Source organism: Pseudomonas amygdali (assembly GCF_002699855.1).
GTDB classification, from domain to species: Bacteria; Pseudomonadota; Gammaproteobacteria; order Pseudomonadales; family Pseudomonadaceae; genus Aquipseudomonas; species Aquipseudomonas amygdali.
Genome location: NZ_LKBW01000288.1, coordinates 1 through 86368, shown reverse-complemented (window position 1 = coordinate 86368; position 86368 = coordinate 1). Strand labels below are relative to the sequence as shown.

Annotated in this window: 71 protein-coding genes, 1 tRNA gene and 7 pseudogenes; 44 read left to right on the top strand and 35 right to left on the bottom strand. The window is 58.5% G+C overall.

Annotation, left to right across the window (positions count from 1 at the left end):
• Positions 1-74: 74 nt before the first annotated feature.
• Positions 75-314, bottom strand: a pseudogene (locus tag AO277_RS21835) (MFS transporter); the annotation flags it as partial.
• A 50-nt stretch (positions 315-364) separates the two neighbouring features.
• Positions 365-1096 (bottom strand): GntR family transcriptional regulator, encoded by a 732-nt coding sequence (locus tag AO277_RS21830; protein WP_044317702.1) that lies wholly within the window; start codon positions 1094-1096, stop codon positions 365-367.
• A 254-nt stretch (positions 1097-1350) separates the two neighbouring features.
• On the opposite strand from AO277_RS21830, the gene AO277_RS21825 reads away from it, so the two are divergent.
• Both AO277_RS21825 and AO277_RS21820 read left to right on the top strand, forming a co-directional pair.
• Positions 1351-2547 carry an MFS transporter gene (locus tag AO277_RS21825; protein ID WP_002553953.1) on the top strand — a complete coding sequence of 399 codons (1197 nt, stop codon included), beginning with the start codon at positions 1351-1353 and terminating at the stop codon, positions 2545-2547.
• A 227-nt stretch (positions 2548-2774) separates the two neighbouring features.
• Entirely contained in the window at positions 2775-3521 is a 747-nt protein-coding gene (locus AO277_RS21820) for a hypothetical protein (protein ID WP_002553954.1), read from the top strand.
• Between the two features lie 51 nt (positions 3522-3572).
• On the opposite strand, the pseudogene AO277_RS21815 reads toward AO277_RS21820, so the two are convergent.
• From AO277_RS21815 to AO277_RS28620, 13 genes and pseudogenes are all read right to left on the bottom strand, one after another.
• Positions 3573-4292: pseudogene (locus AO277_RS21815) on the bottom strand (alpha/beta hydrolase).
• Between the two features lie 75 nt (positions 4293-4367).
• A complete protein-coding gene (gspD, locus tag AO277_RS21810) occupies positions 4368-6695 on the bottom strand; it encodes a type II secretion system secretin GspD (protein WP_044317701.1) in 2328 nt (775 codons plus the stop codon).
• Positions 6695-7225 carry a type II secretion system protein, XpsN-like gene (locus AO277_RS21805; RefSeq protein ID WP_044317700.1) on the bottom strand — a complete coding sequence of 177 codons (531 nt, stop codon included), beginning with the start codon at positions 7223-7225 and terminating at the stop codon, positions 6695-6697. The genes gspD and AO277_RS21805 overlap by 1 nt, the downstream gene beginning before the upstream one ends.
• Positions 7222-7825 (bottom strand): annotated as a pseudogene (gspM, locus tag AO277_RS21800) (type II secretion system protein GspM). The gene AO277_RS21805 and the pseudogene gspM overlap by 4 nt, the downstream one beginning before the upstream one ends.
• Entirely contained in the window at positions 7800-8897 is a 1098-nt protein-coding gene (locus AO277_RS21795) for a type II secretion system protein GspL (protein WP_044317699.1), read from the bottom strand. The pseudogene gspM and the gene AO277_RS21795 overlap by 26 nt, the downstream one beginning before the upstream one ends.
• Entirely contained in the window at positions 8894-9628 is a 735-nt protein-coding gene (locus AO277_RS21790; protein WP_044317698.1) for a general secretion pathway protein GspK, read from the bottom strand. The genes AO277_RS21795 and AO277_RS21790 overlap by 4 nt, the downstream gene beginning before the upstream one ends.
• Positions 9625-10257, bottom strand: coding sequence for a type II secretion system protein GspJ (locus tag AO277_RS21785; RefSeq protein WP_002553960.1), 633 nt, complete (start codon positions 10255-10257; stop codon positions 9625-9627). Before AO277_RS21785 ends, AO277_RS21790 begins: the two co-directional genes overlap by 4 nt.
• On the bottom strand, positions 10254-10625 hold the full coding sequence (locus AO277_RS21780) for a type II secretion system protein (protein WP_002553961.1): 372 nt from the start codon (positions 10623-10625) through the stop codon (positions 10254-10256). The genes AO277_RS21785 and AO277_RS21780 overlap by 4 nt, the downstream gene beginning before the upstream one ends.
• On the bottom strand, positions 10625-11059 hold the full coding sequence (locus AO277_RS21775) for a prepilin-type N-terminal cleavage/methylation domain-containing protein (RefSeq protein ID WP_002553962.1): 435 nt from the start codon (positions 11057-11059) through the stop codon (positions 10625-10627). Before AO277_RS21775 ends, AO277_RS21780 begins: the two co-directional genes overlap by 1 nt.
• Before the next feature lie 8 nt (positions 11060-11067).
• On the bottom strand, positions 11068-11499 hold the full coding sequence (gene gspG / locus AO277_RS21770) for a type II secretion system major pseudopilin GspG (protein ID WP_080899161.1): 432 nt from the start codon (positions 11497-11499) through the stop codon (positions 11068-11070).
• A gap of 25 nt (positions 11500-11524) precedes the next feature.
• Positions 11525-12727, bottom strand: coding sequence for a type II secretion system inner membrane protein GspF (gene gspF, locus AO277_RS21765; RefSeq protein ID WP_010214294.1), 1203 nt, complete (start codon positions 12725-12727; stop codon positions 11525-11527).
• On the bottom strand, positions 12724-14448 hold the full coding sequence (gene gspE, locus AO277_RS21760; protein ID WP_004665672.1) for a type II secretion system ATPase GspE: 1725 nt from the start codon (positions 14446-14448) through the stop codon (positions 12724-12726). Before gspE ends, gspF begins: the two co-directional genes overlap by 4 nt.
• Before the next feature lie 83 nt (positions 14449-14531).
• Positions 14532-14759: a hypothetical protein gene (locus AO277_RS28620; RefSeq protein ID WP_010214293.1), complete on the bottom strand. Its 228-nt coding sequence runs from the start codon at positions 14757-14759 to the stop codon at positions 14532-14534.
• A gap of 497 nt (positions 14760-15256) precedes the next feature.
• Here AO277_RS28620 and AO277_RS21750 point away from each other — a divergent pair.
• A pseudogene (locus tag AO277_RS21750) lies at positions 15257-17999 on the top strand (beta-glucosidase).
• A gap of 38 nt (positions 18000-18037) precedes the next feature.
• On the opposite strand, the gene AO277_RS21745 reads toward AO277_RS21750, so the two are convergent.
• The 3 genes from AO277_RS21745 to AO277_RS21735 all read right to left on the bottom strand — a co-directional run bounded on the left by AO277_RS21745 (position 18038) and on the right by AO277_RS21735 (position 20472).
• Positions 18038-18682 (bottom strand): TetR/AcrR family transcriptional regulator, encoded by a 645-nt coding sequence (locus tag AO277_RS21745; RefSeq protein WP_044317696.1) that lies wholly within the window; start codon positions 18680-18682, stop codon positions 18038-18040.
• 84 nt (positions 18683-18766) lie between these two features.
• Positions 18767-19927, bottom strand: a complete 1161-nt coding sequence (locus tag AO277_RS21740) for an MFS transporter (RefSeq protein WP_044317695.1) — start codon at positions 19925-19927, stop codon at positions 18767-18769.
• 5 nt (positions 19928-19932) lie between these two features.
• Positions 19933-20472 (bottom strand): GNAT family N-acetyltransferase, encoded by a 540-nt coding sequence (locus AO277_RS21735; protein ID WP_044317694.1) that lies wholly within the window; start codon positions 20470-20472, stop codon positions 19933-19935.
• Between the two features lie 103 nt (positions 20473-20575).
• On the opposite strand from AO277_RS21735, the pseudogene AO277_RS21730 reads away from it, so the two are divergent.
• The 3 genes and pseudogenes from AO277_RS21730 (at position 20576) to solA (ending at position 24937) form a co-directional block, all read left to right on the top strand.
• Positions 20576-21472, top strand: a pseudogene (locus AO277_RS21730) (LysR family transcriptional regulator).
• A gap of 273 nt (positions 21473-21745) precedes the next feature.
• The gene (locus tag AO277_RS21725; RefSeq protein ID WP_044317693.1) at positions 21746-23329 is read left to right on the top strand and encodes an aldehyde dehydrogenase (NADP(+)); all 1584 of its coding nucleotides are present in this window, start codon (positions 21746-21748) and stop codon (positions 23327-23329) included.
• A 432-nt stretch (positions 23330-23761) separates the two neighbouring features.
• The gene (gene solA, locus AO277_RS21720) at positions 23762-24937 is read left to right on the top strand and encodes an N-methyl-L-tryptophan oxidase (RefSeq protein ID WP_044317692.1); all 1176 of its coding nucleotides are present in this window, start codon (positions 23762-23764) and stop codon (positions 24935-24937) included.
• 10 nt (positions 24938-24947) lie between these two features.
• On the opposite strand, the gene AO277_RS21715 is transcribed toward solA, so the two are convergent.
• The 6 genes and pseudogenes from AO277_RS21715 to AO277_RS21690 all read right to left on the bottom strand — a co-directional run bounded on the left by AO277_RS21715 (position 24948) and on the right by AO277_RS21690 (position 32519).
• Complete coding sequence (locus tag AO277_RS21715) at positions 24948-26297, bottom strand: TolC family outer membrane protein (RefSeq protein ID WP_044317691.1); 1350 nt, start codon at positions 26295-26297, stop codon at positions 24948-24950.
• Between the two features lies 1 nt (position 26298).
• Positions 26299-27636, bottom strand: coding sequence for an HlyD family type I secretion periplasmic adaptor subunit (locus tag AO277_RS21710; protein ID WP_005745685.1), 1338 nt, complete (start codon positions 27634-27636; stop codon positions 26299-26301).
• Positions 27633-29426 carry a type I secretion system permease/ATPase gene (locus AO277_RS21705; protein ID WP_044317690.1) on the bottom strand — a complete coding sequence of 598 codons (1794 nt, stop codon included), beginning with the start codon at positions 29424-29426 and terminating at the stop codon, positions 27633-27635. Before AO277_RS21705 ends, AO277_RS21710 begins: the two co-directional genes overlap by 4 nt.
• Before the next feature lie 81 nt (positions 29427-29507).
• Entirely contained in the window at positions 29508-29891 is a 384-nt protein-coding gene (locus AO277_RS21700; RefSeq protein WP_005731893.1) for a protease inhibitor Inh/omp19 family protein, read from the bottom strand.
• Between the two features lie 56 nt (positions 29892-29947).
• A pseudogene (locus AO277_RS21695) lies at positions 29948-31362 on the bottom strand (serralysin family metalloprotease).
• Between the two features lie 485 nt (positions 31363-31847).
• On the bottom strand, positions 31848-32519 hold the full coding sequence (locus AO277_RS21690) for a Bax inhibitor-1/YccA family protein (RefSeq protein WP_002553978.1): 672 nt from the start codon (positions 32517-32519) through the stop codon (positions 31848-31850).
• A 122-nt stretch (positions 32520-32641) separates the two neighbouring features.
• Between AO277_RS21690 and AO277_RS21685 the strand changes: the two genes are divergently transcribed.
• From AO277_RS21685 to AO277_RS21665, 5 genes are all read left to right on the top strand, one after another.
• Positions 32642-32729 (top strand) — tRNA-Ser (locus tag AO277_RS21685).
• A 151-nt stretch (positions 32730-32880) separates the two neighbouring features.
• Positions 32881-35424: a tellurite resistance TerB family protein gene (locus AO277_RS21680; protein ID WP_080899159.1), complete on the top strand. Its 2544-nt coding sequence runs from the start codon at positions 32881-32883 to the stop codon at positions 35422-35424.
• Complete coding sequence (locus AO277_RS21675) at positions 35421-36716, top strand: ATP-binding protein (RefSeq protein WP_031594952.1); 1296 nt, start codon at positions 35421-35423, stop codon at positions 36714-36716. The genes AO277_RS21680 and AO277_RS21675 overlap by 4 nt, the downstream gene beginning before the upstream one ends.
• A gap of 43 nt (positions 36717-36759) precedes the next feature.
• Positions 36760-38940 (top strand): DEAD/DEAH box helicase, encoded by a 2181-nt coding sequence (locus tag AO277_RS21670; RefSeq protein WP_044317689.1) that lies wholly within the window; start codon positions 36760-36762, stop codon positions 38938-38940.
• Positions 38941-39003: 63 nt separating this feature from the next.
• A complete protein-coding gene (locus AO277_RS21665) occupies positions 39004-39912 on the top strand; it encodes a LysR family transcriptional regulator (protein WP_044317688.1) in 909 nt (302 codons plus the stop codon).
• On the opposite strand, the gene AO277_RS21660 is transcribed toward AO277_RS21665, so the two are convergent.
• Both AO277_RS21660 and AO277_RS21655 read right to left on the bottom strand, forming a co-directional pair.
• The gene (locus AO277_RS21660) at positions 39898-40677 is read right to left on the bottom strand and encodes a substrate-binding domain-containing protein (protein ID WP_044317687.1); all 780 of its coding nucleotides are present in this window, start codon (positions 40675-40677) and stop codon (positions 39898-39900) included. The two genes, AO277_RS21665 and AO277_RS21660, sit on opposite strands and share 15 nt — an antisense overlap.
• Positions 40678-40691: 14 nt before the next feature.
• Complete coding sequence (locus tag AO277_RS21655) at positions 40692-41993, bottom strand: MFS transporter (RefSeq protein ID WP_044317686.1); 1302 nt, start codon at positions 41991-41993, stop codon at positions 40692-40694.
• Between the two features lie 234 nt (positions 41994-42227).
• Between AO277_RS21655 and tusD the strand changes: the two genes are divergently transcribed.
• The 6 genes from tusD to AO277_RS21625 all read left to right on the top strand — a co-directional run bounded on the left by tusD (position 42228) and on the right by AO277_RS21625 (position 45720).
• Positions 42228-42620, top strand: a complete 393-nt coding sequence (tusD, locus tag AO277_RS21650) for a sulfurtransferase complex subunit TusD (RefSeq protein ID WP_002553985.1) — start codon at positions 42228-42230, stop codon at positions 42618-42620.
• Position 42621: 1 nt separating this feature from the next.
• Positions 42622-42984: a sulfurtransferase complex subunit TusC gene (gene tusC / locus AO277_RS21645; protein ID WP_002553986.1), complete on the top strand. Its 363-nt coding sequence runs from the start codon at positions 42622-42624 to the stop codon at positions 42982-42984.
• Positions 42984-43283, top strand: coding sequence for a sulfurtransferase complex subunit TusB (gene tusB / locus AO277_RS21640; protein WP_044317685.1), 300 nt, complete (start codon positions 42984-42986; stop codon positions 43281-43283). Before tusC ends, tusB begins: the two co-directional genes overlap by 1 nt.
• The gene (locus AO277_RS21635; protein ID WP_044317684.1) at positions 43280-43615 is read left to right on the top strand and encodes a TusE/DsrC/DsvC family sulfur relay protein; all 336 of its coding nucleotides are present in this window, start codon (positions 43280-43282) and stop codon (positions 43613-43615) included. Before tusB ends, AO277_RS21635 begins: the two co-directional genes overlap by 4 nt.
• Positions 43612-44613, top strand: a complete 1002-nt coding sequence (locus AO277_RS21630) for a glycosyl transferase family protein (RefSeq protein WP_044317683.1) — start codon at positions 43612-43614, stop codon at positions 44611-44613. The genes AO277_RS21635 and AO277_RS21630 overlap by 4 nt, the downstream gene beginning before the upstream one ends.
• Before the next feature lie 108 nt (positions 44614-44721).
• On the top strand, positions 44722-45720 hold the full coding sequence (locus AO277_RS21625) for a glutathione S-transferase family protein (RefSeq protein WP_044317682.1): 999 nt from the start codon (positions 44722-44724) through the stop codon (positions 45718-45720).
• A gap of 51 nt (positions 45721-45771) precedes the next feature.
• On the opposite strand, the gene cysG is transcribed toward AO277_RS21625, so the two are convergent.
• From cysG to ftsK, 6 genes are all read right to left on the bottom strand, one after another.
• Positions 45772-47166 (bottom strand): siroheme synthase CysG, encoded by a 1395-nt coding sequence (cysG, locus tag AO277_RS21620; RefSeq protein ID WP_044317681.1) that lies wholly within the window; start codon positions 47164-47166, stop codon positions 45772-45774.
• The gene (serS, locus tag AO277_RS21615) at positions 47167-48447 is read right to left on the bottom strand and encodes a serine--tRNA ligase (RefSeq protein WP_044317680.1); all 1281 of its coding nucleotides are present in this window, start codon (positions 48445-48447) and stop codon (positions 47167-47169) included.
• 16 nt (positions 48448-48463) lie between these two features.
• The gene (gene crcB, locus AO277_RS21610; RefSeq protein WP_002553993.1) at positions 48464-48838 is read right to left on the bottom strand and encodes a fluoride efflux transporter CrcB; all 375 of its coding nucleotides are present in this window, start codon (positions 48836-48838) and stop codon (positions 48464-48466) included.
• Positions 48838-50160: a replication-associated recombination protein A gene (locus AO277_RS21605; RefSeq protein ID WP_044317679.1), complete on the bottom strand. Its 1323-nt coding sequence runs from the start codon at positions 50158-50160 to the stop codon at positions 48838-48840. The genes crcB and AO277_RS21605 overlap by 1 nt, the downstream gene beginning before the upstream one ends.
• 18 nt (positions 50161-50178) lie before the next feature.
• Positions 50179-50802 carry an outer membrane lipoprotein periplasmic chaperone LolA gene (gene lolA, locus AO277_RS21600; protein ID WP_044317678.1) on the bottom strand — a complete coding sequence of 208 codons (624 nt, stop codon included), beginning with the start codon at positions 50800-50802 and terminating at the stop codon, positions 50179-50181.
• Positions 50803-50878: 76 nt separating this feature from the next.
• Positions 50879-53284 (bottom strand): DNA translocase FtsK, encoded by a 2406-nt coding sequence (ftsK, locus tag AO277_RS21595; RefSeq protein WP_044317677.1) that lies wholly within the window; start codon positions 53282-53284, stop codon positions 50879-50881.
• Between the two features lie 236 nt (positions 53285-53520).
• On the opposite strand from ftsK, the gene AO277_RS21590 reads away from it, so the two are divergent.
• From AO277_RS21590 to infA, 4 genes are all read left to right on the top strand, one after another.
• On the top strand, positions 53521-53712 hold the full coding sequence (locus AO277_RS21590; protein ID WP_044320342.1) for a hypothetical protein: 192 nt from the start codon (positions 53521-53523) through the stop codon (positions 53710-53712).
• Between the two features lie 40 nt (positions 53713-53752).
• Complete coding sequence (aat, locus tag AO277_RS21585) at positions 53753-54442, top strand: leucyl/phenylalanyl-tRNA--protein transferase (protein ID WP_044317676.1); 690 nt, start codon at positions 53753-53755, stop codon at positions 54440-54442.
• A gap of 48 nt (positions 54443-54490) precedes the next feature.
• Positions 54491-55198: an arginyltransferase gene (locus AO277_RS21580; RefSeq protein WP_010214796.1), complete on the top strand. Its 708-nt coding sequence runs from the start codon at positions 54491-54493 to the stop codon at positions 55196-55198.
• A gap of 101 nt (positions 55199-55299) precedes the next feature.
• On the top strand, positions 55300-55518 hold the full coding sequence (gene infA / locus AO277_RS21575; protein ID WP_002553999.1) for a translation initiation factor IF-1: 219 nt from the start codon (positions 55300-55302) through the stop codon (positions 55516-55518).
• Between the two features lie 116 nt (positions 55519-55634).
• Here infA and clpA read toward each other — a convergent pair whose 3' ends face one another.
• Positions 55635-57908, bottom strand: coding sequence for an ATP-dependent Clp protease ATP-binding subunit ClpA (gene clpA, locus AO277_RS21570; RefSeq protein WP_004665689.1), 2274 nt, complete (start codon positions 57906-57908; stop codon positions 55635-55637).
• Between the two features lie 30 nt (positions 57909-57938).
• Entirely contained in the window at positions 57939-58301 is a 363-nt protein-coding gene (gene clpS, locus AO277_RS21565) for an ATP-dependent Clp protease adapter ClpS (RefSeq protein ID WP_002554001.1), read from the bottom strand.
• A gap of 213 nt (positions 58302-58514) precedes the next feature.
• Here clpS and AO277_RS21560 point away from each other — a divergent pair, with 213 nt between their 5' ends.
• The 23 genes and pseudogenes from AO277_RS21560 to nuoN all read left to right on the top strand — a co-directional run bounded on the left by AO277_RS21560 (position 58515) and on the right by nuoN (position 85088).
• Positions 58515-58799, top strand: coding sequence for a cold shock domain-containing protein (locus AO277_RS21560; protein ID WP_306601095.1), 285 nt, complete (start codon positions 58515-58517; stop codon positions 58797-58799).
• A gap of 565 nt (positions 58800-59364) precedes the next feature.
• Positions 59365-61596: an NADP-dependent isocitrate dehydrogenase gene (locus tag AO277_RS21555; protein WP_044317675.1), complete on the top strand. Its 2232-nt coding sequence runs from the start codon at positions 59365-59367 to the stop codon at positions 61594-61596.
• 142 nt (positions 61597-61738) lie between these two features.
• Positions 61739-62185 carry an NUDIX hydrolase gene (locus AO277_RS21550; RefSeq protein WP_002554004.1) on the top strand — a complete coding sequence of 149 codons (447 nt, stop codon included), beginning with the start codon at positions 61739-61741 and terminating at the stop codon, positions 62183-62185.
• A gap of 60 nt (positions 62186-62245) precedes the next feature.
• Entirely contained in the window at positions 62246-63376 is a 1131-nt protein-coding gene (gene mnmA, locus AO277_RS21545; RefSeq protein WP_044317674.1) for a tRNA 2-thiouridine(34) synthase MnmA, read from the top strand.
• Positions 63376-63996 (top strand): annotated as a pseudogene (gene hflD / locus AO277_RS21540) (high frequency lysogenization protein HflD). Before mnmA ends, hflD begins: the two are co-directional and overlap by 1 nt.
• 131 nt (positions 63997-64127) lie before the next feature.
• Positions 64128-65498, top strand: coding sequence for an adenylosuccinate lyase (gene purB / locus AO277_RS21535; protein ID WP_005731871.1), 1371 nt, complete (start codon positions 64128-64130; stop codon positions 65496-65498).
• 60 nt (positions 65499-65558) lie between these two features.
• The gene (locus tag AO277_RS21530; protein ID WP_002554007.1) at positions 65559-66725 is read left to right on the top strand and encodes a ribosomal protein uL16 3-hydroxylase; all 1167 of its coding nucleotides are present in this window, start codon (positions 65559-65561) and stop codon (positions 66723-66725) included.
• Complete coding sequence (locus AO277_RS21525; RefSeq protein ID WP_002554008.1) at positions 66718-67149, top strand: GNAT family N-acetyltransferase; 432 nt, start codon at positions 66718-66720, stop codon at positions 67147-67149. The genes AO277_RS21530 and AO277_RS21525 overlap by 8 nt, the downstream gene beginning before the upstream one ends.
• Positions 67150-67326: 177 nt before the next feature.
• Entirely contained in the window at positions 67327-68070 is a 744-nt protein-coding gene (locus AO277_RS21520) for a secretin N-terminal domain-containing protein (RefSeq protein WP_044317704.1), read from the top strand.
• A 277-nt stretch (positions 68071-68347) separates the two neighbouring features.
• On the top strand, positions 68348-69673 hold the full coding sequence (gene aceA, locus AO277_RS21515) for an isocitrate lyase (RefSeq protein WP_099259115.1): 1326 nt from the start codon (positions 68348-68350) through the stop codon (positions 69671-69673).
• 463 nt (positions 69674-70136) lie between these two features.
• Positions 70137-70550 (top strand): NADH-quinone oxidoreductase subunit A, encoded by a 414-nt coding sequence (locus AO277_RS21510; RefSeq protein ID WP_002554011.1) that lies wholly within the window; start codon positions 70137-70139, stop codon positions 70548-70550.
• Positions 70551-70560: 10 nt separating this feature from the next.
• Entirely contained in the window at positions 70561-71235 is a 675-nt protein-coding gene (locus tag AO277_RS21505) for a NuoB/complex I 20 kDa subunit family protein (protein WP_002554012.1), read from the top strand.
• 74 nt (positions 71236-71309) lie between these two features.
• On the top strand, positions 71310-73091 hold the full coding sequence (nuoC, locus tag AO277_RS21500; protein ID WP_044317672.1) for an NADH-quinone oxidoreductase subunit C/D: 1782 nt from the start codon (positions 71310-71312) through the stop codon (positions 73089-73091).
• A gap of 2 nt (positions 73092-73093) precedes the next feature.
• The gene (gene nuoE, locus AO277_RS21495; RefSeq protein WP_002554014.1) at positions 73094-73591 is read left to right on the top strand and encodes an NADH-quinone oxidoreductase subunit NuoE; all 498 of its coding nucleotides are present in this window, start codon (positions 73094-73096) and stop codon (positions 73589-73591) included.
• Positions 73588-74946, top strand: a complete 1359-nt coding sequence (gene nuoF, locus AO277_RS21490) for an NADH-quinone oxidoreductase subunit NuoF (RefSeq protein WP_044317671.1) — start codon at positions 73588-73590, stop codon at positions 74944-74946. Before nuoE ends, nuoF begins: the two co-directional genes overlap by 4 nt.
• 136 nt (positions 74947-75082) lie before the next feature.
• Positions 75083-77800, top strand: a complete 2718-nt coding sequence (gene nuoG, locus AO277_RS21485; RefSeq protein ID WP_044317670.1) for an NADH-quinone oxidoreductase subunit NuoG — start codon at positions 75083-75085, stop codon at positions 77798-77800.
• Complete coding sequence (gene nuoH, locus AO277_RS21480) at positions 77797-78804, top strand: NADH-quinone oxidoreductase subunit NuoH (RefSeq protein ID WP_044317669.1); 1008 nt, start codon at positions 77797-77799, stop codon at positions 78802-78804. The genes nuoG and nuoH overlap by 4 nt, the downstream gene beginning before the upstream one ends.
• Positions 78805-78815: 11 nt before the next feature.
• Positions 78816-79364: an NADH-quinone oxidoreductase subunit NuoI gene (gene nuoI, locus AO277_RS21475; RefSeq protein WP_002554018.1), complete on the top strand. Its 549-nt coding sequence runs from the start codon at positions 78816-78818 to the stop codon at positions 79362-79364.
• A 10-nt stretch (positions 79365-79374) separates the two neighbouring features.
• A complete protein-coding gene (nuoJ, locus tag AO277_RS21470) occupies positions 79375-79884 on the top strand; it encodes an NADH-quinone oxidoreductase subunit J (protein ID WP_004659468.1) in 510 nt (169 codons plus the stop codon).
• Positions 79881-80189 (top strand): NADH-quinone oxidoreductase subunit NuoK, encoded by a 309-nt coding sequence (gene nuoK / locus AO277_RS21465; RefSeq protein WP_002554020.1) that lies wholly within the window; start codon positions 79881-79883, stop codon positions 80187-80189. The genes nuoJ and nuoK overlap by 4 nt, the downstream gene beginning before the upstream one ends.
• Positions 80186-82039 carry an NADH-quinone oxidoreductase subunit L gene (gene nuoL, locus AO277_RS21460; protein ID WP_044317668.1) on the top strand — a complete coding sequence of 618 codons (1854 nt, stop codon included), beginning with the start codon at positions 80186-80188 and terminating at the stop codon, positions 82037-82039. The genes nuoK and nuoL overlap by 4 nt, the downstream gene beginning before the upstream one ends.
• Before the next feature lie 39 nt (positions 82040-82078).
• Positions 82079-83611, top strand: coding sequence for an NADH-quinone oxidoreductase subunit M (nuoM, locus tag AO277_RS21455; RefSeq protein ID WP_002554022.1), 1533 nt, complete (start codon positions 82079-82081; stop codon positions 83609-83611).
• 7 nt (positions 83612-83618) lie between these two features.
• Positions 83619-85088 carry an NADH-quinone oxidoreductase subunit NuoN gene (nuoN, locus tag AO277_RS21450; protein ID WP_044317667.1) on the top strand — a complete coding sequence of 490 codons (1470 nt, stop codon included), beginning with the start codon at positions 83619-83621 and terminating at the stop codon, positions 85086-85088.
• 56 nt (positions 85089-85144) lie between these two features.
• On the opposite strand, the gene AO277_RS21445 is transcribed toward nuoN, so the two are convergent.
• Positions 85145-86209, bottom strand: coding sequence for an AI-2E family transporter (locus AO277_RS21445; protein ID WP_005731862.1), 1065 nt, complete (start codon positions 86207-86209; stop codon positions 85145-85147).
• Between the last annotated feature and the right edge of the window lie 159 nt (positions 86210-86368).

Sequence of the window (86368 nt, the reverse complement as noted above, 5' to 3'; positions counted from 1 at the left end):
CCGAGCTGGTAAAACAAGGGCCTGCCTGACGGCAGGCCCTAACCAGCCCGAACACAAAAAAACTGATACTCCCTGCGAACCCGGCCATAGCGATCCGACAACGTTCCGCCGACCCAGCCACCTAGTGCCGACGTCACCAACATCACGGCGCTGATAAGCCCTGCGTCGCCTTTGGTCAGGGCAAAGGCGGCAATCAAGGCCGGGATGGCCAGACCGAACATCTGCACTTCCAGAGCGTCCAGCGACCAGCCGCCGAAACAGGCCCAGAAGGTCTTGCGCTCCTTGGGAGTGACTTCGCGATACCAGTTGAACATGGCTTCCTATCCTTATGAGCGTTGAATGAGTCGGGGTGATTGCAGTGCGCTCAGCGAATTTCCACGCTGTAGCGGAAATGGCTGGCGTGCCCTCGTGAACGTCGCCACTCCAGAGGTTCACCGGCGTAATTACGCGCCAGTCGTTCAATGACCACTACCGGGCTGCCGGCCGAAACCTGCAGCAACCGGCCGTACACCTCGTTGACCGCTTCAGCCGTCAGGCTCTCTTGCGCATAAGCCACAACCTGACCGCAAACCTCTTCATAGATCGGATAAAGCAACGGCCCCTGAGTATCGAGATCCATATCCAGCAACGCCTGGAAGCGGATCCGAGGCAGCCAGATTTCTTCAGCCAGCACCGGCTGACCATCCAGCAAGCGCAGCCGGATCATCCGAATGACCGGCGCATTGGCCACCAGACCCAGCGCCTGACTGACCGCTGAAGGCGCAGCCACAGGCTCTATTGATAAAATCCGGCTTTCCGGTACACGGCGCTCGCCCGCTTCGGTCTGAAAACGGAAGAAACGAAACAGCGACGACTGAAACCTGGCACGCCGAATAAACGTGCCACGCCCCTGCTGGCGCTCCAGAACGTTGTCGCTGACCAGCAGATCAATGGCCTTGCGCACGGTGCCGGTGGACAGGCAATACTCAGCGGACAGCGCCGCTTCAGTAGGAATGGCTTCACCCGGACGCCAACGATTATTGGCAATCTGTTCGGCCAGACTGTCGCGCAGGCGTTGATAAAGCGGAAGGCGTTCGTCGCTGGAGAGCTTGTTCATTGTTGTAGTTATCCATTCATATATATGAATATTCGGACGCGAGTATTCATCCGTAGTTAGCGGACGTCAATAGGGGCAGACGCCCGTACAGGCTTATGTAACTTGTCATCATCATTCCTGGAAATATCCTGTATCAACTCGCCGCACCTACTTAATACCCGACAAAACCGTTAGCCTGCTTGCCATCAGTCAAAAACCCGCCTGGCAGATGCGCCTCGCGTGCCTGTCAGGTATACGCTCAAGCGAGAATCTTCATGCCCCACTCGTCCCACGCGGCGCACAAAGCCGTGAGCATGACCCCGGCCATGGTCATGCTGTTTGCCTTCTGCTGCGGCGCGATTGTCGCCAACATCTACTATGCGCAGCCGATCATCGAGCTGATTGCCCCGGACATCGGGCTGTCGAGTACGGCGGCGAGTCTGATCGTTTCGTTAACGCAGATCGGTTATGCGCTGGGCTTGTTCTTTCTGGTTCCACTGGGGGATCTGCTGGAGAACCGCAGGCTGATGCTGATCACCACTGCGGTTGCGGTGCTCAGCCTGCTGGGAGCTGCGTTTGCCGAGCAGCCGAATCTGTTTCTGCTGGTGTCGCTGCTGGTGGGTTTCAGTTCGGTGTCGGTGCAGATGCTGATCCCGCTGGCGGCGCATCTGGCACCGGAAGAATCCCGCGGCAGAGTGGTGGGCGGAATCATGGGCGGGCTGTTGCTGGGGATTCTGCTGGCGCGGCCGATTGCCAGTCTGGTGGCCGACCATTTCGGCTGGCGCGCAGTGTTCGGGGCAGCGGCCGTGGTGATGATCGGTATCAGTGTGGTGCTGGCAACCACCATGCCCAAACGCGTTCCGGATCATCGTGCATCCTACGGCCAGTTGCTGTTCTCGCTCTGGACGCTTTTGCGCACCCAGCCGGTGCTGCGCCAGCGGGCTTTTTATCAGGCATGTATGTTCGCGACCTTCAGTCTGTTCTGGACCGCCGTACCCCTGGAGCTGTCACGCAATCACGGGCTGTCGCAAAGCCAGATCGCGATCTTTGCCCTGATCGGCGCAATCGGTGCCATTGCGGCACCCATCAGCGGACGCCTGGCAGACGCCGGTTACACCCGCATCGCCTCTTTGGGCGCACTTCTGTTCGGTGCACTGAGCTTTCTTCCGGGCCTTATTCATCCTGCCTACAGCGTGATAGGCCTTGCGGTAACGGGCGTGGTGCTGGATTTCTGCGTGCAGACCAGCATGGTGTTGGGCCAGCGAACCGTCTATGCACTGGATGCCGCCAGCCGCAGCCGGCTCAACGCCCTGTACATGACCAGCATTTTCATCGGCGGCGCGATTGGCTCGGCGGTGGCCAGCCCGTTGTTTGATCATGGCGGCTGGACCTGGGTGCTGATCGCAGGCACGGTGCTGCCGTTGACTGCCTTGCTGGCGCTGCTCAGGGATCGATCCGGACAGAATGCGTAAACGCTGCACTTTGTAACTGATTTGCAGGATAATACCGCGGCGATGGCATGGCCCATCGCCCTTCTGGCTCTCTCTCGCACCTCAAGGCCCGCGTATCCGGCACCTCTGGATCTGCGCGATTGAACACGGATTGTACAGACGCCTCATCCCAAGGCCCCGAATCCGCCGATACTGCTTTTCAAGCGCATCGGTACGCACTTGCGCAACCCGAACAAGGCAAAACAGCAATGGACGCAGCACTACGAACAAGCAAAATTTCCGCGATTTTCGCCAGGATATCGATCGGCGTCAGCGGCATGATTGGAGTTATCTGGAGCATCTTCACCTACCTTTTCCCGGACCCGGCCGTTCTTGGCCTCAGTATTGACTTCATCAACTGGAAGACACTGGTCATCATCGTCGGCACAGGTATGGTGATAAGCGGGTTTTGTATCGCCTTCCTGGCCAGAAAGCTTCCCTCAATTCTCAAACTCAGTGTCTGGCTAGCGCTATCACTGTTTCTCTGCGCGGTGTTCTTCAAACTGGGCGGCGAATACGCTAAACCTTCGGTCGATTTCGCCCGCGGTCAAACACTGTTCACCGAGAATGAAAGCGCCAACCTGTTCGGCAAACGCTCCGAGACGGTCGACAACGTGAGTATGGAGTTGCTGGGTTGTGATCAGAATGGCCAGTCGCCTACCTGCATGTTGGAGCTGACCAACAAAAGTACAGACCGCGACTTCCGTTTTCTGAACCCGATCAGCCTGTTCGAAGAAACAGGCGGCGCTCTGGGCCTTTCGCAACTGCGTGTCGGCGATGCGAAATACGACCGCTGGGACAGCTTCCAGTTGATCCGTAACGTCCCTACCCGCGTGACGCTGATCTTTGAAGCGGCCAAGGGCCGGGTCAAGCAGTCACCTGCTTTGAAGCTGACCTTCCGTGATCGCGAGAACAAGGACAACGTGCTCAAGTTCAACGAGGTCAAGGTCAATTAAGTAGCAAACATAGAGGGTGCGTCGTCTTGAGTATGACGACGCACGTATTCGCTACCGGACTGACTGCTGCAGCCAGTTAGCCAGGTCAATGACTTCGGTTTCGTTGATGCTGTGCCCCAGCCCTTCATACCCATGAAATTGCGGTGACAGGCCAAGCGACTTCAGCGTGGCTTCGGCTTGCGGGCCGCTGGCGTAGGCCACCTGGCGATCCTGTACCCCGTGACCGATGAAGACGTTCAGGCGCTTGAGGTCATCAGAGGCTTTGAGCTAGGACTGCACCACCGGCAACAACCGCCCGCTCAACGCCGCAATCCCCCCTACCAGCTTGGGCTGACGCAGGGCGACTTCGTAGCTCATCATCGCGCCCTGGCTGAACCCGACCAGAAACACCTTGCCCGGCTGCGTGTGGAACTTGCCGGTGGCCTGGGTGATGAATGCACTCAACTGCTTGCCGCTGCTCTTGAGGTCTTCGGTCACGCCATCGTAGTCAGGCACGCCTGGTTTTTGGGTGAACCACTTGTAACTGTCAGCGCGCAACTCCACTGGAGCCTGCACCGACAGGTAGTTGTAATCGGCCGGAAGATGCTCCTTGAGCCCGAACAAGTCAGCCGCATTACTGCCGTAGCCATGAATGAAGATCACCAGCGGCCGGTTCGGGGTTTCGACGTTGACCTGTGCCAGGTAATCCAGCGGCAGATCAGTGTGCAGGGTGTCCTGCGCCTGCGCCATGCCGGCAACGGCAAACAGCAAGGCAGTGAAAAATTTCAGCATCGGTTCATGACCTCCGTTTGACGCTGCCAGCAAGCAGCGTCGTGAGTGGGCTCGGAAGCAGAAACTGACACAGCCTCAGTTCTGCATGCTGGTCCGCGAAACTTCCGGCTTGATCAACTGCATCTGCTGACGGTAGTCATCCGTCACCTGACGTGCCTGGCTACTGCTGGTGATGACTCGCGGCGTGATCAGCACGATCAGCTCGGTACGACCCTTGGACTTCCTGGTACTGCCGAACAGCCACCTCAAGCCCGGAATGCGTCCCAGATACGGCACAGCGTTGACCGTCTCGGCGTTATCCTGCTTGATCAAACCGCCCAGCAGCACTGTCTGGCCACTCTGCGCGGCCACCTGCGTAGCGACCGAGCGCGTGGAGATACGCGGATTGCCGTTGGCGTCGTTGTTAGTGGAATTGGTGTCGGCGCTACTGACCTGCTGCTGAATGTCCATGTACACCAGTCCGCCCGGATTGATGCGCGGCACGACGTCGAGAATCACACCGGTCTGCACATATTCGACGCTGCTCAATGTGGTGTTGGTGGAGGTGTTAGTGTTGATCGAAGTCTGGCTGATCGGGATGTTGTCACCGACCTGAATCTGCGCCTGCTGGTTGTTCATCACCACCAGCGATGGTGCCGACAGGACCTGGGTTCGACCATTGGTTTCCAGCGCACGTAAGGCGACCTGCAAGTTGTTGCTGACAAAGGAGTAGAAGAACGCGTCAGTAGAAGCAAGCGCAGCCCCGCCGGTACCAATCGCACCCTGACTGCCCGCAGTGTTGGTAACGTTGCCGGTTGTACCCGAGTTGCCCGCCAAGCGTCCCAGATACCACTGCACGCCCATGTCCAGCTCGCCAGTCAGCGAGACTTCCAGAATGCGCGTCTCGATTTGTACTTGTAGCGGCGGATTGTCGAGGCGCTTGATCGCCGACTCGATTTCCTTCCACTGCGCCGGACGGGTGCGTACCAGCAACTGGTTGCTGCTCTTCTGCGCAGTGATGCGCGTGCTGGCGTCCAGCGACTTGCTGTTGCCGTTCGCGCCTCCACCTTCCTGGCTGGCCGAATCCGATTCACCGCCGCTCTGATCGTCGCTCTCGGATTCACTGTCGCCACTGTTCTGGCTGTTGTTCATGCCCTGGCTGTTGCCAAAGCCGCCGCCATTACTCATGCCACCGCCGTTGCTGCCCAGCCCGTTGGAACTGCTCATGCCGCCAACACCGCTGCCGCCATTGGAGTTAAGCGATGACAAGGTGGTGGTGCGCAGCCCCGGCGCAACCTTGGCTGCCGAGTCTTCCTTGATGGCACCCGACCCGTAGATCTGCCGCAGGTATTTGGCCAGATCGGTAGCTTTCATGTTGCGCACGTCGTACACGTACATCTGCGGCTCGTTACCGCCGCCTTCATCGATGGTATGAATCCACTCGCCGACTTCGCGCAGGTATTCAGGCTGCGAGGAAATCGCCACCACCGAATTGGTCCGCTCGATCGGCAGGAAACGCACCATGCCCGCCAGCGGCATGCCGCTCTCCGGACCGAACATTTTCTGCAACTCAGGCATCAGTTCACCGACCGAGGCACGTTGCAGACCGAATACGCCGACCGACATGCCCTTGAGCCAGTCCACATCGAACGTGTCGATGGTGTCCTGATAGTTGGACAGCTCTTCGGGCGTACCCGCCAGGCTCAGTACATTGCGCGCCGGATCAACCAGCAGGAACGCGTTTTCCCGGGCGAACGGCTTGAGCAGCTTCTGCATTTCGGTCGCCGAGATATAACGCAACGGAAACAACCGCGCCGACATGCCCGCCGACGGTTGCGCCACCGGCATTTCCGGCACCAGCTTGCCGGCAACGGCCTGATTCGAGGGCAGGATCACATAGCGATTGCCCTGTTTGATCATGGCGTTGTCGGTCCAGGACAGCAACGTTTCAAGAATTGACAACGCTTGCTGCTTGTTGACCGGCTTGGAGGTCGAGAAGCTGACATCGCCCTTTACACCTTGGGCAATGCTGTAATTCTCGTGCAGCAGATCACCCATGATGCTGTTGATCACCGCCTGAATCGGCTGATTGGTGAAATTGAAGACGATGTCGCCGGTTTCGGCCGGACGCGCCGCCGGAGCAGCAGCGGGCTGGCGGATGAAACGCTGGTTGCCCTTGATGATCTGGCGCTGCGGCGAGCTCGCCGGTTGCTGTGAAGGTGGCTCGACTGGCGGTCGTTCGCTGCGCGGGTCTACCGGCGGGCGTTGTGAACCGGTTCCCTGGAGCGCTTCCTGCAGCATGCCATTGTCGGGATCGAGAGTGTCGGGCTTTGACGCGCAGCCGCCTAGGGCGACGGCGGTAGCCAGGCAAAGCAAGGGTGTGCGCAAGGTAGCGATGGCAGAAACTCCAGAAAAGGTACCCATCACAGGGTGGAATCGTTGGTTAAGGTAATAGGCGGTGTACTCGACGGCGGCGGCAGACGCAACGCGGGCAGGCGTAGCATTTGCGTACGGCCATCGAGTTGAAAGGTGGCCTGGGTAGGCTCCAGACGGTCCAGCGTCCAGCCGTTGGGCAGGCGATCGCCCTGACGGATCTTCAACGCTGGACCGCTGGCTTGTTTGATCAGTGCAACACGCAGCGAGCCGTCCATGATCACCCCGGTCAGGGTCAGGCCGGCCAGGCTGGTGGCCTGCGCGTCGGCTTTGCGAACCGCCACGTCCGGGCTGCGGTCAGGACTGAACAGGGGGGTTTTCCAGGTATTGGCCAGGCTGTCCAGCGTCGCCGACGGCGCATTGTGGGTCTGCGCCTTCTGATCGATCGGGTGGCGCGGTGCCTGCTCCGGCAGCCAGTCGGGCGAGTGTGCAGCGCCACTGAAAATCAGGGCGATCAGCCCCGCCAGCAGCGCGGCCAGAGCCAGTAGCGACCACTCCAGCGGGCGTAAGGAACCGATCATTGCTCACCCTCCCCGGCGCTGGCCGGTTGCAGGTAGCCGCGCACCAGCAGGTGCACCACCAGTTTGCCGGCGGCACCGCTGGCCGGAGCATTGGCATCGCGACGCATACTCATCTCGTCAATGAACAGAAACGGGCGCTGGTACTCCAGCGCATGCAGAATGGCCGTCAGCGGTTCGATGGCGCAGTTCAGGGTCNTTGCCCTGCCGATACGGCTCGGCGCTGTCCTGCTCTGGCGTGATCGGCATACGCTGGGTCAACTCGCAGCCGCCGCCAGTGCTTGCCTGGCTGCTGATCAGGTCGGCAATGCGCTGCATCAGATCCGCCGCCACAGCACTCGGGTCTTCGCCGGGCAACAGACTGGTGCTGCTGGCCGGGTCACTACGGGCCTGTTCCAATTGCTCACGCAATGAGTCGCCCTGCTGCAGAAGGCCGGCGTAACGCTGCTGCTGTTCGCGCAACTGGTCGGTCTGCTCGCTGATGTCGCGCAAGGGTCCGGCGAACCAACTGTCGATCAACAGCCAATAAGCCAGGCACAGCACCAAGGCAAGAATCATCAGGGCCGCGCCCCGCCGCTCACGGCTTGTCAGTGGACGGCGCATCGGCGTTCTCCTGATGCTGGTTCTGGTGCAAATGCGCACGCAGTGAATACTGATCCTTGCCGGTCTTGGTGTCGGGCTGGATCACGCCCTGAAACTGCGCGTTGTCCAGACTGTGACAATCCTTGACGCGGCCGATCAGGGCACTGGCCTTGGCGCTTTGCCCGGAAAACGCAACTTCGGCGCTGTCACTGATTTCCAGATGCTCGATCCAGGTGTCCGAAGGCAGGCAAGCGGTCAATTCACTGAGCAGCGCCGACAGCGGCGGTTGCGCAGCCTTGCGGCGGATCAGGTAATTGGCTGCGCCCAGCGTGTTGGTCAACTGCTGACGCAGCTGTTGAATCTCACCCACCTGGGCCTTCTGCGCCTGGACACTGGCCTGCATGTCATCGAGCAGACTCTGCCGGTCATTCAGCCACAACAGCATGGCGCTCAGCAGCAAACCGGCACACAGCCAGAGCAGCCAGCGCTGCAAACGATGACCGGAGTGCGATTGCTGCGGGCGCAGTGGCATCGGCAACAGGTCGATGCCCATACGCTGCCCGCCAGTACCCATGGCGGCAGTCCCTATGTCAGTGACGACATCTACCGCATCGGGACGCAAACCGCGCTCGGCGCACTCACTGAGTATCGCGTCCAGCCGCTCGCGCAATATCGCCACCAGTGTGACCTGCACAAAGCTGGCGCTGCGACTGTCCTGACGGGCCACAAAATACAACTGGCCAGCGTCGAACGGGGTGAAGCGGTCCAGCTCGTAACCGACGACAGTCGACAGATTGCGCGCCGCGGCAGCTGGCAGTTGCAGGGGCTGCACCAGCACCGCCGACGCTGGCAGCAACAGCACACGTCGTGCCTGAGGCGATGCATCGGGCAGCGGCTCGACCAGCGGCCAGAAGTGCGCCTGCTCCAGGGTCTCGCGGCCCAGCCAGCGACGCACACGCGGCGGCAGGCAGGCGCGAAGCTCCGCGACCCACCATTGCCAACCGTGTTGCGCCGGACTGCCACGCCACTGCCGGGCGACCTGTTCGCGTAACGCGTAGACAGGCGCCAGACGTGCAGAAACTGATGAATTCATTCTTGCCAACGCAACACCCTGTAGGGCTGTGCGCCTCCCTCCGATGGGCTCAATAAAACAGTGGTTTGTAACAGGGCAGTCACACCGCCCGGTCGTTCTGCGCGGCTGTCGATGGCCAGCACTTCACCTGGATCGGCCCCGACCGCGCTCTGGTTCGGAAGGTTCAAGGCCCGTCGCAGCAACGCCGAAGCGAATGCCGGGTCGGGCCGATCCAGGCCGCTCCATAATGTTATTTCCGGCAACAGCCGGGCATAAAGCGCCTGACTCATGCCCTGCAACTGGCGTACTTCCTCAACCACCCGCAACGGTGACTGACCGCCGTTGCGCTGCTCTTCCAGCACCTGGGCAATACCGCTGGCCTGATTCTTAGCTGCGCCGCAGGCCTGCAACAGCCGCGATATATCCGCCACCGGCGCGCTGTTGAGGTCCAGCTTGCCGCGCTCGCTCCTGATGCTGACGAGCAATTGCGTATCATCCATCCGCAACGACACCAGACGCCCATCGGCAATCCAGCGTTTGCGCTGCGCAGGATCAAGCAAACCCTGCACAGCCATATTCATGCCAGCTTCGGCGGCCATCAGCGCCTGAGTGTTCTGGCGCAACCAGAGTGCCTGTCGGCTTTCCAGTTGCACCCACCCGGCCAGCCCGCCAAGCAGCAGGCTCAACAGCGCGAGCACCCAAAGCACCACCAGCAGCGCAACACCACGCTGCTGTCGATTGGCTATATTCATTCGCCGCCCGCCCCACCGGACAGGTCCAGACGCAAAGCGACTACTTCGGGGACCCACTTCACCGCCCCGCTGGTCTTCAGGTCGATCCTTACAGCACCGGGCAAACGATTCGGCCAGGGCCATTCGGCCATCCAGCCTGTCGGCTTGCCCTTGGGGGTCAGCCCGCGATAACTGAACGTCAGTGACTCGACGTTTTGCAACAACACCTGAGGCTCACCCCAAGGTTTCAGGGCAATGCCGTTTGCACCAGACTGGACCTGAGCAAAAGACACTTGCAAAGACCGATGGCCTTGCGGCCCTCCAAGTTCCAGGCTGTGCACCTGTATGCCACCGCCCAGCTCACCGGGCAGCGTGGCGACAAAGCGCAACTGCTGCGCCGAGCCTTCAAAAAAACCGCTGTTGACGTCGTCTTCGGCAGACGTATCCAGCGGCAGGGCCTGACCAATCGAGCTACGCAGAAACGCCTGCGCGGCGCGGACTTCGTCCAGGTTCACGGTGTAACGTTCGGCCTTGAGCACCGCACGGTTGGCACCCAGCAGCGCCCCCGCAACCAACACCAACAGCACGCCCAACAGACTGATCACCAACAGTACTTCCAGCAGCGTGAAACCACGTTGGGTACGGGTCATGATCCGGCCCCGCTGACAGCGCCGCGCAGTTTAAGCGTACTGAACTGCGCTTTGCGCTGGTGCTCGCTGAGCATCAGGTCGAGGCGAAACATCCGTGCCTCACCATTGGCACCCGACAGTTGACGGATATCCAGGGTCCAGTCGATGCCTGCGAGTGTTCCCTGACGCGTACCGTTTTCCAGCGGGCCGGCACTTTCCTGATCCATAATCGTGCGTGCTGCATGGCTGATCCGGTCACTGCGCGACACCTGTTGCAGAGAGCGAGCGCTCTGCCCGAATGCAACCAGCAGAACGCCGCTGCACACTGCCATAACGGTCAATGCAGCAAGCATCTCCAGCAGGGTGAACCCCGACTGCGATGTTTTCATTAAAGCGACCGTACCTGAACGCTACCGGTCAGCCAGCCAATATCAATACGCCAGCGCCGGTCGCCGTCGGCGACAACCACGTTGCCGCCACTGGAGCCGCCATCCGGGTAGAACTCCACGGACGAGCCGAGATCCGACGCGGTCTGCATGGTCACATGCAGATTTTCAGGCCAGTGCACCTCACGCTTGCCGGGCGCCTTGAAAGTCGCCTTGCGCAGATTGAACTCAGTGCGTGCAGGCTGACCGGTGACAATCGCACGCACTCTGGTTGCCCTAAGCGCCTCGACCATGTCGCCGACCGCGCGTCGCTCACTGGCGGTACTCAAACCCTGTTGCAGACCGAACCCCACCAGACCGACGGCAATGCTCATCAACACCAGCACTACCAGCATTTCCATGAGGGTAAAACCCCGGCTTGCGACAGGCGTTCTCATGCTGAACGTTACTCCCAGTTGCCCAGGTCGGCGCTGTACCCTTCGCCGCCCGGCTGACCGTCCTGGCCGGAGAAAATCAGGTCGAAACTGCCGTGCTGGCCCGGGAAGCGGTAGCCGAACGCGTGGCCGAACGGGTCTTTAAGGTCCGAAGGCTTGGCGTAAGGGCCATTCCAGTTCGAGGCGTTGCCCGGTCTCTCGGTCAGTTGCTGCAAAGTCTTGGGTGGCGAACCGACGTCCAGCGCATAGCTTTCGATCTTCATGCCCAGGCTGGCCAACTGAGCCTTGCCTGCGCCGTATTTGCCCTTGTCGACGTTGCCACCTACCTGGCGCACGACGATGGTCGCAACAATGCCCAGCAATACGATAACCGCGAGCATTTCCAGCAAAGTGAAACCGCCCTGTCGGCGTGCGGGTTTGAAGCGTGTGCGGCTAAAAGTCATCGGAGTGGTTTCCTCTTTCATGGATTCAGATATTGCTGGTCAGGCTCATCAGCGGCAGCATGATCGCCAGCATGATCACCGCGACCATGCCCGCCATCACCACCGTCAGCGCCGGTACGAGCGCGGCGAGCATGCGGTCGATACCGCGCTTGGCCTCGACGTCGAACACATCGGCGACCTTCATCAGCATGGTGTCCAGTTCGCCCGCCTGTTCGCCGACCTCGATCATTTGCAGCGCCAGATCCGGCAGCAGCGGTTGCGCGCCGAACGCACTGGCCAGCGTGCCGCCGCCCTTCACCGACTCGGCAGCCTGCTCCACCTGCGCCTGCAAGGCGCGGTTGGTGCAGACCTGGCGAGCGATCACCAGCGCCTGCAACAACGCCACTCCATTGGTCAACAGCGTGCCAAGCGTTCGAGTCAGACGCGCTGCCTCGATGCGTTGCAGCAAGGGACCGATTACCCGAATGCCGAGTATGCGGCGGTCGCGGCGTTCACGGCGCTGTGGGTCGCGCATGCGAATGGCCATGCCCCAGATCAGCGCGATCAGGCTCGCCAGAACAGCCAGGCCGTAGTTGCTCAAAAATTGTCCGAGGTTGAGAATGACCTCGGTGATCAACGGAATCGGCACGCCGAGATCCTTGAAGATCGGTACGAATTGCGGCACTACATAGGCCAGCAACAGGGCCAGCGAGCCCAGTACGCCGATCACCAGAAAGGCCGGATAGATCAGCGCGTTGATGACCTCGCCACGCAGCAGCTGGCTACGTTCAAGGTAATCACTCAATTGACGCAGCGTGCTTTCCAGCGCGCCCCCGGCTTCACCGGCGCGGACCATGCTTATATAAAGTGGCGAAAACTGTGTGCCCTCTTCTTCCAGCGCAACGGACAACGGCTTGCCGGCCTTGACCTGTTCGCGGATGCGCTCGATCAATGCCTTGGTCTGCGGTTGTCCAGGCTGTTTGAGCAGAATTCCAAGAGATCGTTCCAACGGCTGTCCGGCACCGAGCAACGTTGCGAGCTGCTGCGTGAAACTGACCAGCGCTGCCCCATTGAGCAAGCCGCTGCCCAGTGCGCGGCGCAACCCGCCCATACCGGCCGCGTCAATCTGCAAGACCATCAGGCCACGTTTTTGCAGCGCGGCGATTGCAGCATCCTGGTCGCGGGCTTCCAGCGTGCCGTTCTGCGGCGCACCTTGAGCATCCAGTGCGCGGTACTTGAACAGGCTCATGTGCCTTCACCTCGGGTGACGCGCAGCACTTCCTCCAGCGAGGTCACCCCCGCCACGGCCTGGCGCAGGCCCTCTTCATGCAGCGTGCGCAACCCGCCGCGTCGGGCAGCTTCTTCCAGAGTCGACGCATCGGCGTGGCGCATCAACAGACTGCGCAGCTCTTCGTTCATAACCAGCAACTCGGTGATTGCACTGCGCCCCCGGTAACCGCCGCCAGGTGCATCGGCACGCGGGCGATACAGGCGAATCGGGCGCTCGTCAGTGAAGCGCTCCAGCCCGTGCTCGGCAATCAACTCCGGCGGCGCATCGAAGGCTTCACGCGTTGCCGGATCAAGACGGCGGACCAGACGCTGAGCCAGAATGCCATTGACCGTCGAGGCGATCAGGTAGCTTTCGACGCCCATGTCCAGCAGACGGGTAATACTCGCCGCCGCGCTGTTGGTGTGCAGCGTCGAGAGCACCAGGTGACCGGTCAACGAGGACTGAATGGCGATACGGCAGGTTTCCAGGTCACGCATCTCACCGATCATGATGACATCCGGGTCCTGACGCACGATGGAGCGCAGTGCCCCGGCGAAGTCCAGGCCGATGGAAGGCTTGACCTGAATCTGATTGATGCCCTCGAGCTGATACTCGACCGGGTCTTCGACGGTGATGATCTTGCGCTCGGCGGTATTGAGCCGTGAGAGCGCAGTATAAAGAGTGGTGGTCTTGCCGGAGCCGGTCGGCCCGGTGACCAGCAGAATGCCGTGCGGACGCTCCAGCACGTCGAGAAATTCATCCAGCCGCTCGCCGTCGAAACCCAGGCTGGGGAAATCGAAATTGATGGTCTGCCGGTCCAGCAAACGCATGACCACCGATTCGCCGAAGCTGGTGGGCACCGTAGACACCCGCAGGTCCAGCTCCTTGCCCTGGATGCGCAGCATGATCCGGCCATCCTGCGGCAGACGACGCTCGGCGATGTCCAGCCGCGCCATGATCTTCACCCGGGAAATAACCGCCGCCGAAGAACTGGACGGTGGCGCTTCGGCCTCATGCAACACGCCGTCGATGCGATAGCGCACTTTTAACTGGCTCTCGAACGGCTCGATATGAATGTCCGACGCACGCTGTTCGACCGCGCGTTGCAGAATCAGGTTGACCAGACGAATGACCGGCGCTTCGGAGGCCAGATCCTTGAGGTGCTCGATGTCTTCCAGCGAGCCGCCCTCCTCATCCAGGTTCTCGATCAGGGTGCCCATTGCCGAGCGGCCCTGTCCGTAATAACGCTCAATAAGGGTTTCGACTTCATTGCGCGGCCCGATGGACAGCCGCACCGGCACTTCGCAGGCATAAGCGATGGCCTGGAACGGGTACAACGTACCGGGGTTGGCGCTGAGCACTTGCAGCCCTTGATCGCTCCAGCCTACGGGCACGACTTGATAGTGGCGCATGAAGCGCTCGGTCAAAGGCGGCAAGGGGTCGAGCAGCGGCGGCACAGCGTCAGCAAGTAGCAGCGGTGCCTGCAACAGGGCTGCCCATGCGCGGGCCAGTTCAAATTCGGAAACCAGACCCAGACGAGTCAACAGCCCGAGCAGCTCGGTGCCTTCAGACTCTTGCTGCAAACGTTGCGCCCGCTCCAGATCGGCCATTTTCAGACCCGCGTGCTCGGTCAGCCAGGCGCAAACCTGCGCGGCATCCGGAATGAGGAGGCGGGAAACATCGACGGGAACTGGCGGCATGAATGAGGGCATTTTGCTACTTCGGAGGGACATGTTACAGCACTCTCCGACTGGAAAGTGCTGTGCTCAAAGGCTTCAAACGATCAATTTGACTGCTTTTGAGGAGTTGCGTTCTGTGGACGACCACCTTTTGTCGTCTCGGTCTTCTGCTTTTGCGCCTTCTGCGCTGCCTTGGCGTCCTGGGTCTGAGTCATGACCGTCGAATCGCTTGCACCGGATGTTGCATCGTCATCGGTCGCTTCAGCGGCAACTACTGCACCACTAAGGGCCAGACCCAGAACAACGCCCGCACTGATTACAGAGAATTTCATCGTAGTTAACTCCATAGAAAAAAGAAGTGAATTCTGCAAAAGGCAGAAATCGGATAAAGACCGGGCAAGAAATAGCGTACAGCACGCATCGCAACTTGCGAGCTGTCTTTCTTCGTCCTGAAAAATCTTAAACCAATCGACCAGTAGGTTTAACAAGAGTTCCTAAATTGTAAAGAAAAAATACGAAATGAAAGAAAAATATGCTTTTATTTGACATTTATGCCTTGTTTTAGGGTTAATTGTAACGGTTTTGAGATTCAAAGTGCCATCATGCGATAGCAATTTGATAGCACGCAAGAAGTAGAAAAGATAATAAATAAAACATCGAAACAGTAAGTAAACAGCCATAAGTCGCTCCCCTGTTAAGAGGGGAAAAAACGCGACAGCGGGCAACTTTTGCCCGGAGAAAAGAGTAAGCCGCAAAGGCAAATGACGACGAGTTAGTCCTTCGCACGTGCGCAGGCAACCAGTTAATTGAAACGTAGTTGGAGAGCAATATGAACAAGCGAAAGATGATAGGCGCGCACTCGGCGCTGGCCTTGCTGGCATTGGCAGTATCCCAGGTGCACGCCGCTGACCCTACTGTGCAACAAGGTCGCGAGGACCGCGCTGAAAAAGCCGCGCAGAAGACCCTGGCGAAGATGACCATGGAAGAAAAGCTGGCCTACATCGGCGGCACCGGCGGCTGGGATGTCAAGCCGCTGACCAACTACGGCGTTCCGCAGATTCACGGTGCCGACGGCGGCGTGGGCGTGCGCTACACCAGCGAAGGCAACGATCAGGGCGTGGTCTATCCGTCCGGCCCTAACCTGGCAGCCACCTTCAACCCGCGTCGTGCCATCGACCTCGGCCGTGCGCTGGGCTATGACACTGCCGTCGGCGGCTACCAGTTCATCACTGGCCCCGGCGTCAACCTGTACCGCATGCCTTACGGCGGCCGCGCGTTCGAATACCTCTCCGGTGAAGACCCGTTCCTGGGTGCCAGCCTGGCACCGGGCGTCATCAACGGTATCCAGTCTCGTGGTGTATGGGCCAACGCCAAGCACTATGCGGCCAACGACCAGGAAAGCAACCGCTTCAACCTGGACCAGAAGATGCCAGAGCGCGTCCTGCGCGAAATGTCGCTGCCTGCATTCGAGTCGTCCTCGAAGAACGGCAACGTTGCGATGATGATGTGCGCCTTTCAGAAAGTGAACGGTGATTTCGCTTGCGAAAGCGAGCACCTGATCGCGCAGATCCTGAAAAAGGAATGGGGCTTCAAGGGCTTCGTACAGAGCGACTACAACGCTGTCGTGCACGGCTTCGAAGCCGCCCGCGCCGGGGCCGATCTGGACATGATGGGCTACCAGATGAACAGCTCCGTGCTGAAGCCTCATCTGGACGCCGGTGACCTGAGCGCCGCGACCATCGACGACAAGGTCCGCCGCATCCTCAAGCAGATCTACCTGTACAAGTTCGACAGCAAGACGCCGCTGACCACGCACAACATGAACAGCTCGACCAGCAACAAGGTTGCTCTGAATGCTGCACGTGAAGGCATCGTGCTGCTGAAAAACCAGGGCGATCTGTTGCCGCTGGACAAGCAGAAGGTCAAGAAAATCGCCGTTGTCGGCACCCTGGCCAAGTACTCGCCACCGACCGGTTTCGGCAGCGCCAACGTCATGGCCAGCCATTACGTCAGCGAATTGAGCGGTCTGCAACAAATCGCGCCCAACGCCAAAGTCGACTTCATCGAAGGCCTGTCGCTGGACCCAAGCACCAGTGCCTGGACCACCACCGACGCAACTGGCAATGAAGTCCAGGGCATGAAAGTCGAGTACTTCAGCAACACCAACTGGTCTGGTGATGCAGCGGGTCACCCGTACCGAGAAGCATGTTGACCTGGACTGGGCCAACGACAAGAACCTGCCGTTCGAAAGCAACACTTCGACGTCCGATCCGTACACCAGCAAAGGTTCGACCGCTGGCGAACTGAATGGCGATACATCGTCGACTTCGATTCGCTACACCGGCAAGGTCACCCCGACCCAGAGCGGCGAGCAGGTGTTCAAGGTTCGTGCCGACGGCGCCGTGCGTCTGTAGGTCAACGGCAAGAAAATCATCGACAACGGTGACGGCAAGCCATTGCCGGGCAACAGCATCCCGCCGACCATTCCAGAGTTCGCCAAGATCAATCTGGAAGCTGGCCAGTCTTACGATGTGAAGCTCGAGTACTCGCGTCGCGCCGGTTACCTGTCGACCATGGGCGGCCTGGTAGGTGTGCAACTGAGCTCGGCTTCACTGAACGCACCTCAGGACTTGTCCGGCTATGACGCCGTTGTGGTTGCCGTGGGTAACAGCAACGAATACGAAGGTGAAGGTTTCGACCACAGCTTCGATCTGCCTGAGTTCCAGAACGAGCTGATCCAGAACATCGCCAAGGTCAACCCGAACACCGTGGTGACCATGTATGGCGGTACGGGTCTGAAGATGAGCGACTGGATCGAACAGGTTCCGGTAGCGCTGCATGCCTTCTACCCGGGTCAGAACGGTGGTCAGGCTCTGGCCGAGATCCTGTTCGGCAAGGTCAACCCGTCGGGCAAGCTGCCGATCAGTATCGAACGCAACATCGAAGACAACCCGGCTTACGCTTCCTTCCCGAAATTCGACAATCAGAACACTCTGACCGACATGGATTACAAGGATGACCTGATGCTGGGTTATTGCGGTTACGAGAAGAAAGGCATCAAGCCGCTCTACCCGTTCGGTTACGGCCTGTCGTACACCACGTTCGGTTACAGCAACATCAAAGTGACGCCGGGCGTTGCGGTGGGCAACACGCCGATCAAGGTTTCCTTCGATCTGACCAACACCGGCAAGGTTGGCGGTTCTGAAGTCGCCCAGCTGTACGTGGGCCAGCAGAACCCGAAAGTCGAGCGTCCGATCAAGGAACTCAAAGGCTACAAGAAAGTGTTCCTCAAGCCGGGTGAAAGCAAGCGCGTGACCATTGAACTCAATGACCGCTCGCTGGCCTACTTCGACGTGAAAACCAATCAGTGGGTGGTCGATGCCGACACCTTCAACCTGTCGCTCGGTGGTTCGTCGCAGGACATCCGCCTGAACGCCAAGCTGGTCAACTCGTTCCGTCAGGAACTGTCGACCACCACCAGCAACCCGCTGCCACGCTCCGCTCTGAACTCGGTTCTGGTCGAGAAACCACCGGTCAAGACCGGCGGTGTATTCAAGCAGACCGTCGAGTAAGCGTTAGCTGACTGAAGGGTAAACGGACAAATAAAGGCTCAGGGACGAGCCCTTACCGCTGCATCGACCTGCGCAATGTAGGTATCGAAACACTCGACCAGGTCCACCTGATCGGGAAAGCGTAACCACTGAATCTGCAAGCCATCCATCATCGCCAGAATCTGCCGGATGATCTTGTCCAGATCCACATCCGCACGCACCTCCCCGCGCTCCACCAAACCTGCAAACTGTCCCATCAAGTGCGCGTGAATACGCTCGTAGCGCGTCTGGAACCATTCAAAGGCTGGCTGGTTTTCCAGCAGACTTTCAGCATTGAGAATCGAAAAGGCACGCACCACGCCGGGCGCCGTGGCGTTTGAACGGTTGATTGCGCGCAGGCCGCCAAGCAGGGCGGTCAACGTGTTGTCGGTGCGCACCTCGGCAGCAATTCGGCTATTGACCTCATCGCGTCGGTCCAGCAGGCCCATCAACAGCGAAATCTTGCTGGGAAAATGGTGCAGCAGCCCGGCGACGGAAATACCGACGATGGCCGCTACCTTAGCCACCGAAGCGCCGGTATAGCCCTCAAGGGAAAACACTTGCAAGGCCGCATCAAGCAGCTCTTTGCGGCGCTTTTCACCCTTTGGCGCGCGCCGCTGCCGGGTGACTGCCGTGCCCGTTTCCGTGGGGTCATGCAGAGTCATATCAGGCTCCTTCTTGAACAGCCGCGTACCCTAACCATTCAGGCGACTACTGGCAACGCTATTGAACCGGATTGTTGGACAATTTCATTTTGCGCGGCCATTTAGATTCAATGCAATTGCCACTGCAATCAACACCAGGCTGATCGCCAGCGACAACCACAGCAGGCCGCTGCCGCCCTGCGCTTCACGCACCCACGCAAAAAACCACGGAGCGCCAGCTGACAGCAGAAAGGCAGGAGCCAGCAATCGGCCCTGCAGGTGTACGTAATGCGAATGTGCAAACAGCTCAAAGGGTAGATTCGCCCTCAGCAATGTGGCCAGCCCGTTCATCGCGCCATAACCGACCAGGAACATGCAGGCCAGCAGGGTATGGCCCTGACTGAGCAGCCCCAGGGTAAAACACAGCACCATTCCGGAAGCGACCCAGACATTCAGGCGCAGCGCTGGCATCGACTGCGCCAACAAAGCCTGCGCCAGACGCGCGCAGGTCTGACCGATGCCCCACAGCGCTGCCAGCACGACCGGCACGCCCAAACCAGCCAGCAACGCGGGTAAATGGGCAGACAAGCCGACTGACAGGAACGCGATCAGGGACATGCTCAGTGCGTAGCCGAACTGAGGTATCCAGGCCGTGGTGTCAGCGTGCGCAGGCGCGGCTGGCCCGGCGTTCAAGACCGGCAACAGGGAGTCCGGCAGGCCGCTGACCAATAACCCGCTGAGCAATGCCAGGCAGCCGTAGACAGCAACCGCACTACGCCAGCCCAACGCATTCAACAAGCCGTGGCCCAGCGGCCAGAATACCGCCGAAGCCAGCCCGCCCAACAAGGTAATCTGCACCATCAGCGCCCGAGAGCGTGCACCGAACAGCGCTGCCAATGCAGCAAACAGCGCATCGTAAAGTGACAGACGCATGCCGACGCCCAGCACTGCCCAGCCAAAAAACCACGACTGAGGTGTCTCGCACACAGCCAGCATGCAGCAGCCAAGCGCGTTGAGCCCGGCCCCGTATTGCAATACCTGCCGTGCACCGAGACGCTGGAGCAAACGCGCACTGAAGATCGAAACCAGGCCCATGATCAACAGTGCGACTGACAGCCCGGAAAAGACCTGCTGGCCGCTCCAGCCCAGATCATCGGCAATCGCATTGCCGAAAGCCCCCGGCAGATAAAACGTCACACCCCAACTGATCAGTTGCGCGAGCCCCAGTTTGACTACCGCCAGCCTGGACAGATCAGCGCGGTCCACGTCAGTCAGGCCCGCTCGGAAGGTGCACTGCCCGAGCCGTCGCCGAGCATGCGCTGCATCAGCACGGTGTCCACCCAGCGACCGTGCTTGAAGCCGACTGACTCGAATACCCCGACACGGCGAAAACCCAGGCGCTCGTGCAGACGCAGCGACGCGATATTCTCGCTATTGCCGATCACCGCGACCATCTGCCGCCAGCCGCCTTGCTCGCAGTGCTGTACCAGCTCGCCAAGCAATGCCAGACCGATGCCCCGCCCGCCCATACCGTCCCGTATATAAACCGAGTCTTCTAAGGTAAAGCGGTAGGCAGGACGCGGACGATAGGGTGTGGCGTAGCCATAGCCGACCACCTCCCCGGCGAGCTCGGCCACCAGATATGGCAGGCCGTTGACGAGCACCTGCGCACGGCGCTGCAGCAGCTCGGCGACACTCGGCGGATCGAGTTCGAAACTGGAAATGCCATGCAGCACATGATCGGCGTAGATCGCCTGTACGGCAGGTATGTCTTGATCACACGCATCACGCAGGATAAAGGTCGGGGTCATATCGGGCTCTGGGCAAATGTCGTTGGATGAGTGCAATCATGCCGCTCACCAAGCCGTTAAAAAAGCTATGATTTATCATTCACAGCATAAGAAATACTTTGCCATGCGCCGACTCAACCTGAATCACTTGCATACCTTCTCGGTGGTCATAGCGCACGGCAGCTTCTCCGCAGCGGCCGAGCGACTGCACCTGACCCAGCCAGCGGTAAGCCTGCAAATTCGGCAGTTGGAGGACCAGTTGAACCTGAAATTGATCGAGCGCGTAGGCAAGCGGCTCAAGCCCACCTCGGCGGGCACTACGTTGCTGTAGCATATTGCGCGCATTGAGGCGGTGGTCGAAGACGCCCTGCTGGAGTTGTCCAGTCACGCCAGCGGCGTTGCCGGAAAGGTTGCGATCGGTACCGGCGCAACCGCCTGCATTCATCTGCTGCCGCCCATGTTGCAGGCACTGCGCCGTCGCTTTGCACAACTGGATGTGCGGGTCAGCACCGGCAACACGGACGGCATTCTCAAGGCTGTGGAAGAAAACCGTCTGGATCTCGCACTGGTGACGCTGCCCGCCTCGGGTCGCAGTCTGCATATCACCCCGCTGCTTGAGGATGAGTTCGTGGCGATCTTCGCCAGCAGCCAGCAGCCGATTGCCGCTGAAATGACCCCGGAGCACCTCTGCTAACTACCGCTGGTGGTCTTCGAAGCAGGCAGCAGTACGCGGCTGCTGATCAATGAATGGTTCTTGCAGGCCGGGATCCGGGTAAAGCCGGTCATGGAACTGGGCAGCATCGAGGCCATCAAGGAAATGGTTGCTGCGGGCCTGGGCTACAGCATTGTGCCGCGCATGGCGGTTGCTGCAGTCCATCACCGCCGCGGTTTGCAGGTGCTGCAGCTGGTGCCGGGGTTGAGCCGCACGCTGGGAATTGCATTGCGCCAGGACAAACCGGTCAGCAAGGCGTTGCGCCAGGTGCTGGATGCATTGCACAACCTCAACGCTACACCACCTTAAAAGGTCACAAAAGCGCGCCACGATAGAAGCCTGATCGCGCCCATGCGCTATAAAGAGCAGCGGCGCTTGACTTGGCAAATCAGGCCGACAGTTGCATCAGCAGCGAATCAGGTTGTACGATGACTGCCCACCGGTTTTAGAAAAAATGATCGCTGGCCTGCTTTTACACGCCACATCACTGACAATCTGTAAAGCAACTCGGCAACCCATAAGGAGCGCCGGTCCGGATACCTTCCATACCGACCTCCAACCTCAAAACAACAGGAGATACCGATGCCTAACATTCTCGGCCAGAATTTCATCGCTGGCGGCCGCAGCGCTCTTGGCCAAAGCCTGCAAAAAAGTCTGGATGCCACAACAGGCGAAGAACTGCCTTACAGCTTCCATCAGGCTACCGACGGCGAAATCGACGCTGCCGCCCTCGCCGCCAAGGCTGCCTTTCCAGAATTCCGTCAACTGAGCCCGGCCCGTCGCGCCGACTTCCTCGACGCCATTGCCGATGAACTGGATCAGTTGGGTGATGATTTCGTCGCCATCGTCTGCCAGGAAACCGCTCTGCCCCAGGCACGTATTCAGGGTGAGCGCGGTCGTACCAGCGGCCAGATGCGCCTGTTTGCCAAGGTTCTGCGTCGCGGTGATTTCGTCGGTGCACGCATTGACCTGGCCCTGCCGGATCGCAAGCCGTTGCCACGCGTCGACCTGCGCCAGTACCGCATCGGTGTGGGCCCGGTTGCCGTGTTCGGCGCGAGCAACTTCCCGCTGGCGTTTTCCACTGCTGGCGGTGACACCGCTGCTGCACTGGCTGCCGGTTGCCCGGTGGTGTTCAAGGCGCACAGTGGCCACATGGCGACTGCCGATCTGGTGGCCAGCGCTATCATCCGCGCCGCAGAACGCACCCAAATGCCGAAAGGCGTATTCAACATGATCTTCGGTAACGGCGTGGGTGAAGGTCTGGTCAAACACCCGGCTATCCAGGCCGTCGGTTTCACCGGCTCGCTGAACGGCGGCAACGCTCTTTGCAAAATGGCCGCCGAGCGTCCACAGCCGATTCCGGTGTTTGCCGAGATGTCCAGCATCAACCCGGTAGTGTTGCTGCCAGGTGCCCTGCAGGCACGCGGCGAAACCGTGGCCAAAGAGCTCGCCGGTTCGGTGGTGATGGGTGCCGGTCAGTTCTGCACCAACCCTGGTGTGGTCATCGGCCTGCGCTCCCCGGCGTTTTCGACGTTCGTCGAACAACTGACCGAACAGATGGGCAGTCAGGCACCGCAGACCATGCTCAACGCAGGCGGTCTGCGCAGCTACAGCAAAGGCGTCGAGCATTTGCTGTCGCATCCGGGCGTGACGCATCTGGCTGGCAAGCCGCAGGAGGGCAAACAGGCGCAGGCTCAGTTGTTCAAGGCTGACGTCAGTCTGCTGTTGAACGGCGACCAGTTGTTGCAGGAAGAAGTCTTTGGCCCGACCACGCTGATAATCGAGGTCGCTGACGATGCGCAGTTGAAAGACGCGCTGCAAGCCTTGCGTGGCCAGTTGACCGCGACTGTGATCGGCGAACCTGCAGACCTGAGCCAATACAATTGGCTGCAACCGATACTGGAAGAGAAAGTCGGCCGTATTCTGTTCAACGGCTACCCGACCGGTGTTGAGGTCTGTGAAGCCATGGTGCATGGCGGCCCGTACCCGGCAACCTCGGATGCACGTGGCACGTCGGTAGGCACTCTGGCCATCGACCGTTTCCTGCGCCCGGTCTGCTATCAGAACCTGGCCGACAGCCAGTTGCCGCCTGCGTTGCAGAATGCCAACCCGCTGGGTCTGCGTCGTCTGGTCAACGGTGAATGGAGCGATCAGCCTCTCGTGTAACGAGCATCGCTTGACTCGTAAACAAAGCAGCGCGACCTGATGAGGGTCGCGCTTTTTTTTGAAAAATATTTCTTTTTTGTGCTTTAAATCGCTTATAGCGGACCTGTTTTCCGGCCTGGTGGCAGCAGCATAGAAGTGCAAAACATGAGCTGTTCATAAAATAACCACACAGCTGTAAGCCACGTGTAACAAGGGTTTCAAAAAGTTACCCACAGACATACCCACGATTTCCGTGGACAACTTTTCATCAATTTCGGACCTTAAAAACCCTGAGCAGCGCAAGCGTAAATTTTTACAGGTTCCCCACACCCTCATGTGTGATGGCACTGGTAATGGCCCTTGGGGCTCCGTGACATAACCTTATGCACGTTTGGCGGTTGATTCGGCAGGCCGTCCGGCGTGAAATAGGCGATTTATCGAGGCATTCCGATTATGCAGCAGCGTTGTGAAGTGGCCGTGCTCGGTCTGGGTGCCATGGGTGCAGCCACTGTCTATCAACTGGCGAAGGCCGGAGTCGATGTAATTGGCGTCGATCGCTATGCCCCTCCGCACACACAAGGCTCCAGCCACGGCGATACCCGCATCACACGACTGTCGGTTGGCGAGGGCCCGCAATACCTGCCGCTGGTACGCAGTTCGCACAGCATCTGGCGCGAACTTGAGGCGCTGAGCGGCGAGTCGCTGTTCGAGCAGTGCGGAGTGCTGGTGATGACCTCCAGCCCTGCGTACGATCCTGAAGACAGTAAAGACTTCACCCACCAGACCATCGCTTTGGCCCGCACCTATGGCGTGAAGCACGAAGTATTGTCGGCGGCGGCCATTCGCGAGCGCTTTCCCCAATTCACCCCTGTTCGGGATACCGCCATTGGCTACTTTGAACCCGAAGGCGGATTTGTCCGGCCAGAGCGCTGCATCGCGGTACAGCTGCGTCTGGCGAGGCAACACGGCGCAAGGTTGCTGACCCATGAGACGGTCACGCACTTACAGGCACAGGGTGATCAGGTGCGTATTACCACCGACAAGGGCACGATCATCGCTGACAAGGTCGTGGTCAGTGCGGGCATGTGGTCAGCCGAATTGCTCGGCGCTCCGTTCCGCGATCTGCTGCGGGTGTGTCGGCAAAAGCTGTTCTGGTTCGAGTTGCAGGAGAATGCCGCTTTTGCACCACGTTCGCCGAGCTTCATTCTGACTCACGGGCCCGGGGAGGATGATGTCAACTATGGCTTCCCGCCCCTGCCCGGTGAAAACAGTATGAAGGTCGCCACCGACCAATACATTGAAGCATCCGCTGCCGACCAGCTGGACCGCACTGTTACGGCAAGGGAGGAGCAGGAAATGTTCCAGACCCAGGTGCAGGGCAAGATTGCGGGACTGACGCCGAACGTGGTCAAGTCTTCGGTCTGCGCCTACACCGTCACGCCGGACTGCCACTTCATCATCGATGAACACCCCCATCTGAAGAACGTGACAGTGGTTTCGGCCTGCTCCGGTCACGGCTTCAAACACTCAGCCGGGCTCGGGCTGGCCCTTGCGCAACGCTGTATTCACGGCACCAGCGATGTAGACCTTTCAGCCTTCTCGCTGGCGCGTTTCACCGCGCAGAACTGACCAACGACACTCAGCGCGCCACAACGAAGGCCTCGTCAATACGCGCCAGATCGGTGTCGCGCAACGTACCGGCGTAGTAATGCAGTTTGATCCAGGCCATCAAGTAATCGTAACGGGCTTTCGCCAGATCACGCCGGGTGCTGTAAAGCTGCTGTTCGGCGTTGAGTGCGTCCAGGCTGATGCGCTCGCCGCCGAGAATGCTCTGACGTGTCGACTCGACCAGTGCCTGTGCAGAGACCAGTGCTTTCTGATAAGCGCGCAACTTGCTCACCCCTGACGCACAGGCGTTGAACTGGCGACGCAGCTCGATCAGGGTTTCGCGGGTCTTGCCCTCCAGCTCGTATTCCGCCTGCTCGCGCTTGCTGTTGGCCTGACGCACCGAGGCGCTGGTGCCGCCTCCGGCGTACAGCGGCAGACTGAGCTCGATACCTATCGTGTTGGTGTCGTAACGCTGATTGTAGGTGTTGCCGCTGTCCGATTCGTTCTGACGGATACTCGCGTAAGCATTCACCGTCGGCAGATGCCCGGCGCGGTTGCGCTCCACCTCGTATCGCGCCACTTCCAGCGACTGGCGTTGCGAGGCCAGGATCGGGCTGTTGGCCATGGCCAGCGCATGCCACTCGGTAAAGCTGGACGGTGCCAGCACCAGCGCCTGAAAACTGTCCCTCAACGGCTCCAACTGCGCAACATCGATACTCGACTCGCCCAGCAACGCGGCCAGTTCGCGCAGGGCCGCGTCCTGCTCGTCGCTGGCTTCTATCTGCTCGGCAATCGCCAGCTCGTTGCGCGATTCCGCTTCAAGAATGTCGGTGCGGGTACCCTCGCCTTGCTGGAACATTTGCCGGTTCTGCGCAAACTGGCGGTCGAACGCCTGCTGTTTGGCGCGGGCTATATTGATCTGGTCCTGCGCGAACAGTGCCTGGGTATAAAGGGTCAGAACCCGCACCAGCAATTCCTGACTCTTGCTGCGAAAGGTCTCGTCGGCAAACAACGCCTGGGCCAGGCCTTTGCGGTAATTGGCATAGGCTTCGTAATCGATCAGCGGCTGCTGAACCGTCAGGCTTGAACCAAAGCTGTTGTAGTGGCGATGGTCAGTGGTGTCTTCACGGCCGCCTTTGAGGGTGGCCTTGGAGTCGTTGCGTCCTTTGTTGTAGCTGTATGAAACACGCGGCAACAAGCCTGCACGACCAATCACCCGGTTTTCCAGGCCCGCATCGCGCTCCTTGAGCGCGCCCAGGTAAGTCGGGTCGTTGCGAAGCGCCAGCTCATAGACCTGAAACGGGCCCATCGCATGACTCAATGAAGCAGTGCCCAGCAGGATGGCCGTCAGCAAAGCGGCTTTCAGGGGATGACGAGACATCCTATTCCTCCGTCAACGCGGAGCCGGCACGGTCCAGCAAAGGTTTGAACAGATAATTGAGCAGCGAGCGTTCGCCCGTGCGCACAAACATTTCAGCGGGCATGCCCGGCTTGATCACCAACCCGTTGAGTTTTTCCAGTGCCGCATCGCCCACCGAAGTGCGCAGCACGTAATAGGGCTGGCCGGTTTTCTCATCCTGCATCTGATCGGCGGAAATCAGGTTTACCTCACCGGAAACCCGCGGCGTGCGACTTTGATTGAACGCAGTGAAGAGGATATCGACCGGCAAATGGCTGGCGACCTTGTCGATCAACTGCACCGGCAGACGCCCTTCGACTTCAAGCCGTGTGCCCTGCGGTACAATTTCCAGCAGGGTTTCACCGGCACGCACCACTGCGCCTTCGGTGTGCACGCCCAGGTTGACGGCGATGCCATCAGCAGGGGCAAGAATTGCACTGTGCTGCAGACTGAAACCTGCCGAAGCCAGTTGTTGCTCAAGGGTAAGCGCCTTGACCTGGGCATCGGCCCACTGGCTGCGCACTTCTTTCTGATATTCCTCGCGCTGCTGCTGAAGACGCAACCGCGACTCGACGATCCCCTGCTCTATCCGCCCGGTTTCGCCTGCGTTCTGCGCCAGGCTCTGCTGCACTTGAGAAAGCTGGCGTTGAAACTCCAGCAGACGGTTGCCTGGAATGAAACCGTTCTGCGCCAAGGGCTCCAGGTTACTCAGTTGCTTGCGTAGCGAGTCAGCCTGAGCCAGCAGGTCCGATCGAGCGCGGCGCATACCGGCGAGTTGCAGCCCGGCACCTTCGATACTCGCCTGCAAACCGGATTGCTCTCGAGCCAGCGCCTGTCGCCGACTGCTGAACAGTTGCCGCTGGCCCTCAAGCACGAGCGCCAGACGCGGGTCGGGGTTCTGCCCCTGCCCGGCGGCAATCAGTTCTGCGGGAAAGTGCACCTCATCCAGGTTGTCGCGCTCGCTCTGCCAGCGGGCCAGGCTGGCCCAGGCCATTCGATACTGGGCACGCAGCGATTGCACGTCGGCCTCGACCTGAGTCTGATCAAGGCGAAACAGCGGCTCGCCCTCCTTTACCGACTGGCCTTCGCTGACGAGAATTTTGCTTACAACGCCGCCATCCAGCGACTGCACGGCCTTGCGCTTGCCCGACACCACGACGGTGCCTTGCACGGCAATGCCCTGATCCAGCGGGGCGAGACTGGCCCACAGAAAGAAGCTGCCCGCCCCTGCCAGCATGAGAATCCAGCCTGCGCGAACGAAGAACTGCACGCCGCGCTCCTTGCCCGGCACGGCGTAATGAGTGTCGATGGGGCTGTTCATACGTCGGACTGCCTGTTCTGCGTGCCGTACTGACGGCTCATGGAAAGCCCGGCGGGTGCAGGGCGAGATTGCGATTGAGGGTGCTGCGGTGCTTGCCCGGGCGATGCCTGTCCGGACAAAGCCTGCAACACCTGAGCCGTGGTGCCGAATGCCTGCATGCGACCTTCGCTCAGCACCAGCAGACGATCGGTCTGGTTCAGAGACTGTGTGCGGTGGGTGACGAGCACGACGGTACAACCGCGGGTCTTGAGCTCAGCGATCGCCTGAGTCAAAGCCGCTTCGCCCGCGGCGTCCAGATTGGAATTGGGCTCATCAAGTACCACCAGTCGCGGATCGCCATACAATGCTCGGGCCAACGCGACGCGCTGTTTCTGACCGCCTGACAAGCCAGCGCCATCGTCGCCCAGCCGCGTGTCGTAGCCCTGCGGCAGGCGCAGAATCAATTCGTGTACGCCCGCCAGTTGCGCAGCAGCAACCACGGCGCTCGCGTCGCCCTCGCTAAAACGCGCGATGTTTTCTGCCACGGTGCCACCGAAAAGCTCGATGTCCTGCGGCAGATAACCGATATAGGGGCCCAGCGCCTCGCGGTCCCAGCGATGCATGTCGGCCCCGTCCAGACGTACCGTTCCACCCAGCACCGGCCAGACACCGACCAGCACGCGTGCCAGGGTCGATTTGCCGGAACCGGATGCTCCCAGTACACCGAGCACTTCACCAGCTTGCAGTTGAAAGCTCACTTGCTGAATCGTCGCCGATGTCTTGCCCGGAGGCGCAGCGCTGACCTGTTCCGCGCTGATCTGACCGCGCGGTGCTGGCAGTGGCATGCGCGGCGCGGGCTCGGCGTAGGTCTTGAGTAACTGGTCCAGACGTCCGTAAGCCAGGCGTGCAGAACTCCATTGTTTCCAGACTGCGATCAGTTGATCGATGGGGCTGAGGACCCTTCCCATGAGGATCGAACCGGCGATCATCATGCCTGCGGTCATGTCTCCGTTTATCACCAGCAGTGCGCCCAGGCCCAGCACCAGCGACTGCAGACAAAGGCGCAGGGCCTTGCTGATCGAACTGATCACCGCTCCAGTGTCACTGGCACGGTTTTGCAAGACCAGAAAGCGCCCATGCACATGGAACCAGCGACGCCGCAGCACTTCGAGCATGCCCATCGCCTGGATCGCCTCGGCCTGTTGCAGGTGCCGGGTCGCCAATTGCGCAGACTGCTGCGAGTACCCGCTGGCCTCGGCCAGCGGTTTGCGGGTCAGCCATTCGTTGAGGCAGGCCAGTCCGACCAGCAACACTGTCCCCACACTGGCCAGCACGCCAAGCCAAGGGTCGAAAAGGAAGATCACCGCCAGGTAGATGGGAAACCACGGGGCGTCGAAGAACGCGAACAACGCCGGCCCGGTGAGAAACTGACGGATAAAGGTCAGGTCACCCAGCGCCTGCCCAGCCTGACGCTGTCCGGCGTGCAGGTTGCTCTCGAACGCAGCCTGATAGACGCGCAGATTGAAACGCCTCTCCAGCTCGCTGCCGATGCGGATTACCACAAAGCTGCGGACCATCTCCAGCAGGCCGATAAACGCAAAGAACCCGACCACCATCAGCGTCAGCATGGCCAGGGTAGTCTGGTTCTGCGACGTCAGTACACGGTCATAGACTTGCAACATGTAAATCGATGGAGCGAGCATCAACACGTTGATCAGCGCGGTAAAACAACCGACACCAATCAACACGCTCTTGTAGTCAGCCAGCGCTTTATAAAGCGGCGGCCGGGCGCTTTGGGGCAACGCACTCATGGTTGTTCCTTGATGGTCTTGCTGGTGACGGAGTGACATCCCTGGGTTTTAACAAACAACTCGCGCAGGTCCATGAAACGCTTAATCGGCGAGCCGTCCAAGAACCAGCACTTCACCGCCGGGCAGACGCGCCTGATAGATCTGCTCCCCCATGTTATTGAGGTGAATCAGGCGATTGCCTTCCTTGTCGGTAAATGCCAGGCCATCCGGAGTCGGAAACCAGCCAGTGGGGGCTTCGTGCAACCACTTTACTGCACAGGCGAGATCGCCCGTCAGTTTCGGTACATCAGTGTTGAGGTGCAGCTCACAAACTTCGTCCGTGTTTCCCTGAAGCGAAAGTCGCCACTTGCCACTTAGCTCAGCTGGGTCGGGCAGTTTCAAACTCATGGCCATGCTTGCTCCAGAAATACCCACCAGCAGCGCAAAAGCCACTGGCACGATTCGAACAACGTGATTGATCTTCATGATGGGGTACTTTCCAGATCATGGACGACAGCAGGGTCGTCCATGATTGTTACAGATTAAACCACGATATCAGTAGCCAACGCTTGACCAACAGTCCCTACGAGGAAGTCCCCCACACCCTGACCTGTGAAGTCGATCGCCAGGCTACCCAGATTGCTGCTCTGGTTGTAGCTGAGGATCGCTTCGCCGACATGGCCGCTGAACGCGTTGACGAACTGCAGCGCGCTCAGCGTGGAAATGGCCGATACATCGATTTTGTCCTGACCGCTGACAAAGTCACGAATCGTATCCTGCGCTGCACGGTTGGAATCGGAACTGGCACCAAACACAAAAATGTCTGCACCAGCACCACCGGTCAGGCTGTCGGCACCGCCACCACCGTAGATGATGTCGTTGCCGGCACCACCTTTAAGGTCGTTGGCAGCGGCATTGCCGATCAACAGGTCGTTGCCCGAACCGCCCACCGCGTTTTCAACCACCACGCCTTTGGCAATTGAAACGTTACCCACCATGCCACCCACGTCCGAGAACGAGGCCGCATTGAGGTTTATCTTCTGGTTCTGGGTGAAACCCGAGAAGTCGAGGGTATCCTTGCCCCCGCCGTCCCACACCGAGAACACCACCTTGGAAGAGGCAGAAGTGGCGCTGTAGAAATCACGCCCGGCGGTGGAGTTGAAACCGTAGACCGTATCACCGGCACGGGTGCTCATGTTCGCGCCATAGAGCTGCTGAACGGCAGTGATGTCATCCAGCAACGGTGCCGAAGAGTATAACGGAGCGCCGCCCTTGACGAAGTTCTGGTCAGTGTTGGACTCACTCCAGTAACTCATGACGCTGTAGCCACGGGTGTCTTCTGCGTAAGTGGCGTCCTTGTAGCTCGGATTGCCCTCGCCCGCATTGTAGTCACCCGGGTGAGACAGGCCCAGAGTATGGCCGATTTCATGAGTGAGGGTCTGACGGCCGTAGTTGCCATTGTCCGGGGTGGTGTTGACCTAGTAGCTGTTATCGACAAGGTACCAGGACTGGCCGTCAGTGCGGCTGTTGCCGCTGGGCAGGTAGGCAAAAGCCGCCCCGCCTGCGCTGCGGTTGCTGTAGTTACCGAAGGTCATATGCCCGTCGCCGCCGGAAGCGGCCTGGGTAAAGCTGACCTTGGCAACGTCTGCCCAGGATTGCATCGACAATACGGCCTGTGCTTTCTGCTGTGCGTTGAACGCACTGAAAGTCCCCAGGCAGGTTTGGCGGTCAGAAAGGTGTATGTGAGGTTGATAGTGCCGTTGCCATCGCGATCAGTCCACGCAGCGTTGTCGCGAAGGATGTAATCGGCGGCCTGATCGACCGAGTACGAAGGCTTGCCATTGATCGTGAGGTTACCGCCACGGTCATACTGGTGAGCGAACGTATTGATCTGGTCGAAAGAGGTGCTGGTAGCAGCAGAGAGTTGAATTGCAGCATTTTCTTTGACTTTCGTCATGACACTTCCTTGTTTGCTGATTAACAGGTTAGGTACGGCAGGACTCCCCCTGTAGCGAGAGAGTCCAGTCACTCGCCTTGTGGTGCGTAATGCGTTGAAGCGTAACAAAGCTGACACATTTAGAAATCTTGTGTCCAGCTCTGTTCCATGATGTCAATTAGCCCAAAACGAGGAAGTGCCACAGGCCTTGGGGAATCGTCCGATATTATTTTTTGTGATGATCAAAAGCTGATAAGTGCTTGAGCAGACGAGGACAATCTTGATAAAGATGACTGATCGGTCAGGTTGCCTACCATGCGTAATTTGACTGGACGGACAGTCTCTGACCAATCCGGCTTGCCCTTCCCAGGCTGCCGGAAAGGCATATCGCCATCACCTGAGATCCTGACACTTCTCAAATCCCGGAAATGCAAAAGCCCCGAAAGATCGGGGCTTTTGTTTAACGCATTTGAAGCGCAACGGCCTGAGTACTCAGGCCGAAGTCATCAGTCGTCGCGGCTCATGATGCCGAAAATCTGCAGCAGGCTGATAAACAGGTTGTAGATCGATACATACAGGCTGACCGTCGCCATGATGTAGTTGCGCTCACCACCCTGAATAATCGCGCTGGTCTGGAACAGAATGCAGACCGAAGAGAACAGCACGAAGCCTGCGCTGATCGCCAGTTGCAAACCGCTGATCTGGAAGAACATGCTGGCCACTACTGCGCCAAGCAGAACGAAGAAGCCTGCGGTGATGAAGCCACCCAGGAAGCTCATGTCCTTGCGGGTGATCAACACGTAAGCCGACAGACCGCCGAAAACCAGTGCGGTCATCGCGAAAGCGGAGCTGACGACTTCAGCGCCACCGGCCATGCCCAGATAACGGTTAAGGATAGGGCCAAGCAGGAAACCCATGAAACCTGTCAAGGCGAAGGTCGAAACCAGGCCCCAGACCGAATCACGCAATTTATTGGTCAGGAAAAACAGACCATAGAAGCCGATCAGTACCACGAAAATGTTCGGATAGCCGACGCGCATCTGCTGAGCGACAAATGCCATGACACCACTAAAAGCCAGCGTCAGAGCGAGAAGACCGTAAGTGTTGCGCAGGACACGACTAACCTCTAGCTGGTCGGCCTGCATGCCGGTTTTAAGGCTGTAATCCTGTTCGCGCATGGCGAAACTCCTTCCTGTTGAAATGTTGAGTTGCAAAGATCATAACAGAGGCACTGCAACTGGCTAGTCACAGAGTTTGACAGCTTGTTTCATTCCGGTATTATGGCGCCCGCAACGATAGTGGAGGTATGGCCGAGTGGTTTAAGGCAGCAGTCTTGAAAACTGCCGACTGTAACAGGTCCTAGAGTTCGAATCTCTATGCCTCCGCCATATTTGGTAGCGCAAAGCCCTGATTATTCAGGGCTTTGTCGTTTCTGGGGTTTGGCTAATGCAATCGCAAGCTCATCCGCCCACGCTTGGCCCGCGCTGACAAAATGTGGATACTGCCAGTTTGCCAGCCGATGAACCATGGAAGATCCCAATGGCACCCAGCCGAACGCTTGTCCATCCTGTTGGAGGCACGCAACCCCACGCGGGCGAGATTCGGCATGCTGCCGAGTCTGACAGTCACGGCTCAGTGTCAGACACCTTTGAAATACGCCTTATCGATGAAGAGCTCGAACGCCTCGCGATCGGTCGATATGCCCGCTTCAGTCGAGCGTCAGGCAATCTCGCGGGCGGCACTCAGCCTTATCCCGACCGTATCCATACAACGGCTTCCGATGAGGGCTTCTCCGACCTGGCCATAGGGCGCTATGCGCGCTTCAGCAGACCGTCTCCCAACCTTGTTCGCGGTACACAACCGCAGGCGGACATAGCGCCGGAACAGGCGCCCTCGGCCTTCGCTCCGCAAATGCGCCATACAGAGCGTGAGTCTGAGTTCTTTACCATCCGGCAGGACTCTCCCGGCACCAACTCTTTCAGCATTCCCAAGGCACCTGATCGTCCGGCGAAGGCCAGATGGCTGCGTCCAGGGGAGCCGTTCAACGTGGCCGATATCACCTTGCCCGGCGGCATGATCTACACAGGAACGCAAAACCCGGAATTCAGGCTATCCGAACCTTCTTTCATAGACGCTGCCTTGCCGGTGGCCGGTTCCGATGCGCCTCCCGCTGCACGGTCGGCATACTATTGGTCGACCTATAAAGACCTCGAACCTGCGGCACGCCGGGGCTATCTGCAGTGGGTGGCAGGGGGACGTTGCGATCCTGAAGCAAGCAGCGGTTACCTGTTCATGTTTTTCCACGGCCTTGAACGGCGTTTACTGATCGACAGCCTTTCTGATCCCGACGCACGAAAAGAAATTCCCGCTTTAAGAGAGGAAATCGAGCGTTTGCGGACTGTTTATCATCGGGATTTTTCGTTTTGCAACCAGGCTTCGCGGCTTCTCGAATACCTGAGCATGCCTGTCATTTCAGGGCAGATGTATTTGCGCGAGCCACCAATGGAGTCGGCCGACTACTATGAAATGCCCATCGTGCTGCGAGTGGCGCTAGGTCAGATGGCCATCGACAAACACCCGCTGAATGCATCCTGGGCCTTGTCTTGGGCGCTGACGGATCCGAATATCTCGCGTGGCAAACCTGTTGGCAGATGCACAGATCTGTTTCAGCGGCTGTTCAGGGCCGAATATGAAGAACAGTTTCCCGATGGCCTGAAGCTGCTGAGAAACAAGACCAGACTATGGGTCGCCTATCGCCCATCGTCCGCCTACCTCGATGTACCGGAAATCCCGGTGGGCGACCTGCCAGACGTCAGCATTACGTCCGCCACTCGCAAGAAAATTCAACTCCTCGTGCAGAGCTGTGCTTCAGTACTTGCTCCATTCAGTCGGTACATGGGCCGCAATGCCGATGATCTCAATAAGCATGAGTCATTGGAGGCGCTGCTATTGCTGCCCGTGTCGCTATGGCCCGAATACGCCAGACATGAACTGCGACAGCTTCAATCGGAGGTCAGGACTGCTACGAAGCTGACGACGCTTGATCAACTGGCCATACGTTTCAAGTCTGACGGTGCCCAGGCACGCAACCAGATCGTCGCGCTGACAAAAGTGCTTGAAGGCATGCACATAGGTATGGAGCCGGATGTGCTGGCAGGCAATCGTGCGCCCAAAACTGAGGACAGCATCGTTCTGTTTGTGACCGAGCCCGATCCAGGCATGTCGAGGGTGACAGTGGATTACAATGCGGCTGTTGTCACTCTGGATCTCGCCAGCAGTGTTGCAACGGTTGATAGAGGCACAAGCCAGCGTGCAGTTACACTGCTCGAACAGCATATCGACTCATGGGGTCATCTGCGTATCTCGCATCGAACACGTCTCAAGGCATATCTGTTGATGCAACTGCAGCAGCCGCCCAACCTGGCAAGCCTGAAAAAGAAGCTGAGCTCGCTAAATCAGGACGAAAAGCAGACCATCGTCGGTTGCCTGACTCACCTGGCCCACGCTGACGGAGCGGTTACGCCTGAGAAAGTCAGACTGCTTGAGCGGATATACAGGGCACTTCGACTCGATCCTCACACCCTTTACAGCAACCTCCATGGTGCTGCGGCCGGTTCGCAGACAGGCCCGGTATCGACAGCGCTGTCAGCCACTACAGCAACAGGGCCCGACAAGAAGCCAGGCTCCGGAATCGTGCTGGACATGGGCAGGGTTGCCCAATTGCGACGTGAAACGGCAGAGGCGTCGGCGCTGCTGGCTGATGTTTTTCGCGACGATCAGGAGGACGAGCAGCAGGATGACAAGCAGATAGCCGAAGACGATGCATCACAAGACACCCCAGACACTGACGCCCATCTTCATGGGCTTGATGCGGGCCACTCTACGTTTCTGCGCCTGCTGGTTTCGCGCAACCAATGGAGTCGACGAGAGCTGGAAATCGCAACGGCGGAGATGGCGTTGATGCTCGACGGCGCGCTGGAGCAAATCAACGATATGGCATTCGAATTGTTCGACATGCCGGTTTCCGAGGGCGATGACCCTATCGAAATCAACCCGGATATTTTAAGCGAGCTTGCCCTATGAACAAGATACGAGCCAAGGATCGCGATGCGGTCATTCAATCACTGCGCGCGGGTGTCGTTCCTCGTGTCGGGCAGCACTTGATCCAGGTCGGACGGGCGGGTGAGCTGTCAGCTCTTATCAAGGATGTAGACCGGCTGGCCGAAGGCGGTTCTGCCTTTCGCATCGTGGTCGGCGAGTATGGCGCGGGCAAGACTTTCTTCCTCAACCTGGTCAGAGGCATTGCGATGGAACGCAAGCTGGTGACGATGCACGCCGATCTGAACCCCGATCGACGCCTGCACGCCTCGGGCGGTCAGGCCCGCTCCCTGTACGCCGAGCTTGCGAAGAACATGTCTACACGCACCAAGCCGGACGGTGGCGCACTTCAGGGTATTGTCGAAAAGTTTATTTCCCAGGCCAGAACCCACGCGAGTAGCAAAGGCGTAGACAGCGAGACGGTCATACGCCAGAACCTCGCCGAGCTTACGGAAATGGTCAACGGCTATGACTTTGCCGAAGTCATAGCCGCTTACTGCCGAGGCTTTAACGAAGGGAACGAACAGCTGAAAGCCGATGCAATCCGCTGGCTTCGGGGAGAATTCACAACCAGGACAGACGCTCGCGCGGCCTTGGGAGTCAGAAGCATCGTTGACGACGCGTCCGTTTACGATCAGCTCAAACTGCTTTCCCGATTTGTGCGTCTGGCAGGCTTCGGCGGGCTTATGGTGTGCCTGGACGAATTGGTCAACCTCTACAAGCTTGCCAACACGCAGGCTCGCAATGCGAACTATGAACAGATCCTGCGCATCCTCAATGACTCCCTGCAAGGATCGACTGACGGGCTGGGCTTTGTTCTGGGCGGCACGCCGGAATTTCTGATGGACACTCGCCGCGGCCTCTACAGCTACCCGGCCCTGCAATCGCGCCTTGCAGAAAACACCTTTGCCAAGACAGGCTACGTTGATCTTTCCGGCCCTGTCATTCGGCTGACCAGCCTGACCCCGGAGGACTTCTATGTCCTGCTGCTGAACCTGCGTAACGTTTATGCATACGGCGACGCGGAACAATACCTGCTTCCGGAAGAGGCGATCCCGGCCTTTATCGAGCACTGCGGTCAGCGTCTGGGTGAGGCTTACTTTAGAACGCCACGCACCACCATTACCGCGTTTATCAACCTGTTGGCGGTTCTGGAGCAAAACCCTGAGGCCAACTGGAGAAACCTTGTGGGCGCCATTGACATTGCCAGGGATGACGGCGGCAAAAGTGATTTCACTGTAGAGGCCGATAATGAACTCACAAGCTTCAAGCTCTGACTCATCCGCATTCCAACGGCTTCACCCCAATGTACAGCAATGGGTGTGGTCGCAAGGCTGGACATCGCTAAGGGATGCTCAGGAATGGGCCATCCCTGCGCTGATCGACGCTGATCGCGACGTTATAATTGCGGCCTCCACCGCAGCGGGCAAGACCGAGGCGGCATTTCTGCCCATTCTGACCCATTTGCTCAACAATACCGATGCGCCGGGCGCTGTGCTCTATATCAGCCCGCTCAAAGCCTTGATCAATGATCAGTGGGACAGGTTGACACGTCTTTGCGAGCATCTGGAGATCCCGGTGGTCGGCTGGCACGGGGATGTTTCGGCAAGCAGAAAGCATCGTTTTCTGAAATCGCCCAGCGGTGTACTGCTCATAACCCCCGAGTCGCTGGAAGCCCTGTTCGTGAACCGGGGCTCGGCACTTGCTGGCCTCTTTCAGCCCCTTCGCTACATCGTCATCGACGAATTACATGCTTTCATCGGCAGCGAGCGCGGCAAACAATTGCAGTCCCTGATGCATCGCGTGGAAACGGTCGTCGGCAAAAAGCTGCCACGCGTAGGGCTGTCTGCAACCCTAGGTGAGATGGCGCTCGCCCGCGAGTTCCTGCGTCCGGGGCAAGGCCAGCGCATGGACGAAATCATTTCTCAAACGTCGGGCCAGGACCTTCAGGTTCAGGTACGTGGTTACACCATGCTGCCGATGAAGAAACTGGCGGCAAACCTGCAGATGGTCGTCACAAAAGACAACGACAACGATCAGGATGAAGAGCAGAAAGAGGATGTCTCCGGGACCAGACACGCTATAGCCGCGCATATGTACAAGGTATTACGTGGCAGTAACAATCTGATCTTTCCCAATAGCCGCGACAAAGTTGAATGGTACGCCGACCGGCTGCGGCATTTGTGCGAAAACGACGGTTTGCCGAACGAGTTCCTGCCTCACCACGGAAGCTTGTCTCGAGACTTGCGTGAAGATACGGAGCGAGCACTGAAGGCCGGCAGCCCGCCCGCCTCGGCCGTCTGCACAACGACCCTCGAACTTGGCATCGATATCGGTAACATCAAGGCGGTCGCGCAGATCGGACCTCCGCCATCAGTGGCGAGCCTGCGCCAGCGACTAGGCCGCTCCGGGCGTCGCGCAGGTGAGCCCGCCACACTTCGCGCCTACTGCCAGGAAGACACCCTGACACCTGATTCAGACCTCTCGGATCAGCTCCGGCAAAACCTGGTGCAGACAATCGCCATGATTCGATTGTTGATCGAAAAGTGGTTCGAACCTCCAAGAGCAAACGGCCTGCACGCCTCTACGCTGGTCCAGCAATGCCTGTCTACGATTGCGCAGCAAGGTGGTGCACATGCTTCACAGCTCTGGAATGAGCTGATCGCGAGCGGAACATTCGCGGCCGTTGATAAAAACGACTTCATGGCCCTTCTCAAGACTCTGGGTGAAAAGAAACTGATCGTCCAGGACAGCTCTGGCCTGCTATTGCCTGGCGAGATCGGTGAAAAGCTGGTCAACCACTACGAGTTCTACAGCGCGTTCAGCAGCGACGAAGAATTCAGGCTGCTTCTCGATGGCAAGCCGCTAGGTTCCATTCCTGTCAGCCGCCCGCTGACCCTCGGGCAACGCATCATCTTTGCAGGCAAACGCTGGCAGGTCATGGATGTGGACCTGGAAAAGAAAGTCATTACTGTCAAACGCGCCCGTGGCGGCGAACCTCCGGTATTCGACGGACTGGGCGCAAAGATCCATGACCGGGTGCGTAAAGAAATGCGCGCGGTACTGACGGAGGTCACCCCCTGCCCGTTCCTCGATGCCAATGCACAAGTCCTACTGGCGGAAGCGCGCCAGACATTTCACCGGCTGGGGCTAGCTGACCAGTGTCTGACGGGATCGACCTCAAACAGCTATCTGCTGACCTGGGCGGGCGACTACACCAATGATGCGCTGTGCTTGCTGCTTAACCAGGCTGGGGTCATGTGCACAGCTTCGGGACTAGTACTCGAAATCAGCGCCTCTCAGGAAAGCGTGCTGACAGCACTGGGCAGGATTGCGGAACTGGACGCAACCGACGTGGAACCACTGCTGAAAGATGTGAAGAATCTGATACGGGAGAAGTGGGACTGGGCCCTGCCAAATTCGTTGCTGATCAAATCATTTGCCTCCAGCCAGCTTGATATACCGAACGCGATTGCGCTTGCGAAGACCTTGACGGCCTGACTGCCCTGCCCGCGCAACCTGATATATTGATGTCCATACCGAATCAATAATCCTGGTCATGCAATGCCCATCAATTTCGACCTAAACGACCTCCAGGCATTTCGTGCCGTGGTCGAGAATGGCAGCTTCCGCAAGGCCGCTGAAACCGTGCAGATCACCCAGCCTGCACTCAGCCGCCGTATAGAAAAGCTTGAGTCTGCGCTGAACGTGAAGCTGTTTGAACGGACCACCCGCAGGGTCAGCCTGACCACGGTGGGCCGTGCATTTCTGCCTCAGGTCGAGCGAATACTGGATGACCTCGACATCGCATTGATGACCATCGATGGCGTCGGTTCCACCCGGATGGGTAGCGTCACCATTGCTTGCGTGCCGTCAGCCGCCTACTACTTCATGCCGCAGGTCATCAGCGAGTTTCATAAGCTGTTTCCAAAAATCAGAATCCGCGTCATGGATGCCAGCGCCAACGAGGTCAACAGCGCAGTTGCCCTTGGCGAGGCAGATTTCGGGGTGAGTTTCAGCGGCAATCTGGCACCGGAGGTCGACTTCGAATTGCTTCTTCAGGAACGCTATGTGATGGCCTGCCGCCGGGATCACCCGCTTGCGACCTGCGCCAGCGTGAGCTGGGAGGAAATGTACCGCCACGACTACATCGCTCTGGACATAACGTCAGGTAACCGTCTGGTACTGGATCAGGCGCTGGCGCTCTCACGCCCGAACAAGGAGAGTATCTGCGAAACGCGGCATGTCACCACCATGATCGGCCTTGTGGAGGCCGGCCTCGGCGTGGCGGCGGTGCCCTCGATTGCCATGCCGATGACCGCTCACCCGTTTCTGGTGAGCGTGCCATTGGTTGCACCTGAAGTGGTTCGCAACGTAGGGCTGATCAAAAGTCGCGGGAGGACATTGACGCCTGCAGCCCTTGAACTGGAACGACTGGTCAGGAAGATGCCGCTACGTTCAGCGGGGAACTGAATCCAGCCCGGTAGACTGCACCGTGGCCTGCGCTTTTGGGGACGCCAGGTAATCGAGCAATGCCTTCGCCTGCTTCGGGTGCTCGGTACTGACCGGAATGCCAGCGGCGTAGCGGGTAACCGACTGAACGTCTTCCGGAATCTTCGCCACGAATGTCACGCCGGGAACCGGCAACAGTTCGGCCACCTGTTGAAAGCCCACTTCGTAGTCGCCCTTGGCAACCACTGAAGCAACCGGGATGCGCTCGATCATCTTGCCCTTCGGCGCGAGTTCCTTCTCGATACCGAGCTTTTTGAAAAGCTCTTTTTCGATGTACACACCACTGGCGCTGTCGGAGTAAGCAACCGACTTCGCCTTGAGCAGCGTGTCTTTCAACTCGCTGTCGGTACCGATTGCAGGCTTGGCCGCCCCCTCCTTCACCACCATCCCGATCCGCGAATCGGCCAGCTCGACCCGCGATGCCGGGTCTACCTTGCCTTGCTTGATCAAATCATCCAGCGCATAGCCGACCATGATCACCACATCGGCATGCTCGCCACGAGCCAGGCGGTTTGGAATGGCCTCGGGGGCCTTGCCCATCGACGGGCCAAGGATGGTGTCCAGTGTATCCCCGGAAGACGTCGCGTATTGCGGCCCCAGCAGTTTATATGCAGCAGTAAAGCCGCCTGATGTCATGACCTTGAGTTCTTCAGCCTGAGCGGCAACGCTGACTGCCATACAGCCCAGAAAAAGCACCGCCAATTGATGTTTATGCAACAGTTTCATAGTTTTTTCCTTTATTAAACAGCCAGTTGCGGGCGAACCGAAAGGTGCCGGTAGAGCACCAGGGTCGCGCCAAGCGCGCAAGCTGCAGCGAACGTCATCCAGTAAGCAGGTGCAGCCTTGTCACCGGTCAGATGGATCAACCAGGTCGAGATTGCCGGGGTGAAACCGCCGAAAACTGCTGTCGCCAGGCTATAGGCCAGAGAAAAACCGGCCACCCGTACCTCTACCGGCATGATTTCAGTCAGCGCCGGAATCATCGCGCCGTTATACAAACCGTAGAGAAACGAGAACCACAACAGCACTTCCAGCATATGAGCAAAGCTTGGCGCCTGAGCGAGAAAGGACAGCGCCGGATAAGCGCTGATGATGGTCAGCAGGGTCATCGCTACCAGCAGCGGCTTGCGTCCGAAACGGTCGCTCAACATGCCGCCGACCGGCAGCCAGATAAAGTTGGAGACACCGACCAGCAACGTCACCAGCAGCGCATCGGAGGTATTCAGATTGAGTACGGTTTTGCCGAATGTCGGTGCATAAATGGTGATCAGGTAAAACGTGGTGGTAGTCATCGCCACCATCAGCATGCCGGCAATCACCACGCGCCAGTTTTGCAGCAGCGTCGCGAACGCCTGTCGCATGGTCGGACGGTGAGCGCGCGTGGCGAACTCTTCGGTTTTCTGCAGGCTGCGGCGTAGCAGGAAAATGAACGGGATGATCAGGCAACCGATGGCGAACGGAATTCTCCAGCCCCAGTCGGCGACAGCAGCAGGTGTCATCCATTGGTTCAAGCCGTAACCCAGCGCAGCAGCGACAACGATTGCCACCTGCTGGCTGCCTGACTGCCAACTGGTGTAGAAGCCCTTGCGGCCGGGTGTCGCCATCTCTGCCAGATACACCGACACGCCGCCCAATTCCGCGCCTGCGGAAAAGCCTTGCAGCAAGCGGCCGACCAGCACCAATGCCGGTGCCCACAAGCCGATGCTCGCATAACCGGGCACCAGGACAATCAACAGCGTGCCACTGGCCATGATCGACAGAGTCACGATCAAGCCTTTGCGCTGGCCCACGTCATCGATGTAAGCGCCCAGAATAACGGCACCCAACGGGCGCATCAGGAAGCCCGCACCGAAGACCGCGAAGGTCATCATCAGCGAAGCAAACTCACTGCTGGCCGGGAAAAAGGCGGAGGCGATCTGGGTGGCGTAAAAGCCAAACAGGAAGAAGTCGAATTGCTCGAGGAAGTTGCCTGAAGTGACGCGAAATACTGCTCCGGCCTTCGACCGGGTGTTGCCTGTTCCTGATGGGGATGAGCTGTGCATCAGTGTTCTCCAGCGATCTTATTAGAGTGTTGTAAGCGCTTATGAGGAAGGAGTCTGCCGGACACACTTTGAAACGATAAGTGCTATATTTTCATCGATTGATGCCCGATGAACATCAATCGACACTCAGACGGTTTCGCCCTGACCCAGTGCTTGCAGGTCGAACCGCGCCAAACTCACACGTCGGCCCTTGAATTCTTTATCATTGCGGATGTTTTGTTGGCAGAGCCGATCATGAAATTCGCCATCTCACTTTTTTCCGCCGCCCATGCGCCCTCCTCGCGAAGAGCCTTGCTGTTCGCCAAAGCCGTACTCGCAGGCGGACATGAGATCGTCCGGTTGTTTTTTTATCAAGACGGCGTACACAGCGCGTCGGCCAATGTCGTGACGCCTCAGGATGAGCAGGATATGGCCCTGCAATGGCGTGACTTCATCGCCGAACACCACCTGGATGGCGTGGTATGCATCGCCGCCGCGCTGCGTCGTGGCGTGCTTGATGCCCAAGAGGCCGAGCGTTATCAGCGGCCAGCGGCGAATCTGCGGGAGCCTTGGGAATTGTCCGGGCTGGGGCAGTTGCACGATGCCGTGCAATCGGCTGATCGTTTGATCTGCTTTGGAGGGCCGTGACATGCCCAGATCATTATTGGTAGTCAGCCGTCAATCGCCGTGGTCCGGCCCCGGTGCCCGTGAAGCGCTGGACATCGTGCTGGCGGGGGGTGCATTCGATCTGTCAGTCGGCCTGCTGTTTCTGGATGACGGGGTTTTCCAGTTGTCGCCGCAGCAGTTGCCCGACGCCCTGCAACAGAAAGACCTGACCGCAAACCTCAAGGCCCTGTCGATGTTCGGCGTTGAAGACCTGTATGCCTGCGGGCAAAGCCTGACCGAGCGCGGCATCCCTGCCAGCGCATTGAGCGAAGAAATCAGTCAGTTGTACACACGCTCCGAACTGTCGGCACTTTTTGACCGCTACGACGAGGTGATTACGATCTGATGACTACTTTGCACGTTCTCTCCCATTCGCCTTTTGCCGACACCCGACTGGACAGCTGCCTGCGCCTGCTGGGCCGTGGCGACGGCGTATTGCTCTGTGGCGATGCTACTTATGCACTGACGCCGTCATGCGCACCATTGAAATCCCTACAGCCCCTGGTCGATTCATTGCAGTTATTTGTGCTTGATGAAGACATCAAGGCACGCAATCTGCCACTGCCCACCGGAGTAAACAGCATCGACTACCCTGCCTTCGTGGAACTGTCCTTACGCTTCGACAAGGTCAATACCTGGCTATGAAACAGTTGACGATTGACGGGCACAGCATCGAACTGGACAAGGATGGCTTTCTGCAGGACCTCAACGACTGGTCGCTGGACGTCGCACACGCTCTGTCCGCTGAGGAAGGTATCACCCTGAGTGCCGAGCACATTGAAATCCTCCAGTTGCTGCGGGATTTCTACGCCGAGTTTCAGCTTTCGCCAGCCACTCGGCCGCTGATCAAATACACCGCACTGAAGCTGGGTACGGAAAAAGGCAACAGCATGCACCTCAACCGCCTGTTCAACGGCACTCCCGCCAAACTCGCCGCCAAGCTGGCGGGCCTGCCTAAACCGACCAATTGCATATGAACGATTACGCCGCGCTTGTTACCGAAACACCTGAAGAGCATCCCTTTGCGACATTTGTGCGCATTCTGGGCAAAGGCAAACGCGGTGCGCGCAACCTGACGCGCGAAGAAGCGCGAGAGGCCATGGGCATGTTGCTCGATGAGAAAGTCGAGGACACTCAGCTCGGGGCATTCCTGATGCTGCTGCGCCATAAGGAAGAAAGCCCTGAGGAACTGGCGGGGTTTACCGAAGCCGTGCGCGAACGCCTGAATGCTCCGGCGATTCAGGTCGATATCGACTGGCCGACCTACGCAGGGAAAAAGCGTCATCTGCCGTGGTACTTGCTGGCGGCCAAGTGTCTGGCGCAAAACGGCGTGAAGATCCTCCTGCACGGCGGCGGTGCCCATACTGCTGGACGCCTGTACACCGAACAATTGCTCGGCCTGCTGAATATTCCCCTGTGCCGCAACTGGTCAGCAGTCGAAACCTCGCTTGAGCAAGGCAATATAGCGTTCATTCCGCTAGGGGACTGGGCACCGCAGCTGCAACGCATGATTGATCTGCGCAACACGCTGGGCCTGCGCTCCCCCATTCATTCTCTGGCACGCATTCTCAACCCGCTTCAGGCCCGTTGCGGCCTGCAAAGCATCTTTCATCCGGGCTATCAGAGCGTGCATCGCGATGCCAGCAGCCTGCTGGGCGACAACGCCATTGTGGTCAAGGGTGACGGTGGCGAAATCGAGATCAATCCGGACACCATCAGCCATTTGTACGGCACCACTGGCGGCCAGCCTTGGGACGAGGAGTGGCCAGCGCTTTCGCCGCGCCGTCACGTAAAACCGGCGACACTCGACCCGCAGCAACTGTTGGCCTTATGGCGCGGGGAAATCGAAGACAGCTACCCGCAACTGGCGTTGATATCGACAATCGCGCATGCCCTGCGCGGCCTGGGTGTCGCTCGCGACGACGCTTTCGAGCAAGCCCGAGTGTTCTGGGATCGCCGCGCCAAGAACCTTTGACCTATCGGCTGTGACGATCACCAGCCCCCATAATCTTACGCGTTTTAGGTCGAACCGATGCGCCCTGGCTGACCTCCAAGCTCTATAACCTGGAAATGGGAGTCAGACATGGGTCTTCTGGTCGAAGGACACTGGCAAGACCAGTGGTACGAAAGCAGCAAAGATGGCGCCTTTCAGCGCGAAAATGCGCAACGACGCAACTGGGTCACAGTCGACGGACAAGCGGGGCCATCCGGTGAGGGCGGTTTTGCTGCACAGGCCGGCCGCTACCACTTGTATGTCTCACTGGCATGCCCGTGGGCACACCGCACACTGATCGTACGCAAGCTCAAGGGACTGGAAAACCTGATCGGCGTTTCAGTGGTCAGTTGGTTGATGCTGGAAAATGGCTGGACTTTTGATCAGCAAAAAGGCTCCAGCGGCGATGCACTGGATGACTTCCAGTTCTTTCACCAACGCTATACGGCCGATGATCCCAGCTATACCGGACGCGTTACTGTCCCTGTGCTGTGGGACAAACAGCGGAAATGCATCGTCAGCAATGAGTCTGCGGAAATCATTCGCATGTTCAATGGCGCATTCGACGAATTGACCGGCAACACGCTGGACTTTTATCCGCAAGCCTTGCGGGCGAGCATCGACGAGCTCAACGAGCAGATTTATCCGAACGTCAACAACGGTGTCTACAGGGCCGGGTTCGCCACCTCGCAGGGGGCATACGAAGATGCATTCAATGATGTGTTTGCCGAACTGGACGTGCTGGAAAACCTGCTGGGCGAAAAGCGCTACCTGACGGGAAAACACCTGACCGAAGCCGACATACGCCTGTTCACCACCATCGTGCGCTTCGATGCGGTGTATTACAGCCACTTCAAGTGCAACCTGCGGCGCATCGCGGATTACCCGAACCTCAGCAATTGGCTACGTGAGTTGTACCAATGGCCAGGTATCGTGGAGACCGTGAACTTCGAGCACATCAAGGGCCACTACTACGCGAGCCATCGCACCATCAATCCGACCGGCATCATACCGAAGGGTCCAGCGCTTAATCTGCAGGCAGGTCACGACCGGGAGCGGCTGTCCGGTGAGGGTGTCTGGAGCAATTGACAGATTGGCAAAAAAGGATGGATAGCCCGAACGGGCTATCCGCCATCGACTTCAGACAGTCGCCTGAGCCCCTTCGAACCACGCCAGCTTTTCACGCAACTTGACCACTTCGCCGATGATCACCAGCGTCGGCGCATGCACCTCATGCTCGGCGACAAGTTGCGGCAGATTGGCCAGAGTGCCGGTAAATACGCGCTGATTGACCGTCGTGCCCTGTTGAACCAGCGCAGCAGGCGTGTCGGCAGAGCGACCATGCCTGATCAGTTCTTCACAGATGACCGGCAAACCGATCAGCCCCATGTAAAACACTAGCGTCTGAGCAGGCGCAACCAGGTCGGACCAGGGCAGGTCTGTGGTGCCGTTTTTCAAGTGACCGGTAATGAAACGCACAGACTGTGCGTGATCACGGTGCGTCAGAGGTATACCGGCATACGCCGCACAACCACTGGCGGCGGTAATACCCGGAACCACCTGAAACGGAATGCCATGCGCAGCCAGCTCTTCGATTTCCTCACCGCCACGGCCGAAGATAAACGGATCGCCGCCTTTGAGGCGCACCACTCGCTTGCCTTGCTTGGCCAGTGCAACCAGTTGCTGGTTGATCTGTTCCTGCGGAACAGCGTGCTCTGCACGGCGTTTACCGACATAGACACGCTCGGCATCGCGACGGCACAGGTCCAGAATCGTAGGCGCGACAAGGCGGTCATACAGCACCACATCCGCTTGCTGCATCAGGCGCAAGGCCCGGAAAGTCAGCAAGTCAGGATCACCGGGGCCAGCACCGACCAGATACACCTCGCCGGTCTCCGGCGGCGGCTCGCCAGCGATCTTGGAGATCAGCAGACGCTGGGCCTCGGCCCCCTGCCCGGCCAACTGGCGGTCGGCAATGGCACCCTGAAAAACATCTTCCCAGAACGCTCGGCGTTGCTGCACATTCGGAAACAGACCTTTGACCTGATTGCGAAAGCGCGCAGCCAGCCCGGCGAGCTGCCCATAGGTGGAGGGAATCCAGGTTTCCAGCTTGGCACGGATCAGACGTGCCAGCACTGGCGCATCGCCGCCACTGGACACAGCGATCACCAATGGCGAGCGGTCGACAATCGCCGGAAAGATAACCGTACACAACGCCGGGGCATCCACCACATTGACCGGAACGCAGCGCAGCCGGGCGTCAAGGGAAACCTGGGCATTGAGCGGCTCGTCATCCGTCGCGGCGATAATCAGCACACAACCATCAAGATCGCCTTCGCTGTAGCCACGCAGGATCATCTCACCGCCGCTCTGGACGACCAGCTCGCTCAGTTGGGCCTCGATTTCTGGCGCAACCACGCGCAGCACTGCGCCAGCGTCGGCAATCAGGCGTGATTTGCGCAGGGCAATTTCACCACCGCCGACCACCAGCACCCGGCTGCCACGCAGGTTATGGAACAGCGGCAGAAATTCCATTTAACCGATGACCTCAAGGCCGCCCATGTAAGGCTTGAGCACCTCGGGCACACGAATCGACCCATCCGCCTGCTGGTAGTTTTCCAGCACCGCGACCAGTGTACGACCCACCGCCAGCCCCGACCCATTGAGGGTGTGGACCAGTTCCGGCTTGCCGGTTTCCGGATTGCGCCAGCGGGCCTGCATGCGGCGCGCCTGGAAATCTCCGCAGTTGGAGCACGAAGAGATTTCGCGGTACTTGTCCTGGCTTGGAATCCACACTTCCAGGTCGTACGTCTTCACGGCACTGAAACCCATGTCGCCGGTGCACAGCGCCAGCGTACGGTACGGCAGTTCCAGCAACTGCAGAACGCGCTCGGCGTTGCCGGTCAGCGATTCAAGCGCAGCCATGGAGTCTTCAGGCGCAACAATCTGAACCATCTCGACCTTGTCGAACTGGTGTTGGCGGATCATGCCACGCGTGTCACGACCCGACGCACCCGCTTCGCTACGGAAGCAAGGGGTGTGGGCAACAAACTTGAGAGGTAGCTGTTTGGCATCGAGAATTTCACCCGACACGATGTTGGTCAACGACACTTCCGCGGTCGGAATCAGGTACAGATCAGCTTCGCCTTCGCGGGTGATCTTGAACAGGTCTTCCTCGAACTTGGGCAACTGGCCTGTACCCTGCAACGCAGGTGCCTGCACCAGATAAGGCGTGTAGGTCTCTTCGTAGCCGTGTTCGTTGATATGCAGATTGATCATGAACTGCGCCAGCGCACGGTGCAGGCGCGCGATTGGGCCACGCAGCAACGCAAAACGCGCACCGGACAGCTTGGCAGCGGTCTCGAAGTCGAGCCAGCCGAACCTCTCGCCCAGAGCAACGTGATCCTTGACCTCGAAATCGAAGGCAGTCGGCGTACCCCAGCGACGCACTTCGACGTTGCCTTCTTCGTCAGCACCGACCGGCACCGATTCGTGAGGCAGGTTCGGAATGCTCAGAACCAGCGCATCCAGCTCGGCCTGAATGCCGTCCAGCTCGACCTTGCCTTCGCTCAGCTCGTTGCCCATGCGCTCGACGTCAGCCATCAACGGCGCAATGTCTTCGCCGCGCTGCTTGGCCTGACCGATGGATTTGGAACGTGCATTGCGCTCGGCCTGCAGCTGTTCGGTGCGGGTCTGCACCACCTTGCGCTGGGCTTCCAGCGATTCAATGCGCGCCACATCCAGTGTAAAGCCACGGGAAGCCAGGCGATCCGCTACGTCCTGAAGTTGAGTACGTAACAGTTTGGAATCGAGCATATCGTTCTCTCGTCTATCAAAGTCTGGTCAGGGACAGGCCAACCCAGGTTGCGAGCAGCCCGCCGAATACGCTGATACCGGCATAACCAAGGGCCAGCGGTACCTGCCCGCTTTCCAGCAGGCGCAGCGTATCCAGTGAAAAGGATGAAAAGGTCGTCAGACCGCCTACAAAGCCGACAATCAAGCCGGCACGAATTTCGATGGGCACTTCCGGGCGCAGCAGAAACAATCCATACAGTACGCCGATTATCAGGCACCCTACGATGTTGACCGCAAGCGTTGCTGCGTAAAAATGTCGTGGCCAGTTGGCGCTTACCCAGGTACCCGCTGCAAAACGCAATAATGTACCAGCGATCCCGGCAATCGACACCGCAAGAATGGTCTGAATCATCACTTTCTCCGCTGGCGGGGACTGGCATCGTCCAATGCGCTCAGATGCCTGAGCTTCTCACCGATCTTGAGTTCCAGACCGCGTGGCACAGGCTGGTAATACTGCCGTGGTTCCAGCTCGTCCGGAAAGTAGTCCTCACCTGCCGCATAGGCTTCAGGCTCGTCATGGGCGTATCGGTATTCTTCGCCATAACCGAGCTGCTTCATCAGCTTGGTCGGCGCATTGCGCAAATGCAGCGGAACCTCCAGCGAACCATGCTCGCCGGCTTCGCGCATTGCAGCCTTGAAGGCCATGTAGACCGCGTTGCTTTTTGGCGCACAGGCCAGATAGACGATGGCCTGCGCTACTGCCAGTTCGCCCTCGGGGCTGCCCAGACGCTCCTGCACGTCCCAGGCCGACATGCACAGCGGCAAGGCGCGCGGATCTGCATTGCCGATATCTTCACTGGCCATGCGCACCACGCGACGCGCCAGATACAGCGGATCGCAGCCGCCGTCGATCATCCGGGCAAACCAGTACAGGGCTGCGTCGGGATCAGAACCACGTATTGACTTGTGCAAGGCCGATATCTGGTCATAGAACGCCTCGCCGCCCTTGTCGAAGCGACGTAGGCTGTCACCCAGCAGGCTCTGCAGCAGCTCGACGTCGATCTCGCTGCCGTCTTCGGCAAGATCGGACGCGTTTTCCAGAAGATTGAGCATGCGCCGACCATCGCCATCAGCGGCGGCCATGAGCATCGTGAAGCCTTCATCGCTCAGGGTCAGTTGGCGCTTGCCCAACCCGCGCTCCTCGGTCAGAGCACGATGGACCAGCTTGCGCAGCGCCGCCTCGTCCAGGCTTTTGAGCACATAGACACGGGCACGGGACAACAAGGCATTATTGAGTTCGAACGAAGGATTTTCGGTAGTAGCGCCGATAAAAATCAGCGTGCCATCCTCGACATAAGGCAGGAACGCATCCTGTTGCGACTTGTTGAAGCGGTGCACTTCGTCGACGAACAGAATCGTGCGTTTGCCATATTGCCCGGCCTGCTGTTTGGCGACTTCCACTGCCTGACGAATTTCCTTGACCCCCGCCAGCACGGCGGAAACAGTCTCGAAATGCGCGTCCGACACCTTGGCCAGCAGCCTCGCCAGGGTAGTCTTGCCCACACCGGGCGGGCCCCAGAAAATCATCGAATGCAGCGCACCCTGCTCCAGCGCCTCACGCAGAGGCTTGCCGTGGGCAAGCACGTGCTCCTGACCGACGTATTCATCCAGATTGGTAGCACGCAAACGTGCAGCCAGAGGCTGAGCTATCGGTTCGCGGCTGAACAGATCCATGATCAGGAATTAACCCTTTTACTCTTGAATGACATCAGCACCCTTGGGAATCTGGAACTGAAACTTGCTGGCCGCAACAGGCTCGTTGGCCTTGACGCCGGCGAACAGGATATTGGTGCGCTGACCCACGCTGTCGATCAGTTGCATGTCGTTGATGATGCCGTTACGAAATGACAAACGCAGACTGTCGAACAGGGTGTCCTTGGTCTTGGGCTTGAGCACGAAGTCGATCACACCACCCGCCTCTTTCGCCGTGATATCGAAGCTTTCGCTGATCTTCGACACGTCACCGGACAGCAGCAAGGCTGGGGTCTGGGTCAGGCGCTGATCGAGCTTCTTGATGGTGACCTGCTCCAGATCAGGGTCCCACAACGACACTTTCTTGCCGTCGGAAACCATCAACTGCTCCTGTGGCGCATCGGTGTGCCAGTTGAACAGGCCTGGACGCTGCAACGTCATTTCGCCGGTAGTCTCTTGCAATTGCGTGCCGCCACCGTCCAGCGTCAATTGCGAGAAGCGTGCGGTCAGGGTCTGGGATTTCTCCAGCAACTGGGTCAGGCGTGCCACGTCCTTGCTGTCGGCATGGGCGGCCATCACGGAGAAGGTCAGTGCGGTGGCCAACAGCATGCGGATAAGACGCATGGGATTCCTCTTTGAAGTCGATGATGATGCGGCAGCGTGACTTGCACGCTGCCGCCGCAGTTCGGGGTGATAAAAATCAGTCGCGCACCGGTCCTGGAGCCAGAACTTCACGCGATCCGTTGGTATTCATGGAGGTCACGACGCCAGCCATTTCCATTGCTTCGATCATGCGCGCTGCGCGGTTGTAGCCGATCTTCAGCTTGCGCTGCACGGCAGAAATCGATGCGCGGCGGCTTTCGAGTACAAACTTGACCGCCTCATCGTAAAGCGCGTCGCTTTCGCTGTCTTCACTGCCTTCGCCGCCACCGCCATCAAAGCCGCTGCCGGGCTCTTCCACACCGGCGAGAATATCGTCGTTGTAGTCAGGCGAACCACGCAGTTTCCAGGCTTCTACCACGCGATGCACTTCCTCGTCGGAAACAAACGCGCCGTGCACGCGAATCGGCAGGCTGGTGCCCGGCGGCATGTATAGCATGTCGCCATGGCCCAACAGTTGTTCGGCACCGCCCTGATCGATGATGGTCCGGGAATCGATCTTGCTCGACACCTGAAACGCCATGCGCGTCGGGATGTTGGCCTTGATCAGACCGGTAATCACATCCACCGAAGGACGCTGTGTCGCGAGGATCAGGTGGATACCTGCCGCACGAGCCTTCTGGGCGATGCGGGCGATCAGCTCTTCGACCTTCTTGCCGACGATCATCATCATGTCGGCGAATTCATCCACCACTACCACGATGGTCGGCAGCTTGCTCAGCAACGGCGCTTCGTCATGAATGCTTTCCCGCTTGTACAGCGGATCGGCAAGTGGCTCCCCGGCATCCTGCGCATCCTTGACCTTCTGGTTGAAGCCCGAAAGGTTACGCACACCCATTTTCGCCATCAGCTTGTAACGGCGTTCCATCTCGGCAACGCTCCAGCGCAAGGCGTTGGCAGCGTCCTTCATGTCGGTAACGACCGGACACAAGAGGTGCGGAATGCCTTCGTAGATGGACAGCTCAAGCATCTTCGGATCGATCATGATCAGCTTGGCGTCTTCCGGGCCGGACTTGAACAGGATCGACAGGATCATGGCGTTCACACCAACCGACTTACCGGAACCGGTCGTACCGGCCACCAGCAAGTGGGGCATCTTGGCCAGGTCGGTAATCACCGGCTTGCCGCCGATGTCGTGGCCCAGCGCCAGGGTGACCGGCGACTTGGCATTATCGTATTCAGGGGTCGACAGCACCTCGGAGAAGCGCACGATCTGGCGGTCTTCGTTGGGGATCTCGATACCGACGGTGGTCTTGCCCGGGATCACCTCGACCACGCGCACGCTGGTGACCGCCAGTGAGCGGGCAAGGTCCTTGGCGAGGTTGGCAATGCGACTGACCTTGACGCCAGCGGCCGGCTGAATCTCGTAACGGGTAATGACCGGGCCGGGATGGATGGAGTCAACCGAGACCTCGACACCAAATTCCTTGAGCTTGATTTCCAGCAGATGACCGACCGCCGCCAGGGACTCTGGCGAGTAGTTGAGCTGCTTCTTTTCTGCCGGATCAAGGATGGAGATGGGCGGCAAGGTGCCTTCGACTGCGCTGTCAACGAACAGCGGGGCCTGTTTTTCCTTCATGACCCGCTTGCTCGGTTCTGCAGGCTTTGAAGGGGCTGGCGCAATAACCGCAGGCACGTGCTTTTCACGCTCGGTCATGTGTTTGCTCAGCGACACTTCGCGCTCCATCAGGCGCTCTTTGGCCTTGGCCTGCTCGCGACGGTCAGGTGCAACGGGGGCGACCACATCGTTGGCGCGCATGTCGACTTCACGCAACTGCGCGACCATCTGCTTGCGCTCGGCACGGGCGGTCCACCAGCGGTTCGCCGCCCCCTGGAACAATTCGAACAGGTCAAGGGTGATCTTGCCGGTGACGTCCATGACCTTGAACCATGACAGATCGGTAAATACTGTCAGACCGAATAGAAACAGGGCGATGAACAGCAAAGTGCTGCCCTGGATGTTCAGGGCTTTCTTGGCCAGATCGCCCAGCACTTCGCCCAGCACGCCGCCAGCAGAGCCCGGAAAGCCTGCCGAAAAGTGAAAATGAATGTGCGCCAGCGCCGCGCCCGCCAGTATCAGGAATACCAGCCCGATCAGACGCCAGGAGAAGAGCCAGCCGCTCCACTGCCAGGGTTCGTGACGATGACGAAACACCTGCCAGGCCTTGATTGCCAGCAGCAGTGGGAAGATATAGGCGAAATAGCCCAGGATCATGAACAGGATATCGGCACAGAAGGCACCTGCGCGCCCCGCAGCGTTCTGCACCTGCGCGGCGTTACTGCTGGTGTGGCTCCAGCCGGGATCACTCTGATCGTAGGTCAACAATGCCATTATCAGGTACAGGCACAGGGCGCCAAAGGCGATCAGGGCCCCTTCCTTGAGCCGGTAGTGCAATTGCTGCCGCCAAAGCGGAACAGCGCTGGGTGCTGGGGTGGATTTCTTCAAAACGCTTTAATTCCTGCGCTGTAGCGCGAACATCTCGTTGATTGACCAGAAACGGCTGTCGGACGGCGCTGAATGCTCCCGCATGAACAGGGATAGCAGACATCGGGAAGCCCGTTCGGCAGACGTTTGAATGATAACGCCCAAAGCGGGCATTGTACGGCTTTACAGGCGCTGGGGTCTGTACGAAAACGCGTCAGACCGACTTCAGACAGTTCCGCAATGCGGGACATGCTTTCATGTTCGCTGATGATGTTCAATTTGAGCATGCATTCCGTTTTGTGACAAAGGCTTATGACGTGTTTCTATCAACCGCCCACAACTTCAAGGGCTGCACCATCATCGCCGCGCTCTTGCCCTACCGTATGTGCCAGGTACGCGCCATAATGACAACCGCTTGTGACCACGCCTGCCGCACAGAGTTGCACTGACAGGCGGGTGCGCCCTCCCCTTCCGCAAAGTTGTGATGCCATGCTGACCTGGTTGAACCGCAATAGCCTGGATTTCCCGCCACTGGAGAAAGCCCTCCGCGAGCCCAACGGATTACTTGCCGCCGGTGGAGACCTGTCAGCCGATCGCCTGATCAATGCCTACCGGCACGGCTGCTTTCCGTGGTTTCAGGACGGCCAGCCGATTCTCTGGTGGTCTCCCGATCCGCGTACCGTACTGCTTCCCGAAGAACTGCATGTTTCTCGCAGCCTCGGCAAAATGTTGCGCCAGTCTCGCTACCACGTGACCTTCGACCGGGATTTTGCGAGCGTGATCAAGGCCTGCGCTGCGCCGAGAAGTTACGCCAATGAAACCTGGATCACCGGCTCGATGCAGGATGCCTATCTTGAGTTGCACCGACGCGGCCATGCGCACAGCGTCGAGGTCTGGGATCAGAATGAACTGGTCGGCGGGCTGTATGGCCTGGCAATGGGCCAGCTGTTCTTCGGTGAGTCCATGTTCAGCCGTGCAGACAACGCCTCCAAAGTCGGATTCGCCACGCTGGTGCAGCACCTGACCGACTGGGGTTTTGTATTGATCGATTGCCAGATGCCGACCCAACACCTTCACAGTTTCGGCGCACGCTCGATTCCTCGGCAGACTTTTGCCGACTATCTGTCCCGGCATCTTGATCAGCCAAGCGGTGCCGACTGGTCATCTAGGCGAGTTTGACAGGCTGGCATACACTCACAGGTAAGGATTTACCATTAGGCAACGACCATGACAGAGCTGGCGAGGCTGAAGTTTTATGCCACTCAACCGCACACCTGCAGTTACCTGCCTGAAGAGCAGGCGACTACCCTGTTTCTGGACCCCAGCCAGCCAATGGATGTGCAGGTCTACGCCGACCTCTCGGACATGGGCTTTCGCCGTAGCGGCGATCATCTTTACCGCCCCCACTGCCAGAACTGCAGCGCTTGCGTGCCCGCGCGCATCCCCGTGAACCTGTTTGTACCCGACAGACAGCAAAAAAGGATTTTGAAACGTAATGCCGATGTACAGGTGCAAAGCACCAGACCGGCCTTCACCGAGGAATATTTCGATCTTTATCAACGTTACATAGAGCAACGGCATGCTGACGGCGACATGTTTCCACCCAGCCGTGAACAGTTTTCGACATTTCTGGTTCGCGACCTGCCCTTTTCGCGTTTTTACGAATTTCGCGTCGACCAACGACTGCTGGCAGTTGCGGTCACCGACCTTTTGCCCAACGGCCTTTCCGCGGTCTACACGTTCTACGAACCTGATGAAGAGCGCCGCAGTCTGGGCCGTTACGCGATTTTGTGGCAGATCGCCGAAGCCGCCAGACTTCAACTGCAGGCGGTGTACCTGGGTTACTGGATCAAAAACTGCAAAAAAATGAATTACAAGACCCAATATCGGCCCATTGAGCTACTTACCAATCAAAGATGGGTCACTCTGTATTGAACCCCTTGGCTTAAACTGGTTTTTTCGGGCACAATGCACGCCGCTTTTGCCTGGCGCCACTTGCACCGGGACACTCATTTGTATACCGAGGGCTTTACTGCATGTCGAAAGAAGACAGCTTCGAAATGGAAGGCACTGTCGTCGACACCCTGCCCAACACCATGTTCCGCGTGGAGTTGGAAAACGGGCACGTCGTAACCGCGCATATCTCCGGCAAGATGCGCAAGAATTACATCCGTATTCTGACCGGTGACAAAGTGCGTGTAGAACTGACGCCCTATGACCTGAGCAAAGGGCGCATCACCTACCGCGCTCGTTAAACAGGCATTGACGAAAACGCCCGGCATAAGCCGGGCGTTTTTGTTTGCCTGTTTCATACAACCAGAGACCCCGGCCTGCCCCGCATCCATTCACGATGCGGAGCGAGGCTTGGGCGTCAGGCCATTTCTGCTGTGGTTTCGAAGTCGAAGGTAATCTCGCCATCCTTGATATCGATGTGAACCACACCGCCGTGCTCTGACAATTCGCCGAACAGGATCTCTTCAGCCAGCGGCCGCTTGATCTTGTCCTGAATCAGGCGAGCCATCGGTCTGGCACCCATCGCCGCATCGTAACCACCCTGCGCCAGCCAGCTTCTCGCCGCCTCGGACACTTCGAGCAGTACGCGCTTGTCTTCCAGCTGGGCCTGAAGCTCGGTAAGGAACTTGTCGACCACGCTCTTGATGACTTCGTGGCTGAGACGGCCAAACTGAATGATGGTGTCCAGACGGTTGCGGAACTCCGGCGTGAAGCTCTTCTTGATCACTTCCATCGCATCAGACGAGTGGTCCTGATGCGTGAAACCGATCGAAGCACGCGCGGCGGACTCAGCCCCGGCATTGGTGGTCATGATCACGATCACGTTGCGGAAATCTGCCTTGCGCCCGTTGTTATCGGTCAGCGTACCGTGGTCCATCACCTGCAAAAGCAGGTTGAAGACTTCCGGGTGAGCCTTTTCGATTTCATCGAGCAGCAGCACGCAATGCGGTTGACGAGTGATGGCTTCGGTCAAAAGACCGCCCTGATCGAAACCGACGTAGCCCGGAGGCGCGCCGATCAGACGGGAAACGGTATGCCGCTCCATGTACTCGGACATGTCGAAACGAATCAGCTCGACACCCAACGCCTTGGCCAACTGGCGAGCGGCTTCGGTCTTGCCGACACCGGTAGGGCCTGCGAACAGGAACGAACCGACCGGCTTGTCAGGCGACTTGAGGCCTGCACGCGAAAGCTTGATCGCCGTCGACAACGAGTCAATAGCTGCATCCTGACCAAACACGGTGAGCTTCAGATCGCGCTCCAGGTTACGCAGCAGCTCCTTGTCCGAACTGTTGACGTGTTTTGGCGGAATACGCGCGATCTTGGCGACGATGTCTTCGACCTGAGGCACATCAATGCGCTTGACGCGCTGCTCGACAGGCTGCAGACGCTGGTAGGCACCGGCTTCATCAATAACATCGATCGCCTTGTCGGGCATATGACGGTCATTGATGTAACGCGACGCAAGCTCAGCTGCGGCGCGCAGCGCTTCGTCACTGTACTCGATGCTGTGATGCTGCTCGAAACGGCTTTTCAGGCCACGAAGGATGCCGATGGTGTCTTCGACCGAAGGCTCGGACACATCGACTTTCTGGAAGCGACGCGCCAAGGCGCGGTCTTTTTCGAAAATCCCGCGAAACTCCTGAAAGGTCGTGGAGCCGATGCAACGAATCTCGCCAGACGACAGCAACGGTTTTAGCAGGTTGGAGGCATCCATCACCCCGCCTGATGCTGCACCAGCACCAATGATGGTGTGGATCTCGTCAATGAACAGAATCGCCTGAGGACGCTTGCGCAGCTCATTGAGCAACGCTTTGAAACGCTTCTCGAAATCGCCGCGGTATTTGGTCCCGGCCAGCAGGGCACCCAGATCAAGCGAGTAGACAACGCTGCTGGCGAGCAAATCAGGGACCTGATTGTCCACGATACGCTTGGCCAGGCCTTCGGCAATAGCCGTTTTACCGACCCCTGCCTCACCGACCAGCAACGGGTTGTTCTTGCGACGACGAGCCAGAATCTGAGCTACGCGCTCGACTTCGCTTTCGCGACCGACCAGCGGATCGATGCGCCCCTGGCGCGCCAATTCGTTCAGATTGCTGGCATAGGCATCCAGAGGATTGCCTGAGGAAGATGCTTCACCGCCCTCGTCGTCCTGCATATCCTGTTCACCTTCAGAAGAGTGTTCGCCATGCCCCGGAACCTTGGAGATACCGTGGGCGATATAGTTGACGACATCAATCCGGGCCACGCTCTGCTGCTTGAGCAGAAACACGGCCTGGCTTTCCTGCTCACTGAAAATTGCAACCAGCACGTTGGCGCCGGTTACTTCGCGCTTGCCGGAGCTCTGCACGTGGAAAACTGCCCGTTGCAGCACACGCTGGAACCCGAGCGTCGGTTGCGTCTCGCGATCCTCGTCATGAACGGGGATCAGCGGAGTGGTGGAGTCGATGAACTCCTGCAGATCATGCTTGAGTTTATCGAGGTTTGCACCGCAGGCACGCAGAACAGTGGCTGCAGCCTCATTATCCAATAGAGCCAGCAGGAGGTGCTCGACCGTCATGAACTCATGACGCTTCGAACGTGCCTCCTTGAAGGCAAGATTGAGGGTGACTTCGAGCTCACGGTTTAACATAGCTTCACCTCATACCCAAGTGGTCGGCGTTTAACCGTCCTTCTCGATCTCACAGAGTAGCGGATGCTGGCTCTCCCTGGCGTATTGATTGACCTGCATTGCCTTGGTCTCGGCGATGTCGCGGGTAAACAATCCGCAGACTGCCCGTCCCTCTGTATGGACGGCCAGCATGACTTTGGTGGCCAGCTCACGATTCAGGTTAAAAAACACCTCGAGTACTTCTACGACGAAATCCATCGGGGTGTAGTCATCGTTGAATAAAACCACCTTGTACATCGGTGGCGCCTGCAGGGTCGGCTTGGCGTCCTGCACCGCGATGCCTGCCGCGTCGTCCTCGTGCGACTGCGGACTGTCCTGATTGAATGTTAGTCGAATCTTGCTAAATGCATGCATGGAAAGAAATGTTCGTTTGAGGGCGGATTGAGCTGTCAGTCGCAGTTTGGACGCTTTTCAAACAGACCGCCACATGACCTTGAGTATCAGCTAAACGGTGTTACAAACAATAGAGTCCACATTGGGTAAAAAGGGTCCGCGCAGTCAACCAAAATTTTTGGGGAGGCGGATTGAAGTGGATGATACTCCTGACGGAGTCCTTTGCAGAGGGATATGGCGATGCTTAACGGAAAAGTCAAGTGGTTCAACAATGCAAAAGGTTATGGATTCATAATCGAAGACGGCAAGCCGGATGACGACTTGTTCGCCCATTTTTCGACCATCCAGATGGAAGGTTACAAGACCCTCAAAGCCGGCCAGCCGGGCAGTTTTGAAATCATTCAGGGGCCAAAAGGGCTGCATGCCGTGAATATCGCGCCATTGCTGGATAAAGCAGGTGAGCCTGAGAAGGAAACCCATGCTGCGTCTGAGCATGAACCTGAACATGCACACGCTTGAAATCCTCCATGGAAACAGCCTGACAGCAGATCAATGGTCTTTCGCGCCAGCTGACTGAGTAATCAGAAACACGCAATGAGCCTGTACCGGATCTTGAGAAACCGCAGCTTTGGTAGCTTGAACCGATGCGACTCCACAGGGTATCGAATTAGCGGTTATTGAACCGCGGATGCCCCTACCGTGACAGAGCCACCAGCGCCCCACTCCTCCGCCAGATCCCGCCTCTTGAAGCCTGATTGATAACTCGTAGACATCCTGGTCGTTCGACCAACGGCGGATGTTCATTATTCGATAGCACGCATAGCATTAATGCCTCGCGCCAATGGTTTGATATACTCGCGCCGTGACCGAAGAGTCATAAAGGCTGACCCGTCTGAAATCAGACCCTCAACCTTCCTATGCGTCGGGTCGCTACCTGGCCTGACAGCTTGACGCTCGACTGATGCACCCAACATCACCGCGAATGAACCTCGACCTGGGCCCATGGCCGAACCGTGGGCAAGAGTGCATACCCTGCGCGTATCGAGATTTTGTGCATGCTCAGCAAAACAGAGAGTTAATACGAATGTCCAACCGCTCGAAGATCATCTACACCTTCACCGACGAAGCTCCGGCCCTCGCCACCTATTCGCTGCTGCCTATTATCGAAGCTTTCACAGCCTCCTCCGATATCGACGTGGAAACGCGCGACATCTCCCTGGCGGGCCGTGTTCTTTCAAGCTTCCCGGAGTCGCTTGGCGCCGATCAAAAAGTGCCGGATCATCTCGCCGAGCTGGGCAAACTGGCCACTACGCCAGAAGCCAACATCATCAAGCTGCCTAACATCAGTGCCTCGGTCCCTCAATTGAAGGCGACCATCAAGGAGCTTCAGGATCAGGGCTACAAGATTCCCGACTACCCTGAAAACCCTGTCACTGACGCGGAAAAAGAAACCCGCGCACGCTACGACAAGACCAAGGGTAGCGCCGTGAACCCGGTGCTGCGCGAAGGCAACTCCGATCGTCGCGCACCGCTGTCGGTCAAGAACTACGCTCGCAAGCACCCACACAAAATGGGCGCCTGGTCCGCCGACTCCAAGGCCCACGTTGCGCACATGAGCAACGGCGACTTCTACGGCAGCGAAAAAGCTGCCCAGATCGCAGCCGACAACACCGTTAAAATCGAACTGATCGCTCAGGACGGCACCACCACCGTTCTGAAGGAAAAAACCGCCGTCAAGGCTGGCGAAGTCGTTGACTGCTCGGTAATGAGCGCCAAAGCTCTGCGCAGCTTCATTGCCGCCGAGATCGAAGACGCCCGCAAGCAAGGCGTTCTGTTCTCGGTGCATCTGAAAGCCACCATGATGAAGATCTCCGACCCGATCATGTTCGGCCAGATCGTTGATGAGTTCTACAAGGATGCATTGACCAAGCACGCTGACACGCTGAAGCAGATCGGCTTCAGCCTGAACAACGGCATCGGTGACCTGTACGAGCGCATCACCAGCCTGCCTGCTGAAAAACAGGCCGAAATCAAGGCTGACATCGAAGCGGTCTACGCCACTCGCCCACAACTGGCGATGGTCAACTCCGACAAGGGCATCACCAACCTGCACGTGCCGAGCGACGTAATTGTCGACGCATCGATGCCAGCGATGATCCGTGACTCCGGCAAGATGTGGGGCACAGATGGTCAACTGCACGATGCCAAGGCAGTGATCCCGGATCGCTGCTACGCCACCATCTATCAAGCGGTCATCGAAGACTGCAAGAAAAATGGCGCATTCGACCCGACCACTATGGGCAGCGTACCGAACGTTGGCCTGATGGCTCAAAAAGCCGAAGAATATGGCTCCCACGACAAGACTTTCCACATCCAGACCAACGGCGTGGTTCGTGTAACCGACAGCCAGGGCAACCTGCTGATGGAACAGAACGTCGAAGCGGGCGATATCTGGCGCATGTGCCAGGCCAAGGACGCGCCGATCCAGGATTGGGTAAAACTGGCCGTCAACCGCGCTCGCGCCAGCAACACACCGGCTATCTTCTGGCTGGATTCGTCTCGCGCCCATGACAGCGTGATGATCGAGAAAGTCCGCAAGTACCTGGGCGACCACGACACGTCGGGCCTGGATATCCAGATCCTGTCACCTGTCGACGCGATGAAGCTGACCCTGGAACGCACTCGCGCCGGCAAGGACACGATCTCGGTAACGGGCAACGTGCTTCGCGATTACCTGACCGATCTGTTCCCGATCATGGAACTGGGCACAAGCGCGAAAATGCTGTCGATCGTTCCGCTGATGAACGGCGGCGGTCTGTTCGAAACCGGCGCTGGCGGCTCGGCTCCCAAGCATGTGCAGCAGTTTGTTGAAGAAAACTTCCTGCGCTGGGATTCGCTTGGCGAGTTTCTGGCTCTGGCGGCGTCCCTGGAACATCTGGGCAATGCCTACAACAACCCGAAAGCGCTGGTTCTGTCCAAGACCCTCGACCAGGCCACTGGCGAGTTCCTGGACCGCAACAAGTCGCCTTCGCGCAAGGTTGGCGGCATCGACAACCGCGGCAGTCACTTCTACCTGACCCTGTTCTGGGCTCAGGCACTGGCTGCTCAAAACGACGATGCAGACCTCAAGGCACAGTTCACGCCTTTGGCCAAAACCCTGACTGACAACGAAGAAAAAATCGTTGCCGAGCTGAACGCTGTTCAGGGCAAGCCGGTGGAAATTGGCGGCTACTACTTCCCTAACCCGGAAGTCACCAGCAAGGCCATGCGCCCAAGCGCCACTCTCAACGCAGCTATCGATGCGTTGAAAGCGTAAGCGGCATGAGACCGGTGCGACGCATTACTGCGTCGCCCAGCCAAAAGCCCCGGCCCGCGTGTCGGGGCTTTTGCATTAAAGCCAAAGACAGACCGGCAGCCCACATACTGAACATTCTTATCTGGCAGCAGAGGATCAATCCATGACCTGGCAAGCCCACGTTACCGTCGCCACCATCGTCGAAGATCAGGGACGCTTCCTGTTCGTCGAAGAAATGAAAGGCGGACGCGCCGTACTCAACCAACCCGCCGGGCACCTCGACCCGAACGAGAGCCTGCAACGTGCGGCAGTGCGGGAGACTCTTGAAGAAACCGGCTGGGATGTCGAACTGACCAGCGTGGTGGGCATTTACCTGTACACCGCGCCGAGCAACGGCGTGACCTACCAGCGGATATGTTTCGCCGCCAAGGCCATACGCCATAACCCTGAATATCAGCTGGACGAAGGCATCGTTGGCGCCGTCTGGCTGACTCGCGACGAACTGCTGGCCCAACAGGAACGCTGGCGCAGCGAGCTGGTACTGCGCTGCCTGGATGATTACCTCAATGCCGAACATTTCAGTCTCGACCTGCTGCGCGACAAGGCGTGAGACTCGACGCCCTCAGCCTGATAGAATCGCGTCCTTTTACAGGTCAGCCGTTGAATCCTCATGCGTGATCCAGCCCCCTCGAACTCAGAAATGAAGCGCGTCATAGTCGGCATGTCCGGCGGCGTGGACTCTTCCGTTTCCGCCGTACTGCTCATGGAGCAGGGTTATCAGGTGGAAGGCTTGTTCATGAAGAACTGGGAAGAAGACGACGGAACGGAATATTGCACCGCCCGCGAAGACCTGGCAGATGCCCAGGCCGTGTGTGACAAGATCGGCATCAAGCTGCACACGGCCAACTTTGCCGCCGAGTACTGGGACAATGTCTTCGAACATTTCCTTGAAGAGTACAAGGCCGGGCGCACCCCCAACCCGGACATCCTCTGCAACCGGGAAATCAAGTTCAAGGCGTTTCTTGAATATGCGCTGATGCTGGGTGCCGACCTGATTGCCACTGGCCACTACGTGCGCCGTCGCGATACCGATGGCCGCACCGAGCTGCTTAAGGGCCTGGACCCGAACAAGGATCAAAGCTACTTCCTGCATGCCGTCGGTGGCGAACAGATCGCCCGGACGCTGTTTCCGGTGGGCGAGCTGGAAAAACCGGAAGTACGTGCCATTGCTGAGAAACACGGCCTGGCGACGGCCAAAAAGAAGGACTCCACCGGAATCTGCTTCATTGGCGAACGCCGCTTCACCGACTTCCTGCGTCAGTACCTGCCCGCCCAGCCTGGAGAGATTAAAACCACCGAAGGTGAAGTCATCGGTCGTCACAGCGGCCTGGTGTATCACACCATCGGCCAGCGCCAGGGCCTTGGGATTGGCGGCCTCAAGGACGCCAGCGATGATCCGTGGTACGTGCTGGTCAAGGATCTGGACAACAACGAACTGATCGTTGGCCAGGGCAACGACCACCCGTGGCTGTTTTCCCGCGCACTGGTGTCTTCGGAAATCTACTGGGTCAACCCGATTGATCTGAGCAGCCCGCGCAAACTCACGGCCAAAGTCCGTTATCGTCAGGGCGACCAGCCATGCACACTGGAAAAGACCGCCGACGGCTACCGAGCCACATTCGATGATCCGCAGCGGGCCGTCACACCCGGACAGTCCGTGGTGTTCTACGATGGCGAAATATGTCTGGGCGGCGGTGTGATCGAAATTGCCGAACCCTGGACCAGCAAGGACAAGCGTTGATGACCCCGATTCAGGAACAACTGATCGCTCTGGGTGGCGTATTTCAGGCCGCCGTACTGGTCGACCGGATCGCCAAGACCGGACAGGTCAGCGAAGCCGCGCTGAGCTGCATGCTCGGCAGCCTGCTGGTGGTTGACCCGAAGGATACGCTGGACGTCTACGGCGGCGATGACCTCAACCTGCACGAAGGCTATCGCGCCATGGCCAGCGCTCTGGAACGCGACCCTGCAACACTGCAGCGCGAACCGCTGCGTTACGCCCTATCGATGCTCGGCCTGGAGCGACAGCTGGCCAAGCGCGACGACTTGCTCGAAATCATCGGCAGGCGCATCCCGGTGATTCAGTCTCAGGTCGAACATTTCGGTATCGCTCACGAAAACGTGATCGCTGCGACCGGCGCCCTTTATGAAGACACCCTGAGCACCCTGCGCCAACGCATTCAGGTCCAGGGCGACATGCGCAACCTGTAGCAACCGAACAACGCGTCGAAGATTCGCGCCATCCTGCTGGCAGGCATTCGCTCCGCACGCCTGTGGCGACAAGTTGGCGGTAATCGCTGGCAACTGGTGTTCAGCCGTCGCAAGCTATTGAAAGAACTCTACCCATTGCTGCACGGCTGATCCGCCACGCACCAATGACCTTCACCACCACAGGCACGGCGCTGTCTACGCTGGTCAGCGGGCTCCGGTCCGAGTGACTTTTCATGTATGATATTCGCCCTTTTCGTTGCACGACTGTCCGAGAGCATCCCATGCAGCTTTCTTCGCTCACTGCGGTTTCCCCTGTTGATGGCCGCTACGCCGGCAAAACCCAGGCCTTGCGCCCTATTTTCAGCGAATACGGCCTGATCCGTTTCCGTGTGATGGTTGAAGTTCGCTGGCTCCAGCGTCTGGCGGCCCACCCGCAGATTACCGAAGTCCCGGCGTTCTCTGCGCAAGCCAACGCCATCCTCGACACCCTGGCTGAAGACTTCTCGGTTGAGCACGCCGAGCGCGTGAAAGAGATCGAGCGCACCACCAACCACGACGTCAAAGCCGTTGAGTATCTGCTCAAGGAGCAGGCTGCCAAACTGCCGGAGCTGGACAAGGTCAGCGAGTTCATCCACTTTGCCTGCACCAGCGAGGACATCAACAACCTGTCTCACGCCCTGATGCTGCGTGAAGGCCGTGACACTGTGATGCTGCCGTTGATGCGCCAGATTGCCGATGCTATCCGTGAACTGGCGATCCGCTTCGCCGACGTGCCGATGCTCTCGCGTACCCACGGTCAGCCAGCGTCCCCGACCACGCTGGGCAAGGAATTGGCCAACGTGGTTTACCGTCTGGAACGCCAGATCGACCAGATCGCCGCAGTGCCCTTGCTGGGCAAGATCAACGGTGCGGTCGGCAACTACAATGCCCACCTCTCCGCTTATGCCGATATCGACTGGGAAGCCAACGCACGCGCGTTCATCGAAGACGAGCTGGGGCTGGGCTTCAACCCGTACACCACGCAAATCGAACCGCATGACTACATCGCCGAGCTGTTTGATGCGATTGCGCGTTTCAACACTATCCTGATCGACTTCGACCGCGATATCTGGGGCTATATATCCCTGGGCTACTTCAAGCAGCGCACCATTGCTGGCGAAATCGGCTCGTCGACCATGCCACACAAGGTCAACCCGATCGACTTCGAAAACTCCGAGGGCAATCTGGGCATCGCCAACGCGCTGTTCCAGCATCTGGCGAGCAAACTGCCTGTCTCTCGCTGGCAGCGCGACCTGACTGACTCCACCGTACTGCGCAACCTGGGCGTCGGTTTTGCCCACAGCGTTATTGCTTATGAAGCCAGCCTCAAAGGCATCAGCAAGCTGGAACTGAACGAGCAACGCATTGCTGCCGATCTGGACGCGTGCTGGGAAGTTCTGGCAGAGCCGATTCAGACCGTCATGCGTCGTTACAACATCGAAAACCCATACGAAAAACTGAAAGAACTGACACGCGGCAAGGGCATCGGCCCGGAAGCGTTGCAGACTTTCATCGACGGTCTGGACATGCCTGCCGAAGCAAAGGCCGAGCTGAAGAAGCTCACGCCAGCCAACTACATCGGTAACGCAGCGGCTCAGGCCAAGCGCATCTGACACGCAAAAAAATTGCACACGCCCGGCTGTGCCGGGCGTTTTCATTTCAAGGGCTTACACATGAATCCTGATATTCCTCTGCAACTTCTGGGCGGCATCAGTGCACGCGTTTTTCTGCGTGACTACTGGCAGAAAAAACCACTGCTCATCCGCCAGGCTCTGCCGGACTTTCAAAGCCCGATCGATGCGGACGAGCTGGCTGGCCTTGCTCTAGAGGAAGAAGTCGAATCCCGCCTGGTCCTCGAACACGGTGAGCGTCCCTGGGAGCTGCGTCGCGGTCCCTTTGCGGAGGATGAATTCAGCAAGCTACCCGAACGCGACTGGACCCTGCTGGTGCAGGCGGTGGATCAGTTCGTTCCAGAAGTCAGCGAACTGCTGGAAAACTTCCGCTTCCTGCCAAGCTGGCGCATTGACGATGTAATGATCAGCTACGCCGCACCAGGTGGCAGCGTCGGCCCGCATTTCGATAACTATGACGTGTTCCTGCTTCAGGGCCACGGCAAGCGTCACTGGCAGATCGGCCAAATGTGCGATGCAGAAAGCCCGCTGCTGCAGCATGCCGACCTGCGCATCCTTGCCGAATTCGAAAAAACCGAAGAGTGGACGCTGGAACCGGGCGACATGCTTTACCTGCCGCCACGTCTGGCTCACTGCGGCGTTGCCGTCGACGACTGCCTGACCTACTCGGTCGGTTTCCGCGCGCCAAGCGCTGCCGAGGTCCTGACTCATTTCACCGATTTCCTCAGCCAGTTCATCCCGGATGAAGAGCGCTATACCGACGCTGACGCGCAACCGGTCAGCGATCCGCATCAGATCCAGCACGATGCGCTGGACCGACTCAAAGCGCTGCTGACCGAACACATGAGTGACGAGCGCCTGCTGCTGACCTGGTTCGGCCAGTTCATGACCGAACCGCGCTACCCTGAACTGGTGACCGGCCCGGAACTGGAGGAAGACGACTTGCTCGATAGCCTCGAGCAGGGCGCGGTGCTGATTCGCAACCCGAGTGCAAGACTGGCCTGGTCTGAAGTCGACGACGATCTGCTACTGTTTGCCAGTGGTCAGAGCCGCCTGTTGCCGGGCAGTCTGCGCGAATTGCTTAAACTGATCTGTGCCGCCGACGCATTGCACAGTGAAAACCTCGGCCAATGGTTGGCCGATGACGATGGACGCAATCTGCTTTGCGAACTCGTAAAACAAGGAAGTCTGGGATTTGCCGATGAATAAAGTCACCGTAGCTGTCGCACAATGGCAGAAAAACAACGCCGACATCCGGCGCATACGCGATTCGGTATTCATCGCCGAGCAATCGGTGCCACCGGAGCTGGAGTGGGACGCTGAAGATGCGACTGCCGTGCATTTTCTCGCCTATGAAGGGGAATACGCAGTAGGCACCGCTCGCCTGCTGCCCGACGGTGAAATCGGTCGGCTGTCGGTTCTCAAGGACTGGCGCGGCATGAAAGTCGGTGAAGCGTTGCTCGGTGCGGTGATCCACGAGGCCGAACAACGTGGACTGGAGCCGCTGAAGCTCAGCGCTCAAGTGCAGGCCGTCGAGTTTTACCAGCGCTTCGGGTTTGCCGTGGTCAGTGACGAGTTTCTCGAAGCCGGTTTACCGCACGTCGAAATGCGCCGCGAAACACCTGAAACCTGATTATGTAGGCGTTTTTCAAGGCACTACATGATGATCGCCCTGCTCTTTTTCGCTAGACACTTTTCAGGTCGAGACGAAAAATGCCAGGGCGTTTTTGTGGCGGCCCATTCAGCTTGCCCGGCTATAGCCGATACACTGGCAAACTCATGCTTTACGCGCTTATCGCGGAGAATGATCATGCCAGTCCGTAACCTGCTTAACGTGGTAATCACCTCAGTGCTGATCGCATTCAGCACTCAGGCCCTTTCAGCGACCGAAGTCGTTCCGCTCAATTACCGCACCAGTGCCGATCTGCTACCCGTAGCTAAATCCTTTCTAGGTACCGAAGGCTCCGTCAGCGCTTATGGCAATCAACTGATTGTCAATGCAGAGTCGCGCAAGATTGAAGAACTTCGCACCCTTATCACACAACTCGACACCGCACCGAAACGCCTGTTGATTAGCGTCGACACCAGCGATAACGCAACGCGCAACAGCAGTGGCTCACGCGTCATAGAATACGGCACCGCCAGCCGTGAGGGCGGCGTTCAGCAAGTGCAGACCAGCGAAGGTACGCCAGCACTTATCCAGATCGGCCAGAGCGTTCCGCTGACCTCCTCGTCCACGGATTCCTATGGCTACTCCCAAAGCAATACTGAATATCGCAATGTAACCCAGGGCTTTTACGTCACTGCCAGTGTGACCGGCGATACCGTTCACCTGAGCATCAGCACTAACCATGACCGCATGAGTCAGGAGCGCGCTGATGCCATAAAAGTGCAAAGTACCGATAGCCAGGTCAGCGGCCGGCTCGGAGAATGGATCACGCTGGCGAGCAATAGCGATCAATCGGTTGCCGATCAGCGTGGCCTTGCACAACGCTATTCAACCCAGGGTCGCGACGACATGATTTTGCGCGTAAAGGTCGAAACCCTCGAGTAGCCTGCGCTGGCGCGAAACCCAGCACCTACGGGCCTTTTAGTGACTCACCAGTCTGATTACGCAATTATGTAGTTAGATCAAAAAAGCACTACAAATTGTTTGAGGACCCCGATACCCCGAGGCATGATTGCCTCGCTCCCGCTGATCGGAGGCTGCGCAAATAGCCTTTGACTGTCGCTCTCCGAGCAGCGAGCAGCCATCTACAGTGCCTTCGATGAACGAGGCGTTTTGGCGGAGCAGGACTTCTAATCAAGACCTACTTCTCGGGGTTTACAAAATGGCACTGACACGCGAACAACAAATAGCCACTCTCGAAAAAGACTGGGCCGAAAATCCGCGCTGGAAAAACGTGACCCGTACTTACTCCGCAGCCGATGTGGTCCGCTTGCGTGGCTCGGTTCAACCCGAACACACCTTTGCACGGCTGGGCGCTGACAAACTGTGGAACCTGGTGACCCAAGGCGCCAGGCCGTCTTTCCGGCCAGACAAGGACTTCGTCAACTGCATGGGCGCTCTGACCGGCGGTCAGGCCGTGCAGCAGGTCAAGGCCGGTATTCAGGCCATCTACCTATCCGGCTGGCAGGTTGCTGCCGACAACAACTCTGCCGAATCGATGTACCCGGATCAGTCGCTGTACCCGGTCGACTCGGTGCCAACCGTGGTCAAGCGCATCAATAATTCGTTCCGCCGCGCCGATCAAATCCAGTGGAAAGCTGGCAAGGCTCCGGGTGACGAAGGTTATATCGATTATTTCGCGCCAATAGTAGCCGACGCAGAGGCCGGATTCGGCGGCGTGCTCAATGCATACGAGCTGATGAAAAGCATGATCGAGGCGGGGGCCGCCGGTGTGCATTTTGAAGATCAGTTGGCATCGGTGAAGAAATGCGGCCACATGGGCGGCAAAGTGCTTGTCCCGACTCAGGAAGCGGTTCAAAAACTGGTTGCTGCGCGCCTGGCCGCCGACTTGGCCGGTGTGCCGACGATCATTCTGGCCCGCACCGACGCCAACGCTGCCGACCTGCTGACTTCCGATTGCGACCCCTATGACAAGCCGTTCGTGACCGGCGAACGGACTCATGAGGGCTTCTACAAAGTACGTGCCGGTCTGGATCAGGCAATCTCCCGCGGCCTCGCCTACGCGCCTTATGCCGACCTGATCTGGTGTGAAACCGCCAAGCCGGATCTGGACGAGGCACGCCGCTTCGCCGAAGCAATCAAGAAGGAGTATCCAGACCAATTGCTTTCCTACAACTGCTCGCCGTCCTTCAACTGGAAGAAAAACCTCGACGACGCAACCGTCGCCAAGTTTCAGCGCGAACTTTCGGCCATGGGCTACAAGCACCAGTTCATAACCCTGGCGGGCATTCACAACATGTGGCACAGCATGTTCAACCTGGCGCACGACTACGCCCGCAACGACATGACTGCCTACGTGAAGCTACAGGAACAGGAATTCGCCGATGCTGCCAAGGGCTATACCTTCGTGGCCCACCAGCAGGAAGTGGGCACGGGGTATTTCGATGACATGACCACCGTGATTCAGGGCGGCGTATCGTCGGTAACCGCACTGACCGGCTCGACGGAAGAAGAGCAATTCCACTGAGACACCGCGCAACGCGTTGAAAACACAGACCGTCCGTAAGGGCGGTCTGTGTTTTGTGTCAGATAGCGCCTGTATTGATTTCGGACAATGTGCAGCTCACGAACAGATGCTACAAAAACCGCACTTTATAAGCGGTGCCCTGCATAACTATGCTCCGACTATCCTTTTGCGAACTATGCAGGCCCATTTAAATGATATTAATTATCATTCAAATTGCCTTTCGTTCCTTTTCGTCACCGAGAAACATAATTAGCCAAAACCTTGCTGACGCCCGGCTGGCATGCCTTACAGCCCTGATAAAGAAAGGCGGGCGATTAATTTCGTAAATAAATTTCATGTAGAAAATTTACTTGCCAACTGTTTGCACATAAAATCAATCCGTTGACCGCACTGCGACATTTCGTCACTGCCTCGACTCTTTATCAAGCACAGAGACCTTTGCTCTCTAACAAGGACTGACAGCATGCCCGAATCGACAGGTCTGATTGCCCACAACTGGGGCTTCGCCATTTTCCTTTTGGGTGTTGTCGGCCTCTGCGCCTTCATGCTCGGCCTGTCCAGCCTGCTCGGAAGCAAGGCCTGGGGCCGCAGCAAGAACGAACCTTTCGAATCCGGCATGCTGCCTACCGGCAGTGCGCGTCTGCGGCTCTCCGCAAAATTCTATCTGGTCGCGATGCTCTTCGTGATCTTTGACATCGAAGCCCTCTTTCTCTTTGCCTGGTCTGTGTCCGTTCGCGAAAGCGGCTGGACCGGATTCGTCGAAGCTCTCGTTTTCATAGCAATTCTGTTGGCAGGTCTTGTCTACCTATGGCGGGTTGGCGCTCTTGACTGGGCTCCTGAAGGTCGCCGTAATCGGCAAGCGAAGCTGAAACAATGAGGCTTTGGCGATGCAATATAATCTCACCAGGATCGACCCGGACGCTCCTAACGAGCAGTACCCCATCGGCAAACGGGAAACCGTTTCCGATCCGTTAGAAGATCAAGTCCACAAAAACATCTACATGGGCAAGCTGGAAGACGTGCTGAATGGTGCGGTCAACTGGGGACGTAAAAACTCCCTGTGGCCCTACAATTTCGGCCTGTCGTGCTGCTATGTGGAAATGACCACCGCCTTCACGGCCCCTCACGATATCGCGCGTTTCGGTGCGGAAGTCATCCGGGCGTCGCCACGGCAGGCGGATTTCATGGTCATTGCCGGTACCTGCTTCATCAAGATGGCACCGATCATCCAGCGTCTCTACGAGCAAATGCTCGAACCCAAGTGGGTCATCTCCATGGGTTCATGTGCCAACTCCGGTGGCATGTACGACATCTACTCAGTGGTCCAGGGGGTGGACAAATTCCTTCCCGTGGATGTCTACGTGCCCGGCTGCCCGCCCCGCCCCGAAGCATTTCTGCAAGGCTTGATGCTGCTGCAGGAATCCATCGGCAAGGAGCGTCGCCCTCTTTCCTGGGTCGTTGGCGATCAAGGAGTATACCGCGCCGAGATGCCGTCGCAAAAGGAACAGCGCCGCGAACAGCGTATTCAGGTGACCAACCTGCGCAGCCCCGACGAAGTCTGATCCAGCCCGTTCTTCTTATAAAAAAGACAGGAACCGGGGTTGATTCTGTACGTTGACCGAAGTGATTGAGACCTATGACTGCAGACAACGCTCTGTACATCCCGCCTTACAAGGCTGACGACCAAGACGTCGTCGTTGAACTGAACAACCGTTTTGGCGCCGAGGCGTTCACTGCCCAGCCAACCCGCACCGGCATGCCGGTGCTGTGGGTCGAGCGCGCCCGGCTGTTTGAAATTCTGACGTTCCTGCGCAACGTTCCCAAACCCTACTCCATGCTCTATGACCTGCATGGCGTGGACGAGCGTCTGCGTACCAACCGTCGCGGCCTGCCCGGTGCAGATTTCACCGTGTTCTATCACCTGCTGTCGATCGAGCGAAACAGCGACGTGATGATCAAGGTAGCGCTGTCTGAAAGCGACCTGAGTGTGCCAACCATCACCAGTATCTGGCCAAATGCCAACTGGTATGAGCGCGAAGTCTGGGACATGTTCGGAATCGACTTTCCGGGACACCCGCATCTAAGCCGCATCATGATGCCGCCAACCTGGGAAGGTCACCCGCTGCGCAAGGACTTCCCTGCCCGCGCGACGGAATTTGACCCCTACAGCCTGACACTCGCCAAACAGCAACTGGAAGAGGAAGCCGCACGTTTCCGTCCGGAAGACTGGGGGATGAAACGTTCTGGCGCGAACGAGGACTACATGTTCCTCAACCTCGGGCCGAACCACCCTTCCGCTCACGGTGCGTTCCGTATCATTCTGCAGCTGGATGGCGAAGAAATCGTCGACTGCGTTCCGGACATCGGCTACCACCATCGTGGTGCAGAGAAGATGGCCGAGCGTCAGTCCTGGCACAGCTTCATCCCGTACACCGACCGCATCGATTATCTCGGCGGGGTGATGAACAACCTGCCTTACGTACTCTCGGTCGAAAAACTGGCAGGCATCAAGGTGCCGGAAAAGGTCGACGTCATCCGCATCATGATGGCCGAGTTCTTCCGTATCACCAGCCACCTGCTGTTCCTGGGTACCTACATCCAGGACGTGGGTGCCATGACGCCGGTGTTCTTTACGTTCACCGACCGCCAGAAAGCCTACACCGTGATCGAAGCCATTACCGGTTTCCGTCTGCATCCGGCCTGGTATCGCATCGGCGGGGTTGCCCACGACCTGCCTCGTGGCTGGGAGAAACTGGTCAAGGACTTCGTCGACTGGCTGCCCAAGCGCCTCGACGAATACACCAAGGCTGCCCTGCAGAACAGCATCCTCAAGGGTCGTACCGTGGGCGTTGCCGCGTACAACACCAAAGAGGCCCTGGAATGGGGCGTCACCGGTGCAGGCCTGCGCTCCACAGGCTGCGATTTCGACTTGCGCAAGGCACGCCCTTACTCCGGCTACGAGAACTTCGAGTTTGAAGTACCGCTGGCCGCGAACGGCGACGCTTACGACCGCTGCTCGGTCCGCGTAGAAGAGATGCGCCAGAGCATCAAGATCATCGATCAGTGTATGCGCAACATGCCGGAAGGCCCGTACAAGGCGGATCATCCGCTGACCACGCCGCCACCGAAAGAGCGCACCCTGCAGCACATCGAAACCCTGATCACGCACTTCCTGCAGGTTTCGTGGGGCCCGGTCATGCCGGCCAACGAGTCCTTCCAGATGATCGAAGCGACCAAGGGTATCAACAGCTATTACCTGACGAGCGACGGCGGCACCATGAGCTACCGTACCCGGATCCGCACCCCGAGTTACCCGCACCTGCAGCAGATCCCTTCGGTGATCAAAGGCAGCATGGTCGCGGACTTGATCGCGTACCTGGGTAGTATCGACTTCGTTATGGCCGACGTGGACCGCTAAGCATGAATAGCCCGCTAATTCAGACTGACCGTTTCGCCCTGAGCGAAACCGAGCGCTCGGCCATCGAGCACGAGATGCATCACTACGAAGACCCACGTGCGGCGTCCATCGAGGCCCTGAAGATCGTTCAGAAAGAGCGTGGATGGGTGCCCGATGGTGCCATCTACGCAATCGGCGATTTGCTCGGCATCCCCGCCAGCGACGTCGAAGGTGTTGCAACCTTTTACAGCCAGATCTTCCGCCAGCCGGTCGGACGTCACATCATTCGCGTCTGCAACAGCATGGTCTGCTTCATCGGCGGCCACGAAAACGTGGTCGACGAGATCAAGAGCTCACTGGGCATCGGCCTGGGTCAGACCACCGCTGACGGTCGCTTCACCTTGCTGCCGGTCTGCTGCCTCGGCAACTGTGACAAGGCGCCGGCCGTGATGGTCGACGACGACACTTTCGGCGATGTACAGCCTGCTGGCGTTGCCAAGATGCTGGAGGGTTACCTATGACCATCACTTCCTTCGGCCCTGCCAACCGCATTGCGCGCACGGCAGAAACCCATCCGCTGACCTGGCGTCTGCGCGACGACGGCGAACCGGTCTGGCTCGACGAGTACCAGGCCAAAGACGGTTATGCAGCAGCGCGCAAGGCGCTGACGCAACAGTCGCCTGACGATATCGTCCAGTCGGTCAAGGACTCGGGCCTCAAAGGCCGCGGCGGTGCGGGCTTCCCTACCGGCGTCAAATGGGGCCTGATGCCCAAAGACGAATCCATGAACATCCGCTATCTGCTGTGCAATGCGGATGAGATGGAACCCAACACCTGGAAAGACCGCATGCTGATGGAGCAACTGCCCCATCTGCTGGTCGAGGGCATGCTGATCAGTGCCCGTGCGTTGAAAGCCTATCGTGGCTACATCTTCCTGCGTGGTGAATACGTAACGGCCGCCAAGCACTTGAACCGCGCCGTGGCCGAAGCGAAGGCTGCCGGCCTGCTGGGCAAGAACATCCTCGGCACCGGCTTCGACTTTGAACTGTTCGTACACACCGGAGCCGGCCGTTACATCTGTGGTGAAGAAACCGCGCTGATCAACTCGCTGGAAGGCCGCCGCGCCAACCCGCGTTCCAAGCCGCCCTTCCCTGCTGCTGTAGGCGTCTGGGGCAAGCCGACCTGCGTAAACAACGTCGAAACCCTGTGCAACGTGCCCGCCATCGTCAACAACGGCAACGACTGGTACAAGTCGCTGGCCCGCGAAGGCAGTGAGGACCACGGCACCAAACTGATGGGCTTCTCCGGCAAGGTTAAAAACCCGGGTTTGTGGGAGCTGCCATTTGGCGTACAGGCTCGCGAACTGTTCGAAGACTACGCCGGCGGCATGCGCGATGGGTTCAAGCTCAAGTGCTGGCAACCCGGAGGCGCCGGTACGGGGTTCCTGCTGCCTGAGCATCTGGACGCCCAGATGTATGCAGGCGGTATCGCCAAGGTCGGCACCCGGATGGGTACGGGTCTGGCGATGGCGGTCGACGATTCGGTCAACATGGTCTCGCTGCTGCGCAACATGGAAGAGTTTTTCGCTCAGGAGTCCTGCGGCTTCTGCACGCCATGCCGCGACGGTTTGCCATGGAGCGTGAAAATGCTTCGCGCCATCGAGAACGGTCAGGGTCAGCCGGGTGATATCGAAACCCTGCTGGGTCTGGTCAATTTCCTCGGCCCTGGCAAGACCTTCTGTGCCCATGCACCGGGCGCCGTTGAACCCTTGGGCAGTGCGATCAAGTATTTCCGCTCAGAGTTCGAAGCCGGTATCTCGCCAGCCAGCGCAGCCACGCTCGTTCCGGGCAAAAGTCCGACAGTGGTCGGCGCATAACAAGACACAACGGTCGGCGGCTGTTCGGGCTGCCGTCCTCGTACCTGCTGACGCCCTCCGGGCTGAACGATACGGGTACTACCGAGATTCCATTAGCCACGCCCGCTGACAACGGGCCAACGAAGACCTTTGAACCATGGCTACTATTCACGTAGACGGCAAAGCGCTCGAAGTCGATGGTGCAGACAACCTGTTACAGGCATGTCTGTCGCTGGGCCTCGATATCCCTTATTTCTGCTGGCACCCTGCCCTTGGCAGCGTTGGCGCCTGTCGCCAGTGCGCGGTCAAGCAGTACACCGACGAGAACGACACACGCGGTCGTATCGTCATGTCCTGCATGACGCCAGCCACCGACAACACCTGGATCTCAATCGAAGATGAAGAGTCCAAGGCCTTCCGGGCCAGTGTTGTCGAATGGCTGATGACCAACCACCCGCACGACTGCCCGGTCTGTGAAGAAGGCGGTCACTGTCACCTGCAGGACATGACCGTGATGACCGGCCACAACGAGCGCCGTTATCGCTTCACTAAACGTACTCACCAGAATCAGGAGCTGGGGCCGTTCATCGCGCATGAGATGAACCGTTGCATCGCCTGTTATCGGTGCGTACGTTTCTATAAAGACTACGCAGGCGGCACTGACCTGGGCGTTTACGGCGCTCACGACAATGTTTACTTCGGTCGCGTTGAAGACGGCACACTGGAAAGCGAGTTCTCCGGCAACCTCACCGAGGTCTGCCCGACCGGTGTGTTCACCGACAAGACCCACTCCGAGCGCTACAACCGCAAGTGGGACATGCAGTTCTCGCCAAGCATCTGCCACGGTTGCTCCAGCGGCTGCAACATCAGCCCGGGTGAGCGTTACGGTGAATTGCGCCGTATCGAAAACCGCTACAACGGCTCGGTCAACCAGTACTTTCTCTGCGACCGCGGCCGTTTCGGCTACGGCTACGTCAACCGCACAGACCGTCCACGTCAGCCACTGCTCGCTGAAGGCCAGGTCAAACTGAGCCTTGACGAAGCACTGGACAAGGCAGCGGACCTGCTGCGCGGCCGTAACATCGTCGGTATCGGCTCTCCTCGCGCCAGCCTCGAAAGCAACTACGCACTGCGTGAACTGGTCGGAGCCGAGCATTTCTACAGCGGTATCGAAGCCGGTGAGCTGGAGCGTATCAGGCTGATCCTCAAGGTCCTGAACGACAGTCCGCTGCCGATCCCGACCCTGCGTGACATCGAAGATCACGATGCCATTTTCGTGCTCGGCGAAGACCTGACCCAGACAGCTGCACGTATGGCCCTGGGCCTGCGTCAGGCCGTCAAGGGCAAGGCCGAAGACATGGCTGCAGCGATGAAAGTCCAGCCGTGGCTCGACGCTGCCGTGAAGAACATTGGCCAGCACGAACTTAACCCGCTGTTCATTGCCAGCCTCGCCGAGACTCGTCTCGACGATATCGCAGAAGAATGCGTGCACGCTGCACCTGACGACCTGGCTCGCATCGGTTTCGCCGTTGCCCATGCACTGGACGCCAGCGCACCTGCCGTCGATGGTCTGGACAGCGAGGCGCTGGAACTGGCGCAACGCATTGCCGATGCGCTGCTGGCTGCCAAACGACCGCTGATCATTTCCGGCAGCTCGCTGGGTTCGACAGCGCTGATCGAGGCGGCGGCAAACATTGCCAAGGCCTTGAAGCTGCGTGACAAGCAAGGCTCCATCAGCCTGATCGTGCCGGAAGCCAACAGCATGGGTCTGGCGATGTTTGGTGGCGATTCTGTCGATGCCGCCCTGCAAGCAGTGATTTCCGGTCAGGCCGACGCCATCGTGGTACTGGAAAACGATCTGTATCGCCGTGTAGACGCCAAAATCGTCGACGCTGCGCTGAGCGCTGCGAAAGTCGTGATCCTCGCCGACCACCAGAAAACCCCGACCAGTGATCGTGCGCATCTGGTCCTGCCAGCTGCCAGCTTCGCGGAAGGCGACGGCACGCTGGTCAGCCAGGAAGGCCGCGCCCAGCGCTTCTTCCAGGTGTTCGATCCGACCTACCTGGATGCCAGCATTCTGGTTCACGAAGGCTGGCGCTGGTTGCATGCCCTGCGCGCCACCTTGCTGAACAAGCCGGTCGACTGGACGCAACTCGATCACGTCACCGAAGCCTGCGCCAGCAGCACCCCGCAACTGGCGGGTATCGTCAACGCTGCGCCGTCTGCCTCGTTCCGGATCAAGGGCCTTAAACTGGCTCGTGAACCACTGCGCTACAGTGGTCGCACGGCGATGCGCGCCAACATCAGCGTGCATGAGCCGCGCACCTCGCAAGACATCGATACAGCGTTCTCCTTCTCCATGGAAGGTTATTCAGGTTCCGCCGAACCTCGTCAGCAAGTGCCGTTCGCCTGGTCTCCGGGTTGGAACTCGCCGCAGGCCTGGAACAAATTCCAGGACGAAGTCGGTGGCCACTTGCGCGCTGGCGATCCGGGCACACGCCTGATCGAAAGCCAGGGCGACGGTCTGTCATGGTTCTCCAGCGTTCCACGCGCGTTCTCTCCAGAGCGCGGCACCTGGAAAGTCGTGCCGTTCTTTCACCTGTTCGGCAGCGATGAAACATCGTCTCTGGCCGCTCCGGTTCAGGAACGTATCCCGCAGGCTTATGTAGCGCTGGCCAAATCCGAAGCCGATCGCCTGGGTGTCAACGATGGTGCCCTGCTCTCCTTGAGCGTTGGCGGTGAACTGCTGACCTTGCCGTTGCGCATCAGCGAAGAACTGGGCGCGGGCCTTGTGGCATTGCCGTCCGGGCTGCCAGGCATTCCGCCAGCGATCTTCGGCAAGTCAGTTGACGGTCTGCAGGAGGCAGCGCAATGACCTGGTTTACCCCTGATGTGATCGACGCAATCATTGCGGCCGTCAAAGCCATTGTCGTGCTACTGGCCGTGGTGGTCTGCGGTGCGCTGCTGAGCTTTGTGGAACGTCGTTTGCTGGGTTGGTGGCAAGACCGTTATGGTCCGAACCGAGTAGGCCCGTTCGGCATGTTCCAGATTGCAGCCGACATGCTGAAAATGTTCTTCAAGGAAGACTGGAATCCGCCGTTCGCCGACAAGGTGATTTTCACCCTGGCCCCCGTTGTTGCAATGAGCGCCTTGTTGATTGCCTTTGCAGTCATCCCGATTACCCCTACATGGGGTGTGGCGGACCTGAACATCGGTCTGCTGTTCTTCTTCGCCATGGCGGGTCTGTCGGTGTATGCGGTGCTGTTCGCCAGCTGGTCGAGTAATAACAAGTTCGCCCTGCTAGGCAGCCTGCGTGCTTCGGCACAAACCGTATCCTACGAAGTGTTCATGGGCCTTGCGCTGATGGGCATCGTGGTTCAGGTCGGTTCGTTCAATATGCGCGACATCGTTGAATATCAGGCGCAGAACCTGTGGTTCATCATTCCGCAGTTCTTCGGCTTTTGTACGTTCTTCATCGCGGGTGTTGCGGTGACTCACCGCCACCCGTTCGACCAACCGGAAGCCGAGCAGGAACTGGCTGACGGCTACCACATTGAATATGCCGGCATGAAATGGGGCATGTTCTTCGTGGGCGAATACATCGGGATCATCTTGATCTCGGCGCTGCTGGTCACGCTGTTCTTCGGTGGCTGGCACGGCCCGTTCGACATTCTGCCATCGCTGGCATTCTTCTGGTTCGCCTTTAAAACCGCGTTCTTCATCATGCTGTTCATTCTGCTGCGCGCTTCCATCCCGCGCCCGCGTTATGACCAGGTCATGGATTTCAGCTGGAAGTTCTGTCTGCCGCTGACCCTGATCAATTTGCTGGTGACTGCTGCGATTGTGTTGTTGAACACACCGGCAGGCTCGGTTCAGTGAGGATTTGACCCATGTTCAAATATATTGGTGACATCGTTAAGGGTACAGGTACCCAGTTGCGCAGCCTGGTCATGGTCTTCGGCCACGGCTTCCGCAAACGCGACACCCTGCAATACCCCGAAGAACAGGTATATCTGCCGCCCCGCTACCGTGGCCGCATCGTTCTGACCCGCGATCCCGACGGCGAAGAGCGCTGCGTAGCCTGCAACCTGTGTGCAGTGGCATGCCCGGTCGGCTGTATTTCGCTGCAGAAGGCCGAGACAGAGGACGGACGCTGGTACCCGGACTTTTTCCGCATCAACTTCTCGCGCTGCATTTTCTGCGGCCTGTGTGAAGAAGCGTGTCCGACTACCGCAATCCAGCTTACACCGGACTTCGAGATGGCCGACTTCAAGCGTCAGGATCTGGTGTACGAGAAGGAAGATCTGCTGATCTCCGGTCCCGGCAAGAACCCTGACTACAACTTCTATCGCGTTGCCGGTATGGCCATCGGCGGCAAGCCCAAGGGCTCCGCACAGAATGAAGCCGAGCCGATCAACGTCAAGAGCTTGCTGCCTTAAGGAAGTAAAGATGGAATTCGCTTTCTACTTCGCATCCGGTATCGCTGTTGTGTCCACCCTGCGGGTGATCACCAACACGAATCCGGTGCATGCCCTGCTCTACCTGATCATCTCGCTGATCGCTGTGGCCATGACTTTTTTCAGCCTCGGTGCGCCGTTTGCCGGTGTGTTGGAAGTCATTGCCTATGCGGGCGCGATCATGGTCCTGTTCGTGTTTGTGGTGATGATGCTGAACCTCGGCCCAGCCTCGGTTCAGCAAGAGCGTGCATGGCTCAAACCCGGCATCTGGATTGGTCCGGTGATTCTCGGCACGCTGTTGCTGGCCGAGTTACTGTACGTACTGTTCGCCAATCCAACCGGCGCTGCAATCGGTCACACCACAGTCGACGCCAAGGCGGTCGGCATCAGCCTGTTCGGGCCTTATCTGCTGGTGGTGGAACTCGCCTCGATGCTGCTGCTTGCTGCAGCCGTCACGGCATTCCATCTGGGCCGCAACGAGGCCAAGGAGCCAAGCCAATGAATGCTATCCCTCTTGAGCACGGTCTGGCGGTCGCCGGGGTCCTGTTCTGCCTGGGTCTGGTCGGCCTGATGGTGCGCCGTAACATTCTCTTCGTTTTGATGAGTCTGGAAATCATGATGAACGCCTCTGCACTGGCGTTCGTAGTTGCCGGCAGTCGTTGGGCGCAACCGGATGGGCAGGTCATGTTCATCCTGGTGATCAGCCTTGCGGCAGCCGAGGCCAGTATCGGCCTGGCGATCCTTATGCAACTGTATCGCCGCTTCCACACTCTCGATATCGATGCTGCCAGCGAGATGCGCGGATGAATCTTCTCTTTCTGACTTTCGTATTCCCCCTCATCGGCTTTCTGTTGCTGTCGTTCTCTCGCGGACGCATCTCGGAAAACCTCGCGGCGCTGATTGGCGTCGGCTCTATCGGCCTGTCAGCCATTGTCACGGCCTGGGTCATCTGGCAGTTCAACGTTGCACCACCGGAAGGTGGTCACTACACCCAGGTGCTGTGGCGCTGGATGGACGTTGATGGCTTGCAACCCAACTTCGCGCTGTATCTGGACGGTCTGTCCGTCACGATGCTGGGCGTAGTGGTTGGCGTCGGTTTCCTGATTCACCTGTTTGCGTCCTGGTACATGCGCGGTGAAGCGGGCTACTCGCGCTTCTTCTCCTACACCAACCTGTTCATTGCCAGCATGTTGTTCCTTGTTCTGGGCGACAACCTGCTGTTCCTCTACTTCGGTTGGGAAGGTGTGGGCCTGTGCAGCTACCTGTTGATCGGTTTCTATTACAGCAACCGTAACAACGGCAACGCAGCACTCAAGGCATTTATCGTTACGCGTATCGGCGACGTGTTCATGGCCATCGGCCTGTTCATCCTGTTTCAGCAATTGGGTACGCTCAATGTGCAGGAGTTGCTGGTCAAGGCACCGGAGCACTTCAAAGTCGGCGATTTCTGGATCGTGCTGGCAACGTTGATGCTGCTGGGCGGTGCTGTCGGTAAATCGGCACAACTGCCACTGCAAACCTGGCTGGCAGATGCGATGGCCGGTCCTACACCGGTTTCGGCACTGATTCACGCAGCAACCATGGTTACCGCGGGCGTCTACCTGATTGCGCGGACTCACGGCCTGTTCGCACTGGCACCGGACATACTGCATCTGGTAGGCATTGTCGGCGGCGTCACGCTGGTTCTGGCGGGTTTCGCAGCGCTGGTACAGACCGACATCAAGCGTATCCTCGCCTACTCGACCATGAGCCAGATCGGCTACATGTTCCTGGCATTGGGCGTAGGCGCATGGGAAGGCGCGATTTTCCACCTGATGACACACGCCTTCTTCAAGGCGCTGCTGTTCCTTGCTTCCGGTGCGGTGATCGTTGCGTGCCATCACGAGCAGAACATCTTCAAGATGGGCGGCCTGTGGAAGAAACTGCCATTGGCCTACGCCAGCTTCATCGTCGGCGGTGCAGCACTGGCTGCCCTGCCGCTGTTGACGGCAGGCTTCTACTCGAAGGATGAAATTCTCTGGGAAGCATTCGCCAGCGGTAACAATGGCCTGTTGTATGCCGGTCTGGTGGGCGCGTTCATGACGTCGCTGTACACCTTCCGTCTGATCTTCATCGCGTTCCACGGTGAAGCCAAGACCGAAGCACACGCAGGTCACGGTATTGCTCACTGGTTGCCGCTGTCGGTACTGATCGTGCTGTCGACGTTCATTGGCGCGCTGATCACCCCGCCACTGGCAGGTGTTCTACCGCAGAGCGTCGGCCATGCCGGTGGCGAAGCCAAACACAGTCTGGAAATCGCCTCTGGCGCCATCGCCCTGGCCGGTATCCTGCTGGCAGCGCTGCTGTTTCTCGGCAAGCGCCGCCTGGCGACGGCTATCGCCAACAGCGCTCCGGGCCGTTTCCTCTCGGCCTGGTGGTTCGCGGCATGGGGCTTCGACTGGATCTACGACAAGCTGTTCGTCAAGCCGTATCTGGCAATCAGCCATGTACTGCGTAGTGATCCGTTCGACCGCACCATCGGCTTGATCCCACGTCTGGTCAAAGGCGGTCATGACACCATGAGCCGCACCGAGACCGGCCAGTTGCGTTGGTATGCTGCCTCGATCGCCGTGGGTGCCGTTCTGGTACTCGGTGCCGTCGTTCTGGTTGCGATCTGATATGAACCTTGCGAATTTGCGAAAGGAATTGAGCCCGTCATGATTCTGCCCTGGCTAATCCTGATCCCCTTCATAGGCGGCCTGCTGTGCTGGCTAGGTGAGCGCTTCGGCTCTACCCTGCCGCGCTGGATTGCGTTGCTGACAATGACCCTGGAACTGGTTCTCGGCCTCTGGCTGTGGGCTACCGGCAACTTCGGCTACGCGCCGGTGCCGGGTGCCGATCCGACCTGGACCCTGGAATTCCACCACCCGTGGATCACCCGCTTCGGCATCGACGTGCATCTGGCACTCGATGGCCTGTCTTTGCTGATGATCCTGCTGACCGGCCTGCTCGGCGTGTTGTCGGTACTGTGCTCGTGGAAGGAAATCCAGCGCAAGGTAGGCTTCTTCCACCTGAACCTGATGTGGATTCTGGGCGGTGTGGTCGGCGTGTTCCTGGCCATCGACCTGTTCATGTTCTTCTTCTTCTGGGAAATGATGCTGGTGCCGATGTATTTCCTCATCGCGCTCTGGGGTCACAGTTCTTCGGATGGGAAGAAAACCCGTATCTACGCAGCCACCAAGTTCTTCATCTTCACTCAGGCCAGCGGCCTGATCATGCTGGTGGCGATCCTGGGTCTGGTGCTGGTGCACTTCAATCAGACCGGCGTGATCACCTTTGCCTACGCCGACCTGCTGAAGACCAAACTGGCACCGGGTACCGAATATATCCTGATGCTGGGCTTCTTTATTGCCTTTGCCGTGAAGCTGCCGGTTGTGCCGTTGCACTCCTGGCTGCCGGATGCGCATGCCCAGGCACCGACTGCAGGCTCCGTCGACCTGGCGGGTATCCTGCTGAAGACGGCGGCTTACGGTCTGCTGCGCTTTGCCCTTCCGCTGTTCCCCAACGCATCGGCCGAGTTCGCACCGATTGCAATGACGCTGGGCCTGGTCGGTATCTTCTACGGCGCTTTCCTGGCGTTTGCCCAGACCGATATCAAGCGCCTGATCGCGTTCTCCAGCGTCTCGCACATGGGCTTTGTACTGATCGGCATCTACTCCGGCAGCCAGCAAGCGCTGCAAGGCGTACTGATCCAGATGATCGCCCACGGCCTGTCGGCTGCGGCACTGTTCATTCTCAGTGGTCAGCTGTACGAGCGCCTGCATACTCGTGACATGCGCGAGATGGGCGGCCTGTGGTCGCGTATCGCCTACATCCCGGCCATCAGCCTGTTCTTTGCCGCCGCCTCTCTGGGTCTGCCGGGCACTGGTAACTTCGTAGGTGAGTTCCTGATTCTGCTGGGCAGCTTCGCCAGCTCACCATGGATCACGGCGATCGCTACCTCCGGCCTGGTGTTCGGCTCTGTCTACTCGCTGATCATGATCCACCGCGCCTACTTCGGCCCGTCGAAGTCCGACGAGGTTCTGAAGGGCATGGACGGACGTGAAATGATCATGGTGCTGGGCCTTGCGGTGTTGCTGGTCGTGCTCGGGGTTTTCCCGCAGCCGTTCCTCGACACATCGGCAGCGACCATGCACGGCGTGCAGCAATGGCTAGGCACTGCCTTCACTCAACTCGCTTCGGCCCGGTAAGAGCGCTATGGACCTGACGATTCAACACTTTATTGCGCTTGCGCCACTGCTGATCACCAGCCTCACCGTTGTAGTGGTGATGCTGGCGATCGCATGGCGCCGCAATCACTCGCAAACGTTCCTGCTTTCAGTAGCAGGTCTCAACCTGGCCCTGCTGTCGATCTATCCGGCACTGAAAGTTGCCCCACTGGTCGTGACACCACTGCTGCACATCGATAACTTTGCCTGCCTTTACATGGCAATCATCCTTGCCTCTACCCTGGCCTGTGTGACCATGGCACACGCCTATCTGGGTGACGGCAAGGCAGGTTATCCAGGCAATCGTGAAGAGCTTTACCTGCTGATCCTGCTGGCAGCTGCCGGTGGTCTGGTGCTGGTCAGTGCTCAGCATCTGGCGGGCCTGTTCATCGGCCTGGAACTGCTGTCGGTGCCGGTCTACGGTCTGGTGGCGTATGCCTTCTTCAACAAGCGTTCGCTGGAAGGCGGCATCAAGTACATGGTGCTATCGGCTGCAGGTTCAGCGTTCCTGCTGTTCGGCATGGCGCTGCTGTACGCAGAAGCCGGCTCGCTGAGCTTCGAGGGCATTGGTAAAGCCATTGCCACGACAGGGATGCCAAGCCCGATTGCCAGCCTGGGTCTGGGCATGATGGTTGTGGGCCTTGCATTCAAACTGTCGCTGGTGCCTTTCCACCTGTGGACACCGGACGTCTACGAAGGCGCTCCTGCGCCGGTAGCGGCCTTCCTGGCTACGGCCAGCAAGGTGGCAGTGTTTGCCGTGCTGGTGCGTCTGTTCCAGATTTCACCGGCAGCCAGCAGTGGCGTACTGCATGACGTGCTGGCAGTCATCGCCGTAGCGTCGATCCTGGTCGGCAACCTGTTGGCGCTGACTCAGACCAACCTCAAGCGTCTGCTGGGCTACTCCTCCATCGCCCACTTCGGTTACCTGATGATTGCGCTGGTGGCCAGCAAAGGCATGGCGGTCGAGGCGATTGGTGTCTATCTGGCAACTTACGTGCTGACCTCGCTAGGCAGCTTCGGTGTGATCACCATGATGTCTTCGCCTTACAGCGGACGTGATGCCGATGCGATGTTCGAATACCGCGGGCTGTTCTGGCGTCGTCCGTACCTGACGGCAGTCATGACCCTGATGATGCTGTCGCTGGCAGGTATCCCGCTTACCGCAGGCTTCATCGGCAAGTTCTACATCATTGCCACCGGTGTCGAGTCGCAACTGTGGTGGCTTATCGGAGCACTGGTGATCGGTAGCGCCATTGGCGTGTTCTATTACCTGAGAGTGATGGTCACCATGTATCTGGTCGACAACAAGCTTCCACGCCACGATGCAGCGATCAACTGGGCGCAGCGCACTGGCGGCGTTATGCTGCTGGCCGTCGCGATCCTGACATTCGTGCTGGGTGTGTACCCGCAACCGCTGCTCGATCTGGTGGTCAATGCCGGTCTGCATGTAGCAGGCTGATCATCCAGAAACAAAAAACCCTGCCATTCAGCAGGGTTTTTTTTGTCTCTGGAAAACTAGCCCGGCAGCTTCATCGGCTTCTTGGCACCGCTGAACAAACCCCAGCTGGAGATGAACAGCGCAGCCACCAGAGGCCCTATCACAAAGCCGTTCAGACCAAAGACCGACATACCACCCAGCGTTGAAATCAGGATCAGGTAGTCCGGCATTTTCGTGTCCTTGCCCACCAGGATCGGACGCAGCACGTTATCCACCAGACCGATCACGAAAACACCGAACAACCCCAGCACTACACCTTGCCAGATCATGCCACTGAGCAGGAAGTAGACAGCCACTGGCGCCCAGACAATCCCCGCCCCTACAGCGGGCAACAGCGACAGGAAGGCCATGATCACCGCCCACAGCAACGCACTCGGGATGTCCAGCGCCCAGAAGATAAAACCGCCCAGCGCACCTTGCGTTACCGCGACCACGACGTTGCCCTTGACCGTGGCACGTACCACTCGAGTGAACTTGAGTTGCAGACGACGCTTCTGCTGTTCGCCCAACGGAAAGGCCGTACGTATCTTGCGTACCAACTCCTGCCCATCTCGCAGGAAGAAGTACAGCAGGTACAACATGATGAACACGCTCACCACGAAATCGAAGGTGCCCTGCCCGAAGCTGAACGCTTGAGTCGCCAGATACTGACTGCCCTGCATTGCCCCTTTGGTGATCTTGTCGCGCAATCCTTCAAGATCGCCCATGCCCAGACGGTCGAGCAGTGCCTGAATCGAGTGCGGCAGCAGATCCTTGAACTCGGCGAGATAACCGGCGATATCCAGTTGCCCGGTCTCGACATTCTTGTACAGCGTGGTGCCCTCCTGAACCAGCAAGGCGCTGATGACGATCACTGGCAGAATCGCAATCACCAGACAGATTGTCAGGGTGCACAGGGAGGTAAGGTTGCGTGACCAGTTGAACTTGATCTGCAACCTGCGCTGCACAGGCGCAAAGATGATCCCGAGAATGACCGCCCAGAATACTGCGCCGTAAAACGGCAGCAGAATCCATATGAAGGCAATGGTGACCAGCACCAATAGCATAATGAGGGTTTTGTATTGCAACGTGGTTTCGTTCATGTCCTGTCCATGTCAGTAGACCGCGCCTCGCGCCCGGTCTACAGCTTAGTCAGCACTTGAACGTACGAGTGCCATCTTCTATGAAGGCAATATGACCGCGATTGTCAACGCCAACTAAAAAGTGACCCCCTTCCGTGCTAAATCGCCAACTTAGTTTTG

Coding starts and splice junctions, on each gene's coding strand:
- AO277_RS21590 (WP_044320342.1), top strand. CDS start 53,521: ATGTTCGCTGATGATGTTCAATTTGAGCATGCATTCCGTTTTGTGACA.
- nuoI (WP_002554018.1), top strand. CDS start 78,816: ATGTTCAAATATATTGGTGACATCGTTAAGGGTACAGGTACCCAGTTG.
- nuoM (WP_002554022.1), top strand. CDS start 82,079: ATGATTCTGCCCTGGCTAATCCTGATCCCCTTCATAGGCGGCCTGCTG.
- clpA (WP_004665689.1), bottom strand. CDS start 57,908: ATGTTAAACCGTGAGCTCGAAGTCACCCTCAATCTTGCCTTCAAGGAG.
- gspF (WP_010214294.1), bottom strand. CDS start 12,727: ATGAGCCTGTTCAAGTACCGCGCACTGGATGCTCAAGGTGCGCCGCAG.
- serS (WP_044317680.1), bottom strand. CDS start 48,447: ATGCTCGATTCCAAACTGTTACGTACTCAACTTCAGGACGTAGCGGAT.
- AO277_RS21530 (WP_002554007.1), top strand. CDS start 65,559: ATGAATCCTGATATTCCTCTGCAACTTCTGGGCGGCATCAGTGCACGC.
- AO277_RS21710 (WP_005745685.1), bottom strand. CDS start 27,636: ATGAACAGCCCCATCGACACTCATTACGCCGTGCCGGGCAAGGAGCGC.
- nuoL (WP_044317668.1), top strand. CDS start 80,186: ATGAATCTTCTCTTTCTGACTTTCGTATTCCCCCTCATCGGCTTTCTG.
- AO277_RS21445 (WP_005731862.1), bottom strand. CDS start 86,209: ATGAACGAAACCACGTTGCAATACAAAACCCTCATTATGCTATTGGTG.
- AO277_RS21580 (WP_010214796.1), top strand. CDS start 54,491: ATGACAGAGCTGGCGAGGCTGAAGTTTTATGCCACTCAACCGCACACC.
- tusD (WP_002553985.1), top strand. CDS start 42,228: ATGAAATTCGCCATCTCACTTTTTTCCGCCGCCCATGCGCCCTCCTCG.
- AO277_RS21735 (WP_044317694.1), bottom strand. CDS start 20,472: ATGACCCCGACCTTTATCCTGCGTGATGCGTGTGATCAAGACATACCT.
- AO277_RS21560 (WP_306601095.1), top strand. CDS start 58,515: ATGGCGATGCTTAACGGAAAAGTCAAGTGGTTCAACAATGCAAAAGGT.
- nuoE (WP_002554014.1), top strand. CDS start 73,094: ATGAATAGCCCGCTAATTCAGACTGACCGTTTCGCCCTGAGCGAAACC.
- nuoN (WP_044317667.1), top strand. CDS start 83,619: ATGGACCTGACGATTCAACACTTTATTGCGCTTGCGCCACTGCTGATC.
- AO277_RS21745 (WP_044317696.1), bottom strand. CDS start 18,682: ATGACTCTGCATGACCCCACGGAAACGGGCACGGCAGTCACCCGGCAG.
- AO277_RS21780 (WP_002553961.1), bottom strand. CDS start 10,625: ATGAAAACATCGCAGTCGGGGTTCACCCTGCTGGAGATGCTTGCTGCA.
- AO277_RS21805 (WP_044317700.1), bottom strand. CDS start 7,225: ATGATCGGTTCCTTACGCCCGCTGGAGTGGTCGCTACTGGCTCTGGCC.
- gspD (WP_044317701.1), bottom strand. CDS start 6,695: ATGGGTACCTTTTCTGGAGTTTCTGCCATCGCTACCTTGCGCACACCC.
- AO277_RS21635 (WP_044317684.1), top strand. CDS start 43,280: ATGAAACAGTTGACGATTGACGGGCACAGCATCGAACTGGACAAGGAT.
- AO277_RS21625 (WP_044317682.1), top strand. CDS start 44,722: ATGGGTCTTCTGGTCGAAGGACACTGGCAAGACCAGTGGTACGAAAGC.
- AO277_RS21705 (WP_044317690.1), bottom strand. CDS start 29,426: ATGAGTGCGTTGCCCCAAAGCGCCCGGCCGCCGCTTTATAAAGCGCTG.
- nuoF (WP_044317671.1), top strand. CDS start 73,588: ATGACCATCACTTCCTTCGGCCCTGCCAACCGCATTGCGCGCACGGCA.
- AO277_RS21555 (WP_044317675.1), top strand. CDS start 59,365: ATGTCCAACCGCTCGAAGATCATCTACACCTTCACCGACGAAGCTCCG.
- tusB (WP_044317685.1), top strand. CDS start 42,984: ATGACTACTTTGCACGTTCTCTCCCATTCGCCTTTTGCCGACACCCGA.
- aceA (WP_099259115.1), top strand. CDS start 68,348: ATGGCACTGACACGCGAACAACAAATAGCCACTCTCGAAAAAGACTGG.
- AO277_RS21785 (WP_002553960.1), bottom strand. CDS start 10,257: ATGACCCGTACCCAACGTGGTTTCACGCTGCTGGAAGTACTGTTGGTG.
- AO277_RS21830 (WP_044317702.1), bottom strand. CDS start 1,096: ATGAACAAGCTCTCCAGCGACGAACGCCTTCCGCTTTATCAACGCCTG.
- AO277_RS21820 (WP_002553954.1), top strand. CDS start 2,775: ATGGACGCAGCACTACGAACAAGCAAAATTTCCGCGATTTTCGCCAGG.
- AO277_RS21525 (WP_002554008.1), top strand. CDS start 66,718: ATGAATAAAGTCACCGTAGCTGTCGCACAATGGCAGAAAAACAACGCC.
- lolA (WP_044317678.1), bottom strand. CDS start 50,802: ATGCGTCTTATCCGCATGCTGTTGGCCACCGCACTGACCTTCTCCGTG.
- AO277_RS21655 (WP_044317686.1), bottom strand. CDS start 41,993: ATGCACAGCTCATCCCCATCAGGAACAGGCAACACCCGGTCGAAGGCC.
- crcB (WP_002553993.1), bottom strand. CDS start 48,838: ATGATTCAGACCATTCTTGCGGTGTCGATTGCCGGGATCGCTGGTACA.
- AO277_RS21825 (WP_002553953.1), top strand. CDS start 1,351: ATGCCCCACTCGTCCCACGCGGCGCACAAAGCCGTGAGCATGACCCCG.
- AO277_RS21690 (WP_002553978.1), bottom strand. CDS start 32,519: ATGCGCGAACAGGATTACAGCCTTAAAACCGGCATGCAGGCCGACCAG.
- clpS (WP_002554001.1), bottom strand. CDS start 58,301: ATGCATGCATTTAGCAAGATTCGACTAACATTCAATCAGGACAGTCCG.
- AO277_RS21660 (WP_044317687.1), bottom strand. CDS start 40,677: ATGAAACTGTTGCATAAACATCAATTGGCGGTGCTTTTTCTGGGCTGT.
- solA (WP_044317692.1), top strand. CDS start 23,762: ATGCAGCAGCGTTGTGAAGTGGCCGTGCTCGGTCTGGGTGCCATGGGT.
- AO277_RS21715 (WP_044317691.1), bottom strand. CDS start 26,297: ATGTCTCGTCATCCCCTGAAAGCCGCTTTGCTGACGGCCATCCTGCTG.
- AO277_RS21665 (WP_044317688.1), top strand. CDS start 39,004: ATGCCCATCAATTTCGACCTAAACGACCTCCAGGCATTTCGTGCCGTG.
- nuoG (WP_044317670.1), top strand. CDS start 75,083: ATGGCTACTATTCACGTAGACGGCAAAGCGCTCGAAGTCGATGGTGCA.
- nuoH (WP_044317669.1), top strand. CDS start 77,797: ATGACCTGGTTTACCCCTGATGTGATCGACGCAATCATTGCGGCCGTC.
- infA (WP_002553999.1), top strand. CDS start 55,300: ATGTCGAAAGAAGACAGCTTCGAAATGGAAGGCACTGTCGTCGACACC.
- AO277_RS21510 (WP_002554011.1), top strand. CDS start 70,137: ATGCCCGAATCGACAGGTCTGATTGCCCACAACTGGGGCTTCGCCATT.
- AO277_RS21775 (WP_002553962.1), bottom strand. CDS start 11,059: ATGAGAACGCCTGTCGCAAGCCGGGGTTTTACCCTCATGGAAATGCTG.
- nuoK (WP_002554020.1), top strand. CDS start 79,881: ATGAATGCTATCCCTCTTGAGCACGGTCTGGCGGTCGCCGGGGTCCTG.
- gspG (WP_080899161.1), bottom strand. CDS start 11,499: ATGACTTTTAGCCGCACACGCTTCAAACCCGCACGCCGACAGGGCGGT.
- AO277_RS21725 (WP_044317693.1), top strand. CDS start 21,746: ATGCCTAACATTCTCGGCCAGAATTTCATCGCTGGCGGCCGCAGCGCT.
- cysG (WP_044317681.1), bottom strand. CDS start 47,166: ATGGAATTTCTGCCGCTGTTCCATAACCTGCGTGGCAGCCGGGTGCTG.
- AO277_RS21520 (WP_044317704.1), top strand. CDS start 67,327: ATGCCAGTCCGTAACCTGCTTAACGTGGTAATCACCTCAGTGCTGATC.
- AO277_RS21605 (WP_044317679.1), bottom strand. CDS start 50,160: ATGGATCTGTTCAGCCGCGAACCGATAGCTCAGCCTCTGGCTGCACGT.
- AO277_RS21630 (WP_044317683.1), top strand. CDS start 43,612: ATGAACGATTACGCCGCGCTTGTTACCGAAACACCTGAAGAGCATCCC.
- mnmA (WP_044317674.1), top strand. CDS start 62,246: ATGCGTGATCCAGCCCCCTCGAACTCAGAAATGAAGCGCGTCATAGTC.
- AO277_RS21790 (WP_044317698.1), bottom strand. CDS start 9,628: ATGAATATAGCCAATCGACAGCAGCGTGGTGTTGCGCTGCTGGTGGTG.
- AO277_RS28620 (WP_010214293.1), bottom strand. CDS start 14,759: ATGAAATTCTCTGTAATCAGTGCGGGCGTTGTTCTGGGTCTGGCCCTT.
- purB (WP_005731871.1), top strand. CDS start 64,128: ATGCAGCTTTCTTCGCTCACTGCGGTTTCCCCTGTTGATGGCCGCTAC.
- AO277_RS21675 (WP_031594952.1), top strand. CDS start 35,421: ATGAACAAGATACGAGCCAAGGATCGCGATGCGGTCATTCAATCACTG.
- aat (WP_044317676.1), top strand. CDS start 53,753: ATGCTGACCTGGTTGAACCGCAATAGCCTGGATTTCCCGCCACTGGAG.
- AO277_RS21700 (WP_005731893.1), bottom strand. CDS start 29,891: ATGAAGATCAATCACGTTGTTCGAATCGTGCCAGTGGCTTTTGCGCTG.
- AO277_RS21505 (WP_002554012.1), top strand. CDS start 70,561: ATGCAATATAATCTCACCAGGATCGACCCGGACGCTCCTAACGAGCAG.
- AO277_RS21795 (WP_044317699.1), bottom strand. CDS start 8,897: ATGAATTCATCAGTTTCTGCACGTCTGGCGCCTGTCTACGCGTTACGC.
- gspE (WP_004665672.1), bottom strand. CDS start 14,448: ATGCCGCCAGTTCCCGTCGATGTTTCCCGCCTCCTCATTCCGGATGCC.
- tusC (WP_002553986.1), top strand. CDS start 42,622: ATGCCCAGATCATTATTGGTAGTCAGCCGTCAATCGCCGTGGTCCGGC.
- nuoC (WP_044317672.1), top strand. CDS start 71,310: ATGACTGCAGACAACGCTCTGTACATCCCGCCTTACAAGGCTGACGAC.
- nuoJ (WP_004659468.1), top strand. CDS start 79,375: ATGGAATTCGCTTTCTACTTCGCATCCGGTATCGCTGTTGTGTCCACC.
- AO277_RS21550 (WP_002554004.1), top strand. CDS start 61,739: ATGACCTGGCAAGCCCACGTTACCGTCGCCACCATCGTCGAAGATCAG.
- AO277_RS21680 (WP_080899159.1), top strand. CDS start 32,881: ATGGCACCCAGCCGAACGCTTGTCCATCCTGTTGGAGGCACGCAACCC.